At 68.2% G+C, this 114,824-nt stretch carries 95 protein-coding genes, 3 tRNA genes, 3 pseudogenes and 1 CRISPR repeat array (1 of these 102 running past the window's edge); of the genes and pseudogenes, 34 read left to right on the forward strand and 67 right to left on the reverse strand.

Annotated features, from left to right (window positions below):
* Nucleotides 1-190 precede the first annotated feature (190 nt).
* Both QM619_RS00880 and QM619_RS00885 read left to right on the forward strand, forming a co-directional pair.
* Nucleotides 191-436 carry a type II toxin-antitoxin system Phd/YefM family antitoxin gene (locus tag QM619_RS00880; protein WP_415103343.1) on the forward strand — a complete coding sequence of 82 codons (246 nt, stop codon included), beginning with the start codon at nt 191-193 and terminating at the stop codon, nt 434-436.
* Nucleotides 437-440: 4 nt separating this feature from the next.
* The gene (locus QM619_RS00885) at nt 441-704 is read left to right on the forward strand and encodes a type II toxin-antitoxin system RelE family toxin (protein WP_415103345.1); all 264 of its coding nucleotides are present in this window, start codon (nt 441-443) and stop codon (nt 702-704) included.
* Nucleotides 705-824: 120 nt separating this feature from the next.
* On the opposite strand, the gene QM619_RS00890 is transcribed toward QM619_RS00885, so the two are convergent.
* From QM619_RS00890 to QM619_RS00900, 3 genes are all read right to left on the reverse strand, one after another.
* Nucleotides 825-3,017, reverse strand: coding sequence for a heavy metal translocating P-type ATPase (locus QM619_RS00890; protein WP_415103347.1), 2,193 nt, complete (start codon nt 3,015-3,017; stop codon nt 825-827).
* Between the two features lie 87 nt (nt 3,018-3,104).
* Nucleotides 3,105-3,308 (reverse strand): heavy-metal-associated domain-containing protein, encoded by a 204-nt coding sequence (locus tag QM619_RS00895; protein WP_415103349.1) that lies wholly within the window; start codon nt 3,306-3,308, stop codon nt 3,105-3,107.
* Between the two features lie 25 nt (nt 3,309-3,333).
* Nucleotides 3,334-3,678, reverse strand: a complete 345-nt coding sequence (locus QM619_RS00900; RefSeq protein ID WP_415103351.1) for a metal-sensitive transcriptional regulator — start codon at nt 3,676-3,678, stop codon at nt 3,334-3,336.
* A gap of 503 nt (nt 3,679-4,181) precedes the next feature.
* Between QM619_RS00900 and dnaB the strand changes: the two genes are divergently transcribed.
* From dnaB to QM619_RS00915, 3 genes are all read left to right on the forward strand, one after another.
* On the forward strand, nt 4,182-5,546 hold the full coding sequence (gene dnaB / locus QM619_RS00905) for a replicative DNA helicase (protein WP_415103353.1): 1,365 nt from the start codon (nt 4,182-4,184) through the stop codon (nt 5,544-5,546).
* A 404-nt stretch (nt 5,547-5,950) separates the two neighbouring features.
* Nucleotides 5,951-6,298, forward strand: a complete 348-nt coding sequence (locus tag QM619_RS00910) for a PadR family transcriptional regulator (RefSeq protein WP_415103355.1) — start codon at nt 5,951-5,953, stop codon at nt 6,296-6,298.
* Nucleotides 6,271-6,771 (forward strand): hypothetical protein, encoded by a 501-nt coding sequence (locus QM619_RS00915; RefSeq protein ID WP_415103357.1) that lies wholly within the window; start codon nt 6,271-6,273, stop codon nt 6,769-6,771. The genes QM619_RS00910 and QM619_RS00915 overlap by 28 nt, the downstream gene beginning before the upstream one ends.
* Nucleotides 6,772-6,830: 59 nt before the next feature.
* Here QM619_RS00915 and QM619_RS00920 read toward each other — a convergent pair whose 3' ends face one another.
* Nucleotides 6,831-7,118: a S16 family serine protease gene (locus QM619_RS00920; RefSeq protein ID WP_415103359.1), complete on the reverse strand. Its 288-nt coding sequence runs from the start codon at nt 7,116-7,118 to the stop codon at nt 6,831-6,833.
* A 228-nt stretch (nt 7,119-7,346) separates the two neighbouring features.
* Between QM619_RS00920 and QM619_RS00925 the strand changes: the two genes are divergently transcribed.
* Entirely contained in the window at nt 7,347-8,501 is a 1,155-nt protein-coding gene (locus QM619_RS00925) for a glutamate--cysteine ligase (RefSeq protein ID WP_415103361.1), read from the forward strand.
* Nucleotides 8,498-9,823 (forward strand): GH25 family lysozyme, encoded by a 1,326-nt coding sequence (locus QM619_RS00930; RefSeq protein ID WP_415103363.1) that lies wholly within the window; start codon nt 8,498-8,500, stop codon nt 9,821-9,823. Before QM619_RS00925 ends, QM619_RS00930 begins: the two co-directional genes overlap by 4 nt.
* A 138-nt stretch (nt 9,824-9,961) precedes the next feature.
* On the opposite strand, the gene nhaA is transcribed toward QM619_RS00930, so the two are convergent.
* Nucleotides 9,962-11,185 carry a Na+/H+ antiporter NhaA gene (gene nhaA / locus QM619_RS00935; RefSeq protein WP_415103365.1) on the reverse strand — a complete coding sequence of 408 codons (1,224 nt, stop codon included), beginning with the start codon at nt 11,183-11,185 and terminating at the stop codon, nt 9,962-9,964.
* 408 nt (nt 11,186-11,593) lie between these two features.
* Here nhaA and QM619_RS00940 point away from each other — a divergent pair, with 408 nt between their 5' ends.
* Nucleotides 11,594-11,875: a DUF1540 domain-containing protein gene (locus QM619_RS00940; RefSeq protein WP_415103367.1), complete on the forward strand. Its 282-nt coding sequence runs from the start codon at nt 11,594-11,596 to the stop codon at nt 11,873-11,875.
* 84 nt (nt 11,876-11,959) lie between these two features.
* Here QM619_RS00940 and QM619_RS00945 read toward each other — a convergent pair whose 3' ends face one another.
* From QM619_RS00945 to QM619_RS00965, 5 genes and pseudogenes are all read right to left on the reverse strand, one after another.
* Nucleotides 11,960-12,805, reverse strand: coding sequence for a hypothetical protein (locus tag QM619_RS00945; protein WP_415103369.1), 846 nt, complete (start codon nt 12,803-12,805; stop codon nt 11,960-11,962).
* 286 nt (nt 12,806-13,091) lie between these two features.
* The gene (locus QM619_RS00950; protein ID WP_415103371.1) at nt 13,092-13,769 is read right to left on the reverse strand and encodes a TenA family protein; all 678 of its coding nucleotides are present in this window, start codon (nt 13,767-13,769) and stop codon (nt 13,092-13,094) included.
* 6 nt (nt 13,770-13,775) lie between these two features.
* Nucleotides 13,776-14,141, reverse strand: a pseudogene (locus QM619_RS00955) (bifunctional hydroxymethylpyrimidine kinase/phosphomethylpyrimidine kinase); the annotation flags it as partial.
* Nucleotides 14,142-14,230: 89 nt separating this feature from the next.
* On the reverse strand, nt 14,231-15,187 hold the full coding sequence (locus QM619_RS00960; RefSeq protein WP_415103373.1) for an aldo/keto reductase: 957 nt from the start codon (nt 15,185-15,187) through the stop codon (nt 14,231-14,233).
* Between the two features lie 110 nt (nt 15,188-15,297).
* Entirely contained in the window at nt 15,298-15,720 is a 423-nt protein-coding gene (locus tag QM619_RS00965; protein ID WP_415103375.1) for a M23 family metallopeptidase, read from the reverse strand.
* Nucleotides 15,721-16,041: 321 nt separating this feature from the next.
* Between QM619_RS00965 and QM619_RS00970 the strand changes: the two genes are divergently transcribed.
* Nucleotides 16,042-16,656, forward strand: a complete 615-nt coding sequence (locus QM619_RS00970) for a TetR/AcrR family transcriptional regulator (RefSeq protein WP_415103377.1) — start codon at nt 16,042-16,044, stop codon at nt 16,654-16,656.
* Between the two features lie 18 nt (nt 16,657-16,674).
* Here the strand turns inward: QM619_RS00970 and QM619_RS00975 are convergent, their stop codons facing one another.
* The 4 genes and pseudogenes from QM619_RS00975 to QM619_RS00990 form a co-directional block, all read right to left on the reverse strand.
* Nucleotides 16,675-17,139 (reverse strand): methylated-DNA--[protein]-cysteine S-methyltransferase, encoded by a 465-nt coding sequence (locus tag QM619_RS00975; RefSeq protein WP_415103379.1) that lies wholly within the window; start codon nt 17,137-17,139, stop codon nt 16,675-16,677.
* The gene (locus tag QM619_RS00980) at nt 17,136-18,626 is read right to left on the reverse strand and encodes an AlkA N-terminal domain-containing protein (protein WP_415103381.1); all 1,491 of its coding nucleotides are present in this window, start codon (nt 18,624-18,626) and stop codon (nt 17,136-17,138) included. The genes QM619_RS00975 and QM619_RS00980 overlap by 4 nt, the downstream gene beginning before the upstream one ends.
* Nucleotides 18,627-18,660: 34 nt before the next feature.
* Nucleotides 18,661-18,960 (reverse strand): annotated as a pseudogene (locus tag QM619_RS00985) (DUF1905 domain-containing protein); the annotation flags it as partial.
* Nucleotides 18,929-19,600, reverse strand: a complete 672-nt coding sequence (locus tag QM619_RS00990) for a TetR/AcrR family transcriptional regulator (RefSeq protein WP_415103383.1) — start codon at nt 19,598-19,600, stop codon at nt 18,929-18,931. The gene QM619_RS00990 and the pseudogene QM619_RS00985, both read right to left, overlap by 32 nt.
* A gap of 118 nt (nt 19,601-19,718) precedes the next feature.
* Between QM619_RS00990 and QM619_RS00995 the strand changes: the two genes are divergently transcribed.
* Entirely contained in the window at nt 19,719-20,147 is a 429-nt protein-coding gene (locus tag QM619_RS00995; protein ID WP_415103385.1) for a VOC family protein, read from the forward strand.
* A 120-nt stretch (nt 20,148-20,267) separates the two neighbouring features.
* Here QM619_RS00995 and QM619_RS01000 read toward each other — a convergent pair whose 3' ends face one another.
* Together QM619_RS01000 and QM619_RS01005 are read right to left on the reverse strand one after the other, a co-directional pair.
* Nucleotides 20,268-20,738 carry an AAA family ATPase gene (locus QM619_RS01000; protein ID WP_415103387.1) on the reverse strand — a complete coding sequence of 157 codons (471 nt, stop codon included), beginning with the start codon at nt 20,736-20,738 and terminating at the stop codon, nt 20,268-20,270.
* Between the two features lie 26 nt (nt 20,739-20,764).
* The gene (locus QM619_RS01005) at nt 20,765-21,718 is read right to left on the reverse strand and encodes a helix-turn-helix transcriptional regulator (RefSeq protein WP_415103389.1); all 954 of its coding nucleotides are present in this window, start codon (nt 21,716-21,718) and stop codon (nt 20,765-20,767) included.
* A 96-nt stretch (nt 21,719-21,814) separates the two neighbouring features.
* Here QM619_RS01005 and QM619_RS01010 point away from each other — a divergent pair, with 96 nt between their 5' ends.
* Nucleotides 21,815-22,423, forward strand: coding sequence for a DUF664 domain-containing protein (locus QM619_RS01010; protein WP_415103391.1), 609 nt, complete (start codon nt 21,815-21,817; stop codon nt 22,421-22,423).
* A gap of 9 nt (nt 22,424-22,432) precedes the next feature.
* Here the strand turns inward: QM619_RS01010 and QM619_RS01015 are convergent, their stop codons facing one another.
* A complete protein-coding gene (locus tag QM619_RS01015; protein WP_415103393.1) occupies nt 22,433-24,976 on the reverse strand; it encodes an ATP-dependent DNA ligase in 2,544 nt (847 codons plus the stop codon).
* A gap of 217 nt (nt 24,977-25,193) precedes the next feature.
* Here QM619_RS01015 and QM619_RS01020 point away from each other — a divergent pair, with 217 nt between their 5' ends.
* On the forward strand, nt 25,194-26,021 hold the full coding sequence (locus QM619_RS01020; protein ID WP_415103395.1) for a type II CAAX prenyl endopeptidase Rce1 family protein: 828 nt from the start codon (nt 25,194-25,196) through the stop codon (nt 26,019-26,021).
* A 25-nt stretch (nt 26,022-26,046) separates the two neighbouring features.
* Entirely contained in the window at nt 26,047-27,012 is a 966-nt protein-coding gene (locus QM619_RS01025; protein ID WP_415103397.1) for an aldose epimerase family protein, read from the forward strand.
* A 93-nt stretch (nt 27,013-27,105) separates the two neighbouring features.
* On the opposite strand, the gene QM619_RS01030 is transcribed toward QM619_RS01025, so the two are convergent.
* Entirely contained in the window at nt 27,106-27,363 is a 258-nt protein-coding gene (locus QM619_RS01030) for a hypothetical protein (RefSeq protein ID WP_415103399.1), read from the reverse strand.
* A gap of 48 nt (nt 27,364-27,411) precedes the next feature.
* Nucleotides 27,412-27,945, reverse strand: a complete 534-nt coding sequence (locus QM619_RS01035; protein ID WP_415103401.1) for a peptidase — start codon at nt 27,943-27,945, stop codon at nt 27,412-27,414.
* A 287-nt stretch (nt 27,946-28,232) separates the two neighbouring features.
* Between QM619_RS01035 and QM619_RS01040 the strand changes: the two genes are divergently transcribed.
* Genes QM619_RS01040 through QM619_RS01050 form a run of 3 tightly spaced genes read left to right on the forward strand, consistent with a single transcriptional unit; the run spans nt 28,233 to nt 31,254 of the window.
* On the forward strand, nt 28,233-29,609 hold the full coding sequence (locus QM619_RS01040) for a DUF6421 family protein (RefSeq protein WP_415103403.1): 1,377 nt from the start codon (nt 28,233-28,235) through the stop codon (nt 29,607-29,609).
* Complete coding sequence (locus tag QM619_RS01045) at nt 29,609-30,181, forward strand: SDR family NAD(P)-dependent oxidoreductase (protein WP_415103405.1); 573 nt, start codon at nt 29,609-29,611, stop codon at nt 30,179-30,181. Before QM619_RS01040 ends, QM619_RS01045 begins: the two co-directional genes overlap by 1 nt.
* 20 nt (nt 30,182-30,201) lie before the next feature.
* Nucleotides 30,202-31,254 (forward strand): threonine aldolase family protein, encoded by a 1,053-nt coding sequence (locus QM619_RS01050; RefSeq protein WP_415103407.1) that lies wholly within the window; start codon nt 30,202-30,204, stop codon nt 31,252-31,254.
* Nucleotides 31,255-31,377: 123 nt separating this feature from the next.
* On the opposite strand, the gene QM619_RS01055 is transcribed toward QM619_RS01050, so the two are convergent.
* The 3 genes from QM619_RS01055 to QM619_RS01065 form a co-directional block, all read right to left on the reverse strand.
* Nucleotides 31,378-31,926, reverse strand: a complete 549-nt coding sequence (locus tag QM619_RS01055; RefSeq protein WP_415103409.1) for a YbaK/EbsC family protein — start codon at nt 31,924-31,926, stop codon at nt 31,378-31,380.
* A complete protein-coding gene (locus tag QM619_RS01060) occupies nt 31,910-32,341 on the reverse strand; it encodes a hypothetical protein (RefSeq protein ID WP_415103411.1) in 432 nt (143 codons plus the stop codon). Before QM619_RS01060 ends, QM619_RS01055 begins: the two co-directional genes overlap by 17 nt.
* 66 nt (nt 32,342-32,407) lie before the next feature.
* Nucleotides 32,408-32,635 carry a pyridoxamine 5'-phosphate oxidase family protein gene (locus tag QM619_RS01065; RefSeq protein ID WP_415103413.1) on the reverse strand — a complete coding sequence of 76 codons (228 nt, stop codon included), beginning with the start codon at nt 32,633-32,635 and terminating at the stop codon, nt 32,408-32,410.
* Between the two features lie 57 nt (nt 32,636-32,692).
* Between QM619_RS01065 and QM619_RS01070 the strand changes: the two genes are divergently transcribed.
* A complete protein-coding gene (locus QM619_RS01070; protein WP_415103415.1) occupies nt 32,693-33,178 on the forward strand; it encodes a YqhA family protein in 486 nt (161 codons plus the stop codon).
* Nucleotides 33,179-33,521: 343 nt separating this feature from the next.
* Here QM619_RS01070 and QM619_RS01075 read toward each other — a convergent pair whose 3' ends face one another.
* The 5 genes from QM619_RS01075 to QM619_RS01095 all read right to left on the reverse strand — a co-directional run bounded on the left by QM619_RS01075 (nt 33,522) and on the right by QM619_RS01095 (nt 38,541).
* Nucleotides 33,522-34,625 carry an adenosine deaminase family protein gene (locus QM619_RS01075; protein ID WP_415103417.1) on the reverse strand — a complete coding sequence of 368 codons (1,104 nt, stop codon included), beginning with the start codon at nt 34,623-34,625 and terminating at the stop codon, nt 33,522-33,524.
* A gap of 169 nt (nt 34,626-34,794) precedes the next feature.
* Nucleotides 34,795-35,874, reverse strand: a complete 1,080-nt coding sequence (locus tag QM619_RS01080) for an extracellular solute-binding protein (RefSeq protein ID WP_415103419.1) — start codon at nt 35,872-35,874, stop codon at nt 34,795-34,797.
* A gap of 62 nt (nt 35,875-35,936) precedes the next feature.
* Nucleotides 35,937-36,932, reverse strand: a complete 996-nt coding sequence (locus tag QM619_RS01085) for an ABC transporter ATP-binding protein (protein WP_415103421.1) — start codon at nt 36,930-36,932, stop codon at nt 35,937-35,939.
* Nucleotides 36,929-37,726 (reverse strand): ABC transporter permease, encoded by a 798-nt coding sequence (locus QM619_RS01090; protein WP_415103423.1) that lies wholly within the window; start codon nt 37,724-37,726, stop codon nt 36,929-36,931. The genes QM619_RS01085 and QM619_RS01090 overlap by 4 nt, the downstream gene beginning before the upstream one ends.
* Nucleotides 37,723-38,541, reverse strand: coding sequence for an ABC transporter permease (locus QM619_RS01095; protein ID WP_415103425.1), 819 nt, complete (start codon nt 38,539-38,541; stop codon nt 37,723-37,725). The genes QM619_RS01090 and QM619_RS01095 overlap by 4 nt, the downstream gene beginning before the upstream one ends.
* A 203-nt stretch (nt 38,542-38,744) precedes the next feature.
* Here QM619_RS01095 and QM619_RS01100 point away from each other — a divergent pair, with 203 nt between their 5' ends.
* Complete coding sequence (locus QM619_RS01100; RefSeq protein WP_415103427.1) at nt 38,745-39,710, forward strand: LacI family DNA-binding transcriptional regulator; 966 nt, start codon at nt 38,745-38,747, stop codon at nt 39,708-39,710.
* A 387-nt stretch (nt 39,711-40,097) separates the two neighbouring features.
* Here QM619_RS01100 and QM619_RS01105 read toward each other — a convergent pair whose 3' ends face one another.
* The 3 genes from QM619_RS01105 to QM619_RS01115 all read right to left on the reverse strand — a co-directional run bounded on the left by QM619_RS01105 (nt 40,098) and on the right by QM619_RS01115 (nt 43,965).
* Nucleotides 40,098-41,006, reverse strand: coding sequence for a 1,4-dihydroxy-2-naphthoyl-CoA synthase (locus QM619_RS01105; protein ID WP_415103429.1), 909 nt, complete (start codon nt 41,004-41,006; stop codon nt 40,098-40,100).
* 137 nt (nt 41,007-41,143) lie between these two features.
* Nucleotides 41,144-41,857, reverse strand: a complete 714-nt coding sequence (locus tag QM619_RS01110; protein ID WP_415103431.1) for a glycerophosphodiester phosphodiesterase — start codon at nt 41,855-41,857, stop codon at nt 41,144-41,146.
* 2 nt (nt 41,858-41,859) lie between these two features.
* Nucleotides 41,860-43,965 carry an acyltransferase family protein gene (locus tag QM619_RS01115; RefSeq protein ID WP_415103433.1) on the reverse strand — a complete coding sequence of 702 codons (2,106 nt, stop codon included), beginning with the start codon at nt 43,963-43,965 and terminating at the stop codon, nt 41,860-41,862.
* Between the two features lie 63 nt (nt 43,966-44,028).
* On the opposite strand from QM619_RS01115, the gene QM619_RS01120 reads away from it, so the two are divergent.
* Nucleotides 44,029-45,690: a DUF885 domain-containing protein gene (locus QM619_RS01120; RefSeq protein ID WP_415103435.1), complete on the forward strand. Its 1,662-nt coding sequence runs from the start codon at nt 44,029-44,031 to the stop codon at nt 45,688-45,690.
* Between the two features lie 27 nt (nt 45,691-45,717).
* Here the strand turns inward: QM619_RS01120 and QM619_RS01125 are convergent, their stop codons facing one another.
* The 4 genes from QM619_RS01125 to QM619_RS01140 form a co-directional block, all read right to left on the reverse strand.
* Nucleotides 45,718-46,053, reverse strand: a complete 336-nt coding sequence (locus QM619_RS01125) for a type II toxin-antitoxin system PemK/MazF family toxin (protein WP_415103437.1) — start codon at nt 46,051-46,053, stop codon at nt 45,718-45,720.
* Nucleotides 46,046-46,273, reverse strand: coding sequence for a hypothetical protein (locus QM619_RS01130; protein ID WP_415103439.1), 228 nt, complete (start codon nt 46,271-46,273; stop codon nt 46,046-46,048). The genes QM619_RS01125 and QM619_RS01130 overlap by 8 nt, the downstream gene beginning before the upstream one ends.
* A 108-nt stretch (nt 46,274-46,381) precedes the next feature.
* A complete protein-coding gene (locus tag QM619_RS01135; RefSeq protein WP_415103441.1) occupies nt 46,382-48,295 on the reverse strand; it encodes a M3 family metallopeptidase in 1,914 nt (637 codons plus the stop codon).
* 54 nt (nt 48,296-48,349) lie between these two features.
* Nucleotides 48,350-49,303: a DNA-3-methyladenine glycosylase family protein gene (locus tag QM619_RS01140; protein WP_415103443.1), complete on the reverse strand. Its 954-nt coding sequence runs from the start codon at nt 49,301-49,303 to the stop codon at nt 48,350-48,352.
* Nucleotides 49,304-49,429: 126 nt separating this feature from the next.
* Here QM619_RS01140 and QM619_RS01145 point away from each other — a divergent pair, with 126 nt between their 5' ends.
* A complete protein-coding gene (locus tag QM619_RS01145; RefSeq protein WP_415103445.1) occupies nt 49,430-50,953 on the forward strand; it encodes an ATP-dependent DNA ligase in 1,524 nt (507 codons plus the stop codon).
* Between the two features lie 137 nt (nt 50,954-51,090).
* On the opposite strand, the gene QM619_RS01150 is transcribed toward QM619_RS01145, so the two are convergent.
* The 8 genes from QM619_RS01150 to QM619_RS01185 all read right to left on the reverse strand — a co-directional run bounded on the left by QM619_RS01150 (nt 51,091) and on the right by QM619_RS01185 (nt 61,697).
* Entirely contained in the window at nt 51,091-52,038 is a 948-nt protein-coding gene (locus tag QM619_RS01150; RefSeq protein WP_415103447.1) for a histidine phosphatase family protein, read from the reverse strand.
* Nucleotides 52,039-52,261: 223 nt separating this feature from the next.
* Nucleotides 52,262-54,037, reverse strand: coding sequence for an ABC transporter permease subunit (locus tag QM619_RS01155; RefSeq protein ID WP_415103449.1), 1,776 nt, complete (start codon nt 54,035-54,037; stop codon nt 52,262-52,264).
* The gene (locus QM619_RS01160; RefSeq protein ID WP_415103451.1) at nt 54,034-55,593 is read right to left on the reverse strand and encodes an ABC transporter substrate-binding protein; all 1,560 of its coding nucleotides are present in this window, start codon (nt 55,591-55,593) and stop codon (nt 54,034-54,036) included. Before QM619_RS01160 ends, QM619_RS01155 begins: the two co-directional genes overlap by 4 nt.
* Entirely contained in the window at nt 55,590-56,480 is an 891-nt protein-coding gene (locus QM619_RS01165) for an ABC transporter ATP-binding protein (RefSeq protein WP_415103453.1), read from the reverse strand. Before QM619_RS01165 ends, QM619_RS01160 begins: the two co-directional genes overlap by 4 nt.
* Entirely contained in the window at nt 56,477-57,178 is a 702-nt protein-coding gene (locus tag QM619_RS01170; protein ID WP_415103456.1) for a dipeptide/oligopeptide/nickel ABC transporter ATP-binding protein, read from the reverse strand. Before QM619_RS01170 ends, QM619_RS01165 begins: the two co-directional genes overlap by 4 nt.
* 440 nt (nt 57,179-57,618) lie before the next feature.
* On the reverse strand, nt 57,619-59,100 hold the full coding sequence (locus tag QM619_RS01175; RefSeq protein ID WP_415103458.1) for a phosphatase PAP2 family protein: 1,482 nt from the start codon (nt 59,098-59,100) through the stop codon (nt 57,619-57,621).
* 396 nt (nt 59,101-59,496) lie between these two features.
* Complete coding sequence (locus QM619_RS01180; protein WP_415103460.1) at nt 59,497-60,195, reverse strand: carbonic anhydrase; 699 nt, start codon at nt 60,193-60,195, stop codon at nt 59,497-59,499.
* Between the two features lie 167 nt (nt 60,196-60,362).
* Nucleotides 60,363-61,697, reverse strand: coding sequence for a hypothetical protein (locus QM619_RS01185; RefSeq protein WP_415103462.1), 1,335 nt, complete (start codon nt 61,695-61,697; stop codon nt 60,363-60,365).
* 867 nt (nt 61,698-62,564) lie between these two features.
* On the opposite strand from QM619_RS01185, the pseudogene QM619_RS01190 reads away from it, so the two are divergent.
* A pseudogene (locus QM619_RS01190) lies at nt 62,565-63,020 on the forward strand (transposase); the annotation flags it as partial.
* A 37-nt stretch (nt 63,021-63,057) separates the two neighbouring features.
* A CRISPR array of direct repeats spans nt 63,058-69,259; the repeat unit is 36 nt; unit sequence GCTTCAATGATGCCCGTCTGTTTAGACGGGTGTGAC.
* Nucleotides 69,260-69,442: 183 nt separating this feature from the next.
* Here QM619_RS01190 and cas2 read toward each other — a convergent pair.
* From cas2 to cas7u, 6 genes are read right to left on the reverse strand one after another with little or no spacing between them, the layout of a single operon-like run.
* A complete protein-coding gene (cas2, locus tag QM619_RS01195; RefSeq protein WP_415103464.1) occupies nt 69,443-69,712 on the reverse strand; it encodes a CRISPR-associated endonuclease Cas2 in 270 nt (89 codons plus the stop codon).
* Nucleotides 69,713-69,733: 21 nt separating this feature from the next.
* Nucleotides 69,734-71,404, reverse strand: a complete 1,671-nt coding sequence (gene cas1 / locus QM619_RS01200) for a CRISPR-associated endonuclease Cas1 (protein ID WP_415103466.1) — start codon at nt 71,402-71,404, stop codon at nt 69,734-69,736.
* A 4-nt stretch (nt 71,405-71,408) separates the two neighbouring features.
* Entirely contained in the window at nt 71,409-72,383 is a 975-nt protein-coding gene (locus QM619_RS01205) for a hypothetical protein (RefSeq protein ID WP_415103468.1), read from the reverse strand.
* Nucleotides 72,380-75,451: a type I-U CRISPR-associated helicase/endonuclease Cas3 gene (cas3u, locus tag QM619_RS01210; RefSeq protein WP_415103470.1), complete on the reverse strand. Its 3,072-nt coding sequence runs from the start codon at nt 75,449-75,451 to the stop codon at nt 72,380-72,382. Before cas3u ends, QM619_RS01205 begins: the two co-directional genes overlap by 4 nt.
* Complete coding sequence (gene csb2 / locus QM619_RS01215; RefSeq protein WP_415103472.1) at nt 75,448-77,079, reverse strand: type I-U CRISPR-associated protein Csb2; 1,632 nt, start codon at nt 77,077-77,079, stop codon at nt 75,448-75,450. The genes cas3u and csb2 overlap by 4 nt, the downstream gene beginning before the upstream one ends.
* Nucleotides 77,079-78,320 carry a type I-U CRISPR-associated RAMP protein Csb1/Cas7u gene (gene cas7u, locus QM619_RS01220; RefSeq protein WP_415103474.1) on the reverse strand — a complete coding sequence of 414 codons (1,242 nt, stop codon included), beginning with the start codon at nt 78,318-78,320 and terminating at the stop codon, nt 77,079-77,081. Before cas7u ends, csb2 begins: the two co-directional genes overlap by 1 nt.
* Nucleotides 78,321-78,980: 660 nt before the next feature.
* Between cas7u and QM619_RS01225 the strand changes: the two genes are divergently transcribed.
* Together QM619_RS01225 and QM619_RS01230 are read left to right on the forward strand one after the other, a co-directional pair.
* Nucleotides 78,981-79,226, forward strand: coding sequence for an AbrB/MazE/SpoVT family DNA-binding domain-containing protein (locus QM619_RS01225; protein WP_415103476.1), 246 nt, complete (start codon nt 78,981-78,983; stop codon nt 79,224-79,226).
* On the forward strand, nt 79,223-79,612 hold the full coding sequence (locus tag QM619_RS01230; protein ID WP_415103478.1) for a PIN domain-containing protein: 390 nt from the start codon (nt 79,223-79,225) through the stop codon (nt 79,610-79,612). The genes QM619_RS01225 and QM619_RS01230 overlap by 4 nt, the downstream gene beginning before the upstream one ends.
* A 2-nt stretch (nt 79,613-79,614) precedes the next feature.
* Here QM619_RS01230 and QM619_RS01235 read toward each other — a convergent pair.
* A tRNA-Arg gene (locus QM619_RS01235) sits at nt 79,615-79,687 on the reverse strand.
* A 174-nt stretch (nt 79,688-79,861) separates the two neighbouring features.
* Here QM619_RS01235 and QM619_RS01240 point away from each other — a divergent pair.
* Nucleotides 79,862-81,700: a phosphoenolpyruvate carboxykinase (GTP) gene (locus tag QM619_RS01240; protein ID WP_415103480.1), complete on the forward strand. Its 1,839-nt coding sequence runs from the start codon at nt 79,862-79,864 to the stop codon at nt 81,698-81,700.
* A 31-nt stretch (nt 81,701-81,731) separates the two neighbouring features.
* Nucleotides 81,732-82,319 carry a hypothetical protein gene (locus tag QM619_RS01245; protein WP_415103482.1) on the forward strand — a complete coding sequence of 196 codons (588 nt, stop codon included), beginning with the start codon at nt 81,732-81,734 and terminating at the stop codon, nt 82,317-82,319.
* A gap of 7 nt (nt 82,320-82,326) precedes the next feature.
* On the opposite strand, the gene QM619_RS01250 is transcribed toward QM619_RS01245, so the two are convergent.
* From QM619_RS01250 to cysK, 4 genes are all read right to left on the reverse strand, one after another.
* Entirely contained in the window at nt 82,327-83,565 is a 1,239-nt protein-coding gene (locus tag QM619_RS01250; protein ID WP_415103484.1) for a hypothetical protein, read from the reverse strand.
* A 5-nt stretch (nt 83,566-83,570) separates the two neighbouring features.
* On the reverse strand, nt 83,571-85,988 hold the full coding sequence (locus tag QM619_RS01255) for an ATP-binding cassette domain-containing protein (RefSeq protein ID WP_415103921.1): 2,418 nt from the start codon (nt 85,986-85,988) through the stop codon (nt 83,571-83,573).
* 81 nt (nt 85,989-86,069) lie between these two features.
* Nucleotides 86,070-86,519 carry a hypothetical protein gene (locus tag QM619_RS01260; RefSeq protein ID WP_415103486.1) on the reverse strand — a complete coding sequence of 150 codons (450 nt, stop codon included), beginning with the start codon at nt 86,517-86,519 and terminating at the stop codon, nt 86,070-86,072.
* Between the two features lie 66 nt (nt 86,520-86,585).
* Entirely contained in the window at nt 86,586-87,518 is a 933-nt protein-coding gene (gene cysK, locus QM619_RS01265; RefSeq protein ID WP_415103488.1) for a cysteine synthase A, read from the reverse strand.
* An 849-nt stretch (nt 87,519-88,367) separates the two neighbouring features.
* Here cysK and QM619_RS01270 point away from each other — a divergent pair.
* Nucleotides 88,368-89,012 (forward strand): hypothetical protein, encoded by a 645-nt coding sequence (locus tag QM619_RS01270; protein WP_415103490.1) that lies wholly within the window; start codon nt 88,368-88,370, stop codon nt 89,010-89,012.
* On the opposite strand, the gene QM619_RS01275 is transcribed toward QM619_RS01270, so the two are convergent.
* Together QM619_RS01275 and QM619_RS01280 are read right to left on the reverse strand one after the other, a co-directional pair.
* Nucleotides 88,996-91,671 (reverse strand): CHAT domain-containing protein, encoded by a 2,676-nt coding sequence (locus tag QM619_RS01275; RefSeq protein ID WP_415103492.1) that lies wholly within the window; start codon nt 91,669-91,671, stop codon nt 88,996-88,998. The genes QM619_RS01270 and QM619_RS01275 overlap by 17 nt on opposite strands.
* Nucleotides 91,672-91,847: 176 nt before the next feature.
* Nucleotides 91,848-92,600, reverse strand: a complete 753-nt coding sequence (locus QM619_RS01280; protein WP_415103494.1) for an AraC family transcriptional regulator — start codon at nt 92,598-92,600, stop codon at nt 91,848-91,850.
* Nucleotides 92,601-92,654: 54 nt separating this feature from the next.
* On the opposite strand from QM619_RS01280, the gene QM619_RS01285 reads away from it, so the two are divergent.
* Entirely contained in the window at nt 92,655-93,038 is a 384-nt protein-coding gene (locus QM619_RS01285) for a VOC family protein (RefSeq protein WP_415103496.1), read from the forward strand.
* A gap of 68 nt (nt 93,039-93,106) precedes the next feature.
* Here QM619_RS01285 and QM619_RS01290 read toward each other — a convergent pair.
* Nucleotides 93,107-93,199: transfer RNA gene (locus QM619_RS01290), tRNA-Ser, on the reverse strand.
* Nucleotides 93,200-93,346: 147 nt separating this feature from the next.
* Between QM619_RS01290 and QM619_RS01295 the strand changes: the two genes are divergently transcribed.
* Entirely contained in the window at nt 93,347-94,945 is a 1,599-nt protein-coding gene (locus tag QM619_RS01295; RefSeq protein ID WP_415103498.1) for an LCP family protein, read from the forward strand.
* Nucleotides 94,946-94,964: 19 nt separating this feature from the next.
* On the opposite strand, the gene QM619_RS01300 is transcribed toward QM619_RS01295, so the two are convergent.
* Both QM619_RS01300 and QM619_RS01305 read right to left on the reverse strand, forming a co-directional pair.
* Nucleotides 94,965-95,411, reverse strand: coding sequence for a hypothetical protein (locus QM619_RS01300; RefSeq protein ID WP_415103500.1), 447 nt, complete (start codon nt 95,409-95,411; stop codon nt 94,965-94,967).
* Nucleotide 95,412: 1 nt separating this feature from the next.
* Nucleotides 95,413-95,497, reverse strand: a tRNA-Ser gene (locus tag QM619_RS01305).
* Nucleotides 95,498-95,559: 62 nt separating this feature from the next.
* Between QM619_RS01305 and QM619_RS01310 the strand changes: the two genes are divergently transcribed.
* The gene (locus QM619_RS01310; protein WP_415103502.1) at nt 95,560-96,531 is read left to right on the forward strand and encodes an NAD(P)H-quinone oxidoreductase; all 972 of its coding nucleotides are present in this window, start codon (nt 95,560-95,562) and stop codon (nt 96,529-96,531) included.
* Nucleotides 96,532-96,719: 188 nt separating this feature from the next.
* Here QM619_RS01310 and QM619_RS01315 read toward each other — a convergent pair whose 3' ends face one another.
* Both QM619_RS01315 and QM619_RS01320 read right to left on the reverse strand, forming a co-directional pair.
* Entirely contained in the window at nt 96,720-98,678 is a 1,959-nt protein-coding gene (locus QM619_RS01315) for an ABC transporter ATP-binding protein (protein WP_415103504.1), read from the reverse strand.
* Nucleotides 98,668-100,533, reverse strand: coding sequence for an ABC transporter transmembrane domain-containing protein (locus QM619_RS01320; RefSeq protein WP_415103506.1), 1,866 nt, complete (start codon nt 100,531-100,533; stop codon nt 98,668-98,670). Before QM619_RS01320 ends, QM619_RS01315 begins: the two co-directional genes overlap by 11 nt.
* Before the next feature lie 376 nt (nt 100,534-100,909).
* Between QM619_RS01320 and QM619_RS01325 the strand changes: the two genes are divergently transcribed.
* The gene (locus QM619_RS01325; protein ID WP_415103508.1) at nt 100,910-101,254 is read left to right on the forward strand and encodes a glyoxalase superfamily protein; all 345 of its coding nucleotides are present in this window, start codon (nt 100,910-100,912) and stop codon (nt 101,252-101,254) included.
* Nucleotides 101,255-101,660: 406 nt separating this feature from the next.
* Here QM619_RS01325 and QM619_RS01330 read toward each other — a convergent pair whose 3' ends face one another.
* Both QM619_RS01330 and QM619_RS01335 read right to left on the reverse strand, forming a co-directional pair.
* Entirely contained in the window at nt 101,661-102,242 is a 582-nt protein-coding gene (locus QM619_RS01330) for a DUF1707 SHOCT-like domain-containing protein (RefSeq protein WP_415103510.1), read from the reverse strand.
* A 54-nt stretch (nt 102,243-102,296) separates the two neighbouring features.
* Nucleotides 102,297-103,595, reverse strand: a complete 1,299-nt coding sequence (locus QM619_RS01335; protein WP_415103512.1) for a DUF4921 family protein — start codon at nt 103,593-103,595, stop codon at nt 102,297-102,299.
* Nucleotides 103,596-103,831: 236 nt separating this feature from the next.
* Between QM619_RS01335 and QM619_RS01340 the strand changes: the two genes are divergently transcribed.
* Complete coding sequence (locus tag QM619_RS01340; RefSeq protein WP_415103514.1) at nt 103,832-104,398, forward strand: WhiB family transcriptional regulator; 567 nt, start codon at nt 103,832-103,834, stop codon at nt 104,396-104,398.
* A 58-nt stretch (nt 104,399-104,456) separates the two neighbouring features.
* Here the strand turns inward: QM619_RS01340 and QM619_RS01345 are convergent, their stop codons facing one another.
* The 3 genes from QM619_RS01345 to serS form a co-directional block, all read right to left on the reverse strand.
* On the reverse strand, nt 104,457-105,221 hold the full coding sequence (locus QM619_RS01345; RefSeq protein ID WP_415103923.1) for an HAD family hydrolase: 765 nt from the start codon (nt 105,219-105,221) through the stop codon (nt 104,457-104,459).
* Nucleotides 105,222-105,435: 214 nt separating this feature from the next.
* Complete coding sequence (locus tag QM619_RS01350; protein WP_415103516.1) at nt 105,436-105,567, reverse strand: hypothetical protein; 132 nt, start codon at nt 105,565-105,567, stop codon at nt 105,436-105,438.
* A gap of 45 nt (nt 105,568-105,612) precedes the next feature.
* Nucleotides 105,613-106,890 (reverse strand): serine--tRNA ligase, encoded by a 1,278-nt coding sequence (gene serS / locus QM619_RS01355; RefSeq protein ID WP_415103518.1) that lies wholly within the window; start codon nt 106,888-106,890, stop codon nt 105,613-105,615.
* 60 nt (nt 106,891-106,950) lie between these two features.
* Between serS and QM619_RS01360 the strand changes: the two genes are divergently transcribed.
* The 3 genes from QM619_RS01360 (at nt 106,951) to QM619_RS01370 (ending at nt 112,210) form a co-directional block, all read left to right on the forward strand.
* Nucleotides 106,951-108,507 (forward strand): diacylglycerol kinase family protein, encoded by a 1,557-nt coding sequence (locus tag QM619_RS01360; RefSeq protein ID WP_415103520.1) that lies wholly within the window; start codon nt 106,951-106,953, stop codon nt 108,505-108,507.
* A gap of 173 nt (nt 108,508-108,680) precedes the next feature.
* Complete coding sequence (locus QM619_RS01365) at nt 108,681-110,426, forward strand: ABC transporter ATP-binding protein (RefSeq protein ID WP_415103925.1); 1,746 nt, start codon at nt 108,681-108,683, stop codon at nt 110,424-110,426.
* Nucleotides 110,423-112,210 (forward strand): ABC transporter ATP-binding protein, encoded by a 1,788-nt coding sequence (locus QM619_RS01370; protein ID WP_415103522.1) that lies wholly within the window; start codon nt 110,423-110,425, stop codon nt 112,208-112,210. The genes QM619_RS01365 and QM619_RS01370 overlap by 4 nt, the downstream gene beginning before the upstream one ends.
* A 45-nt stretch (nt 112,211-112,255) precedes the next feature.
* Here QM619_RS01370 and QM619_RS01375 read toward each other — a convergent pair whose 3' ends face one another.
* Together QM619_RS01375 and mptB are read right to left on the reverse strand one after the other, a co-directional pair.
* Complete coding sequence (locus tag QM619_RS01375) at nt 112,256-114,544, reverse strand: prephenate dehydratase domain-containing protein (protein ID WP_415103524.1); 2,289 nt, start codon at nt 114,542-114,544, stop codon at nt 112,256-112,258.
* Between the two features lie 33 nt (nt 114,545-114,577).
* A protein-coding gene (gene mptB, locus QM619_RS01380; RefSeq protein ID WP_415103526.1) for a polyprenol phosphomannose-dependent alpha 1,6 mannosyltransferase MptB crosses the window boundary here: on the reverse strand, nt 114,578-114,824 show its 3' portion. It continues 1,328 nt past the right edge of the window; the window shows 247 of its 1,575 coding nt (coding positions 1,329-1,575); its start codon lies off the right edge, out of view; the stop codon is at nt 114,578-114,580.

Consider the following 114,824-nt stretch of genomic DNA (forward strand, 5'->3'; position numbering starts at 1 on the left):
GGCGGGATGAGCTGCGGCCCCCAGATCTTGTGGGCGTACTGGACGTACGGCGCAAGATTTGGGGGCCGCAGATCGCCCGTCCGGGTGCGCCGCAGCCGGGACATGATTGATCAGCGGTTCCTTAGGCGGCGGGGTCTCCCGCGATCCCATCCTCCTGTACGCTGCGATCCCTCTTTTATACAATGAGGGCATGTTCACCATCAGCGCATCCGAGGCACGGAAGAGCTTCGCCGCGATCATCGAGACTGCGCAGCGCGAGGCGGTCGTCGTCGAGCGCCGTGGCGAGGCCCAGGCTGTCGTGCTCAGCCCCGCGGAGTACGAGCGACTCCTGGAGGTGGCTGAAGAAGCTGAAGACATCGCCGCATTCGACGCCGCGATGGCCGAGGAAGGCCCGAACATCCCGTGGGAGCAGGTCAAGGCCGACCTCGGGTGGTGACCCGATGCCATATCAGATCGAGGTCCGGCCGGCGGCACTCCGTGCCCTGAAACGCATCGACCATCAGGACCAGGCGCGCATCCGCGGTGCGATCGCCCTGCTCGCCGTCGACCCCAAACCTCCAGGCGCGAGACCACTCCGCGGCCGTGAGGGTCTGCGCATCCGGGTCGGCAGCTACCGGATCATCTACCTGGTCGAGGACGACCGGCTGCTCGTCGTGGTCGTGACGCTCCGCCACCGCCGCGACGTGTACAAACCAGGGTCGTAGCCTCGATTCGCGGCACGTCGCGACGGCGCGCGCAATCTGGCGCAAACAAGGATCAGGATCGGGCTGGAACAGACCGGCCCGTTCCAGATCGTTATGTGCAGCTACCAACCGCTGCGCGGCTCAATCCGCGCCGAAGCGGCGCAGCCGCAGGCTGTTCAGCACCACGAACACCGACGACAACGCCATCGCGGCACCGGCGATCATCGGATTCAGGAACCCCAGGGCCGCCAGCGGGATCGCGGCGACGTTGTAGGCGAAGGCCCAGAACAGGTTGCCCTTGATGGTGGCGAGGGTGGCACGGGACAGCCGGATCGCGGTGGCGGCCAGCCGCAGGTCGCCGCGCATCAGGGTCAGGTCGGACGCCGCGATCGCCGCGTCCGTGCCGGTGCCCATCGCGATGCCCAGGTCGGCCTGGGCCAGCGCGGCGGAGTCGTTGACCCCGTCGCCGACCATCGCCACCTGGCTGCCGTCGGCCTGCAGCCGCTTGATCTCGGCCAGCTTGTCCGCGGGCAGCACCTCGGCGATCACCTGCTCGATGCCGACCTCGGCGGCCACCGAGTCGGCTACCGTGCGGGCGTCCCCGGTGAGCAGCACCGGGGTGAGGCCCAGCGCTTTCAGATCGGCGATGGCGTCGGCGGAGGTGTCCTTGACCGCGTCCGCGACGGCGATCATGCCGACCAGTTCGCCGTCGACCGCGACCACGACGGCGGAGTGTCCCTTGCCCTGCGCAGCGGTGAAGGCGGTGACCACCGGTGATGCGACCGTAAGATCGGCCCCGACCAAGGCCGGGGTGCCGACCAACACCTGACGGCCGTCGACGACGGCGCTGATGCCGCGTCCGGGCAGATTCCGGAAGTCGCTCACCGTCGCGTCGGAGGCCACGTGCTCGGCGATCGCCCGTGCGATCGGGTGCTCGGAGGCCGATTCGGCCGCCCCGGCCAGCCGCAGCCAGCCGGCGTCCGGACCTTCGCCGACGGACTCGACCACGGCCATGGTGCCGGTGGTGACGGTGCCGGTCTTGTCCAGCACGATGGTGCTCACAGCCTTGGTGCGTTCCAGGATCTCCGAGCCCTTGATCACGATGCCGAGCTGGGCGCCGCGTCCGGTGCCGACCAGCAGCGCGGTCGGGGTGGCCAGGCCGAGAGCGCAGGGGCAGGCGATGATCAGCACCGCCACCGCGGCCGAGGAGGCGAACGCGAAGCCGGCACCGGCCAGCAGCCAGCCGGCCAGGGTGAGCACGGCCAGGCCGATCACCACCGGCACGAATACCGAACTGATCCGGTCGGCCAGCCGCTGCACGTTCGCCTTGCCGGTCTGGGCCTGCTCGACCAGCCGGGCGATGTGCGCCAGCTGGGTGTCGGCACCGACCCGGGTGGCTCGGACGACGAGGCGTCCGTTGGCATTCACGGTGGCTCCGATCACGGCGTCGCCGGGACCGACGTCGACCGGCACCGACTCGCCGGTGACCATCGACGCGTCCACCGCGGAACTGCCCTCGACCACCTCGCCGTCGGTGGCGATCTTCTCCCCCGGTCTCACCACGAAGGTGTCGCCGGGCTTGAGGAAGTCGACCGGGACGCGGGTCTCAACCCCGCCCCTCAGCAGGGTCGCCTCGGTGGCACCCAGCTGCAGCAGGGCCCGGACGGCTTCGCCGGCGCGCTGCTTGGAGCGGGCCTCGAACCAGCGTCCGAGCAGCAGGAAGGTGATGATGCCGACGACCGCCTCGAAGTAGACGCTGCCCTCGCCGGTGCCGCGCATCAGCATGAACTCGAAGCCGTGGGTGTAGCCGATCATGCCGGCATGGCCGAAGAACAGCGCGTACAGCGACCACCCCAGGGCGGCGGTGGTGCCCAGGCTTATCAGGGTGTCCATGGTGGTGGCCAGATGCCGGGCGTTGACCAGCGCCGAGCGGTGGAACGGGTAGCCGGCCCAGGCGTAGACCGGAATGGTCAGCACCAACGACAGCCACTGCCAGCCAGGGAATTGCCAGGCCGGAACCATCGCCAGCACGATTACCGGGACCGCCAGCACGGCGCTGACGATCACCCGGGTCTGGAGCTGTTTGGCGTGGTCGACCTCGGGTTTGGCCGGGTCGGGCAGCGCGGCGTGGTAGCCGGCCTGCTCGACGACGGCGATCAGCTCGGCCACCGGGATCGGGGCGTCGGTGAGCACCCGCGCCTTCTCGGTGGCGTAGTTGACCGAGGCGGTTACGCCGTCCACCTTGTTGAGCTTCTTCTCGATCCGGGCCGCGCACGAGGCACAGGTCATGCCATCGATGTCGAGCTCGACCGATTGATGCTGCGTGGTGGTCATGTCCTTCTTCGTTCGTGAGTTCTATCGATTGGCAACAGGGCGACCGGCTCTTCTCAGGCCCGCATGCAACCGAGCCCAGCCCCGAGGTCACACGACCGTGTAATCGCCCGCCTCCGCCACTGCTTCGACGATCCGGTCGAAGTCGACCGGGGCGTCCGAGACGACGGTCAGCTTGCCGCCCTCGAGGACGACGACGGCGTCGGTGACACCGGGGATCTGCTTGACCTCTTCAGTGACGGCGGCGACGCAATGACCACATGTCATGCCTTCGACGGTGTAGGTGCTTTCCATGACGATTCTCCTTCGTTCGGTGGGATCAGGATCGGACGAGCCGCGCGATCGCGTCACGTGCCTCGGCCAGTTTGGTTTCGGCCTCCTCGCCACCCTCGCGGGCGGCGCGGACCACGCAGTGCCGCAGGTGGTCGTCCAGCAGTTCCAGAGCCAGCGACTCCAGCGCCCTGGTGGTGGCCGAGATCTGGGTCAGGATGTCGATGCAGTAGCGCTCGTCGACCACCATGCGGGACAGCCCGCCGACCTGACCTTCGATCCGGCGCAACCGCTTGAGGTAGGCGTCCTTGCTGGTCAGGTAGCCGTGCCCGGCATGCGCGGTTTCGTCCGGATTCTCGGCAAAACCCGGTTCTTCGTGGGACGAGTGGGACATATGTGGCTCCTGCTTCTACGACACTGGGACTCAACCACTTGCAGTATACCCCCCATGGGTATACAAGCAACTGGTCCAGCTGTGGACAACCATGACACCGTGAGCCGTCAAACAGACTCCAGCCCTTCTGTCAAGCCGGAATCAACCTGGGGTGACTGATGAGACACCTACCTGAAGTAGTCCAGCAGCGATACCAAAGCGCCTTGTCAGAGCGACAATAACGGGAGGATAAATTTCTCATCCACCACCCTGACGGCGCGTCGTACACAGGCCACACGCCGTGGCTCCACAGAATCCACAGACCCTGGAAGAAGTTGTGGATAACTTCCGTTGGACGACACTCCGACAGCCGGTCTATCGTCGGGCGATACGTCGCACAGATTGCCCTGTGCGACCAGCGCGAGGGATCGCATTCGAACTGGCGAACGACAGCCAAATGAAAGTGTCAGAGCGCCTGGCTAGCCTGCCAGGCGTAGGGATGGTTGCGCATACGAGGAGGGGTCATGTCCGTCGCATCGCTCCCTCCGTACGAGGAGGATCCGCGCGACTACGGCGGTCCCGACCGGACGCCGCCGCAGGACGTCCAGGCCGAGCAGTCGGCGTTGGGCGCGATGCTGTTGAGCAAGGACGCCATCGGCGACGTCGCCGAGATCGTCCGGGGCCGCGACTTCTACCTGCCCAAGCACGAGCAGATCTTCGACGCGATCATCGACCTTTTCGGACGCGGTGAGCCGGCCGACGCGATCACCGTCGCCGACGAGCTGGCGAAGCGGGGCGAGCTCGGCAAGATCGGCGGTCACATCTATCTGCACGACCTGCTGTCGATGGTGTCGATCGCGTCGAACGCCAGCTTCTACGCCGAGATCGTCAAAGAGAAGGCGGTGCTGCGGCGGCTGGTCGAGGCGTCCATCAAGATCAGCCAGATGGGCTACGCCGGCGGCGGCGAGGTGTCCGACATCGTCGACCGGGCCCAGCAGGCGATCTACGAGGTGGCCGAGGGCAAGACCTCCGACGACTACGAGCCGCTGAGCGTGCTGATGGAACGCACCCTCGACGAGATCGAGTCGCTCAGCCAGCACGGCGTGCTGGCCGGGGTGCCGACCGGCTTCATCGAACTGGACGAGCTGACCAACGGTCTGCACGCCGGCCAGATGATCATCGTCGCCGCCCGTCCCGGCATGGGCAAGTCGACGCTGGGGCTGGATTTCGCGCGTGCGGCGTCCATCAAGAACAAGCTGACCAGCTGCTTCTTCTCGCTGGAGATGGGCAAGAGCGAGATCGTCCAGCGGCTGATCTCGGCCGAGGCCGGGGTGCCGCTGAACCACATCCGGAAGGGTCAGATGTCCGACGACGACTGGCAGCGGATCGCCCGCAAGACCGGCGAGGTGTCCAGCGCCCCGCTGTTCATCGACGACTCGCCGAACCTGACCATGATGGAGATCCGGGCCAAGGCGCGCCGGCTCAAGCAGCGGCACGACCTGAAGCTGGTGATCGTCGACTACATGCAGCTGATGACCTCGGGCAAGAAGGTCGAATCGCGCCAGCTGGAGGTGTCCGAGTTCAGCCGCCAGATGAAGCTGCTGGCCAAGGAGCTGAACGTGCCGGTGGTGGCGCTCTCCCAGCTCAACCGTGGCCCCGAACAGCGCACCGACAAGAAGCCGATGCTCTCCGACCTGCGCGAATCGGGTTCGCTGGAGCAGGACGCCGACATGGTCATCCTGCTGCACCGCGCGGACGCCTACGACAAGGACTCCGAGCGGGTCGGCGAGGCCGACTTCATCGTCGCCAAGCACCGCAACGGCCCGACCGCGACGATCCAGACCGTCTTCCAAGGCCACTACAGCCGCTTCGTCGACATGCAGCACTGAGAGGTTCGCGGGGACGAGTTCAGGAACAGCTTCGTGACTCGGACGGCAGCCACCAGCACCCAATCGGATCAATTCTGTTCCATATGGACCGATTGTGTTCCATACCGGCGACATGGACCTGTCCCGGCCGTAGGAGGGTCGGGCGTTCGCCGATGGATCTGGCACTCCTGCACGGCCGCAGTTGGCAAGCCCACCGTCGAAGACCAGCATCCGTGCTCGTTCGCCCATCCCCCGGCCCAGCTGGGTGGTCCCGCAGGTACTCACGAAGGAACGGGATCGCGAAGTCGACTTTCCCACGTCCGGCACTGCCGATCATTCCGGCCTCAATGAGCCGGGCTCGGTAGACGCCGACGTAGCCGGAGCTCTTTCCCAGCCGGTAGTTGGAGGACACGGTGGGCAGGCCGATGACGGAGATGCTCAAGGGCACTTTCCAGGGCATCGCGCTGGCGCTGCTAGCCGACCGTTCCGCCTACGGCTACGAGATCACCGCTTGGCTGCGTGAGCAGGGCTTCACCGACATCGCCGAGGGCACGGTCTACGCCGTACTGGTCCGGATCGGGCAGCAGGGCCTGGTCGACGTGGCGCGGGTGCCGTCCGAGAAGGGGCCGCCCCGGCGCGTGTATTCGCTCAACGCCAAGGGGCGCGACGACCTCGAAGAGTTCTGGAGGACCTGGAGCTTCCTCACCGAACGGATCGACCAGCTCCATGAAGGAGGCCGGTGGCCATGGCAGCCGGATGGATCGAAGCACTGACCGGGCCGCTGGACGAGAAGCGGCGGTACCGCCAGGGCAAAGCCCGGATCAAGCAGCTGCCGGCGAACTACCGCACGGCGGTCGAGGCACTGGAGCGCTATCTGATGCACGCCGGAGGCATCGTCAAGGGCGACGTGGTGGTGACCATAGGCCTCCATCGCGCGGAGCGCGGCGTCCACATGGATCCTGGCGACGATCGTCTTGACCCCCGAATGGAACGGTGGCGGGTCGGCACGGACGACCCACAGCCGTCCGTCGGACCAGGTGGGCAGGCCGTGCAGAGCAAAGATGCCGTCGTACCATCGTCGACTCGTCTCCACCGCCGCGGCGAGCATGTCCATCCGCTCATTCTCGGTCCGCTGGGGCGGGGTGTCACCGCTCGCGGCGCCGGGCGAAAGCGGCGGTCTATCCGCGGTCAGTCTGAAATCGACCCCAGAGTGCACCGCGGTGGGTGCGGGTTCGTGCCTTGCTGAGGCGTGACTCGTACCGGAGCCCGCACACTCTGGGGTCGATTTCAGACTGATCCGGAGTATCAGCCGACCGGGACGTGGGCCGGGTCCAGCGCGGCGGACAGGATTTCCCGGACGTCCGAGACGATGTGCACGGTCACATCGGCCAGGATCTCGGCCGGAACGTCGTCCAGGTCCGGCTCGTTGCGTTGCGGCAGGTACACCTCGGTGAGCCCGGCCCGCTGGGCGGCGAACAGCTCTTGCTTGACCCCGCCGATCGGCAGCACCTGGCCGGTCAGTGGCTGCGGGTCGGCCGGAACCGGTTGCGCGACGTCTTTCTCGACCCCGAAGAGCAGGCGTTGTTCGTCCACGGCGCGAAGGCCGCCGGAGCGCTCATCGCGGGCTTCCGGCAGTCGGTCGGCACCGACAGCGCCGAGAAGCTCAACTTGCTCGGATCGCTCGCGCTCACAATCCCGGACGGGCGACGGCCGTCCGAGCCGACGCCGTCCAGATAGGGCCGCACACGCGAGAAGCCGGCGTCCGCAAAGTCACCCCGGCAGACGTTGTCCGGTCGCGGGGCGCGGCGGGACACTGACCGCATGCCTGTCACCTTCGGGGTCGAAGAGGAACTGCTGGTCGTCGAACGGCGCAGCGGACGGCCGGTCCCGGTCGGCGACACCGTGGTCCGGCGGGCCCGGAGGCTGCTGGACGGGTGCGCCGACGACCTGCCCGGAACGGCGATCGAGCACGAGTTCAAGCGCGAGCAGGTCGAGATCGGCTCGCTGCCATGCCACACCACCGCCGAGTTGACCCGGCAGTTGCGCGACCTGCGACGGGCGCTGGCGACCGCCGCAGCCGAATCGGACGCCGGGGTCGCGGCGATCGCCACCTGCCCGTTCAAGGTGCGGCCGACCCCGACCGACGACGCACGCTACCGGCGGATGGCGTCCGAGTTCGGGCAGCTGTCCCGGCAGCAACTGACCTGCGGCCAGCATGTGCACGTCCAGGTAGGCTCCCGCGACGAGGGGGTCGGAGTGATCGATCGGCTGCCGCGCTGGCTGCCGACGCTGCTCGCGCTGTCGGCCAATTCGCCGTTCTGGCAGGGCCAGGACACCGACTACGCCAGCTTCCGGACGATCATGTGGGGGCTGTGGCCGACCGCCGGCCCGGCCGGACCGTTCGGCGACGCGGCCGGTTACGACGCCGCCGTCGCCGACATGATCCGCTCCGGCGCGGCACTCGACGACGGAATGATCTACTTCGAGGCCCGGCTGTCCGCCCGCTACCCGACGGTCGAGATCCGCACCGCCGACGTCTGCACCCGACTCGACGACGCCGTGCTGATCGCCGCCCTGTGCCGCGCGATGGTCAGCACGGCGGCACGCGCATGGACACAAGGCGAGCGGCCGGACGCGCTCCCGCCGCAGTGGCGGCGGGCCGCGAGCTGGCGGGCCGCCAGGTCGGGCCTGACCGGCGGCCTGCTCGATCCGTCCAGCCGGACCGTGGTCGCCGCGCGAGACGCCGTGAACGCGCTGGTCGCCGACGTCCGCGACGCCCTGGAGGACACCGGCGACCTGGAGTTGGTCACCGACGGCGTCGACCGGCTGTTCCGGTCCGGGACCGGAGCCGAGCGCCAGCGGGCGGCGCTGCGGGGGTCCGGGTCGCTCGGTGCCGTCGTGACGGACGCCGTCCGCCGGACGGACGGGTTACGATGCAAGCTCGTCGCCGGACCGACCCGAAAGCCTCCGACATGACTGCTGCCGCCCGCTTCGTCCGAGCCCTCGCCACCGCCACCGCCGCCGCCACCGTGGCGATGGCCGGCACCCTGCTGGCCGGCGCCACCGCGGCATCGGCGTCCGCCGCACCGTTGCGCCCGGCGTCCGCCGCGAGCGCCACGAAGACGACCGCCACGAAGAAGGCGAAGAAGACCCGGATCACCTCCCACCCGAAGAGCGCCACCATCAGCCGCTACGGCGGAACCCCCCGTGCCACGCTCAAGGTGAAGGCGTCCGGCACCAAGCTGCGCTACAGCTGGCAGGCCCGGAGGCCGTCCGGCTCGTGGCAGACGATCGCGGGCGCCACCAAATCCTCGTACCAGGCGAGCGCGGCCAGCTGGGCGAACGGGACCGGGTTCCGGGTGAAGGTCAAAGGCTCCAAGGGCACGGTCACCTCGACGACGGCCACGCTGACGGTGCTGATGCCCAGCAACACCCCGGCCAAGGACGCGGCGAAGGCGTTCGGCCTCGCCGGGCTCAGCCAGGGCGTCGACCTGTCGTCGTACCAGTACACGCCGTCGGCGAAGGTGCGCGCCGGCGTGCTCGCCGACTGGGCCGGAACCAACGGATTCGCGATCCTGCGGCTCGGCAGCGGCGCCCGTCCGATCAACCACAGCTACGCCGATGCGTGCACCAACGAGTCGCGCAACACCGGCAACACCCCGGTGGTGCAGGACTGCGCATTCGCCACGCTGTCCGACCAGGTGCGGGCGGCCGGCATGCGGCAGGGCGCGTACTGGTTCAACGGCTGGACGACCGGCGTCGACACCAGCCCCGGCAACCTGTTCGCCGGCGACTTCACCCCGGCCAAGTCGGCGGCCCGATTCGTCGCGATATTGAAAGCCGACGGCAATTACACCAAGACCAGCACCAATCCGCTGGTGATCGACGTCGAGGCCGGCGGCAGCTTCTCGAAGTCGTCCGGCGGCAAGAAGTACACCCATGCGCTGCGCGCCTGGACGCCGGCCGAGGCCGCCGAGTTCCTGACCACGGCCAAGGCCCTGCTCACCGCCGACGGCTACCGCGCCAACCTCTACGTGTACCTGAGCGCCAGCGTGGCCGAGCAGAAGACCAAGGGACGTTACGCGTGGTCGGACGTCGCCGGCATCGCCCGGCTCTGGGTGGCGTCCTGGGGCGCCAACAACGCCCGGGTCCCCGCTAGCCAGCCCAAGGTCGGACCATGGTCGACGCGCGGCGGCTGGTCGATATGGCAGTACACCAGCAACCTCCGGATCTCAGGCAGCGGCGTCGACGCCCTGGACGGCGACCTGGCCAAGCCGGACGCCTGGACGCCCCGCTGACCTGAACGCCAGCATCCGCCGGACCTCACAACCAGCCCCGCCGGATCGGCGTAGCCTCCCCCACCGTCCCCTCACGACCGGCCAATAGGGCCCTGCCTAACTACTTCCGCCCTGCCACATGTGGGAGGGCGGAAGTAGTTAGGCAGGGGTTTGTGCGGGCGGGTGAGATGCGCGGGGACGCCGGGCGTCCCACCGCAGAAAGAACGCGCCCAGCGCGCCGGCCAGCAGGGACGCGCCGAGCACACCTGCCTTGGCCGCGCTGCGGTGCGGCTCGTCGTCGAAGGAGAGTTCGGCGATCAGCAGCGCGACAGTGAAGCCGATCCCGGTGAGCAGGCCGATCGGCAGCAGGTCGCGCAGCCCGATGGAAGCCGGCAGTCGCAGCGGGGTGAACCGGGTGACCAGCGCGGTCGTCCCGATCACGCCGATCAGCTTGCCGGCCAGCAGCCCGACCAGCACCGCGTAGAACACCGGCTCCCGGCCGACCGCCGAGGCCGTGCCGCCGACCAGGGTCACCCCTGCGGCGAAGAAGGCGAAGACCGGCAGCGCCACCCCGGCCGACCACGGCCGGACCAGCTCGTCATAGCGGTGCGTCCGCGGTTCCGGCTCACCGTGAATGGCCACCGCCGGGACGCAAAACCCGAGCAGCACCCCGGCGATCGTGGGGTGCACGCCGGAGGCATGCATGAATCCCCAGGCGAGCACCGCCACCGGCAGCAGCAACCACCACGGCGCCCGACGCAGCCGCACCACCAGGCCGAACACCCCGACCGCGGCCAACGCCCCGGCCAGCATCGGCCCCGAGATGTGCTCGGTGTAGGCGACCGCGATCACCACGATGGCCAGCAGGTCGTCGACCACGGCCAGGGTCAGCAGGAACAGCCGCAGCGCGCGCGGCAGCCCGCGTCCGAACACCGCCAGCACCGCCAGCGCGAAGGCGATGTCGGTGGCCATCGGGATCGCCGCGCCGTGCAGCGCCGCCGGCTCGCCGGCGCCGAGCGCCACGGCCGCGAAGATCGCCGCCGGCACCACCATGCCGCCGACCGCCGCCAGCACCGGGACCGCCGCCTCGCGCGGATGCCGCAGGCTGCCGGCCGCCAGTTCGTGTTTGAGATCGACGCCGACCACGAAGAAGAAGACGGCCAGCAGGCCGTCGGAGGCCCACGCGGCCGTGCTCAACTCCAGATGCAGTGCCGCGGGCCCGAACGCGGCTCCGGCGAGCGCGCGATAGGCGTCCGACCAGGGCGAGTTCGCCCAGGCCAGTGCCAGCACGGCAGCGATCAACAGGACGACTCCACCGGTCACCCCATCGGTGAGCCGGCGCAGCAGCCGGTTCAGCGGACGTGGCGGCACGGACGTGGTCAATGCGGTCTCCTCGCTCTCGGACGTCCCCGCCGAAGAGACGCCGCCGACCAGACTTCCCGGCGCACCGCCGTCAGAATATCGGCCCCGTCCGACAGGTTCGCGAACGGCCCGGCGGACGCCCAGACCCTCGTCCGGACGAGTTCCAATCAATCTGCGAGACTCTATTTACGAAAAACGATCGTAGCTTTTATCCATCAGCCTTACGCGCCGACAGCAGACTGCCTTCTTTGCATCCATAATGCCTAGTCAATAGCCGATCACCGAGCGCATCGAAGGTATTTTGAAAACATTTCATAACGAAAATAGCGAGGCAGTTAGGTAAGGCTAAGAATGCTTGTTGACAACAGTTCTCGTGACTATGGTGGAACCAATAAGAGTCCACGCCACACACCCAAGGAGCCTCCGATCATGAGCACCATCTCACTCACGCTCGTCACGTCCTGCGCCACGAGCGCCTGCGCATTCAACAACAACGGCTGCACGGCCGGCGCGATCACCGTCGGTGGTTCCAGCGCCGCCACCTGCACCACCTTCACCGAGCTGGACGCCCGCGCCGGCCTCGCCTCGGCCAACGGCCAGGTGGGCGCCTGCAAGCGCCTCGAGTGCGTGCACAACGCCGACCTGCTGTGCACCGCGGGCAAGATCGCCGTCGGCGACACCGCGAACTGCCTCAGCTACTCCGCCCGCTGACGCTTACACCACCGGTCGGGTTTGGCGAAATCCCTTGTCGGACGACACCTGCTTCAGGCATCGACAAGCTCGACCAGCGGAAAGTCAGCGGCTTCCGCACCCTGACACGACGAGTTGGCCGAGCCGATCGGCCAGCTCGTCGATCGCGTCTGCGGGCTCCTCGAAGGCGAGGAAGTGCACGCTGGCACGTCCCAGCACGACCGACATCAGGGTCAGCCCGGTCCGGTCGATGTCGACGCAGAACACCTGGCCCTCGGTGTGCGAACAGGTGACCTCGGCCCGGCTGGACAGGGTCACCCCCGCGTCCCAGCCGGTGGCGGCGGCGTGCACCAGTCCATGCAATTGCGCCGCCGACAAGGAACCCACCAGGTCGCGCGCCGCCCACTCGTGCCCGGCGTCCGGGAAGCTGCGGCACACCCAGCCCTGCAATCCGGTGGCCACCTCGTCGAACGACAGCGGAAGGACTCCGGCGCTGTCGTGCACCAGCACCCGGACGGTGCGAATCACGCCCAGCCGTCCGCCCGCGGCAGTGGCCAGTTCGACCAGTTGCGGGTCGAGCCCGGCCTCGGCGACGAAATCGCCGACCCGTTCAGCCGGGAGCCATTCCAGCGTCCCGAGCAGGTGCGCCGCGCAGGCGGTGATCCGGACGGCCCACTCGGGGGCCTCCTTGACGATGTCGAGCCGGACCCGCAGCGGACCCTCGTCCCAGGTGGTGGCCGGCACCGCGTCGTCGGCAAGTCCGGCGACCACCAGGTCACCAGACGCGGTCATGCCGTGGCGCAACGCACCGGCCTCGACCAGCGGCGCCAGGTCGTAGGCCACCAACGATGCCCGTCCGCTGCCGGTCAGCAGCCGGCGCGCCAGCGACAGCGAACGGGCGCGCATCGTGTCGGCGCGCCCCTCTTGGACTGTCGTGTGCACTGGTTCCACGGGACCCCCTGGTGTCGCTGGGTGACGGCCTGCCAGAAATTGGTAAGGGGAGCCTAACCTTATCTGCCGCGACGCGGGCGGGATTGTCGAGTTCTGGGACGGGGCGCGAGCCCGCTCCCACGTCCGAGGTCTCGACAAGCTCGACCAACGGTGGTCGAGCAGCCTCGCAAGTTCCCCCGACGATGGCCGGCAGCGACGTAACTGGGAAGCGACCACCAGAACCAACCACAAACGGGTCTCGACAGGCTCGACCAACGACAGTTCGACCGTCGAGGGTCGGCGGTCCCTATCGGAGCGGGGCGGCGAAGAACTCCCGCTCGTGCACGCAGGACGCCCGGAACGCGCGCGCCGCGGCCTGCCGGCTGCCCGATCCGGCTCGTTGCGCGGCGGCCTCGGCGATCGCGATCGCTCGCCTGGTCGCCTCCGCGAAGGCCTCGTCGGCGTAGGTCGACAGCCAGTCCGCGAACGGGTGGCCCGGACGATTGCGGGCCGCGAGGGTGTCGCCGACGTCGGCGTAGATCCAGAAGCAGGGCAGCAGCGCGGCGACGAGAACGGCGTAGTCACCGGTCGATTCGACGGCTGCGAAATGGTCCAGGTATGCCGTGGTGACCGGCGAGGGCGGCGTCCGTTCTACCACCTCGGGCGCCACCCACGACTCGTGCAGTTGCAGCTCGGTGGCGATCGCCGAGGTGGAGCACTCCTGCCAGAACGCCCGCTCGGCCTCGTCGGTGGCCAGTCGGGCGGCGGCCGCCAGCGACTGGGCGTAGCGGCCGAGGTAGAGCGCATCCTCGGCCAGGTACCAGGTGAACGCGTCGACCGGCAGGGTGCCGTCGCCGAGGGCGCGGACGAAGGGCAGTTCGTCGATCTCGGCGCGAATGCCGGACGCCTGCTGCCACCACCACTGGGTGACCGGTCCCGGCCGGGGTCCGCCGGCAGCGTCCCACAGCTCGCCGAGGTGGTGCACCGGTCCGTTGCCGCGCCCGACGTCCAGTTCATCGGCGCGGGCAATCGCCCCGGCAAGCCAGTCGGTGCTCTCGGCTAGGGCCTGCGGCCAGTCGCCGGTGACCGCGAACCGGGTGGCCAGGGCCGACGACAGCGAGCATCCGGTGCCGTGGGTGTTGCGGGTCGCGATCCGCGGGTGATCGGTCTGGGCGAGGACGCCGTCGGGCCCGACCAGCGCGTCGCTGAAGCGAACTGCCGCCGCCGATGCTCGGGCGGTCGTCCGCTCGCCACCCCTCGGGTGACATCGCCCTGCTTCGGCGTCCTTTCCAGGGTTTAAACCAGGTGAACGACGCCAAACCAGGGCGATGTGGAGGCGGGGTTCGATCGACTCGATCCGACAATCCGCGGGGCGTCAGGTGTCGCTGCCCCGCGGAATCTGCAGGGTGGCCAGCAGGGCCGGAGCGGAACGCTCCCCCCTGACGGTCACGCGAAAGTGGCGTACGAGAACGCCGAGCCGTGCCGCAACTCGGCCAGTTCCGCCAGGTCGGCCGGGGACGGCTCCCAGGCACCCGCTGCCACATTGGCGGCGATCTGCTCGGGTCGGGTGGCCCCGCTGATCACGCTGGCGACCGCCGGCTGAGCGGCCAGGCCGCCGATGGCCAGGGTCAGCAGCGGCAGGTCGCGGGCGTCCGCGAACGCCTGCAACGCCTCGATCCGGTCCCAGTCGGCGCCCGCCAGCCGACCTGCCTGGGCGGCCAGCCGCGAGCCTTCGGGTGCCGCCTCGCCCCGGCGGTACTTGCCGGTGAGCAGGCCGTAGGCGAGCGGGAAGTAGGGGAACAGCCCGATCCCGAATCGTTCGCAGGCCGGGATCAGCTCGTCCTCGGCGAGCCGGTTGTACAGCGAGTACTCGTTCTGCGCCGAGATGAACCGCTGGGTGCCGCCGGCACGGGCCGTCCAGTCGGCGTCGGCGACCTGCCAAGCGGTCAGGTTCGACGAGCCGATGTAGCGGACCTTGCCCTCGGCGACCAGTTCGCTCATCGCCTGCAGGGTCTCCTCGATCGGAGTGATCCCGTCCGGACGGTGCAACTGGTACAGGTCGATGTAATCGGTGCCGATCCTGCGCAAGCTGGCCTCCACGGCCTTCCTGACGTAGCGGCGTCCGCCATGGGCCCCGAAGTGTTCGGCGTGGTGGTCGCCCATGCCGAATTTGGTGGCCACGATCACGTCCTCGCGACGGGCACCGAGCGCCCGGCCGAGGAACTCTTCACTGACCCCGTCGGCGTAGGAGTCGGCCGTGTCGAACAGCGTGATGCCGGCGTCCAGTGCCGTGTCCACAACGGCCTTCGTCTGGTCGTAGTCGATCCGGGCGCCGAAGGCATTGCAGCCCACACCCACCACCGACACCATCAGTCCACTGTCGCCCACGGCTCGATAACGCATGACCGCAACCTACCCGCGACCGGCCCCGGCCGAAGCGCTGCCGCCATGGTGGACGCGTGGCTTCGCCCGGAGCGAAACCACACCTGGGACGACGACCCCGCCCTCGGCGATCAGGACACCCTCTCGACGATCTCGGCCTCGGCCGGGACGCCGCCACGGACGACTCCGGTCGAGGTTCGATAGGCGGCGAAGACGAACGGCAGGCCGCGCGCGTCCGCACCGCTCAACGAGTCGCTGACCTGCAGATGGACGTGCGGCTGGGTGGTGTTGCCGGAGTTGCCGCACTCCCCGATCGGCTGCCCGGCGTCCACCCGCTGGCCTTCCCGGACCGCCACCGTGCCGCGTCGCAGGTGCGCGATCGGCACGCAGGGCCCGCCGTCGGCGACGGCGATCGCCACGCAGTTGCCGGCCAGCCCGGCGAGCCCGCGTCGAACTCGTACTGGCTGGCCGCGCATGAAACCGGAGTAGGCCGGCAGCGACCGCCGCACCCGGACGTCCGGCTCGCCGTCGTGACACAGCGCTTCCCGTGACATGAGCGTCCAGACGTAAGCGAAGGGCGGACGCCCTAGCACGTCCGCCCTTCGCTCCGCAGTGGTGGTACTGCGTGCGCGGTTGATCGGGGAACCGACCAAAACCACTCGGGGCCCGAGCCTGGCGTATCGGGGGAGTACGCGGCTTTCGAGCGAGCACACTCCGTCGGATGGGGGGGCCGAGAAGCTGCTGACCACAACTTCATCAGACTTCTGGACAGTCGTCAAGAATTTTTCGGACGAATGGCCAGCTCTTTTGCGAACCCGGCCCCGACGCCGCCTCCCCGCGGATAGAATTCGACCCCTCCGGAGAGGAGTGCGCCGATGACGATGACAGCGAATCGAGCCGCCCGCGCACAGGTGGACAAATTCTCGGCACGTCGTGCAATGCTTGCCGACTCGGCCTTGGAGGCGCTCGCCGAACACGGCTTCGCCAGGACGGGCCTGCGCGAGATCGCCCAGCATTCGTCGTTGTCGCACGGGTCACTGCACTACTACTTCGACGACAAGGACGACCTGGTCGCTGAGGCGGTGTGGGCCTTCAAGTCGACCTGCGCGCGTCGTTACGACCACATCGTCGCCACCGCCACCGACGGCGCCGAGCTCATCGCCGGAGTCGCCGACACGATGGTGGCCACCTTGCGCGAGGACGCCACCCCGCATCGGCTCTGGTACGACCTTCGTACCCAGGCACTGTTCGGACGCGGTTTCGGCGACACCATCGTCCGGATCGACGATTTGCTGCAGCAGATGGTCTGGTCGATCGTGCAGCGGTACGCCGAACTCGTCGGCAAGCCTCCGCTGGTCACCCCCGAGTTCGCGTACGCGGTGACCGACGGCCTCTTCCAAAACGAACTGATCCGCTTCCTCCGGGGTGACGAAGCCGCCGCAGACCGGCTGCGCCAGGGTATCGCGGCCCTCTTCTCTGCGCTGGTCTAAGAACTTCTCGGCGCTGGTCTAGAAAGCTGACTGGACGCCCGACTCGTGGTCGAGCAGCCAGCGTTTGCGTTCGATTCCGCCGGCGTAGCCGGTCAACTTTCCCGATCCGCCGATCACCCGGTGGCAAGGCACGACGATCGCTATCGGGTTGCGGCTGTTGGCCAACCCGACCGCCCGCGATGCCGTTGGCTGCCCGATCCGGGCGGCCAGTTGGCCGTAGCTCCAGGTCACGCCGTAGGGGATCTCGCACAGCGTCGTCCACACGGTCCGTTGGAAGGGCGTGCCGGTGGGCGCCAGCCTCAGATCGAAGTCGGTGCGTTCGCCGGCGAAGTACTCGCGCAGCTGCCCGGCGGCCGCTTCGGACGCCTCGGACGAGCCGGCCACGACGTCCGGTTCGCCGAAATTGATCACGGTGACCGCACCCGCGTCGTCCGTGGCGACCCAGACCGGGCCGACGGGGCTGTCGAGGGTGGAGATGTTCATGATGCCTCCGGAATCCGGTTGACCGGGTGGTCGAGGACCGACCACAGGTATTGGGTGGCGTAGCTGCGCCAGGGACGCCATCGCTCGGCAGCGGTACGGAGATCGGCGATGCCGAGGTGCTGGGCGGCCCGGACGATGCCGAGGTCGCCGGACGGGAAGGCGTCCGGGTCGCCGAGGGCTCGCATCGCGACCAGTTCCAGCGTCCAGGGCCCGATGCCGCGCAGGGCGGCCAGGGCCCGCCGGGACTCGCCACGGTCGGCGCCCTCGCTGAGGTCGAGCCGGCCCTCGGCAAGCTCGCGGGCCAGCCCGACCAGGGTCTCCGCGCGAGTGCGCGGGCCGGGAATCTGGTCGGCACCGAGTTCGACGACGGCTTCCGCGGTCGGGAACAGATGGGTCAGCCCGCCGGCCGGGTCGCTGATCGGCTCGCCGAGTCGTTCGACCAGGCGTCCGGTCTGGGTGCGGGCCGCGGCGGTCGACACCTGCTGACCGAGGACCACGCGCAACGCCAACTCGGCGCCGTCGGCGCTGCGCGGCACCCGACGTCCCGGATGGGCGGCGACCAGGGACGCCAGGGCCGGGTCGGCGGCCAGTGCGTCCGCCACCGCGATCGGGTCGGCGTCCAGGTCGAGCAGCCGGCGGCAGCGTCCGATCGCCGGGGTCAGGTCACGCGGATCGGTCAGCCACAGGGTGGTCGCGATGTGGTCGGGACGGGGCGCGAGGGCCACGATTCCAGGGCCGTGCGGCAGCGCCAGCGTGCGCCGGTAGGCGCCGTCGCGCCACTCCTCCACGCCCGGCACGGCGGTGGCGATCAGGTGGCCGAACAGTCCGGCCGGCTCGAACGGACGCCGGAACGGCAGCCGCAGCTCGATGGCGCCCAGCTGACCGTTCGACTGCGGGTCACGGGCCAGCCGAGCTCGCAGTTCGCCGGGGGTCAGGTCGAAGGCGGACCGGACGGCGTCGTTGAACGAACGCACCGAACCGAAGCCGGCGGCGAACGCGACGTCGCCGAGCCGCATGGTGGTGGTCTCCAGCAGCACCCGTGCGGTGTGGGCGCGTTGCGCACGGGCCAGGGCCAGCGGGGACGCCCCGAGTTCGCCGGCCAGCGCCCGTTGCAGTTGCCGCACCGAGTAACCCAGCCGGTCGGCGACCCCGGCGACCCCCTCGCGATCGACCAGCCCGTCGCCGATCAGCCGCATCGCCCGCGCGACCGTGTCGGCCCGGACGTCCCAGGCGGCCGAGCCGGGCACGGTGTCCGGACGGCAGCGCCGGCAGGCCCGGAAGCCGGCGTCCTGCGCGGCCGCCGCGGTCGGATAGAAGGTGGTGTTCTGCGGGCGCGGGGTGATCGCCGGACAACTCGGCCGGCAGTAGATGCCGGTGGTGCGGACGGCGGTGAAGAACTCGCCGTCGAAGCGAGCGTCGCGGCTGGCGATAGCCCGCAGGCACACCTCGCGGTCGGGGATCATGGCCTCCAGCATGGTCACCCCCACCGACAGAACCTAGCGAGAATGCGACATCGACCGCAGCATCCATCGTGATGGCCTCAGCGGCGCGGACGGCGTCCTTGACCGGCAGCAGATAGCCACCATCGCGCGGGAACAGCGAGGTGGTCCAGGTGGTGCGTCCGATGGACGCCTCGACCGGGATCATCCCCCGGCCGTGGCCGACCGCCTTGGCGATCGGAACGATCTGCTCGACCACCGGCCGGTGAGCTCGACGAAGTGGTATGGCGCCGGTCCGCTCCAGTGGATCACCGTTGCGGTGAAATCGAACTCGACCACCGGGCAGTCTGTCACCGCGGACGGGCGCTCGGCCCGCCCACACCCAGAACGCCGTCGACGATGTCGCGGACCAGCCTGGTCGCCATCGCGTCCCGGACGGCGCGCGGCACCTCTCGCAGCGGCCCCTGGGTCGCCAGCGAGGCGAAGCCGTGCACGCCCGACCAGCACCGGATGGCGGCCGGCTGGAGATCGTCGGCCAGCAGCGCCCCGACCGCGGCGAGGCCTCCGAGCGCGTCGGTGAGCAGCTGGAACGGGGTCCGGCCGGTGGCGCCCGCCCCCTCGGGCAGTTCGGCGTGCTCCATGCTGAGCAGGCCGTGCAGCCCGATCCGGAAGGCCCGTGGCTGGTCGAGGGCGAAGGCGATGTAGCCGTCGCCGACCGCCTCGAGCAGAGCGCGCGCCCGTACCGTCGGGTCGGTGACGGCGACCCGTGCCTGATGCTCCTCGATGCTGCGAGCCAGGCCGCGCATCGACCGCAGCCCGATGGCGACTCGGAGCTCGTCCAGGCCGGTGAAGTGCCGGTAGGCGGCGGCCGGGGTGACGCCGGCCCGCCGGGTCACCGCCCGGAGCGTGACCGCGTCCGGCCCCTTCTCGACGGCCAGGTCGTAGCCGGCCTGCACCAGAGCGGCGCGCAGGTTGCCGTGGTGATAGCCGGCCTTCGCCTCGGCAGGGGTTGCCTCAGTCATGCCAACCCCCTACCGTTTCAACCATCGATGTTTACATCGTTCACTTGATCGGCGAGGACACGCTGATCGACGGCCGACATTACATCGTCGCGTCGAACCCGACCGATAGGAGCAGACCATGGCCATCTCACTGAGCCCTTACCTGAACTTCGCCGGCAACGGCCGCGAGGCGATGACCTACTACCAGGGCGTCTTCGGCGGCGAGTTGCAGCTGTTCGGCTATGCCGCGTTCGGCATGAAGGACATGCCCGAAGACGGCCTGATGCACGGCCAACTCGAGGTCGGCGCCGGCCTGACCATCATGGCTTCCGATGCCATGCCTGGCGCCGAGCAGACCTGGGGCGGCACCCGCGTCTACTGTTCGTTCTTCGGCGACGATCTCGAGACGCAGCAGCGCTGGTTCGACGCCCTGGCCGCAGACGGCAGCGTAGGCATGCCGCTGGAGAAGCAGGTCTGGGGCGACATCTACGGCCTGGTCATGGACAAGTACGGCATCGAGTGGATGTTCAACGTGTCCGTCCCCGAGGGCTGGTCGCAGCAGGGCTGAGCCCAGCCCGCTGTTCGAGCCTGTCGAGACCTCAGCACCCTGAGGCGCGCTCAATCAGCGTTGGTCGAGCTTGTCGAGACCTCAGCACCCTGATTTCGACAAGCTCAATCAACGACAAGCTCAATCAGCGGTGTCGATCACCCGCGCGTCCTCGTCCGGCCCCGGCCAGTCGAAGCCGCCCAGGTAGCGGCGCAACTCCGCCTCGGTGAGCCGGACGGCGTTGGCATGCCCCTCGTCGTTGCGCTGCTGCACGCGTCGCCAGAGCACGTCGAACGGCGCGGTGACGACCAGCAACTCACAATCGGCGCCGGCGTCCGCGCTCAGTCGGCGCCACTCGTCGCGGACGGCCCGGCTGGCCAGCGACAGGTCGACCACGACATCGGCGCCGTCGGCGAGGGCGCGGGCGAGTTCGCTCTGGAGCGCGGCATACAACTCGTCGAGACGCTGCTGGGGCGGTTGCCGGTGCCGCCATCCGTCCGCCCAGACCGCCTCGTCCATCGACAACCGGACGGCGCCGCGGCGCTCCAGCTCTCGGGCGTATGTGGTCTTGCCGGCCCCGGCAGGCCCGCACAGCAAGGTGACCATCGGCATGCCGACACTGTAGAAGGACGCGACCCTCAGAGCGCGGCCCGCATCCGTTCCGCGGCGGCGGCACACGCCGCCCGGACGGCCTCGTCCCCGATCACCCGGTACGGCGCCGGCAGGCCGGAGAGCCAGCCCGGCACGTACTCGGCCCGCTCCGCGCCGGTGCGCAGCTCGGTGGTGTGATCGTCGATCGCGGTCAGCCGGGTCCGGTACGGCCCGAACCACTGGAGCAGGTCGTCCAGAGGGGCTTCGATGCGGACGACGACCGCGTGCGGGTAGCCACCGACCGGCGGATTGCCCAGCCGCTCGACCGGGTCGGGCTGGTCCGGACGCGGCCGGTAGCCCAGCGTGGACGCCGTCACCTCGCTCATCCGGTCAAGCCGGAACAGCCGCCAGTCGTCACGGTCGAGGTCGAAGGCCGACAGGTACCAGCCTCGGTCGGCGGCCACCAGCCGATAGGGCTCGACCCGGCGCTGCCCCAGCAGCTCGGCCGACCGGGTCGGCGGATAGCCGAACCGCAGCCGGACCTGGGCACGGATCGCGGCGGCGATCCGGGTCAGCACCTCGGGCGGCACGGTGGCCGCCAGCCCGCCGGTGTGGCTGACCACGCTGCGCAGGTCGCGCAGCCGTTCCCGCAACGGTCCCGGCAGCGCGGCGTCCAGCTTGACCAGGGCCCGGACGGCGGATTCGGCGTCCGCGCCGGCGCCGAGGGTGGCGGTGCGCTGCAAGCCGACGCCGACCGCGACCGCCTCGTCCTCGGTGAACAGCAGCGGCGGCACCGCGCGGCCACGGGACAGCCAGTACCCCCCGGCCGCACCGCGGTCGGCCTCGATCGCATAGCCGAGCTGGCGCAGCCGGTCGACGTCGCGGCGCACTGTCCGAGTGGTCACACCGAGGTCGGCGGCGAGTTCAGACGCCGTCCAGCCCGGACGCGCCTGCAGCAGACCGAGCACCCGCAGTGCCCGTTCGGTGGTGTCGGTGGACATGCCTTCAGGATTCCATGAACTAGCGGACAGAACCTGTCCTATTAGGTCGAAATACTTGGGATGTCAGCGAAGGAACCCACAGCAAGGAGCACTCAGATGGCCTTCCTCACTCAGAACGCCAGCGGCGAGGCCGCCGTGATCGGCAGCTTCGTCCGCAACCAGTTGGCCCAGGTGCGGAGCACCGTGCACGGGCTGACCGACGAGCAGTGGCACCAGCGCTCCACGGTCAGCGAGTTCACCCTGGCCGCCCTCGTCGCCCACGTCGGCGAGGTGGCCGAGCAGTACGGCGTCGGCATCGAAGCGGCGGTCGGTGGGCCGGCCGACTACAGCGAGGGCATCACCGAGGGCGAAGGCGGGCCGGTCACCGGCCGTTCCGGTGAGGACCTGCTGGCCGAGTTCGACCGCCGGGTGGCCGGCTTCTCCACCCTGCTGGAGCGGGTGGAATCCGGCGTGATCCCGCTCGACGGCCTGGTGCCAGTGCCGGCCGCAGCATGGTTCCCGAAGGACCTCACCCACTGGGAGGTGCGCTGGGTGCTGCTCCACGTGGCGACCGAGGTGGCCCGGCACGCCGGCCACGCCGACATCATCCGGGAGAGCATCGACGGCAAGGGCGCCTACGAGCTGAACGCGCTCGCCGACGGCGAGCAGTGGCCGCCGTGGGGCAACGGCCACTGGACCGACAGCGAATGGACCGGCGGCGAGTGAGGATCGCGATCACCGGTCGTCGGGCAGGGTGATGTCCTCGGGGGTCTTGTCCGGACGCCAGCCGCGCCACACCGGCATCCGGAGGCGTCCGGCCTGTGTCCAGACGCCGTAGCTGACCTCGCCGACGAGAAGCGGCTCGACCCAATGGGCGCTGCGGCGCTCGACGGCGGGGACGTCGTCCACCGGCGTCTCGGGAATCTCGATCTCGGAGAGCACCAGCCGGGTGTCGGCCAGGTCCTGGTCGGTGAATCCGGAGCCGACCCGGCCGACATAGGTCAGTCGGTCGCCGTCCGGCACCGCCATCAGCAGGGCGCCGAGGGTCCGTGCGCGGGCGTTCTCGCCGGGCAGCCAGCCGATGATCACCACCTGTTGGGTGAGGATGTGCTTGAGCTTCACCCAGGTGTGCGCCCGGCGTCCGGGCTGGTAGATGCTGTCGGCACGCTTGGCGATGACGCCTTCGAGGCCGAGTTCGGCGCTGATCGCGAGGGCCTCGTCGGCGTCCGTACCGAGCTGGGTGCTGAGTTGCACCCGCGGCGTGCCGTCGCCGATCAGCTCGCTCAACTGCCCGCGGCGTTCGGAATACGGCTGGCGCAGCAGGGAGCGCCCGTCGAGGTGCAGCAGGTCGAAGACCAGGTAACGCGCCTCGCCGCGGTGCTGGGAACGGTGCTGCAGCCGCTCGAAACTCGACCTCCCGGCCTCGTCGAGCAGCACGATCTCGCCGTCGATGACCGCCTCGCGACCGTCAATCAGGCGTCCGAGTTCGGCAAGCTCCGGAAACTCGGCGGTGAGGTCGAGGCCGCGCCGGCTGGTGAAGGTGGCCGCTCCCCCGGTCACGGACGCCACGGCGCGATAGCCGTCCCACTTCACCTCGAACACCCAGCCGTCGCCGCGGACATCGGCAACGGTTCCTGGTCTGGGCATCATCGGTGCGATCGCCGGCAACTCCTCGGCCTCGCCGGTCGTCTTCCCTTTCCTACCGCTGGTCGAGCTTGTCGAGACCCCTCCCGATCCGCTTTCCACGGGCTCGGCCGACGGCGCGCTCTTCTCCGCGGGCGCCATCAGGTGGATCAGCCAGTTCTTCTCGTCGCCGCCCATTCGGGTGTGCAGCAGGGCGAACCGGCGCGGCACCCCGCCCAGGCCGCCGTCCGGACGTCCGGTCAGAGTGGCGATGACCTCTTTGCCGTCGCGCCATTTCTCCCGTTCGAAGCTGCCGGCGTCCCAGATCGTGACGTGGCCGCCGCCGTACTCGCCGCGCGGAATGTCGCCCTCGAAGCTGCCGTACTCCAGCGGATGGTCCTCGGTCTGCACCGCCAGATGATTGACGGCGGGGTCGGTCGGCGGACCCTTCGGGATCGCCCACGACACCAGGACGCCGTCGTGCTCCAGCCGGAAGTCATAGTGCAGCCGGCGGGCGTGATGCTCCTGGATCACGAACGAGTTCCCGTCCGGACGGGGGTTCGGGGACGCCTGCGGCACCGGTTCCGGCGTCCGGTTCGGGTCGCGCATCGAACGATAGGTGGTGAGCCGATCATCGGACGAGGTACCGGCGGTTGAGCGGGTCGATCTCTCGCTGGTCGAGCGTGTCGAAACCGCGGCGGACGAGGTCTCCACGAGCGCGACCGACGAGTGGTTCGAGGTCCCCGCAGGATCGGCCGACGAGTCGGGAGGGGTCTCGTCCAGCGCCGCCATCGGGTCGCCGATGCTCGCGATCCGCTCCAGCACCTCGTGAAAGTCCAGCTGGCGCAGCCCGGCGTCCAGTTCGTCCCAGGTGCGCGGAGTGGCGACCGTCGGATGCGCCCGGCCGCGCAGCGAATAGGGGGCGATGGTGGTCTTGGCGGCGTTGTTCTGGCTCCAGTCCAGCAGCACCTTGCCGGTGCGGAGCGTCTTCTTCATGTCGCTGACTACGAGATTCGGGTGCATCGCCTCCAGCGACCGAGCCAGTTCGCGGGCCCATTCGGACGCCTCCCGCGACGACATCGAGCCGTCCAGCGCGGCATACAGGTGGATGCCCTTGCTGCCGCTGGTCACCGGCACCGAGGCCAGCCCGACACCGTCGAGGACCTCGCGCAGCAGCTGGGCGACCTCGACGCATTGCTCGATGCCGGCCTCCTCACCGGGGTCGAGGTCGAGCACCAACCGGTTCGGCGGTTGCGCTCGATCGTCGCGCACCGTCCATTGCGGCACGTGCAGCTCGAGCGCGGCCAGCTGCGCCAGCCAGACCAGGGTCGCCGCGTCGTCGATCAGCGGGTAGGTGTTGTCGCCCTCGTGGTGCGCGATCGTGAAGGTGCGCACCCATTCGGGCGTGGATTTCGGCTCCAGGTTCTTGTGGAAGAACGGCTTCGGCGGGTGCTGCGACGTCCCGACGCCATTGGGCCAGCGCTTGCGGGTCGCCGGACGCCGCCGCGCATGCGGCAGGAATACCGGTGCGACCGCCTGGTAGTAGCCGATCACCTCGCCCTTGGTGGTGCCGGTCTCCGGGTACAACACCTTGTCGAGGTTGGTCACCTTGATCGGACGACCGTCGACCTCCAGGTAGTGCGCCGGCTGAGCCATGCCGCCCAGTCTCCCAGCACCCGCCGTCGTCCCTGCTACCCCTGCCGATCCCCCGCTCCCGGATCCCCCGCGCTCCCCGAACTGTTGAGGGAAGCGCTGATCATTCACGTCGTCCCGTGCCCCGATCCGGGATGACGATTCGGGACGACGATTCGGGACGACGACGGAGAGACTTCGATCAGCGCATCTTTGGGGAGCCGCATGGAAGACTCACCGCATGCCGCGCGCCCAGGGTTCCGTCGCCACGGCGTCCGCCTGGGCGGTATTACCGGCGGGATTGCTCGGCATCGCGGCCATCGTGCTGCTGGTGGCCCGCGATCCTCTGCTCGGCACCCTTGCCCTTGCTCTCGGACTGCTGACCGCCTGGCGTTGCGACACGACCGGCCGATCGTCCGGGTTGCTGCCCGATCTGACCGCGGTGGCGTCCGGCATCGCGATCCTCAGCCTGTCCGATCTGGCCGCCGACCTCTCCGACGCCGGCATGATGCGGTTCACCGTGGTGCTGAGCGTTGCGCTGCTGGTGCCGTACGCGCTGATCCGTTGGGTGTTCCGCCGCGAGCCGATCGCCATTCCGTGGGGTGGCTGGCGCTGGAACCCCAGCCAGTGGGGCTATCTGGTCGTCGTGCTGGCCGCCGGTTATCTGATTCTGCCGTGGTATTTCCTGAGCACCGGCGTGTACCGCAACTGGCCGGCGGTGCACTCCCCGGCCGAGATCGCCCGGCTGTTCGTCGGGGTGAACGCGGTCGGCATCTGGGACGAGCTCTTCTTCGTGTGCACCGTCTTCGCCCTGTATCGGCGGCATTTCCCGTTGTGGCAGGCGAATCTGCTGCAAGCGATGGTCTTCGGGTCGTTCCTGTGGGAGCTCGGCTACCAGGCCTGGGGACCGCTTCTGACCATTCCCTTCACCCTGGTCCAGGGCGCGATCTTCCAGCTGACCAAGAACCTGGCCTATGTGATCACCGTCCATCTGCTGTTCGATCTGGTGGTGTTCCTGGTGCTGATTCACGGGCACAATCCGATCTGGCCGACCATTTTCCTGATCTGAAGGGCACCTCGTGAACCTCCCAGCCATGCCCACCCGCCACGACTTCGGCAGCATCGACGGCGCCCCGGTGGAACGCGTCCGGCTCACCGGGGGAGACCTGGTCGTCGACCTGGTCACCATCGGCGCCGCAGTCCATCGCGTCATCGTCGCCGGACGGGACGTCGTCCTCGCCCATCCGGACGCCGCCGGCTACGCCGACTCGATGTTCGGTCTCGGCCTGACCATCGGCCGTTTCGCCAACCGGATCGGCGGCGGCCGGTTCACGCTGGACGGCATCGAGCACCGGCTCGTCGTCAACGAGAACGGCAACACCCTGCACGGCGGCCCGGACGGCTTCGCCCGCCGGCTGTGGGGCATCAACGACGTGACCCCCGGCACCGTCGAGTTCGCCCTGACCAGTCCGGACGGCGACCAGGGCTTCCCCGGCGAGGTGTCGGTCCAGGTCCGCTACACCCTGACCGCCGACGAACTGCGGATGGACTACACCGCCACATCCACCGCGCCGACCCCGATCAATCTGACCAACCACGCCTATCTGAATCCGGCCGGCGAGGCGTCCGGCACCGCCGACGGACTGCTGCTCACCGTGCATGCCGGCACGCTCCTGGAGGTGGACGAGCGGCTGATTCCGACCGGACGCCTGCTGGACGCCGACCTCCGCGAGCCGCGCCGGATCGCCGACGTCGCACCCCTGGACACCTGCTTCGTGGTGGACGGCGAACCGGGTGCGCTGCGGCCGCATGCGACGCTGGCGGCGTCCGATCTGGCCATCGACGTGCTCAGCGATCAGCCCGGCGTCCAGGTCTTCACCGCTGACGGTCTAGCCGGCGTTCCCGGTCTGACCAGGGAATACGGGTCGCGGGCCGGGGTCGCGCTGGAGACCCAGAATTTCCCGGACGCCCCCAACCGGCCGGAGTTCCCCGACTCGATCCTGCGGCCGGGCGAGCTGCACCGCACCAGCACGGTGTGGCGCTTCCGCACGATCGACTGAGGTCCCAAGGACCCCGAAGTGCTCGGGCGTCCGCGTCCGACTACGAGGCGCGGACATTCTCGGCCCGGACACTGTTCTCGACCAGCGCGACCATCACCGCACCTCGTCGAAATCGGAGACCGGCCCCAGCCGAGCCTCCAGCAGCCGAAGCAACGCCGGCGTCGACACCACGGTCTCCAGGCCTTCGGAGATCCAGATGTAGGCGAAGTGGTTCGCACCGCGACCGGCACCCTGGCGCTCCTTGCCGGCCCGCACCAGCGCCCGACCAAGCAGGGCGTCCAGCACCCGGCGCCGGTTGGCCTGCCACAGCGAGCGTGGCGAACCAGGTCCGGACCGTAACAGGTCCTGCATTCGCCGGATGTTACGCCACCGGGACCGCGGAACGAATCAGCGGTTCCTTCAGGCGGCCAGGAATAGCGCCAGCACGGCGGTATCGGCGTCCTCATTCGGGTCGAATCCGGCGCGACTCACCATTCGGGTGATATTGCCGCGACGGTCGGCCTCAACCCAGGCGGCGCGATGCTCCAGACCGAGGTGTGGAATGCCGGGCAGCAGCACACAGCCGGCCGCGACCTCGTCCTGTTCGGGCAGCGACGGACGGATCTCGTGCGGCGGGTGCAGCACGATCAGTCCCGGCGGCTGATGGTCGGCGAATTGGCCGGGCAGCACGGCGTGTTCGCCGAGCACCGGGCCTTCGGCCAGCACCACGCCGACTGCGCCGAGCGGTGGCGCATCGGGCAGATCCTCCCGCACCCGGAAGACGGTGCTGGTGGGGAGCATGCCGGGCACCCCGGCCATCCGGACGGCCAGCAGCAGGAAGCGCGCCCATTCCACGGTGCTGGCCGGCCAGCGTCCGGACACCAGGAAGCCGCTGAGCAGACCCTGGGCCTGCATGGGTGCCACCTCGACCGAGACGTTGTCGTGTTCCAGCATGTCAACCTCCTGTTCCGCGCGGTTCCGCCGGTTGCGACATGGTGAATCACATCTGTGTTGGCAGACAAGACCCCCCGAGTGCCAACTCCGCCGGTGCCGCCGGCGAACGCGCTATGGCTGAAGGAGGACGCCGAGGCGCTCCTGATACCCGGACGCGCTGCCACACCCACCGGCCGCAGGCAGGATATTTTCCCGTCGGATGAGGCTCGTACCACGATCTAGCCGGCAAATCTGTTCCATTTGAGACGATACTGGCGTGGAGCGTGTCCATGATGTGAGAATCTCTTATGACCACAGTCGCCGAAATCGAAGTGTCGGAGCTCACCCGTCACCCCTCATGGCTCCGGATCAAGACCGCAGCCACCGCCTTGCAGCCGTTACAAACGGTTAACGGCGCCATCGAGGACGAGGCCAACCACGACCGCGCCCGAAGCCTGGTCGAGGAACTGGTGTCCGGAATCGCCGACCTGGCGCCGCAGTTCCCGCACGACGCGTCCTATCTGGACGCCGTCCAGGTCGACTTCCGGCGTTGGGCCGACGGCGGTTTCGCGGTGCCCGACTTCTACGATTCGCTGATCCAGTTCCAGCCGCAGCAGCATCGCGTCGACGGACTCGCACACCTGGTGGTGTTCCCGATGTACACCCAGAACGGCTCCCGGAGCCGGCTGGTGGAGGCCGTCCTGGTCCAGGTGATCTGGCCGGATTTCGTCGCCGAACTCGAGGCCGGCGACCACAGCAACAAGCTGTTCGTGCCGATCCGTTTCCTGGACTTCACCGCCGGCTACGACACCAACTCGGCGGTGCTCTTCCCCGAGACCGTGGCGATGCGGCAGATCCCGACCTTCACCTGGGGGGCGATCTTCGCCGACCGAGAGTCCGCGCGGTTCCGCCGGGTGGTGCGCGCCGCGGTCGAGGTGACCAAGCTCGATCTGCCCGCCGAGGCCGCCGAACTGCTCGACGACCAGCAGTTGGCGGAGGAGACCTTCGTGATGTGGGACCTGATCCACGACCGCACCCACATGCGCGGCGATCTGCCGTTCGACCCGTTCATGATCAAGCAGCGGATGCCCTTCTTCCTGTATTCGCTGGAGGAACTGCGCTGCGACCTGACCGCCTTCCGCGAGTCGGTCGCCATCGACCGCCGGATCGCCGCCCTCGCCGAACCCAGCGCGGACGACCTCGAGCTCGCCCATCACGCCCGGCTGGTGCAGTACTGCGTGCTGTTCGACCGCATCTTCCGGTTCGCCATCACCGGCAACCGCGTCCGGAACTACGACGGACTGGGCGGTCAGCTGCTGTTCGCCTGGCTGCATCAGCACCACGTGCTGCACTGGACCGACACCCAGCTCGCCTTCGAGTGGGACCGGGTGCCCGACTGCGTCAACGAGCTCGGTGCCGCCATTGAGCACCTCTATTGGCGCTCCATCGACCGGCCCAAGATCTCCCACTGGCTGGCTGCCTACGAACTGGTGTCGGGCACCGTCGAGCCCCACCCGGCATCCGCCTGGAAGGCCGGCGACCTGCCGCTGACCGGGCTGCCGCGCGAGCTGACCGACAAGGTGATGGACGACGAGTTCCCGCTGAGCATGTTCTACGAGGCGTTCGAGAAGAAGATGCGCGACGTCATCGCCTCCACTTCGGGCATCACCGGGACGGCGGACTGATGCGGGTGGTGATCGCCGGCGCGGGCAGCCCCGCCGGCGACGCCACGGCGTCCGCACTGCGCGAGCGCGGTCACGAGGTGATCGAGATCGGGCCGAACGAATGCGACCTGCGTGACTTCGCCGCCGTGCGGTCACTAGCCGAACGGCTAGGCCCGGTCGACGGGGTGATCCACCTGGTCGGCGGCTGGCGCGGAGGCGGTGGCCTGGCCGGACAGTCCGACGAGGACTGGGACTGGCTGCAGACCATGATCGTCGGCACCCTGCGCAACACCACCCGCGCCTTCGTCGACATCATCGCCGCCTCGCCAGCAGGCCGGTTCGCGATCGTCTCGCAGACCGGGGTGACCAAGCCGACCGCCGGCAACGCCAACTACCTGGCCGCCAAGGCGGCCGCGGAGACCTGGCTGCTGGCCGTCGGTCATGCGCTGAAGGACAGCCCCGGCCGGGTGCACATCGAGCGGGTGCTGGCGTTGTACTCGGATCGTGACGTGGAAAAGTCGCCTGACAAGGACTTCAGCCGACAGACCCACGTGAGCGAACTCGGTCAACGGCTGGCGAGTCTGTTCGACTAGCGACATGGAAGGATGACCCGGTGCAACTCCACGATCCCGCCCGCCGCGGCTTCGCCAGCGACAACTACTCCGGCGTCCACCCCGAGATTCTGGACGCGATCGCCGAGGCCAACGGCGGCCACCAGACCGCCTACGGCGGCGACGCCTACACCCGTCGGCTGAACGAGGTGATCCGCGGGCACTTCGGCCCGGAGGCCGAGGCGTTCCCCGTGTTCAACGGCACCGGCGCCAATGTCACCGCGCTGCTGGCGATGCTGCCCCGCTGGGGCGCTGTGGTCTGTGCCCAGACCGCACACATCAACGTCGATGAGGGCGGCGCCCCCGAGAAGGTGGCCGGACTGAAGCTGTACCCCGTTCCCACTCCCGACGGGAAGCTCACCCCGGAGTTGCTCGATGTCGAGGCCCGCGGTTTCGGCGACGAGCATCGCGCCCAGCCGCTGGCCGTGTCGATCACCCAGTCCACCGAGCTGGGCACCCTCTACACACCGGACGAGATCCGGGCCATCACCGAGCACGCGCACAGTCTCGGCATGACCGTGCACGTGGACGGCTCCCGGCTGGGCAACGCGGCCGCCGCACTCGGTGTTGATTTCGCTGCGTTCACCACCGACGCCGGCGTCGACGTGCTCAGCCTGGGCGGCACCAAGAACGGCGCGCTCGGCGCCGAGGCAATCGTCGTGCTCAACCCGGACGTCTGCACCGGCCTCACCTTCCTGCGCAAGACGAATATGCAGTTGGCCAGCAAGATGCGGTTCGTGTCGGCTCAGCTGATCGCCCTGTACGAAGGCGACCTGTGGCTGCGCAGCGCGAGTCACGCCAACGCCATGGCCACCCGGCTGCGGGCTGCCGTGGCGGACATTCCGGGCGTCGAGTTCGCCCAGCCCACCCAGGCCAACGGCGTCTTCGTCCGGCTGCCCGAAGGGGTCGCGGACGCCGTCCGCTCGGAGTTCTTCTTCTACGACTGGGACGAGGCCGTCCGCGAGGTGCGCTGGATGTGCTCCTTCGACACCGCCGGGGCCGACGTGGATGCCTTCGCCGCCCTGATCCGGGACGCCTGCAGCCCTTCCGCCTGACCCGTGGGCACTAATGACGAAAAGGCCGACCCGCGGTCATCCCTGACTCGATCCGGGATCTCCCGACCGCCGGGATGACGAAAAGACCGACCGCAGGAGTGGCGCAAACTCGGTCGGACACCCTCAGCCGACGTCGCGGGCCAGGTCGTCGACGCGTTCGACGCCGGGCAGGGCGAGCAGTCCGGCCACCGGGATGAACAGCTTGGAATGCCGGACGCCGGAACCGATGCACACCCAGTCCCGGTCGGCGACAGCGCCGTCCACCCAGATCGGCCAGCCGGCGGGCAACCCGACCGGGTTGATGCCGCCGTACTCCATGCCGGTCGCCTCCACCGCGAAATCCATCGGCGCGAAGGACGCCTTGCGGGCGTTCAGCCGGCGCCGGACGACGTTGTTCACATCGACCCGGCGGTGCGCCAGGGTCATGCAGCAGGCGTGCGAGTCGACGCCGGCCCGGGTGCCGCGGACGATCACCGCATTGGCCGAGGCGTCCATCGGAACCCCGTAGTGGGCACACAGATTCTCGGTGTCGGCATAGGCCGGATCGATCGCGGCGACCAGCGCCTCGGGAATCAGGTGAATCGCCGCCCGGACCGGCGCGGCCAGCAGATCCGGACGGTCGGCGGCGGGCACCGCGTCGAGGGTACCGAAGACGTCAGACATGGCGTCCATCCTGCACCAGACCGGTGGGCAGGCCGTCCAGCGATTCGGCGTTGAACTGCCGCTGGTAGGCGAGCAAGCCGTCGTCGCCCTTCTTGGCCGCCCAGGAGTCCAGCACGTCGCGCTGACCTTCGTAGCTGTACAGCGGGACGCCGAACCCGCACGAGGTCACCGCCAGGTCGATGTCGAGCAGGTGCACCTGTCGCAATCCGCGTTGCGGCGGGAACAGGCCGGCCAGCTCCTCCCAGCCATCTTCGCCGGGCTGCGCCATGGTCGGTGTCCCGAACAGCCGGACGATCCACGGGTTTCCCTCGAACGCACAGAACATTAAGGAAGCGCTGATCAATGCTGTTCCGAGCGAGGACGTGCCCGGCGGGATGAGCTGCGGCCCCCAGATCTTGTGGGCGTACTTGGACGTACGGCGCAAGATTTGGGGGCCGCAGATCGCCCGTCCGGGTGCGCCGCAGCCGGGACATGATTGATCAGCGGTTCCTTAAAACGTCATCCGAGGCGTGTCGAGGACGTGTGCGGCGGTCTCGTTGCCCGAGCCGGTCAGATTGAGCCACGCCACCCGGTTGGGGTCCAGGATCCGCAGCGTGTCGAGGCCCTTCGGCGACACGTTCACCCGCCCGGAGCGGGCGGCGGTCGCCACGAAGAACATGTGCTGCGCCTCGATGAACCGTCGGATGCGTCCGGTGATCTGCGGGTAGCACTGAGCCATGGTTCATTCTGCACTCGCCAGCCGATAGCGTCGGATCATCCAAGACCCGGAGGAGCCATGACCGACAGCAGACCGTCCAGCAGGCTGGGCCGTGGCCGGCACCGCGTCTCGCTCACCCGCTTCATCGTGTTGGTGCCGGCGCTGGGCATGCTGCTGGGTTCGATCACGCTGACGACCGTCGGCGCGATCGAGGTCGGCCAGACCATCCTGGGAGCTTTCACGGGCCACGTGGACGCCAAGGAGTACGTGATCTCCTTCGTCGAGATCGCCGACGTGTTCCTGCTTGCCGTGGTGCTGTTCATCATCGCGATCGGGCTCTACGAGTTGTTCATCGACGAGATTCCCGGGCTGCCCGAATGGCTGGTGTTCGGCTCCCTGGACGACCTGAAGAGCCAGCTGATCGGCGTGGTCGTGGTGGTGCTGGGTGTCTTCTTCCTGGGCCGCGCCCTGCACGGCGATGACGCCCTCAACCTGCTCTACCTCGGTGGCGGCATCGCCGCGGTGACGGGGTCACTCTCGCTGTTCCTGCGGGCCAAGCACTGACGCGGGCCGGACGCCGTCCGGTGACGACATCAGCTCGTCGGCGTTCTCCGACAACCCGGCGTCCAACCAGGTCAGCTAGCGCCGAACGGTGTGGTGCGCAAGCCACGCGTCAGCACCTGGGTAGCCGCCGCCCAATGTCTGCTCACGCCGGGCGACCTGCTCCGCGGACCCGCACTGACCGTGACCGAGATGGAACCGCTACATCGACTGTCCAGACTGGGGTAGACCCAGCAGGTGCTACGGATGTCGCTGGTTGAGTCTGTCGGGCCACTCGATGATGCCGCCTTGGAGAGATCCCGGCGTCCGCCGGGATGACGAGAGCAGGTGACCAGAAAGAACCGAGTCAGATGGGGGCCTCGGCGTCCAGCACTGCCAGTTCGCGCTCGAAGCGGGCGCGCAACGCCTTCTTCTCCGACGGCGGCAGCCAGCTGGCGTCCACCCCGGCGAGCGCCATCTGCCGCAGCCGGGGGTACGGCACGCACAGTTCGTCGGCAAGGATGCCGTACTCGGCGGCCAGCGTGGTCGGGAACATGCCGGGGTCGTCGGACGCCGCGATCACGTTCAGTCCGGCGTCCAGCATCGCGGCGATGGACGCCCGACGCCACGGTCGCCAGGAGCGCCGGGATGTGGTCGAGACCACCGTGATCGGGGTCTGCTCGGCCCGTAGCCGGGCCACCACCGCGTCGTCCTCCAGCACGAAGTAGCCGTGGTCGATCCGGTCGCAGCCGAGCAGATCGAGGCAGGTGATGGTGTTCGCCGCACCCGGCACATGCTCCGAGGAGTGCGCCGTCCGCTTCAGTCCGGCCTCGCCGGCGAGCCGGTAGGCGTCCGCGAACCGTTCCGGCGGACCGACGGTCTCCAGGTTGTCCAGGCCGATCCCGGCGACGTACTCATGCGGATGGGAGACCACGGTGCGCACCCAGGCCAGCGCCTCGTCCCCGCTGCGGCTGCGGTCGATCGCGGCGATCAGGCGTCCGGACATGCCGAAGTCGCGCTCGGCGAGCCGGATGCCCTCGGCGTAGGCGTCGATCAGTGTCGGGTAGCCGAGCCGGGCCAGCCGTCCGCGTGGCTCGTCGACGGACAGCTCCAGGTGCCGTGTCGCGCTGTTGTGGTGGGCGTCGGAGCACGCCTCGTAAACGATCCGGGTCAGGTCCTCGGCGTCGCGCAACGCCTCGGTCACCCAGCCGGCTAGCTGGAACAGCGAATAGGACACCGCCGGTTCGTCGGCGGAGGGTCCCTGCGGCACCGGAATTCGGGTGTTGCGGTACAGGTCGGGGTCGGGCGGCAGCGAGTTGCAGCCGGCGTAGACCCGCTCCGGCGTGTCCGGCAGCGCCAAGTCTTCGCGGCGAGCCAGCTCGGCGAAGGTGGACGCCCGCACAGTGCCGATCAGATGGCAGTGCAGGTCGACCTTGGGCAGCCGGGCGATGAGGCCGGCGTCGATCGGCATCGCGGTTCCTTCCGAGTGGGGACGACAGGCTCGGCCATCGGCAGGCGGCGGGCGAACGGCATCCGACGCTCCGGATCGATCCAGATTGGGCACCGAGTATGGTGCCCGATCCGGATCGATCCCGAGGGCCGATGCCAGACCCTGAGCGGGAACGCCGGAATCGACACTCTCAGCTGCCGGTCACCTCGCGGGCGAAACGGTCGGCCAACGTCGTGAACTCGGCTGCCGCCTTGACCGCGTCGATGGTCGAGTAACCGGCCTTGGTCGGATCCGGCACCGCGCCGCCGAGCATCTTCGCGAACGCGTCGGGCACGGCCACCTTGGTGTTGACCGGCAGATCGTTGTAGCCCTTGAGCGCCTCGGTCTGGGCGTCCGCACCCAGCAGGTAGTCGATGAACGCGTAGGCGTTGTCGGTGTTCTTGGCGCCGACCGGGATCATCGCCCGGTTGGTGGCGAGGTAGGCGCCCTTCTCGGGCACCGCGAAGGCGAAATTGGAGTCCTTGCCGATCAGGTCGGCGGCGAAACCGCTGATCGACGCGGCGGCGACGATCTCGCCCTGCGTCATCAGGTTCGACACCTCGGTGGTCGAGGCGTAGAACTTCAGCACCCCCGGCTTCCAGGCGGCCAGCTTGTTGATCGCGGTGTCGTAGTCGAACGGCCCGCTGCCGTAGGTGGTGCCCAGTCCGGAGACGGTGAGCTGTCCGGAGGTGGCGCTGATGTCGGGCAGGGCGAGCTTGCCGGCGACTGAGGACTCACCGAACAGATCCCACGACTTGGCCTGCTTGGCGGTCACTTTCCGGGTGTCGTAGACGATGCCGTTGAGCTGGTAGGTGGTGGCCGGGCCGTAGAGATCGGAGCCCTTGGCGAAGTCGGCGACGTCGGCCAGCGCCGGCAGCTTGGCGGAATCGATCTGCTCGAACAGCTTGTCGGTCTGGCCCTGAGCGGCGAAGTTGTCGGTGATCAGCATCACGTCGATGCCGGCGCTGTTCTCGGTGGCCTTCAACTCGTTCAGCCGCTCGGCGTTCTTGCCAGTGACCACCTCGACCTTGATGCCGGTCTTGGCTTCGAACGGCTTCACGACAGCCTCGGTGAAGCCCTCGACCCCGAAGCTGAAGGTGCTCACCTTGAGGGTCTTGGCGGCGCCGGAGGTCTCCCCGGCGGGTGCGGCGTTGCCGCCGCACCCGGTCAGTGCCAGCGAGGTGGCGACGACCGTCGCCGCGATCATCGCCAGAGTTGTCGTGCGGGCCATGTCTGTCCTTTCGGAAGGTACGAGTTCGGAGGGTACGAGAGTGTGTGGAGCTCGGGCCCGGGTCAGGCGGCGAGCACGATCAGGTGTTCTTGTGCGATGCCGAGACGGACGTCCTGGCCGGGGGCGAAGGCGTCCGCGCCGACGCCGCGAATGTCGGAGATCAGCCGGACGCGGGCGCCGGAGGGATCGGTGACCTCGCTGGTGACCAGCAGGTCGACGCCGCGGTAGGCGACATCGGCGATGGTGCCCTGCAGCCGGAGTCCGCCGACGACGTCCTCGCCCAACCGGAGACGTTCCGGACGGATCGCGGCGGCCCTGCCGTCGGCCAGGGTGAGGAAGTTCTCGTAGCCGAGGAACTCGGCGACGAACCGGCTGGCGGGCGCGGTGAAGACCTGTTGCGGCGTCCCGGCCTGCTCGATGGTGCCGGCCCGCATCACCACCATCTGGTCAGAAAGCTCCAGCGCCTCGTCCTGATCGTGGGTGACCAGGACGACGCACAGTCCGGTCTCGGCCTGGATGCGGCGCAGCTCGGCCCGCATCTCGACCCGCAGCCGGGCGTCCAGCGCGGACAGCGGCTCGTCGAGCAGCAGCAGCCGGGGCCGGATCGCGATCGCCCGGGCCAGCGCCACCCGCTGCTGCTGTCCACCGGACATCTGCCGGGGCCGCTTGTCGGCGTGGGCGGTCAACCCGACCAACTCCAGGGCGTCGTCCACCCGCTGCCTTAGTTCGGCGGTCGGCACCTTGCGCAGTTTCAGGCCGTAGCCGACGTTGTCGCGGACGGTCATGTGCGGGAACAGCGCGTACTGCTGGAACACCATGCCGAGCCCGCGCTTCTCGGGCGGGACGCGGGTGCAGTCCTCGCCGTCGATCAGGATCTGCCCCGAGCTGGGCTTGCCGAACCCGGCCAACATGCGCAGCGAGGTGGTCTTGCCGCAGCCGCTGGGCCCGAGCAGGGTGGTCAGCTTGCCGTGTTCGATGTCGAGCGAGATGTTGTCGACGGCGACCACGTCGCCGAAGGTCTGGGTGACGTTGATGAATTGCGCGGCGGGGACGGTCATTTGTTGATCCCTCCGAAGATCTGGGCGAAGCCGACGGTCCGCTCGGCGATGAACGCGATCACGACGGTGGCGGCGAGGACGAGGGTGGACATGGCGGCGATCATCGGGTCGATGCCCTGCGAGACGTAGTCGAGCATTTCGATCGGCAGTGTGGTGCTGCCCTTGGTCAGCAGCAGCGACAGCGGCACGTTGTTGAACGAGGTGATGAACGACAGCAGCGCCGCCGAGAAGATGCCCGGTCGCAGCATCGGCAACGTGACGTCGAAGAAGGCCCGCACGGGTGAGGCGCCGAGCATGCGGGCGGCCTCCTCGGCCTGGCCGTCCATATTGGCCAGCGACGCGCCGGTCACCCGGACGGCGTAGGGCAGCATCAAGATGGTGTGGCCCAGGATCAGCACCGGCAGGTAGTTCTGCAGCCGCAGCGGGATCGCCAGCTGCTGATAGAGCGCGGCGCCCAGCACCAGCTCGGGAATGATCAGCGGCGAGAAGAAGATGTTCTGAATCACACCTCTGCCCCGGAAGTTGTTTCTGGCCAGGGCCAATGCCGCCGGGACGCCGAGCGCCAAGCCGAGGAAGGTGGCCACCACGGCCACGATCAGGCTGGTCACCAGTGCGGTCATGAACCGTTCGTGGGCCAGTGCCGCGCCGAACCAGCGCAGCGAGACGGCGTCCGGCGGGAAGGTGAGCGTGTCACCGGCGTTGAACGAGATGGCGACCACGAAGAAGATCGGGACGATCATGATCGTGTACCCGATGACCGCCAGGACGAGCGCGATCGGATGCCGGTTCTTCACTGTGTCCTCCCCAGCCGGCCGGCCGCACTGGACAGCGAGGCGACGCCGAACACCAGGATCGTCATGACCAGCGCTACGGCGCCCGCCATCGTCCAGTCGACGTTGGTGTCGGTGTAGTAGAAGAGCTGCGTGGAGAGCATCTTGTCGCTCGAACCGCCCAGCAGGAACGGCGTGGTGTAGGCGGTCACCGAGCCGGCGAAGACCAGCGTCGCCGCCACGATCACGCCCGGCATCGAGAGCGGGACGACGACGCTCCAGAAGGTGCGGATCGGTCCGGCGCCCAGGCTGCGGGCCGCCTCATCGAGGGTGGCGTCCACCTGTGCGATCGCCGAATAGCTGGAGATGATCGCCAACGGCAGGAAGAGCTGAATCAGGCCGAGCACGATGGCGAACTCGCTGGCCAGCAGCTGCGGAGGCTTGTCGACCAGGTGCAATGCCATCAGCACCCGGCCGAGCACGCCCTGGGAGCCGAGCACCACCAGCCAGCCGAAGGTGCGCACCACGTTGCTGAGCAGCAGCGGGAAGATCGCCAGCGCCAGCCACATGCCCACCCAGCGGGAACCGCTGCGAGCCAGCATGTAGGCGATCGGGAAGCCGATAGCGACGCACAGGCCGGTGACCACCAGGCCGATCCACACCGTCCGCCACAGAATGCCGAGCATGAACGGATCGGTGAAGAAACTGCCGAACGCGGCCAGCACTTCCGCCGGTCCGGAACGGCGCGGGAAGAACAGCATAGTGATCGCCGGAACGATCAATCCGACGACGAGCACGATGAGCCCCGGCACGAGGAGAAGGCCGGCACGGGTCCTCATTCACGCTCCCTCCTGCACGATCCGCGAAACGGCTCGGCCTGCAATCGTTTGCACTGGTCGCAGGAAAGCTATCCCATCCCCGCGCATACCGGTACCGTCTCGTGTAACGATCGAGAAAATGGTTCCCCACGCCGTGGGGGGACCATTTTTCAGCAACCAGCTCGGATCGTGGTGGCCAGTGGGCACCGCAGGAAGGGAGGGCCGTGGCCACCCTGTCGGACGTCGCCGCGCGAGTCGGTGTCTCCAAGTCGACCGTTTCTCGCGCCCTCAGCCGGCCCGATCTGGTGGCGCCGGGGACGGTGGAGCTGGTCCGGCGCGCCGCCGACGAGTTGAATTTCGTGGTCAACCGGGCCGCCAGCGGTCTGGTCACCGGACGCACCGGAGTGATCGCGATCGTGGTGCCCACCCTTGACAACCTCTTCTTCACCCCGATCATCGTCGGGGCACAGCGCCGGGCGGCGGCGCAGCAGCGGCAGCTCACCATCGCCGCCAATCCACTGGAGACCGGCAGCCAGGTCCGCGACCTGGAACGGTTGGCCCGGCAGGTGGACGGGCTGATCCTGGCCGCGCCGCTGGGGCCGGACGACCACGTCCGCGAGGTCTGCCGGATCAGGCCATCGGTCCTTGTCGACCGCGAGATTTCCGGCATCCGGTCGGTGATCGCGGACGCCGCCACCGCCTTCGGCACGCTGGCTGGGCACCTGGTCGACGACGGCCACCGGTCCCTTGCCTACCTGAGCGGGCCGCACGGCTCGTGGCAGGACGTCCAGCGCGCCCGCGCGATCGCCGAACGGACGGCGGGACGCGCCGAGCTGACCGTCTTCGGCCCGATGCCGCCCACCTTCGCCGCCGGCGCGCAGATCGCCGACGACGTGGTGGCCTGCGGGGCGAGTGCCGTGATCCCCTACGCCACTCAGCTCGGCCTGGGTCTGGTGTTCTCGCTGCGGGCGCACGATCTGGCCGCCGCACGCGGCCTGGTGGTGACCTCGGAGAGCGCGATCACCGCGGCGATCGGCGACGAACGGACGCCGGCGATCGACGTGGACGGCAGCGAACTGGGCGCCGCCGCGATGGAGCTGCTGGCCGACGCGCTGGACGCTCCGGACGCCGCACCCTCCCGCTCGCTGCGGCTCCCGGTCCGGGTCACCCTGCCCGGCGTCCGCCCATAGAGGGCGCCGACGTACGGAACCGTCCGGACGCCCCGGACGGAGTCCTTCGGCCTGGCCGTGCGACGAATCGATTCGCCGGACCAGGTCGTTGACCCACACGACCGCCTCGATGACGCTGAGCATCTCGTCGAGCCCTTAGGGAACCGCTGATCAATCATGTCCCGGCTGCGGCGCACCCGGACGGGCGATCTGCGGCCCCCAAATCTTGCGCCGTACCTCCAGTACGCCCACAAGATCTGGGGGCCGCAGCTCATCCCGCCGGGCACGTCCTCGCTCGGAACAGCATTGATCAGCGTTTCCTTAGCGACCTGCGCTCAGCCTATGTGGGACTTCCGACAGCCACCAGGCGCGCCCCGAACGACATTGCGGCGGGTCAGACATGATCCGTCAGTAGTAGTACGGGAACCTCGACCAGTCCGGACGCCGCTTCTCCAGGAAGGAGTCCCGGCCTTCGACCGCCTCGTCGGTCATGTAGGCGAGCCGAGTGCTCTCGCCTGCGAACACCTGCTGGCCGATCAGACCGTCGTCGATCGCGTTGAAGGCGAATTTCAGCATCCGCTGCGCGGTCGGCGATTTGCCGCAGACCAGCTCCGCCCAGGCCAGGCCTTCGTCCTCGAGGTCGGCGTGCGGCACGACCTTGTTGACGGTGCCCATCTCGTAGCCGCGCTGGGCGTCGTAGGTCTGGCCCAGAAAGAAGATCTCACGGGCGATCTTCTGACCGACCTGGCGGGCCAGGTAGGCCGAACCGAAGCCGGCGTCGAACGAGCCGACGTCGGCGTCGGTCTGCTTGAACCGGGCATGTTCGGCGGACGCCAGGGTCAGGTCGCAGACCACATGCAGCGAGTGGCCGCCGCCCGCCGCCCAGCCGTTGACCAGGGCGATCACCACCTTCGGCATGAACCGGATCAATCGCTGCACCTCGAGAATGTGCAGCCGGCCGCCCTCCGCCTGGGTGCGGCGGGCGTCCACGGTGTCGGCGGTCTCCCCTGCCGCGTACTGGTAGCCGGAACGGCCCCGGATGCGTTGATCGCCACCCGAGCAGAAGGCCCAGCCGCCGTCCTTCGGCGACGGCCCGTTGCCGGTCAGCAGAACACAGCCGACGTGGGCCGATTGCCGGGCGTGATCGAGCGCGGCGTACAGCTCGTCGACGGTGTGCGGCCGGAAGGCGTTGCGCACCTCGGGCCGGTCGAACGCGATCCGCACCGCCGGCACGTCCTTGGCCCGGTGGTAGGTGATGTCGGTGAAGTCGAAGCCGGGAACCTCGTCCCACAGCTCCGGACGCCAGGGGCTGGTCATGCCGACCAACCTATCGTCGGACGCCTTGCCGATTGAGTTCGGCGGATGAGATCCCGGCGTTCGCCGGGACGACCAGCCTATGGGGTTGTTGTCAACGGGTCTTCCCGTGCTCGACACGGGATCTCCGCGCCGGGCGATCACCAGTTGGGCCGCGCCTTGATCAGGTCGGTGAAGATGCCGTCGACGCCGAGCCTCATGCAGCGCTGCCGTTGCGCCGCCTTGTTCACCGTCCACACCCGCACCTTGAAGCCGGCCCGGTGCGCGCGGGTGACGAAGCCCGGCACCATCAGCACGTGCCGCGGCGGGTGTACCGCCTGGACGTCCAGTTCGCGGAAGTACCGCCAGGGTTCGCGCAGCATGCCGTCGTGGACGGCGGCCAGCTCGCCTGTCCAGCCGCGTTCCCGCAGGCGCTGCAGCGAATAGTGGTTGAACGACGACAGCACCACCCGGTCGGCCAGGCTGCGCTCGTCGACCAGCGCCAGCACCTTGTTCTCAAGGCCCTTGTACGGCTTGACGCTGTTCTTCAGTTCGATGTTGATCTGCGGGCCGCCGGCGGCGAGCAGGTCGAGAACCTCGGCGAGGGTCGGAATGCGGGTCGTCATCGGGTCGGCCTTGGGCTTGACCCGCGACCGCAGCTTCTGCAGCCGGGGCAGGGTGAAGCTCGACACACCGCCGGTGCCGTCGTGGGTGCGGTCCACCGTCTCGTCGTGAATCACCACCGGCACGCCGTCCGAGGTCAGCTGCACGTCGAGTTCGACACCGTCGACGCCGGCATCGATCGCCGCCGTGAAGGCGGCGATCGTGTTCTCCGGCTGCCGCGCACTGGCGCCGCGGTGTGCCCAGATCTCCATCGTCACGCCCTTTCGATCGCCCGCATCAGCCTCGCCCGGACGAGATCCGTTGTGGTCTCGACATAATCCCTCGTGAGGTGATGCTGGTCCATCCACACTCTCACATTCCCGATCGTCGGCACACAGAGCCGCTCGGGACAGGCCAGATCGGCCAGATCGAGGGTGTTCAGCCCCTTCACCCCCTCGACCAGCGGAGTCAGCGGATTGGGCGTCTCCAGAATCGGGTGATCCGACTGGCAGGGCGGGTCGTCGGGCTGCCGGGCCGCGTCGCATTGGGTGAGGCCGACCTCGAACCGCGGCGTGTCGCGCATCGCGATCACCACCCGTCCCGGCGTGACGTGTTGTTCGAGGAGTTCCAGTCCGGCCTGCAGCACCGTTTCGCCGTCGTCCTCCGATTTGGTGCCGATGGTGATCACCAGGTCGGGGTCGAGCGGCTCGATCGCGTCGAGCACGTCCGGCCAGAAGTCCGCGCATTTCTCGACTTCGTTGATCGGATCGCCGGCCGGCGCCAGATAGCAGTTCTGCTCGTAGATCAGCAGCACCTGCCAGCCGCGTTCGCGTCCGATCTCGCGAATCGCGGTCGACCAGTGCTGCATATGCGAATTGCCCACCAGCAGCACCCGCTCGGTACCCGTTGGCTCCTGCAAGGGCAGTTCGGACGGCGACATGGCGCCGCCCGCGCCGGCGTCGTCCAGGCTCGGATCGGTCAGCACCTGGCACTGCTGTTGCGCCTTGGTGGGCAGTTTCCAGGACGCCGGGCAGGCCGGCCCGGCCAGCCCCCACTGGTAGGGGATGTCGGCGATGGTCGGGATCGGCGGCCCGTCCGGTTGCGCCACCGGATGGAAGTCCGGGTCGAGGACGCGGGCGCCCGGATGAGCGGCGATCGCCAGCAGCCGCTGCTGCTCGGCCTCGGCCTGCTGCTGGATCCGGGCCTGCTCCGCCTGCCAGCTCAGCAGCTGCCGCCAGCCGGTCACCGCGCCCAGCACCAGTGCGACCGCCACCACGACCAGCAGGGCGTCCCGCCACGGCCCCCAGTGCGACGTCCGGTTGCGCAGCGGCAGCTCCACGAAGCGGTGCAGGACGATCGCCAGCCCGAGCGAGGCCGCGATGATCACACCGCCGGCGAGCAGGCTGGGCCGATCGGAGTCCACCGTGACCACGTAGCCGATCAGGATCGGCCAATGCACCAGGTACAGGGCGTAGGACGCGTTGCCGAGGCCGGCGATCCAGCGATGCCCGAGCAGCCGGCCTACGCTCCACCGGCCGGGATCGTCCCCGACCAGCACGATGGTGGCGGCCGCCGTGAGCGGAAACAGCGCGATCCAGCCCGGAAAGGCGTCCCGCACGTTGACGGTGACGCCGACCAGCAGAATGGTGGCCAGGCTGACCCAGCCGGCCGCGATGCGCCACGGCGAGCCGGGCACGCCGACCGGCCGGCCGCGGGTGGCCAGCAGGGCGAGCAGCGACCCGAAGGCGAACTCCCACAGCCGGGCGCGGGTGTCGAAGTAGGCGAAGGCCTGATCGCGCGCGGTGATCCACACCGACCAGCCCAGCGAGGCGGCGAAGACGGCGCCGAACGCGACCGCCAGCAGCCGACGGGCCGGGAGCCGCGGCCAGCGCCGGACGATCAACGCAACGACCCCGATCACCAGGGGCCAGCCCAGGAAGACGGTGGCCTGGATCGACAGCGACCAGAAATGTTGCAGCGGAATCGGCGCCCCGCCGTAATAGCTCACGTCATTGACGGCGAGCCACCAGTTTTGCACGTAGAGTGCGCTGGCGATCGCCTGCTGCTGGATGTCGGGCCAGATCGCGATCGGCATCAGCCGCTGCGCGGTCACCACGACCACCAGGATGGTCACCGTGGCCAGCGGCACGATCCGGGCGAAGGTGCGCGTCCAGTACCCGACCAGGCCGAGCGGATGCCCGTCGTCCAGTTTGCGGGCGAACGACGAGGTCAGGAAGTAGGCCGACAGCACCAAGAAGATGTCGACGCCGCCCGAGACCCGGTCGAGCCACACGTGATAGACGACGACCAGCAGCACGGCGACGAATCGCAACCCTTGGATGTCCTGCCGCAACGGTGCCCGCGAGGCGAGTTTCGTCATCAAGCGGAGGAGTGTAGACGTGGCGGCTGTGGACGTCCGATCCACCGGAGATAGGGTCGAGCGGTGAGCACCCGTGAACCGACCGAGGTGGACGCCCTCGCCGACACCTACACGCTGGCCGCCGCCGATCTCGATCCGGTGTTCGCCACCGAGATCGGGCTCGGCGGCTACGACCACCGGATGCCCGAGGCCGGCCCGGATTTCCACGACGCCCGCGACGCGCTGATTCGCGACACCCTGGCCAAGCTGGACGCGGCCACCCCGCGGGACGGGATCGATCGGGTGACCATCGCCGCGATGAAGGAACGGCTCGGTATCAGCCACGAGCTGTACGAGGCCGGCGAGCAATTCCGCGACCTGAACAACATCGCCTCCCCGCTACAGGGCTTCCGCGACGTGTTCGACTTGATGCCGACCGACACCGAGGAGCACTGGTCGGCCGTCGCCACCCGGCTGGCCGGCGTCCCCCGCGCCGTCGACGGCTACCTGGCCTGCCTGCGCGAGGGCGTCCGGCGGGGCACGGTGCCGTCCGTGCTGCAGGTGCGGGAGGGCATCAAGCAGGCCGCCGAACTGGCCGACCCCGCGTCCTCGTTCTTCGTCGAGTTTCCGCGCGGCTCGGGCCAGTCGGCCACGCTGAGCGCCGAGCTGGAGCGGGCCGGCCTGGCCGCCGCCGAGGCCTACGGGACGCTGGAGCAGTTCTTGCGCGAACTGGAGCCGGAGGCGCCCGCGGCCGATGCCGCCGGACGCGAGCGCTACCAGCTGTGGTCGCGGGTGTTCCTGGGTGCCGCCGTCGACCTGGACGAGACCTACGAATGGGGTCTGGACGAGCTGGCCGCGATCTCTGCCGAACAGGACGCCGTGGCCGCTGAGATCGCCGGGCCGGGCGCCTCGGTCGAGGACGCGATGTCCGAATTGGACGCCGCCCCGGCCCGCAAGCTGGCCGGCACCGGCGCGCTGCGGGAATGGATGCAGGTCACCGCAGACCAGGCAATCGAGCAGCTCAACGGCGTCCATTTCGACATTCCGCGCGAGGTGCGGCGGCTGGAATGCATGATCGCGCCCACCCATACCGGCGTCATCTACTACACCGGGCCGTCGGACGACTTCTCGCGTCCGGGCCGGATGTGGTGGTCGGTGCCGTCGGGCGTGCAGGAATTCAACACCTGGCGGGAGAAGACCACCGTCTACCACGAGGGCGTCCCCGGCCATCACCTGCAGGTCGGCCAGGCCGTCCACAACCGCGAGCAGCTCAATCTGTGGCGACGGCTGGCCTGCTGGGTCTCCGGCCACGGCGAGGGCTGGGCGCTGTACGCCGAGCGGCTGATGGAGGAATTCGGCTACATGGACGATCCCGGCGACAAGCTCGGCCTGCTCGACGGCCAACGGATGCGCGCCACCCGCGTCGTGCTCGACATCGGCGTCCATCTCGGCAAGCCGGCGCCACAGCGCTGGGGCGGCGGTACCTGGGACGCCGAGAAGGCGTGGGAGTTGCTGCGGGCCAACGTGAACATGGACGCCAAATTCCTCCGGTTCGAACTGAACCGGTACCTGGGCTGGCCGGGTCAGGCGCCGTCCTACAAGATCGGCCAGCGGCTGTGGGAGCAGCTGCGCGCCGAGGTCGAGCAGCGCGCCGGCGAGACGTTCTCGCTCAAGGATTTCCACACCCAGGCGCTGAACCTCGGCTCGCTGCCGCTGAGCGTGCTGCGGGAGGCCGTGCTGGATTGATCAGCGTGGCGCCGGTTGTTGACTCGCCTATTCGTCGATGAAGTCGCGGATCCACTCCCGGATTTCCGCCAGCGTCGCCGAATCGACCCGGCCCGCGCGACCGGCCACCCGTTGGCGCGAAATGGTCCGCACCTGCTCGGTCATGGCCCACGACTCGCGAGCGGGCACATCACCCTGCAACAGGATGTGATTCGACCATCCGCGATCCACCGATGTCACCGGCACCACGATCACGAGCGTGTCGGCAATGGCTAGATGCCCTCGCGACGAGACGACTACGGCCGGACGACGACCGCTCTGTTCGCGTCCGACGACCGGGTCGAGGAAAACCCAGACGATGTCGCCGGGGGCGAGGTCAGGCATCCTGCGCCGACTCCCACCACTGGGTCTCTTCGCGATAGGAAGCGAGGTCGCTAGCCGGTGTCGCGTCGATCTCGGCCCTCAGCCGCTCAATCCGCTGCTGTTTGTCGGCGAGCGCGGCGAGGTGCGCCAAATGGTCGCCCAGCGTGCGATGCGCCGCAGCCGCCTGGCGCTTGAGTAGGTCCCTGACCTCGCGGTTCACCTTGATCGTGGTGAGCGTCATACCAAGAGGATACCTTTGGTCACACCGACAGCGGCTCAGCGGGTCAGGGGAACCCCGGCCTGGCCGTTGTCGGTGCCGGGCCGCGGGGTGCCGTCGGTCCCCCGTCGCTCAGCGGTTCAGCCAGGCCTTGAACGCCTCGGTGTTGTAGGGACGCCCGAGGAAGTCGGCGACCAGGTCGGCGGCGTCCTTGCTGCCGCCGGGAGCGAGGACGGTGTCGCGGTACCGGATCGCCACATCGGAGGCGAGCAGGTCGTCGGGGTCGAAGACGCTGAACAGATCTTTCGCGATCACCAGGCTCCACATGTAGGTGTAGTACGCCGAGGTGTAGCCGGCGAGGTGCCCGAAACCGGCGTAGAAGTGGGTGTCGGGCAGCGGCCGGACCAGGCTGTACTCGTCGTAGAGCTGCAGCATGCGGGCCGTCGGATCGGCCGGCCGTTCCAGGTGGAAGCGGTAGGCCAGCGCCGCATAGAACATCTGGGTCCGGGCCAGGAAGCCCTTGCCGAACTCCTCCGCCGCCTTCATCCGGTCGACCAGCTCGACCGGAATCGGGACGCCGTCGGCGTCGGTGGCGAACAGCCGCAGCACGTCGGCGTCCCAGGCCCATTCCTCCAGCAGCTGGCTGGGCGCCTCGACGAAATCCCATTCGGTGGCGACGCCGGAGAACCGCACCCAGGCCTGCGCGCCGCCGAGCAGGTGGTGGATCAGGTGACCGAACTCGTGGAACAGGGTGACCACGTCATGGTGCTCCATCAGCCCGCGCGGGAAGTTGCAGACCAGCACCCCTTCGGGCAGTTGACGGTCGCGCACCCCGGAGACCAGGTCGAATTGGGCGGCGTGGTTGTATTTGCGGTCGCGCGGGTGCAGGTCGAGGTAGATGCGGCCGATCGGCTGCCCGCTGTCGGCGAAGGACACGTCGTAGCTGCTCACATCGGCGTGCCAGGGGTGGGCGCTGGCATCGGGTACCTGGACGAACCGCAGGCCGAACAACTGGCCGGTGATGCGCAACAGGCCGTCGTGCACCTTGCTGAACTCGAAATAACGCCGGACCTCGTGGGCGTCCACGCCGTATTGCTCGCGTTTGACCAGTTCGCAGAAGTGCCGCCAGTTCGACCCGTCGATGACCGGGTCGCCCTCGGCCGCGGCCCGCTCTTGCAGGATGCCGATCTCTCGATAGCCGGCGGACGCCGCGGCGGCGCTGATCGCCTCGATGAACGCGGCGATCGCGTCGCCCGAGCCGATCATCTTCACCTCGGCGTCGTAATCGGGCCAGTTCGGATAGCCCAGCAGGGTGGCCAGCTCGTGCCGGGCCTGCAGCAACTCGGCCAGCACCGCGTCGTTGTCGGGGAAGGCGATGCTGAAGAAGGTGGTCGCGACCGAGCGCCGGGCGGCCGCATCGGTGGAGAAGGTGAGGAACGGCATGACATCGGGATAGTCGGTCGAGATGACGACCTGGCCGTCGGCGTCCGGCTGATGGGTCTCCACGTAGTCGTCGGGCAAGCCGGCCAGTGCGGACGCCGGAACCCGGGTTTCGACGCGTCCGTCGCGGATGTTGCGGGAGAACGCCTGGCTGAGGTCGGTGAGCCGTGCCTCCAGCTGGCGGACCTGCTCGCGGATGTCGTCGCCGCGGTCGACACCGGATCGGCGGAAGTCGCGCAACGATCGGGCCAGCATTCTGCGGGCCGGCTCGTCGAGGCCGTCGGGCGACACCGAGTTGAGTGCCCGGAACACGTCGGTGTCGAGGTGCAGATCGGTGGAGTAGCGCCGCACCTCAACCTCGATCTCTTCGGCCCGCTCGATGACGGCGGCGTCCGGGTGCACCGACGACATCAGGCCCGCCACTCCCCCGGCGTTGCCCAGCGCGATGGCGACGTCGTTCCAGAGCCGCAGGATGCGTGGGTTGCCCGGCTCGGAGCGGATGAGTTCGGCGACGCTGTCACGCGCCGCCCGGAGTTGTCCGGTGCCCCGCTCTTCGAGCCAGGTGAGCCAATCGTCGGCTGGGAACTCAAGCGGTGTCACGGCCATGCCGGGCACATTACGGGGTCGGTCTGACACATCAAAGATCCCGTCATCGGAGAGTCATCCGCGGGTGATGGCGCTGCCCGATCGGGCAGCGGGAAGGTGGGTGCGCGGGGCCAGCCTGGGACCGCGCCGCTCCCGCCAACGGCGCATGCCGAGCAGCGCCTGGACACGGTGCCGGTGCGGCCGGTAAGGCTCCAACAGTGCCGCCAGGCCCTCATCGTCCAGGTCGTGACCCAACAGCGCATGCCCGATCTCGTTGGGAATGTGGTAGTCGCCGAAGCTGACCGCATCGGCGTCCCCATGCGCCCGGAAGCGGACCTCGGCCGACGTCCACACCCCGACGCCGGCGATCGAGCGCAGTCGCCGGTCTGCCTCACCCGAGTCGGCGTCGACGGTGCGTTCCAGGGCGTCGGCCAGCTGGGCGCAGCGCACCAGCGTGCGCGAGCGGGCCGGATCGACGTGCAGCTTCAGCCATTGCCAGGACGGGATCATCCGGACGACGTCCGGTCCGGGCGGCACCCATAGCCGCAGCGCCGGGCCGGGGCCGGGAGCCCGTTCGCCATGGAAGTGGACCAGCCGGCGGAACCCGCCGAACGCCTCCTGCCCGGTCACCTTCTGCTCGATGATCGCCGGCATCAGCGCTTGCCAGACCAGTCCTCCCCGGCCGAGCCGCCAGTGCGGATGCTCCTTCAGCAGCTGGGCGAGTTCGGGGTGCCGCGGGGTGAAGCCGGACGGGTTGTCGTCGGCGCCCAGCATGGCCGGCAGCCGGTCGAGCACCCACTCCGACCCCGGCCCCCAGGCCTCGGCATGGATCACGCCGGCGGCGTCCAGCGGCTGCACCGCGAGCGTGGCCGGACCGATCGGCGTCCGGATGCCACGCCAGTGCCGACCCTGGTCGATGCGGTAGCTGGGGTCGCCCGCGCCCCGTCGCCAGTGCGTCCAGATCTCCGCGACCGGGCACGGCCAGGACGGACGCCAGTCGCGGGTCAGCGGCAGCGCGACGATCGTCATGGTCCTCCTGTGCTCGATGGCCGAGCGTAACCGTTCGCTGATCGAGCTTGTCGAGATCCCCGGTCTCGACAAGCTCGGCCACCGGGGCCGGCGAATGTGTCAGAGGCTCGCTGCACAATGGTCGCCATGTTGTTGGCCGACCTCGTCGCCACCTCCGCGCAGGTGGCTGCCACCCGGTCGCGGCTGGTCAAGATCGCCGCTCTGGCCGAAGTGCTCCGGCGGGCGGCACCCGATGAGATCGAGATCGTCACCAGCTATCTGGCGGGTTCGCTGCGGCAGCGCCGCACCGGGGTCGGCTGGCGTTCGGCCCGCGCCACCGTCGCGCCGGCCGATGAGCCGTCGCTGACGGCGATCGAGGTGGACGCCGCCTTCGCCGAGTTGGCCGAGTTGTCCGGTCCCGGCTCGCAGCTGGCCCGGAAGGCCCGGCTGGACGCGCTGATGGCCCGTGCCACCGCCGACGAGCAACGCTGGCTGGCCGGCCTGATCACCGGCGAGACCCGGCAGGGCGCGTTGGACGGGGTCATGGTCGACGCGCTGGTCAAGGCGTCCGGACTGCCGGCGGCCGACGTCCGGCGCGCGGTGATGCTGGCCGGCGGCACCGGTCCGGTCGCGGTGGCCGCGTTGTCCGACGGCGCGGACGCGGTGGCCCGGATCGGACTGGTGGTCGGGCGTCCGGTGCGGCCGATGCTGGCCGCCAGCGCCAAGACGGTGGCCGAGGCAATGGCGTCCTTGGGCGGCGAGGTGGCGGTGGAGGCGAAGCTCGACGGCATCCGCGTCCAGGTGCATCGCGACGGCGACGATATAAGGGTCTTCACCCGCAGCCTCGACGAGGTCACCGATCGGCTTCCCGATGTGGTCGAAGCGGTGGCCGCGTTGCCGGCGCGGCGGCTGATCCTGGACGGCGAGGCGCTCGCCCTCGATGCCGCCGGGCGTCCGCGTCCGTTCCAGGAGACCGCGGCCCGTTCGATGAGCAGCGATGCGGAGACGGTTCGCGGCCGGACGCCGATGACGCCCTACTTCTTCGACCTACTGGCTCGCGACGACGCCGAGTTACTCGACCTGCCCGCGCGGGAGCGAGCGGCGCGGCTGGCGGAGTTGGTCCCGGACGCCGACCGGGTGTCCCGGATCGTCACCGACGACGTCGCGGTCGCCGAGGATTTCGCCGCGGCCGTTTTGGCGTCCGGGCACGAAGGGGTGGTGCTCAAATCGCTCGACGCGCCGTACGAGGCCGGACGCCGCGGCTCGTCCTGGGTGAAGGTGAAACCGGTGCACACCCTCGACCTGGTGGTGCTGGCCGTCGAGTGGGGGTCCGGACGCCGCCACGGCTTACTGTCGAACATTCACCTGGGTGCCCGCGACCCGGCCACCGGCGGGTTCGTGATGCTGGGAAAGACCTTCAAGGGCATGACGGACGCCATGCTGACCTGGCAGACCGAACGCTTCCTCGCCCTGGAAGACCACCGCGACGACTGGACGGTGTATCTGCGTCCGGAGCAGGTGGTCGAGATCGCCTTCGACGGCTTGCAGCGCTCCACCCGGTACCCAGGCGGGCTGGCGCTGCGATTCGCCCGGGTGCTGCGCTACCGCGACGACAAGACGGCCTCCGAAGCCGACACCATCGAGACGGTGCGACTGCTCGCCGGGATGTGAGCCGCGTCCCTGTCCGATCGCGTGATCGCATCGCCCGGCCGGACGTCCGGCACCCGAAGTCCCGCACCCGGTAAGGATGAGCCCCACAGCGCGGGCTGTGGGGCTCATCGACCGAGGCTACGAACAGGCGACCGGCGTCACTGCCGGTAGCTGGTGTCGCCGACGGAGTTCACCGTCCACACACCATTGCTGTATTGCAGTTCGCTGACCGCGACGTTGGAGATGCCGGCGTTCACCCTGGTGCCGAGCGCCTCGACGGCGCAGGTGATGGACAGACCGCTGGAGACCACCAGCACCCGCTTGTCGCGATGCTTGACCGCCGTCCTGGCGATGTTGTTCAGCGACCGGATCATCCGATCGCTGACCTCGGCGCAGTCCTCGGCCGGAAGGACGACACCGGTCTCGGTGGGCTCCTCGGCGAGCTCCTTCATGGCCTCCATCAGCGCCTTGACGCCCTTCTCGTTGACCGCCAGCAGCTGCATGGTCTGCCAGCCACCGTTCTGCCCGGTCGAATCCACCGGGGCCGTCGCGGAGGCGTCGTGATTCACTGTGTAGCCCAGGTGCTCGACGATGTCTGTCCACATCTCCTTGTTCTCGGCGCCCTCGTACTTGCCGAAGTTGACCTCGCGCAGCCGGGCGTCCTGATTGACCGTGAGGCTCTGCCGAGCGCCCTCCAGCAGCAGCTCGATGGTCTCGTTGTGCCTCTTCATGTCGGCCGAGTAGGCCGCGTCGATGCGACCCTCACGAGCCCGCAGGTTCGTGCCCACGGTCACCGGCAGCACGCGCGCGTCGAGCACCGAGCCGTCCGGGTTGGTGCCGACCACCAGCGGTGAGTCGGTCCAGCCCTGCACCCGCTCCAAGGTATTGAGCAGCGTCTGTCCGTGCCGGGTGAGGTAGATGGTGACGGTGCCGTCGCGGCCGTTACCACGGTGATGCTGCGGCACTGTCGCCGCCTCCGCGACCCGACTCACGGGGGCGGCTTCCGGCGGCGGTGCGGCGCTCGATACGGTCCCACCCGCGGTGAGAGTGCTGGCCACAAGCGCGGTCACCGCGGCGATCGTGATGCGGGAGGTGGTTCGTTTCATCCTGTCTCCTCTGACATGCCCGTGGCTTCGGTGCCCGGGAGGCACGAACCTAGGCCCTTTCAGGATTGCCTCGCAAGGGTTGCGTAGCGACACCGCGACGGAGCTGATCGATCTGGCGATCGCCGGTTGCGCGCGCCAAACCTCGTTGTCAGAGGGTTCTCGACAGGCTCTGCCGACGATTCGGCGACTCCTCCGGACGACAGCATGGTCGGGAAGAATGAGGTCAGGCCCGCTCGGCCGCCACCCCCACGGCGATCACCGCGGTCACCACCAGGGCCGCCGTGGGTGCCAGCACGGCCCAGGGCGCGCGTTCCAGGTAGCCGATGCCTTCGCTGACCACCAGACCCCATTCAGGGGTGGGCTGTCGCGGGCCCAGCCCGAGGAAGCCGAGGGAAGCCAGCGCCAGCGCGATGCCGGGCAGCCGCAGCATGGCGTGCCGGAACACCGGACCGGAGACGGCCGGCAGCAGGTACTGCCACAGCATTCGGGTGCGTCCGACACCGAGCACCGGCAGCATCGCCACGTACGGCTTGGCCCGCTCCTCCTGCAGCAGAGCGGACGTGTGCGCGGCCAGCGGCGCCCAGCTGACCGCGGCGACCGCGATCGCCGCGCCGAACACCGACGGTCCCCAGACTGCGGCCACCAGCAGGCCGGCGATCACCGGCGGCGCGGCGTTGGTCACCTCGACCGGTCCGGTGGCCAGCCGCGGCACCATGCCGATGGTCAGCCCGAGGGCGAGGCAGACCATGGTGACCGCGAGGGCCGTCCCGACCGTGGTGAGCGCGCCATGGGCCACCCGTGCCAGCAGGTCGCGGCCACTGGCGTCCGCCCCGAACGGCAGCCAGGGCGACAGCGAGGGCTGCTGCAGCCGGTGGTAGTTGGACGTGTAGGCGTCGCGCGGCAAACCCAATGCGACAACGGCGAGCACCAGCACCGCGCCGACGATCGGCACCCATCGGACGGCCCGCGAGGTCGCCGTCGGAGCCGCCGCCACACCCATCGCGCCGGCCCGCAGCGAACCTCCGAGCAGCAACCGCCGGATCAACTGGACGACGATGCCGGCCGCCACCGCGACGAGCACCAGGGCCAGTACCCCGGCCTGCAGCGCCGGCAGGTCCTGCGAGCTGGCCGCGCCGAGGGTGGCCCGGCCCAGTCCGGGGATGGCGAACACCTCCTCGACCGCGACCGCTCCCCCGGTCAGCCCGACCAGCACCAGGCCGACCTGTCCCAGCACGGACGGCAACGCGCGCCGGACGATGCCGCCGGCGACCCGCGCCCGGCTCAGCCCGGCCAGCGTCCAGGTGGTGGCCCAGCGTTCCGCGGAGGCGTCCGCGACGGCGTCCGAGATCAGGCGTCCGATCAGGCCGCCGGCCGGCATGCCCAGGGCGAGCGCCGGCAGCACCGCGTAGAGCGGACCGTTCCAGCCGTAGGGCGGGAACCAGCCCAGCCAGACCGCGCCGATCAGCAGCATCAGCGCGGCCAGCACGAACTCGGGCAGCGCGGTGAGCATGGCCGCCATCGCCCCGGCACCGCGCCGCGGCACCCCGCGGACGCCGTCCAGCAGCGCCGGCAGACTGATCAGCGAGGCGATCACGATCGCCACGGCGAGCGCGAACAGCATCAGGGTGAGCGACACTCCGAGCGCCGACAACACACCGGGCAGCACCGGCGTCCCGGTGATCCACGAGTCCCCGGCGTCGCCGCGCAGCAGGCCGCCCACCCAGTCGGCGAAGATCATCAGCGGACCGCGGTCGAGGCCGAGCTCGGTGCGCACCATGGCCAGATTCTCCGGCGTCGCCTCGAGGTCGGCGTAGCGGGCGCGCAGAATCGTGTATTCCGCACCGTTGCCCGACAGCCAGGGCAGCAGGCCGAGGAACACCACCAGCGCCACGATGGCGGCCACCCGGGAGAACCCGACCACGCCCGAACCGGCCGCCCAGGAGGTCAGTGCCCGGGCCGCCGAACCGGCGACCCGGGGACGAGTTGCGACCGTCGTCACGAGCCGACGGCGGACTTCGAGGTGATCAGCGCCCGCTCCCGCGGATCGCGCTCCACGCCCGTCACACCGGACGCCTCACCCTGGATCACCCGTTCGTGCAGCATCGGCACCGCCGCGTCGTTGCCGAGGATCAGCGCCTCCGCCTTGGCGATCGCGGCCCGGCGCTTGTCGCCGGCCGGCGCCTCGGAGGCCGCCTTCAGTGCCGCGTCCACCTCTTTGTCGCAGAACTGGGAGATGTTGAACGAGCCCTCGCAGGCGAAGTCCGAATACATGTAGGCGACCGGGTCGCCCGAGTCGAGCACGGTGGCGCGGGACAGGATGAAGGCGTCGAAGTCGCCGTCCAGCGCGTCGGCCTCGATGTACTGGTACTCGCGGACGTCCTGGGTCACCTCGAACCCGACGGCCTCCAGCTGCTGCTCCAGCAGCACCGCGACCTCGGGCAGCTCGGCCCGGTCGGTGAAGGTGCCGAGGGTGATCTTCACCTTGTCGACCTTGGCCGGCTGCTTGCGGTGCTGGTCGCGCAGCGCGGTGTAGTCGGCGTCGCGTTCGGCGGCCATCCAGGGCAGCGCCGGGCCCAACAGGCCCTCGGCGATGTCGGCGCGGCCCTCGTAGACGGTGTCGACCAGCCGGGCCCGGTCGATCGCGGCACGCGCGGCGGCCCGCACCGCCGGGTCGGCGAACGGCCCCTTCTTGGTGTTCAGGTAGAGCGTGTTGGTGCGCGGCATCGGCACTTCGTGGATCAGCGCCTGGTCGACACTGGCGGCCTGACCGACCGGGACGGCCTCGACCACCTGCGCGGCGCCGGTGCGCAACGCGGCGGCACGGGCTGCGCCGTCCGGGACGAAGCTGACGTCGATGCCGGCGGCCAGCGCCTTCTCGCCCCAGTAGCCGTCGAAGCGTTGCAGGGTGGCGCCGCTGGTTCCGTTGACCGCGGTCAGCTCGAACGGACCGGTGCCGGTGCCGACCGGGGAGACCGCCTTGCCGGTGTAGGCCTTGGCGGCCAGGATCGCCAACTGCGGGCTGGACAGCCGCTGCGGCACCAGCGGATCGGGTTCGGCGGTGCTGATCGTGACGGTGCTGACGTCGTGGCTGATCGTGAGCGTGACGCCGTCCAGGATGCGCGGCTTCGGGCTGGCCTTGGTGGCGGCGGTGAGGGACGCCTCGACCTGCTCTGGGGTCAGGTCAGTGCCGTCGTGGAATTTCACACCCTGCCGAATGGTGAACACCCAGGTGGTCGGGGACGTCTGCTTCCATTCGGTGGCCAGCGCGGGCTGGGCCTCGCCGTTGGCGTCCAGCATGACCAGGGTCTCGGCGGTGGCCCAGCGGGAGAGCTTGAAGGCGTCGTCGCTGAGCGGGGTCAGGCCAGAGCGCGGCGGCTGCAACATGGCGAGCGCGATCCGCTGCCCAGTGGCCGATCCTTGGGCCGACGGCGTGCTGGGAGCGGCGTTGAAGCAGCCGCCGAACAGGGTCAGGCAGGCCAGGCCGGCGAGCAGCCGGGGCACCGGTCCGCGAACGGATCGGGGTCGGACGGCGCGGGCGGGCGAGTGGTCGGTCATGACGTCCTTTCGATAGTGGCAAGGGGAGATGATTCGGTGAGCCGGCCGTCGGCGAGCACCAGGGTGCGGTCGCAGAGCCGGGCGACGGCCTCGGGGTCGTGCGAGACGAACAGGACGCCGAGCCGGCGTCCGGTGCCGTCGGACGCGCTTCCGCCGCCGAGCGCGTCGGCGTCCAGGCTGAGCTCGTGCAACAGGTCGAGCACCTGGTCGCGCAGGTCGTGGTCGAGTCCGCTGACCGGTTCGTCGGCGAGCACGATCGCAGGACGGAGCGCCAGTGCCCGTGCGACGGCGACCCGTTGCGCCTGTCCGCCGGAGAGTTCGTGGGGACGCCGGCGCCAGAACTGCTCGCCCAGCCCCACCCGCTGCAGCGCCCAACGGGCGATCTCCAGCCGTGGCTCGGGGGCCTGCAGCCGGACCAGCGGCACCAGCACGTTGCGTTCGGCGGTCAGCCGGGGCACCAGCGACGCCGCCGGGTCCTGCGGGATCAGCTGGACGTGCCGGCGGTAGTCACGCAGCGATCGGAGCGGTCCGGGCCGGATCGGCTCTCCGTCGAAGTGGACGGTGCCCTCGGTCGGGGCCGCCAGGCCGAGCAGGATGCGCAGCAGGGTCGATTTGCCGCAGCCGGAGCGTCCGACCAGGCCTACCCGCTCACCGCTGCGGACGCTGAGGCTGACCCCGTCCAGCACCTGGTGCCCGGACGGCGAGCCCGGCCGGGGCGGAAAGGCGAACCGCACCTGGTCGGCGACCAGGCCGGAGCTGGTCGCATCCTGCCGCCCTGCGCCGTCCCGACCGCCCATGTCATCCCGACCACCGCCCACGTCATCCCGGCGGATGCCGGGATCTCCCCACGCGCCGTCAACGACCACCGGATCTCGCTGCACACTCATCCCTCGGCGTCCGCAGCCTCGTCCACGAGCCGGCCCTGCGCCATCCGGATCGCCCGGTCGGTGCGGGTCGTGGCCACCCGGCGGTCGTGGGTGATCAGCATCAGGGCGGTGCCGTGCCGTTGCCGGACCCTCTCGATGGCGTCCAGCACCTGCTCTTGCGTGTCCAGGTCGAGCGCGGTGGTCGGCTCGTCGGCGATCAGCAGCCGGGGTCGGCAGGCCAAGGCGATGGCCAGGCAGACCCGCTGGCGCTGTCCACCGGAGAGCTCGGCCGGGTAGCGCCACAGCAGGGCGTCCGGATCGTCGAAGCCGACCTCGTCCAGCAGCGCCGCGGCCGCCGACGAGGCGACGGAGGCACGGGTGCCGTGCGCCCGCAGCACCAATCCCAACTGATCGCCGACCCGCAGCAACGGGTTGAGGGCGGTGCTCGGATCCTGATGGACGGCGGCGACGCCGGCGCGCGAGCGCGGCAGCCGTCCGGGCAGGACGTCACAGCCACAGACGCTGATCGCGCCGGACGCGTTCAGGGTGACCGGCAGCGTGCCGAGCACCGCGGCAGCGGTCAGCGACTTGCCCGACCCGGACGCCCCGACCAGCGCGACCCGCTCCGCCTCGTCCAACGTGAACGAGACGTCATCGACCAACTGGGTCCCGGACGCCGTGTGCACCCTGAGCCCGCGGACATGGACGGCATGCCTCATCAGATCCTCCTTCGACGCGAGGATCATAATGACAATCATTCTGCTTATCAAAGCGGGCTGGCCGGACGCCAGGCACTGGGCGGCAGGCACTGGGCGGCAGGCACCGGACACGGGACAGCGGGAACGAGGCACGGCACACGGCACACGGCACACGGCACACGGCACACGGCACACGGGGCATCACCGATCTCGCCATCGGTGACAGGTTTCATCTTTGGTGGCTGCTTTCATGAAATAGCCCGAAAGCAGTCACCGAACCGGTCAGTAGCTCCCGATGGCGAGATCGGTGACAGCCAGGGACGCGCCACGGGCGGGCCAGAGCCACCTGTCGAACCGGTCGGGACCCACCACGACGCAGGCCACCCATGCGGACGGGTCCCGCACAGCCCAGGCGTGCAGAAGGGCCCGGCGCCATCCTCGGCGCCGGGCCCTTCGCGGATTCACCTCGCGGGACGCCTCACCGTGGCTTTGCCGCCGACGCTGAGCACCTTCACGCTGCCGTCGGCGCGAACCTGGACGGTTGCCGACATGGCGGCGGCCAGGTTGAGCCGCTGCCACGAGCCGGGCGCGGTGCCGATTCGGCTGCTGATCGTGGTGTCCAGCGGATGTCCGGATGCGATCTCGGTCTGGGCCAGCACCTGCCGGCGCTGCCTATTGGTCAGCGTTGGGAAGGTGGTCCGGAGTAGGGCTTCGGCACCCTTGGGCACCGAGGCAGACAGCGTGGTCGCCGAGACCGGGGCGAAGCCGTAGGAGAGCCGTTCGGTGTAGACCTTCAGCGCCGACTTCCGGTCGGTGACCTGCTGGGTGGTACCGCCGGGGATCTTGGCGCCGGCGTACGGATTGTTCACATAGGAGGTGTCCTTGGCGATGCAGGCGGCCAGGCGTGCCCCACACTTCGACTCCAGGTAGCTGACCAACTCCTTGCGGGCGGGGTTCAGCACCTCCTTGCGGAACGCCGCGTCCGACCAACGCGACGCCGTCGCCACTTCTCCGGAGATCCGGCCGCCGATGATGTCGAGGGCGTAGTGGACGCCGAGCACGATCCGGTTGTTGCCGGCCTCGGACGTCCGTGCCAAGATCTGCGGCGCCAACTCAGGCAACAGAGTCGCCAGGGTGATGCCTGCCTGGTACGCGGTGGTGGTGTGTCCGCTCGGGTACGACCCACCGGTGCACAGCCCGGACTCGCCGTAGATCGGGTCGAGGGTGACGTTCGTGCTGGCGAACGAATGGGTGGTGTCGACGGTGGCAGGGACACGGGTGATCTTTAGGTTGCCCTTGGCGTCGGCCCAGCTCTTGCCCTTGCGGATCGGAGCCAGCGACGAGCTGTTCACCTTGCTGGGCGCGCAGGCGTCCGTGTCGCCCTCGACCTTCGACGCGGTCGGGTCGGCGTTCAGGAACGGGCGCGGGTAGCTGAAGGCCGCCTTGGCGTTCGAGGTACTGACGTACGCGCCGGCGGTGCCGTTCGAACTGTTGATCAGCGCGGCCACCTTGGGCAGGTCGCCATTGATCCGGCCCTGCGCGTACAGGGTGCCGAGCGTGCTCCCGAGGCCGTCGGCGATGGAGATGGACTGGTCGTAGCCGCTGCCGTCCGAGTTCAGGTAGGCGGCGTTCTGCAGCGCGCGGAACTGCTGGGACTTGGTGGCGTGCTGGTTGATCCAGCTGGTCACCCGGTCGTTCCACTGCAGTGTCGGAGCGTCCTTGACGGTGCCGTGCAGGTCGTTCAGTCCGGAGGTCTGCCACAGCGAGCTGTAGCCGCTGAGCGCCGGGACCAGGTCGGGCCGGGTGTCGCTGACGTACGGGTCGGCGGCCTGGGCGGGCGTGACGCCGATCGGAGCGAGCAGTGCCGCCGACGCGCCGACGACGGCGGTCACCACGAGGAACCGCCGCAGTCGCGGGTTCCGGCGGGAAATGTTGAGGGCCATGAGGCGCCTTCCTTATCGAAGACGGCGGGGTGTCCGCTCGCCGCTCAGAAACTAGGTGGGCGAGGTTTCCATCTGCCCTCCCTGCGCCCATCGGTTGATGAACGGGCGTCGGCGCAGCCATGAACGGATCCGCCGGTCGAGACCCGCCAGCACCCACCCGTCATCCCGGCGACCCTCCGTCCGTCATCCCGGCGAACGCCGGGATCTCCCCAGCCCAACCGCCGGTCGAGCTTGCCGACCCTCCGTCCTCCCGGCGAACGCCGGGATCTCCCCAGCCCAACCGCCGGTCAAGCTTGCCGACCCTCCGTCCTCCCGGCGAACGCCGGGATCTCCTGAGCCCAGCCGCCGGTCAAGCATGTCGAAACCAGCTCCTCCCGCCGAGTGACGGCCGACAGCTCAACTCCCGTACTGGCGCCGATCCGCACGCGGCAGCCCCACCGGCTCGACCACGTCGTCCGGCTCGTCGGGCAGAAAGTCGATCCCACCGGTGTCGTCGTCCAGGACGCCGCCGGCGATCTTCAGTTGGCCGCTGCGGGTCAGGCTCAGCAACGAGTCGGCGCGACGCAGCTCCGCGCGCAAGGCGCGGACGTGGCCGGTGATGGAGTCGCTGGCGGTGCCCCCCGTGGCCGGCAGCGCGGCGCTTCCGGCAGCAGCCATCGGCACCCACTCGCCGAGTGCTCCGGGCAACGAGGGACGCCCGGCCGCCCGCGCCTCGCGAGCGGCAATCACTGCAGCGCAGTTCCGATGGCCGAGCACCAGCACAATGCCCACGTTCTGCACCAGTGCCGCATATTCGATGGCGGCCATGGTGTCGCTGCCGAGACTGGGCCCGGCCGTCCGGACGCATTCGACGGCACCGGGACGCTCGGCGAACAGGTCCTCACTGGCCGCGCCGGGTTCGAGGCAGCCGACCACCAGCGCGAAGGGGAAGGCCGCCGACACCGCGTCGCCGGGGGCGAGGTTTTCACCGGCGCGCTCGCGCCGGCGGCGTCCGTTACCCGCGATCAGCCGTTGCAGGGCTTGGGCGGACGGCATTCGGTGGGCCGGCAGTCCCTCGGGTCGCATCCAGTCGGGAACGCTCGGAGGGAGTGGCATGGCAACGGACACTAGTGAGCGCGAAACCGCTTGTCGAGAGCGAGTTCAGGAGACCGTGCGATCGAGGGACGATCGCCCGCTCTCGGGCCCGCCCGAGCCGCGTCGGCGGCGCAAGCGGGCCCGAGCCAGCATCTTGATGGTGTGTGGCTACCCGGCGCGATGCTGCGTTACCACGGTTTCACGATGGGTGACGTGGCCAGTACCTTGCCGGAGGCGTCGATCACCGTGGCTTGCGCGTTGCGATACCCGGCCTGGTTCGTGCCCGACCACCAGTTCATGGTGTTCACGGTGGTGAACTGCCCCTGCCCCGAGCGCCACCAGGTGATCTTCATCCGCGCCCCGATAGGCGCGCCGATGGCCTTGAACCCGAAGCTGGTGGCACGCTCGTCCGTCACCTGGAAGGTGATGTCGAGAGCCGAGTTCGGGAGCGAGCTGGATCCCGGATCCAACGCCACTGCCGCCGTCGGAACATAGTCGCGTTCGAGCGCCTGCAACTCGTCGAACGGGAACGCCGCGTACTGCTTAGCGGCCCCTCCCCACATCACGTTGTACGCCTGCGCGTTACCGAACAGTTCGAGGTATGGATCGACCGCGAAGGTTGAGGAGCTCTCCAGGGAGATACTGATGCCGCCGCTGCCGTCCATGACCATGAAGCCATGTTCTTGGGCCGCTTTCGCGATTGTCTTCGCGACAGGGTGCAGGTTCAGCGCGTCGATGTCAAGGTCGGCGGGGAGACGCAGAATCTGCCCCTCGGAGATCGTGACGCTGCTCCGCACGAGAGACCCGTCGCTCCGAGTCGCCGGCTTCGAGACATAACGATCGATGACGTTCGGGGGCACAGACATGCCGATCACGTGGTCGATGTGCCCGGCCCGGAGTTCGGCGACCTTCACGGTGTACGGCTCCAGCGCGGCCCCTGAGGCTGAAACGCCGCTCGGGAAGGGGAATATTCCGTCAGACTGGTATGAGTTCGCGATCGAACCGCCCCAGCACGCATACCAATGCCCGTTCTGCTTGTAGGCCCGCCAAAGGTCCACGTAACGACCGGTGTCGGTGTTGTAGATCACCACCTGTCCATCGGTGCCCTTGGCCGGATGAGCCTGGTCCGGGATGTTGACAGCCTTGAGATTCTGAAATTCCTCAGGAAGGTAACCCTTGTTCTGGCAGTCACTGAACTCTATGTCGTATTTCGGGTCGGTACTCTTCGCAGCCCACAGCGGATTCGAGTAGTCACGAATAGCCAGGTTCATCGACGGGAGGCCTCGCTTCCGATCTCCGTACTGCTCGATCCCGAACTTCTTGAGATTCTGCACGATGGTCTCGCTATTCGCGTCGACGGGCGCACTGTCGGGGAGCCTCTGGTACGCGGGGGCGTTCGAAGCCCAGAGGTGTGGGTAACTGATCTTGGTTTCGGCGTGGGCGACGCCGTTCATGCCGAACATCGCGGCGACTAGGGCGAGTGCTGCGATCCGCAGCAGTGGCCGCACTCGGGTCTTGCGCATGGGGGTGCTCCTAAGTGTCGTCTGATTCTTGCGACACGCAATTTAGGACGCCCACTCGAGAGCCTATTTCCACTAAACGAAATATGAGAAGAATCCGCAATTTAGCGAGCCTTGATAGAAATCCGACACCAGCCCTTCGGCCCCATCCCTTAGGCGCGCTCATTTCTCCTCCGACCAATATTTAGGCGGATGGTAGCTTCACTAATGTCGCCCACAGCCGTCCCCGCAGAACCGCCGCCGCTACAAGCGGGCAGGCGGACTCCGAGGTGCTGGATCAAGCCGTACCGACGGGACGACCATCATCTTCACGCAATATCAGGATCTAATTCAACTAAGGCCGTGCGCTACTTGGACTACATAAGATTCGCCTGCTCAACGCACCCACCTTTAGTCGCCCCGTGGCCTACCCGAGGCAGTGTGGCTGAGTTCTCCCACCTCTTCCGAGAAGCGGCGGAACTCCTGGCGGGTCCGGCACCGACCAGGGCCCCAGGCGCTGCCCGATGAGCTCGCGGGCCGACCCACGTTCGCCGCGCCGCCTGCGACAGCCAGCACCGCCAAAGGTCTGTTCCGGCCGCCGCGCGCTCCATCAGCCGATCGAGAAGCGCCGCACGATCCGAACCGGTAGGACGGTCGACGAGAACCGCATTCCGTTCGCGCAGGCCGGCGGCGCACTCTCTCCCTGGATCGCGCCGGCCTCGCCCGGCAACACGATCCAGCGACTCCAGGTAGTGGAGTCCCTGCCTGATAGTGGTGTAGCGCGGTTCGTGTGATCGTGACCGGCATGCCGGCGGGGACGACGACGCGGCCACCCCGTGATCCTTCGAGTGGAACCTCTTCACAGCACACTCTGGAACGGAACCAACGACGATGGCCGCTCCAGAGATCGTCGACCCTGGCCGGCTCCTGGGCGAAGCCCTGTCCGGTGCCTCACCTGACCTGATGCGGCACCTGCTGCGCACGGTGATCAACGCGTTGCTGTCCGCGGACGCGGTGCGTGGCGCCGAGTACGGCCAGCCGTCGCCGGACCGGCTGGTGCAGCGCAACGGCTACCGGCACCGCGACTTGGACACCCGAGTGGGCACGAGAGATGTTGCGATCCCCAAGCTTCGTCAGGGCTCCCACTTCCCGGAATGGCTGATGGAGCGCCGCAAGCGGGCCGGGTCGGCGCTCATCTCGGCGGTGGCGACCTGCTACCTGCTGGGCGTGTCGACCCCTCGGATGGACAAGCTCGTCGCCACCCTCGGCATCACCTCGTTGTCGAAGTCCCAGGTGAGCCGAATGGCCGTTGATCTCGATAGCCAGGCGACCGCGTTCCGGACCCGCCTTGTCGAGCGCCGCGTTCTGCACGGCGCCATTGCATGCTTCAATGATGCCCGTCTGTTTAGACGGGTGTGACTTAGAGGCCGCAGTCAGACCGAGCGCCGGCCCGACGGCTTCAATGATGCCCGTCTGTTTAGACGGGTGTGACTCTTGGCGCTCGGGTACAACGGCGGCATCAACAGCCTGCTTCAATGATGCCCGTCTGTTTAGACGGGTGTGACGAGGTGCGTGCGGCGCTCCGCGCGGTGAAGCGCCGGCTTCAATGATGCCCGTCTGTTTAGACGGGTGTGACCCAACGGGTTGCGGACGTCGTAATCGTCGCCAGGGCGCTTCAATGATGCCCGTCTGTTTAGACGGGTGTGACGTCAACCTCCGCACCATCGCCATCACCTCTCAGTTGCGCTTCAATGATGCCCGTCTGTTTAGACGGGTGTGACGTGGATATCAAAGACGTTGGTCTTCGGCACCTGGAAGCTTCAATGATGCCCGTCTGTTTAGACGGGTGTGACTCGACCCGGTTGCGCGCGGTAATCACGCCACGCCACCGCTTCAATGATGCCCGTCTGTTTAGACGGGTGTGACGATGACAGGCTGCCGAGCCTCCGGTGGGATGAGCGAGAGCTTCAATGATGCCCGTCTGTTTAGACGGGTGTGACCGGCAGCTGGTGAAGATGCTGCCGCGTTCCACGATGCTGCAGCTTCAATGATGCCCGTCTGTTTAGACGGGTGTGACGGCTCAGCAGGAGGTGCGCGAGTATCTGGCTAGTGGCGCTTCAATGATGCCCGTCTGTTTAGACGGGTGTGACGATGCAGCAGGATCATGATTGCTACAGGCTCAGCTACCGCTTCAATGATGCCCGTCTGTTTAGACGGGTGTGACACCTGTCCAAGAGCACCGTCGAAGGCGAGCTATTCCGCTTCAATGATGCCCGTCTGTTTAGACGGGTGTGACCGCCGGGAAAGCGGTCAAGACGTTCGCCGATTTCGAGCTTCAATGATGCCCGTCTGTTTAGACGGGTGTGACACGAGGATGCACCTCGACCACCCCCGGATCAGCGAGCTTCAATGATGCCCGTCTGTTTAGACGGGTGTGACGATCGGACTCGAGGTGATCCCCACCGACCTGTGGGAGCTTCAATGATGCCCGTCTGTTTAGACGGGTGTGACGCGGCCAGCACGCATAGAGGTTTTCGACGCGTTGGCGCTTCAATGATGCCCGTCTGTTTAGACGGGTGTGACCACCGCACCAACCCATCACACCCCCGCAGTCAAGACGCTTCAATGATGCCCGTCTGTTTAGACGGGTGTGACCATGCGTCGGCGGACGATACTGGCGAGGATCCCGTCGCTTCAATGATGCCCGTCTGTTTAGACGGGTGTGACGGGGAGCCGTGGGCATCCCCTCTCGACCCAGTCCACGCTTCAATGATGCCCGTCTGTTTAGACGGGTGTGACCAGCTGCTGGTCAAAGTCGCGGCGCTGAAAGAGAAGGCTTCAATGATGCCCGTCTGTTTAGACGGGTGTGACACCGGACACGCCGAGATCGTCATCACCCTGACCGCAGAGCTTCAATGATGCCCGTCTGTTTAGACGGGTGTGACGTCGCCAAGAACCGGTCCGGGCCGCAGGGAACTGTCGGCTTCAATGATGCCCGTCTGTTTAGACGGGTGTGACCCGAAGTCCCCTCGGGAAAACCAAAAGCCCACACGGCTTCAATGATGCCCGTCTGTTTAGACGGGTGTGACCTTCCAGATCGACGACCAGGGTCAGGCGGGGTTCGCCGGCTTCAATGATGCCCGTCTGTTTAGACGGGTGTGACGCTCGGAAAGTCAGCGTGCGTGCTCACCGCCCTAGCGCTTCAATGATGCCCGTCTGTTTAGACGGGTGTGACGCCGCGGGTATCAGTTTCGCCTTGAACGCGGTAATGCTTCAATGATGCCCGTCTGTTTAGACGGGTGTGACAGCGATCTCGGCAGCGTGGGCGAGCGCATACCGGTCGCTTCAATGATGCCCGTCTGTTTAGACGGGTGTGACGTATCGATCCGTTCGCCGAAATGCTCACCCAGATGCCGCTTCAATGATGCCCGTCTGTTTAGACGGGTGTGACTCGAAGCCGGCGAGCTTGCCGCCGCCCGTGCTGTTGGGCTTCAATGATGCCCGTCTGTTTAGACGGGTGTGACATGCCTTCCGCTGCTCAGGGTCCAACAGCAGTTCCCGGCTTCAATGATGCCCGTCTGTTTAGACGGGTGTGACGGCGCGGATTCCGCGGCTGCGTCGATCCAAAAGGTCACGGCTTCAATGATGCCCGTCTGTTTAGACGGGTGTGACTCGAGCGGGGGCGGCGATGACCAGCCATGGTGATTTGCTTCAATGATGCCCGTCTGTTTAGACGGGTGTGACCCTCCGAAAGGGCAACTCTGGCATCAATGCTGAGCAGCTTCAATGATGCCCGTCTGTTTAGACGGGTGTGACTTCGCCGGAGAACCCCTGCCGCTGCTGCCTGTGGCAGCTTCAATGATGCCCGTCTGTTTAGACGGGTGTGACGCTCTTCCAAATCCCGAGCGATGTTATCCATCCGCTCGGCTTCAATGATGCCCGTCTGTTTAGACGGGTGTGACCTGACCGATGCCGGTCTCCCTGGCACAAGCCTCTCAGCTTCAATGATGCCCGTCTGTTTAGACGGGTGTGACCGTGTTCGGCATAGGTGTTGTCGCGCCCGCCGAAATTGCTTCAATGATGCCCGTCTGTTTAGACGGGTGTGACCGGTGAAGTGGGAGCCGAAGGCTGGCGCGGCGGAGGGCTTCAATGATGCCCGTCTGTTTAGACGGGTGTGACACGCATCCCACTCAGCGTGCGCGGCTAAGACCTCGGGAGGCTTCAATGATGCCCGTCTGTTTAGACGGGTGTGACCTCAACCCAAAACCCGACCCGGCACCTGTCAGCTGAGGCTTCAATGATGCCCGTCTGTTTAGACGGGTGTGACCACGGCAGTGGAGCACTGGTACCCGCCAGCACAAGGCTTCAATGATGCCCGTCTGTTTAGACGGGTGTGACCGAAGACTACGCCGACGCCCTGGCGCTGCTGGTCCGGCTTCAATGATGCCCGTCTGTTTAGACGGGTGTGACGGGTTGAGCGAGCCAAGGAATGGTTCACGCAGAGCCGCTTCAATGATGCCCGTCTGTTTAGACGGGTGTGACGACGGGCTCCCTGTTGGTGCTGAGGGGTCGGCGATGAGCTTCAATGATGCCCGTCTGTTTAGACGGGTGTGACCGAGGGTTTCCACGACTCCCGTCAAGCACGTAGTAGCTTCAATGATGCCCGTCTGTTTAGACGGGTGTGACGGTGGTCGCCGGCCCACCACCGGCTGACCGAATCAGGCTTCAATGATGCCCGTCTGTTTAGACGGGTGTGACCTGCTCCTTGCGGCCGATCATGTAAATCTGGCGGGCGCTTCAATGATGCCCGTCTGTTTAGACGGGTGTGACGACGGTCTCCGCCGTGAACGATTTCGGCGAGTTCGCTGCTTCAATGATGCCCGTCTGTTTAGACGGGTGTGACGGTCCGTCAGGACCTGATTCGCCAGCGAGATCTTGCTTCAATGATGCCCGTCTGTTTAGACGGGTGTGACATCGCGACCGCCAGGCCGCCAATGGTGGGTGCAGGGGCTTCAATGATGCCCGTCTGTTTAGACGGGTGTGACCGGCTGGTCCGGGTTGACCGGCGTAGCGGCCGGAATGCTTCAATGATGCCCGTCTGTTTAGACGGGTGTGACCCTGAGCGGCGAGCTCGGCGTACTGAGCGCGAGTGAGGCTTCAATGATGCCCGTCTGTTTAGACGGGTGTGACCATACAGCGCATTCGGGGGGCGAATCATCCTTCGGGGGCTTCAATGATGCCCGTCTGTTTAGACGGGTGTGACCGGTATCACGCTGGCTATTCCAGCCGCGGTCAAGCGGCTTCAATGATGCCCGTCTGTTTAGACGGGTGTGACGTGCGACGCATATGGAGGGCGCGGCGTGCGAGGGGCGAGCTTCAATGATGCCCGTCTGTTTAGACGGGTGTGACATGCGGAAAGTATGCGTGCAATCCGGCAAAACACCTAGTGCTTCAATGATGCCCGTCTGTTTAGACGGGTGTGACACATACTGCCCCGACTCCCTCATCCGATGGTGGGCGGCTTCAATGATGCCCGTCTGTTTAGACGGGTGTGACGCGCAGATCAGCGCCGCTACGAGTCTCCACATCCAGAAAGCTTCAATGATGCCCGTCTGTTTAGACGGGTGTGACTGCGTGGGCGCCATACCCGAAGCAAAACCATATGGAGCTTCAATGATGCCCGTCTGTTTAGACGGGTGTGACTTGACCGCCTGCACCCAGGCGTACACCTCTGGCAGTGCTTCAATGATGCCCGTCTGTTTAGACGGGTGTGACACTGATCAGTGTGGTGACCAGGCTGGAGATCATTTGGCTTCAATGATGCCCGTCTGTTTAGACGGGTGTGACGGTGCCGGCGGACTCGCCGCCATGAGCGAGTGAGGACAGCTTCAATGATGCCCGTCTGTTTAGACGGGTGTGACTCCCCTGCTCTGACCTGCTGAGCTACCGCCCCAAGGGTGCTTCAATGATGCCCGTCTGTTTAGACGGGTGTGACGTACCTCCTTCCACTCCATTCGCCTCCGGCGGAAGTGCTTCAATGATGCCCGTCTGTTTAGACGGGTGTGACCCTTGTCATGTGACAAGGCGTGTGGCATGATAGAGACATGCTTCAATGATGCCCGTCTGTTTAGACGGGTGTGACGCAGTAGATGCGACGGGGCCCCGGAGATGAATGCAGGCTTCAATGATGCCCGTCTGTTTAGACGGGTGTGACGGCCCATGGGGCCATCTCGATCCCGGAAGGGTGAGCGCTTCAATGATGCCCGTCTGTTTAGACGGGTGTGACCATATGACAAGGCATGTGCTAGTATTGATCTTGTCAAGCTTCAATGATGCCCGTCTGTTTAGACGGGTGTGACGCATCACCCCGATCCCTGACCTGTGCAGCGTCGCCGCTTCAATGATGCCCGTCTGTTTAGACGGGTGTGACCCCCCGGTTGACTGCTTGTCAAGCCTTACGCAGCAGCTTCAATGATGCCCGTCTGTTTAGACGGGTGTGACACCCGCTTCGGCGGCTGTGGGGTGACGATCCGGTGCTGCTTCAATGATGCCCGTCTGTTTAGACGGGTGTGACCATGCAGCTCGGCGGCCAGCGGTGGGCGGACATCTGCTGCTTCAATGATGCCCGTCTGTTTAGACGGGTGTGACACCAGCGCGGATGCTGTGGCAGCGCCTGGAGTGCGTCGCTTCAATGATGCCCGTCTGTTTAGACGGGTGTGACAATCCGGCATGCGGGAGGCACGGTTCCTGTTGACCGCGCTTCAATGATGCCCGTCTGTTTAGACGGGTGTGACCGACATTTGGGGTTCGGCTGGGCAGCCGGCATCCCTCGCTTCAATGATGCCCGTCTGTTTAGACGGGTGTGACTGGAACGGTCGGGCAGGGGTACCCGATCCGGTCATCGCTTCAATGATGCCCGTCTGTTTAGACGGGTGTGACGCGGCGCAGGCGGCGCTGAACCTGGTCATGTCGCTGCTTCAATGATGCCCGTCTGTTTAGACGGGTGTGACGCGAAGGCGCGCTTGATCTCGTCGAGCGACCGCATCGCTTCAATGATGCCCGTCTGTTTAGACGGGTGTGACGCGGCAGGGCTTCGAGAGCCGGGACGCCATGGCATGGCTTCAATGATGCCCGTCTGTTTAGACGGGTGTGACTGCGTGATGTGCGGGTGGGTGCCGTAGGCGTACTCGCTTCAATGATGCCCGTCTGTTTAGACGGGTGTGACCCATCGACCAGCCGCTGACCTTGGTCAGCGTGAACAGCTTCAATGATGCCCGTCTGTTTAGACGGGTGTGACCCTGCGTCTTTCGTCTACGATAGACGTATCAAGTGCTTCAATGATGCCCGTCTGTTTAGACGGGTGTGACGCCACCCAGACCACTGCGCCGAACAGGAAATCAGCAAGGCTTCAATGATGCCCGTCTGTTTAGACGGGTGTGACGCTAGTGCCGGCGGAAGAGGTAGTCAGAGCGCCGGCTGGCTTCAATGATGCCCGTCTGTTTAGACGGGTGTGACTTCGGCGGGTCGGGCGCCGGCAAGATCATCGAGGGGCTTCAATGATGCCCGTCTGTTTAGACGGGTGTGACAGCTCCCGCATCTTCTGGGCCGTGACTAGGCGCGATCCGGCTGGCTGCGAGCGCTGTCGGGAACTGCGATGCTAGCCTATCTCTCTGTTGAGCTGTCAAGTGTCGATTGGCCTTCTGACCAGGGGGCGAGCACTTCAGCGTGCGAGGGTCGTCGACCGAGCGCTCGCTGAATCCCGCTACCGCTCAAACTATGGTAGTGCCGGCTTGTGGAAATCGCCTCCGGGTGCCGATGACGTGTATGCCGGCTGCCGACCTCGTGTCCCCGAGGTCGATCCGTACCACCGAGTCGGCGGTCGGCTTCACCACGGCGCTGATGTCGGTCAGCCAGTCGACCAGTTCGGCGTCCGAGAGGTCGCAAAGAAACACGGAGTACTGAAGTCGCTCGCCGTAGGATTCCATGACCTTGATCACCCGACGCAGCCTCACTGGGTCGCTGATGTCATAGGCGATCAAGTATCTCCGTCTGGCCATGACTCACCGCGTCGTCATCGCTCGGTAGGCGGGCAGTTCACCGATCATGACGGCGGCCAGCACCCGCGCCTGTACGTCCATGACACGGCGATAGGAGATCTGGTAGCCGAACTGCGGGTGGCGCACAGTCATCTCCAAGCGTCGTTCGTACGCAGCGATCACGGTCCGTCGACCCTCCGGAGTCAGCATCACTCCCCGTGATCGGGAGAGGAAGTCGGTCCGCTTCACCTCGCCGTTGTTCAGTACCTGGAGCACGACCGAGTCGGCAATCAGCGGCCGAAATTCTTCCGCCAGGTCGAGGGCGAGCGATGGCCGTCCGAAACGCGGCGCATGCAGGATGCCGATGAACGGATCGAGTCCCACGCCAAGGCAGACCGCGACCAGATCCTTCAACAACAGTCCGTAGACGAAGCTCAACAGGCAGTTCACCGGATCTCGAGGCGGGCGACGGTTGCGTCCCCCTTCGGAGAAGCTCAGGGCGATGTCGGACTCTCGGTCGCTCAGCATCGAGGTGAACTGGCTGAAGTACGTCCGTGCGGCAGTGCCTTCGTAGCCCATCATCGAACCCACGGTGGTGGCTGTCGTCACCTGGCGCTCCATGGCCTTGAGCGTCTCCATCACCGCATGGGGAATTGGCTCACGACTGTTTCGCCGCAGCAGCGTCCGGGCATTTCGGATCTTTCCGGCCAGCATCGCGCCGGCGATACCGAGACCTCCCTGTCCGTGCACGATGATCTGGCGGCGGCGCAGTTCGACATACCGGTGCGGTTCGCCTTGCGCCCAACCGTTGAGCCACCCGCCGTAGCTGAACCAGAGGACCGGCGACCCTTGCGTCCACAACCGGGCCAGCGCCTCGGTTGAGACCTGGACATGCCCGTAGACACACAGCTGCGCAACATCGATCAGGCGGACACTGGCGATTTCGGTCTGCTTGAACCGGACCACCAGGCGTCCGCCTTTGACCCCCACGTAGGCACCCTGCTCGGTCACATACACCGGCCGATGGTCCGGGTCGCGGGGCACGATCCGTCGTGGCGGCAACTCGGTGCGCTGCAGCGAACGATTGACTTCGTCCGGAAGGCATAGGGTCACCAGCGAACAGCGTGGACACTTCGGAGAATCCACCAACGGCAAGGGTGGACGCGCCTGGGCCGCGATCTCGCGGGCCGCCAGCGCGGTGTCGAGTACCCGGTCCTCCACATCTTCGGGTACCGGAATGACGACGCGTTGGTTGGTCGCGACGTAATAGATGATCGCCTCGCGCACCAGGTAGCCGGAACCTCGCAGGACTGCGGCCTGGACGAACACCTGCATCTCATCGGCCGGCCAGGCACGTCCGTCGGGATCTGGTGAACCTTTCTTGAAGTCGACCGGCGAGACCGTGCCGTCGCTGTGATCCACCCTGTCGATCACGGCGACCACACCGAGTCGCTGATCTTCGAGTTGAACCGAACGCGCCCGTTGCATCTCTTCGACAGCCTCGGGCGGCGGCATCGGCGGGCCGTCTCTATCCACCCCGCGATGAACGAACCGACCTTGCGCAGTGTCCGCGTTGTCGGCCCACCGATGATCGACCCATTCGAGATAGAACAGCCGCGGACAGTAGACGAACTCGTTGAGCATCCTCGCCGGAAGCAGGTCCGGGAGCGGGTCGGGTTCGAGCGGCTCGTCCATCACATCACCTGGTCAGCGTCTTCCCATTCCTGGCAGGCTGGCGTCCGGCAACTCCCGCCGGGCTGGGCGGCCCGAAGCTGCCGTATCCGCCCTGATCGCTTCGCCTGATACCGGCCGTCATGACCTCCGTCACTCCGAGACGCCGGCGGCTATGCGCGGCCATCAGCAGAATCCTGGTATCCGCGAGCAGCGACGCCACTACGTCGGATGTCAGCGGGACGCCCCACAGCGGCCAACTGAAGCTGCCGCTCTTCCATCCGAGCTCGCAGCCTGTGGTCGCCAGTTGGACGACGCCGCGTCGGTCGGTGTGGAGAGCGACCGGAAAATACCGAAGGCCGAGAAAGGCCAGCCAGTCCGCACCGGGCACGCCGCGCTTCTTGTCACCGGAAGGATTGAAACCGCGCAGCGCCCAGACCCGTTCGCCACGAGCGTCCCAACCAAGGACGGGAAGCGTGGACGTATAGCTCCACGGCCCGACCAGAGCCTCCCGGAAATGCTCGGCGGTGACCTCTCGCTGTAGCAGCCGGACCATCACCAGGAATTTCTGCTGGCCCGCCGTGAAGTGGAAATGGGTCGGTTTCGCATCACCTTTGCCGGCGGCCGCACCCTCGGCAACCAGCCCGGTGAGCAGCGCGATGTCGCGATCGTCACCGGTTTTCCAATAGGTGGCGGCCGTCACCTCGATCCACTGCCGCAGGTCGGGCAGCGACGGTTTCAGGTCGTCCAAGGGGACACCGTCCGGGCCCCAGGCGAGCACCGGTGAACTTGCCCAACGTTCCCGGTCTTGATCGCACAGATCGATGATCTGCTCGAGGGAATCCGCCCCACCCAGCACCGCATGAGGTTCGAGCCCCTCCGTCCAGTGCAACGTGATGGCGCGATCGGGCAACGCGTGCGAGACGACGTCCAGAACGCCGAGGGCGGCAAACAGCCCGAGCGGATTGCGTCCGCGCAGTGCGGGAAGCGCGATCTCGGTCATGGCTGCCTCCGTGCGCGCTCTGCCGTCGCCGGCGTCCTGCTGTCCTCATGGTCGGCGAGCCGGAGCACGGCCTCCAGCCAGGCCAGACCGAACCATCCCCAGCTGCGGACCAGATTCCAGAATCGATCGGACGCGCCCGAGTCCAGCCGGTCCAACCCGTGCAGGGTGTGGCCGGCGACAGCGAGGTCCCCCACCGTGAAGGCAACAGCCACCTCGGGAAGATCGCTCTGCGGTCCGAATCGATAGCGGCCGCCACCGTGGTGGGTCGCCACCAAGTGCCGGACGAGGTCGGCGTCCACCAGCCCGTCCAGCGGAAGCAGGTGGAGACTCAACAGTTCGTGGCGCTGGCCGAGCGGATAGCCGCTGCGCTGCCGCGCTCGATCCCGTTCCCAGCGCGCATTCGTCTCCAGCGACTTGGCGAGCGGAACCTCGTCCGCCTGATAGGAGACGTCATCGCCACTGTGCATCCAAAGCTGGAATCGAGGATCGAGCTTGCCTAGGTCGTGCGCCTGTCCGGCCGCTCCGAGACTGGCGACGACCGAATCCGGCAGGCCGAGATTCCGGCCGAGACACTCGGCCCAACGCCTGACACCGTCAAGATGGTCGGTGAGCAGTACCCGACCTTCTCTGGTTTCGGGGAATGACGTGCTATCGCGTCCGTCATCGTCGGTAGAGACGCCGCCTGACACCCCGGCGTCACTCGCGACCCGTGCGGTGAGCACATACGACGATCGCACCTCGCCAGAGACCCATTGCTCGACAAAGGACTGCACGAACCACCTCGGCGCCTTCAGCAGTCTGTCCAGTACCGCCCGCGTGGGCACGTCGACGCGAGCCCTCGCATCGACCACATACGCCTCGATGACCGCGCGCTTCTCGTCGATCGCGAGTTCCTCGAGCGACCGCGGATCGGGGAATGGGAGCAACTCGCCGTCCGCGCCTTCGCCGCCGGCCGACGTCTCGTCAGACAACGGCCTTTTCTCCCCCGCCTTGGCGCGTAGCCGATGGTCGAGCGTCCGTGACAACCGGACTATCGTCCGTCTCGTTCCGGACGCCTCAACAGCGACATCGGGGACGTCGTCCGTGGCGGCCGGATTCCAGTTCTTCCCGGACAGGCCACCGAGGGTCGAGGGCACGAGAATGGTGTCACCAGGCTGGATAGCGCTGAGCCGAATCGTCTCCGCCTTTTCGTCGCGCCACCGAACGACCGCGCGATCATCGGCTTGTCGGCCATCGTCGACCTCGTGCGCAGCCCAGGCGTCCGCCAGCATCGGATCGTCGACGATGCCTCGCAGCCAGCGTCGCACACTGACCACCGGTACTTGCAGCGCTTCGGCTGCCGTCGGCGGATACGCATTCACCCGGGCCGCAACCCGGTTGGCAAGCTGGTCGTCAGGCCACAGCTCTACAACTCTGTGCAACAACGCCTCATCGAGGTCGTCGCGCCAGATCACCGAGACGTCGCTCAGGGCGTCCGAGGCCTTGATCCCATGCAGCCATTGCGCTACTTCGGGATCGGCGGCCACCCCGTAATCAGAGGTCCGGACCCACCGATCGAGGTGGCTCGGCAGCAGGTGCGGCGCGGGCTGCACCGGCGGCAGCATCAGGGCGTGCCGGGCCGGAGGGGGCAGTTCCAGGCGACGCAGTCCGAAGTCAACCTTGGGCAGGCTGGACAACCACGACCAGGTCTCCCGCAAGGCATTTCCATAGACAGGGTCCGCCTCGGTGGTCGCGATGTCCCGCTGCGACGCGAGGATCACCGACCCGTACGGCTGCCCTGTCTGCGCCAGTTGACCGTCGCGGTCGACGCGGCCGAACCGCTGGCGCAGCGCGTCGAGGCTGGCGCATTCGGTGACGATCGCGTCCAGGTCGAAATCTGCTCCGGCCTCGATGCTCTGGGTCGACACCAGGATCAGCGGACGATCAGTCGCGCGGCGTTCCCGGCCCATCTCGACCCGCGGCTGAATCTCGGCGAGCACCGCGTCGCGATCGACGGTCCGCATGCGTCCGGTGATGAGTCGCACGTCGCACTCGTCACCTCGCGCAACGCGTGACGTCAGTGCCGCATAGGCATAACCGGCCGTTGCCACCCGGTTCACGATGACGGCCACCGCACGGGCGCCCTGTTTCACCAGGGCCTCGGCCCGCGCAGCGCAGACGGCGGCCAGCTTCTGTTGCGCCTTGACCGTGTCGGTAGGTGTCGTGACCAGCTCCACGGTCGCGGGTTTGGACGCCTCCAGCCGCCGTTCCAGGACTGGGTGCCCACCGGTGTCCAACTCGGCGCCGGGGAACGCCCAGTCCACGTCTGTGTCGACCGTCGCGCTGAGCCGGACGAGCTGCCAGCGATCGGGCAGCGCACCCGCTTTCGAACCCAATCCGCGGTATCGCTGCACCACCTGCAGGGTGTCGGCGTAGGGGCGCGCCAGATGAACCTCGTCGAGGAGATAGAGGACGTCCTGGCTGAGCAGTCCCGCATGGACGGGACGCATGCCGCGCGAGACCCCGTACCCGCGGAACAGCAGCCGGGACCCGACCTGATCGACGGTGGAGGCGAGCACCGCGGGAATATCGGGACGCTGCGCCCAGCTCTCGTCGCGGACGATGCCACCCCGCAGCACGGCGTGCCGCAGCGGGACGTCCGGAACCGATCCATCAGGCTGGACGGCCAACGACCGCAACCGATCGGCGACCACCCGAAGGACGCCTTCTTGAGCCTCGGCCAGCCTCGTGGCGATGACCCGTGCCCGGTCGGCGGCCTGGTCGACGATCACCCTGCGGTCGACCACCACCGCGATCCGCCGGGGGTGCCATTGCTTGTCCGGGGGCTCTTCCGCACCGAGTGCCAGCAGGAACACCGCGATGTCGATCGCGCTGGTCTTACCGGTGCCGGTGGGCAGGTCGATCAGGTCCGGCCAGCGCCGTTCACGCTGGGCGGCTTCCACCAGAGCCGATTGCCAGGCAAACGGCTCGACCGGGGCCGCGTCCGGCTTCGACCACAGCGCGGAGAAGTAGCTCGCGAAGTCGGACGTCGAGAGCGCGGCCAGCGCCGGCGGCGGTGCCGAAGTCACGACCGTGATCCTGGGTGGGGCCAGAGCAGGCCGCAACCGAGGAACCGTCCTGCTCCCAGCAGCACGGGCCCTTGGACCGGCTCGCCGAAGGTCAGATCGATGTGGACCAGGCGTTTCCGGAGTTTTCCCGCGCCAACCAGGAACGGAGGAAAGCCGCGAAGCGGTCGGGTGCCGCGGATTGGCGGGTCGTTGCGGAAATCGATCGCGACCGGTTCGGGCAGCCGGATGTTCCGGCAGGCACGGACCACGCTTTCCCGAGCCTCGGACTCGGCCTTGTCGCGCTTGGCGCGATTCGGGCTGTCCAGGTCGCCCGGATGACGGTCGAGCGCCACCGGGGTGACCGTCGACCACCGCGTGGCAGGCCGCGTCCAGGTGGAGGGCCGAGCGGTGACGGACGCCTCCTGCGGCCGCAGCGGACGCAACTCGAACGTCCTCCCCCGCTCGAACCAGAGTCGCCCGCCGTCCTCCTGCCACCGGGCGGCAGCCAGCGCGACAGCGGCCCGATCGTCAGGCGAGACCTCCCGCGGCAAGACCACCGCCAACGCATGAATGGATCCGTCGGCGTACTCGGAACCCACGTATGGCAAGGCCAGATAGGCCGCATGGGCCTCCAGGGCAGGCTCGGTCGGCGACCCGTCCGACCCCGGCCGATGCCCGCTGATCATCGGCGACACCGGCTGGGCCGCGTGCTTCATCAGGCCCGCCCGGAGGGCCCGCGTCAGTTCCCCGGACTGGGTCAGCGCGCACCGCGGATGCAGGTCGAACAGCAGCCAGCGCTGGTCGTCGAAGATGCCGCGATGCACGACCGGCGCAGGCTCGTTCCTGCGGTACTCGGCAGCACCCGTCGGCAGGGTGCGCGGCTCCACCCCCTGGTGGTCGGCGTACGACGCGATCAGCGAGTCCAGTTGCCCGGTGGTCGGCGTCCGGACACTGAACTCACCGCTCTCCGTCGGCACCATGGACGCCTCACGCGTGGGCTCGGCGATGATCGCCACATCGACCGGGGACGAGCTGTGGCCCAGACGGCCGATTCGTCCCAGAACCCGATCCAACGCGTCCAGTTGCGCCGGCTCAGGAACGACATCCGGCCAGGTGAAGGTGACGATCTCGTCGGCCGGGGTAATACTCGGGAAGGTGCGGGCCTGCCGGACCCGGTTCTCCGGGAGAACGCCCAGCCCAGTCTCGGGTGCCCTGCCCGAACTACTGAACTGGACGCCCCTCGCCTGTGCCTTCGCGGCTGCGGTCTGTGCCCGCCGGTGCGCCCGGAGATCGGGATGATCGCCCGCCATCGACTCCTGCTCCAGCTCGAGTGCCGCGGTCAGGTCTTCGTAGACACCCGAGGCGTCCCGCGACAACACCGTGGCATCGTTCACCGGAACGAAGTGGGTGACCACCGAGCGGGCTGCGGTGTCCTCCGGCATGGAGCAGGCGATCTGCGGCGGGCCCAGCGATTCCCACCAGTGCAACGCCGCACGCTCGTCGAGATCCGGTTGATCACTGTCCGCCCAGGCCGCGACTGCGGCGGCGAACAGTCGAGCGGGATGCGGCGGCCACTCGGCCCGGTCACGGTCGTTGAAATGGGTCGCGACATACCGTCCGGCAAGCAGCCGGACCTGTACCGCGAGCATTACGCGCCGCCGTTGCCGGCCGGACGGCTGTTCCGGACCAACTGGACCAGCCGGTCGGCAGGCCGCAGCAGGACCTCGTCGGTCTGCCAGATCAGACCGTGGGACGCCGCCGCCTCGACCGCCTGCGCGGTGAGCGCCAACGCCTCGTCGCCGGTCAGGCTGAACCGGCTGGACCCGCCGCTCCCGCGTCGGACCAGGTCGAATTCCAGGTCGGCGGTGGGCACCAGGACGCATCGCGAGCGCAGATCGAAGCCCTGCTCGAACGACAGGGTCACAGCGGCCAGGGCAAGCGCGGCCAGCGCTGTCCGCGCGGCCTGTTCGGCCTCACGTCGCCGCTCGCCCAGCTGTTCGCCGTTGCTGTTCAACGGGAAGCCGAGCCGCCGCAGCTGAATGAAGGAGAGCACGGTGATCGCCTCCACCCGGTCCACGGTCACGCCGCCGGCGCGGGCGTCGAGGGACGGCGTCACATTGCCGTGGTTGACCTGCGAGGGACGCCCCGGCGCGCCCTCGCCCGACCCGGTGTAGAGGACGATCTTTCCCTTGTCCTTCTTGGCCTCGTCCTCGTTGAGAGTCCAGGAGCCGTCCTCGGTGGCATAGAGCGTGTTGCCCGCCAGCTCGATGCCGAGCGGGTCGATCCGCGAGGCCGCGCGAGTGCCGGGCATGGCCCCGATTCCGACGATCTCCGAGGTGAGCGCCCGCTCGTACTTCGCTCCCCGACCGCCCCGCGGACCCGTCGAGTCCCAGCCGCCGAAGATCAGGGTGGCCGGCGAGTATCGGTACAGCGCCTCCGCGTTGCGAGCGGATGCCTCGGTGACCGCCCGTCCGATCGGACTCATCCGGAACAGCTGGCCGTCGAGCAGACTGTCCCGCAAGATGGCGTCGAAAATCCGGTGCGGTGCCTGCAACGACGAGATCCGGTCCAGATCCGCTAGGCCCTCCGAGTCACGGAAGTCCACCGAGACTAGGGGCAATGCCAGCCGACCCGCACGGACGGCCTCCAGCAGGGTCTCCTCCATCGTGTTGGCCTGCGCCGCCACCGAATTAAGCGAGACGCAGCGGACATCGGCGCCATCGATGCGCCTCGTCTCTTCGGCATACTTCGTGGGAGCCGCGTCCCCGCTATAGGTAGGTGGGGCGATCTTGTCGCCGGGCCCACCGAGGGGCTCGAGTTCGAATCGCGCACGGACGCCGGCAGTTCCTCCCGCCACGGCATCGTGGAGGGCATCAAGGGTGAGGGCCACGGGCAACTCCTAAATCTCAGCCTTCATCAGGCAGCACCGGCGAGTTGCCGGAGTCGACACCGACTGATAATAGACACATGAAGGGATCAATGTGGAGAGCGTTGGGAAAGTTCCTGACCTTCTTCTTAGGAATCGACGTGATCACCCGAACAGCCTCAAGGGACGCAACCCATGGCCACTCTGCGAACTCAGGTTTAGAGACTCAACCACGGACGACCGCCAACGCACGCTTTTCGTGGCGAGCCCACGCCTACAGATAGCGAGGAGTATGCCGCTCGACGCCGCCAAGTCAAGTCGGCGGTCGAGACGAGGGGTTTGGTCAAGGCCCGCGCGTGCCGGCCTTGACCAACGAAGCCGGGGAGAGTCGAGGGGCTGAGATGCCCAGCTGTCCGCCCTGACCATCCTGCAATGAGGCCCGGCTCGCTCGTCAGGGTAGCGGACAGACCAAGAGAGGACGGGTCATCTTCATGGTTAGGGTAGAGAGAATGGGTATAGCGACCTACCTATTTGCATCATCCTCGGGAGTGGTCTAGCATGCCGTCATGGCTCGCAACGACAACCTCCAGGCACCCGACGTCGTCCGATCTCGTGCCGTGAGCGCCGGGGATGGGTTGAAGCCTCGACCACCCTTCCTTACCATGAGGTAAGGAGGATACGCGCATGAGCACTGGAACCGTCACCAGCAAGGGCCAGATCACCATCCCCAAGAGCATCCGGGACGAGCTTGGCCTCGAGCCCGGAGCCCGTGTGTCGTTCCTCATGAACGCCGAAGGGTTCTACGAGCTGCATCGCGAGAGGCGACCCGTGAAGGCACTGGCCGGCTCTTTGCGCTATTCCGGGCCACCCCTCTCCCTTGAAGACATGGACAATGCGATCGCCAGCGGCGCGAAGGACACCATGCGATGATCGCTCTCGACACCAACGTGATCGTTCGCTATCTCGTCCGAGACGATCCCGATCAAACCTCACGTGCAGAGGCAATCATCGACCAGCTTAGCGATGAGACACCGGGTTTCGTGGCGACCATCGTTTGGGCGGAAGTCTACTGGGTACTGACTCGCGGTTACAGCCTCGGGCGTACCGAGGTGGTGGAAAACTTAGCCGCTCTCTATATTGCTGATGAGATTCGCACAGAAAACTCAGCGGCAATGAGATCGGCGATCACACATGCGCGCCAGGGAGCCGACTTCGCCGACGCTCTCATCAACGCAACCGCCACGTCAGCGGGTTGTACGGAAGTCGTCACCTTCGACAAGCGAGCTGCCGACAAGCTGGGTTGGCGATTGATCTGAAGCGCGCTCGGAGGGACTCGAACCCCCAACCTGCTGATCCGTAGTCAGCTGCTCTATCCATTAAGCTACGAGCGCTTGGGTGGGGCCCGGACGCTGCCGAACCACCGACGGATAACTTTAGTTGATCGTCGCGGGCGCGTCCAACCGAGCCTGCGAGGTCCGGCCATCGGCCACGGAACGGCGGGCGCTACGGCAGGATGGATGTAAAGCACCAAACGCCTGCAGCGTGGCAGGCAGAAGGAGTCCGTGATGCCGGTCGATTCCCGCCAGATCGCCGAGAACGCCCCGCCGAACGCCCCTGAGGCCCTGATCACCTGGGTGGCCGGGGTGGCAGAACTCACCCAGCCCGACCAGGTCTACTGGTGTGACGGCTCGGAGGCCGAGCGCGACCGCCTCTATCGGGAGATGGTCCGGGCCGGAACGCTCATCAAGCTGAACGAGGCGAAGCGTCCGAACAGCTACCTGGCCCGCTCCACGCCGTCCGACGTGGCGCGGGTCGAGTCCCGCACCTTCATCTGCTCCGAGAATCCGGCCGACGCCGGCCCGACCAACAACTGGGCCGAGCCGAGCCAGATGAAGCAGACCCTGGCCGGACTGTTCGACGGCTGCATGCGCGGTCGCGTCATGTATGTCGTCCCGTTCTCTATGGGTCCGCTGGGCGGCACCATCTCCAAGCTCGGCATCGAGATCACCGACTCGCCCTACGTAGTGGTCAACATGCGCATCATGACCCGGATGGGCGCCGAGGCACTCGCCCACATCAACGCCGGCGAGTACTGGGTGCCCGCCGTACACTCGGTGGGGTATCCGCTGGTCGACGCCGACGGCAACCGGCGTCCCGATGTGCCGTGGCCGTGCAACGACGAGAAGTACATCACCCACTTCCCGGAGACCCGCGAGATCTGGTCGTTCGGCTCCGGCTACGGCGGCAACGCCCTGCTCGGCAAGAAGTGCTACGCGCTGCGGATCGCCTCGGTGCTGGCCCGCGACGAGGGTTGGCTGGCCGAGCACATGCTGATCCTGAAGATCACCGGTCCGAACGGGCGCACCTACCACCTGACCGCGGCCTTCCCGTCCGCCTGCGGCAAGACCAATCTGGCGATGCTGCGTCCGACCATTCCGGGCTGGAAGGTGGAGACGATCGGCGACGACATCGCCTGGATGCGCCCCGGCCCCGACGGACGCCTGTACGCGATCAACCCCGAGGCCGGCTTCTTCGGCGTCGCCCCCGGCACCTCCGAGCAGACCAACCCGACTGCCCTGGCTGCGCTCGATCACGACACGATCTTCACCAACGTGGCCCTCACCGACGACGACGACGTGTGGTGGGAGGGGATGACCGACGAGCCGCCCGCGCACCTGATCGACTGGCAGGGCAACGACTGGACACCCGACTCCTCGGCCAAGGCCGCCCATCCGAACAGCCGGTTCACGGTGCGGGCCGATCAGGCGTCCTCGATCGCCGACGAGTGGGAGGATCCGGCCGGCGTCCCGATCGACGTCATCCTGTTCGGCGGACGCCGGGCGCACAACGTCCCTCTGATCACCGAGACCTACGACTGGCGCCAGGGCGTCTTCGTTGGCGCCACCGTCAGTTCCGAGCAGACCGCCGCCGCCGAAGGCGCGGTCGGTTCGCTACGTCGTGACCCGTTCGCGATGCTGCCGTTCTGCGGCTACAACATGGCCGACTACTGGGCGCACTGGCTGCGGATCGGCGAGACCCTGGGCGAGCATGCGCCGCGGGTGTTCCAGGTCAACTGGTTCCGCAAGGACGACGAAGGCCACTTCCTGTGGCCCGGCTTCGGCGACAACGCCCGCGCCATCGAATGGGCGCTGAGAAGGGTGAACGGCGAAGTGGACGCGGTCGACTCGCTCAACGGACGGCTGCCCCGCCGCGACGACCTGAACCTCGACGGACTCGACCTGACCGATGAGCAACTCGACGAGCTGTTCGCGCTCGACCCGGCCGCTTGGGCGCAGGAGGCCGACCTGACGCAGGAGTACTTCGAACAGTTCGGCGACCGGGTGCCCGCGGCCCTCACCGAGGAATTGGAGGCATTGCGCCGGCGGATCGCCGAAGCGTCCTGACCGGACGACGACGGCGGGTATGCTGCCCGGCATGCCACGCCGCCGTCCGCTCCTCTTCCTGCTCATGATCGTCCCGGCGCTGTTGGTCGGATGCAGCGCCGGGACCACCCCCTCGTCCGCGCCGCCGCCGGCGATCACCACCAACCCGACACCGGTGTCGACCGGTCCGACGCCGGGTCCGACGATCACCGACTACGGTGCCGCCTGTCCCTCCGGGGAATACAAGGCGACCAGCTTCACCGCGACCAGTTCCGACTCCATATCGGGCAAGGGCACGGTCACCGATGTCGACGCTACATTTCGCAACGGCCGCTACGAGTTCGAATTCGACGACGACAGTCCGATCACACTGACCATCGGCACGAGCACCAGGCAGGTGCGCATCGACGGCGAGTTCCGCGGAACCTACTCCGGCGCCTCGGACGCCCTCACCTTCACCCTGGGCGACACCACCGGAACCGCGAAGGCGACACAGGGCGGCAAGACCCAGAGTCTCCCGATGCGGGACGTGGCCGCGGTCCTCGCCCCGCAAGGCACAGGGAAGGCGGTCTGCACCGCCGACAAGCTGACGATCACGACCGACACGGTCACCTGGAACTTGGTGCGCGACCTGGACTGATCATTCGTCACTCGGCCGGCGGCACCGGTTCGAGATCGGGGTCCTTGTCCCGCACCACCGTGCGGACGGCGTTGCCCGGCTGCTCCGGGAACAGCTGCAGCGCTATCAACCGCGCCGCGCAGGCCTGCCGGATGTCGTCCTCGACGTCGTCGCGCAGGCCCGCCCGCAACACCGGGTCGGTGGCCGACACGACTGCGAAATAGAAGCCGGAGAACACCGCCAGGAATCCGCACACCCGCAGGTGCTGCACGGTAAGCGCATAGCTGTGCCACTCGCTGCTCCAGCCCAGCAGCACCTGCGGCGGCGCCTGCGTCCAGGACTCGACCACCTCGGCGTCCACGGTGATCAGGCCGAGCACCACGAAGAACAGGAACACCGCCAGCCCCACCACGGTGGCGATGGTCAGCTTCGAGATCACCATCACCAGCCGCAGGTTCTTCTCCTGCTCCAGGGTCAACGGACAGGTCACCGGGGTGTCGATCCGGCCATGCGTCAGCGGCGTCCCTTCGACCAATGCCTCCACCTCACCGGGCTGCTCGAAGCGGGCCAACTCGACCAGATCGAGCGCGCGAGTGTGCAGAAACAGCCAGCTCAGCCCGACGAACAGCAGCAGCGCCAGCAGGTAGGCCAGCGAAGACAGGCGCGCGAACGCCTGCCACAGCTCGCCGGTGAAGAACAGGAAACCGACCACGCCGAGCAGCATCGGCAGAGTGCGGCCGATCGCCGTCCCGCCGGCCAGGAAGGACGACACCACCCGCCGCCACAGCCACGGCCCCAGCGCGATCAGCCCACTGTAGGCGAGCAGGTTGACGAAGCCGAACAGCACCAGCTGCACCACGAACAGCATCGCTGCGCTGATCACCGCCAGCACTCCGCCAGGCAGCTCCAGGTCGTCGACCACGATCGTCTCGTGCGGCATGACCAGCACGACCAGGCTCGGCATCAGCAGAAATACGGTCCGCTCCAACCAGGTGACCCGGTCGGGAAGGGCGAATACCGGACGCCGCCGCAGCAGGTTGCCGAGCACCCAGCTGGCCAGCACGACGACCACCGAGATCCCGACCGACAACCACGGATTGCTGGCATACGTCGGCACGTCGAACAGCATCACCAGGACGAACACCGTGGCCATCGCCCGCGCCAGCCGGGCCGCCCGACGGCGCCGCACCGACGTCCCATCGAGCAGCGCGGAGAAGCCGCGGCGCAGAAACCAGCGCTCCACCTCGCGGATCTCGACGCCAGACATGCGGGTCAGCCTAGAGCCGCCGGGCCTCGGCTGTTCAGATACGTGGCCAGATGCTGCCCGGTGAGCGTGGACGCCGTCGCCAGATCGGCCGGCGTCCCCTCGAAGACGATCCGGCCGCCGTCGTGCCCGGCGCCCGGACCGAGATCGATGATCCAGTCGGCGTGCGCCATCACGGCCTGGTTGTGTTCGACCACGATCACCGATTTGCCCGAGTCTACGAGGCGGTCGAGCAGGCCGAGCAGGTTCTCCACATCGGCCAGGTGCAGGCCAGTGGTGGGCTCGTCCAGCACGTAGGTGCCGCCCTTGGTGGACATGTGGGTGGCCAGCTTGAGCCGCTGCCGTTCGCCACCCGACAGGGTCGTCAGCGGCTGGCCGAGGTTCAGGTAGCCGAGCCCGACGTCCGCCAGCCGTCCGAGAATGGCGTGCGCAGCCGGCACACGGGAGTCGCCGGCGCCGAAGAACTCGGCCGCCTCTGCCACCGGCATGGCCAGCACCTCGGCGATGTTGCGTCCGCCGAACAGGTACTCGAGCACGGCCGGCTGGAACCGCTTGCCCTCGCAGGCCTCGCAGGTGGTGGACACCGTCGCCATCACCGACAGATCGGTGAAGATCACGCCGGCACCGTTGCAGGCCGGGCAGGCGCCCTCGGAATTGGCGCTGAACAGGGCCGGTTTGACCTTGTTCGCCGCCGCGAACGCCTTGCGGATCGGTTCCAGCAGGCCGGTGTAGGTGGCCGGATTGCTGCGCCGCGAGCCACGGATCGGGCTCTGATCGACCGACACCACCCCTGCGGCGAGCGGGATCGACGAGTGCACCAGCGAACTCTTGCCCGAACCGGCCACCCCGGTGACCACCACCAGCACGCCGAGCGGAATGTCGACGTCCACGCTCTGCAGGTTGTGGGCGGTGGCGCCGCGAATGCGCAACGCGCCGGACGGCGTCCGCACCGATTCCTTGACGCCCACCTTGTCGCCGAGGTGGCGTCCGGTGACGGTGTCGCTGGACCACAGCCCCGCCACCGTGCCCTCGTAGCAGATCCGCCCGCCCTTCGAACCGGCGCCCGGTCCGAGATCGACGATGTGGTCGGCGATCGCGATCGTCTCCGGCTCGTGCTCGACCACCAGCACGGTGTTGCCCTTGTCGCGCAGCTGCAGCAGCAGGTCGTTCATCCGCTGCACGTCATGCGGGTGCAGCCCGGCGGTCGGCTCGTCGAAGACATAGGTGACGTCGGTCAACGACGACCCCAGGTGCCGGATCATCTTGGTGCGCTGCGCCTCGCCACCGGACAGCGTCCCGGACGGCCGGCTCAACGACAGATAGCCCAACCCGATCTCGACGAACGAGTCCAAGGTGTCCCGCAGGCCTTCCAGCAGCGGGGCCACGGACGGCTCGTCGAGCCCGCGGATCCACTCGGCCAGGTCGGTGATCTGCATCGCGCAGGCGTCGGCAATGTTGACGCCGGCGACCGTGGACGAGCGCGCCTCCGGCGCCAGCCGGGTGCCCTCGCAGTCGGGGCAGTCGGTGAAGGTCACCGCCCGCTCGACGAAGGCCCGGATGTGCGGCTGCATGGCGTCCACGTCCTTGGCCAGCATCGACTTCTGGATCTTCGGGATCAGCCCCTCGTAGGTGACGTTGATGCCGTCGACCTTGATCCGAGTGGCCTCCTTGTAGAGCAGGTCGTGCAGCTGGCGCTTGGTGTAGCTGCGAATCGGCTTGTCCGGGTCGAAGAAGCCGCAGCCGCGGTAGATCCGTCCGTACCAGCCCTCCATCGAATAGCCGGGCACCAGCAGCGCGCCCTCGTTGAGCGACTTGTTCTCGTCGTACAGCGCGGTGCGGTCGAAGTCGGTGACGTTGCCGCGTCCCTCGCAGCGCGGACACATGCCGCCCAAGATGCTGAAGGACGCCTTCTCGGCGATGGTCTTCTCGCCCCGCTTCACGGTGATTGCGCCGCTGCCGGACGCCGACGGCACGTTGAACGAGAACGCGTTGGGCGGCCCGATGTGCGGCTGGCCGACGCGGCTGAACAGAATGCGCAGCAGCGCGTTGGCATCGGTCACGGTGCCCACCGTGGAGCGCGGATTCGCACCGATCCGCTCCTGGTCGACGATGATCGCCGTAGTCAGACCGTCGAGCAGGTCGACCTCCGGACGGGCCAGGGTCGGCATGAAACCCTGCACGAAAGCACTGTAGGTCTCATTGATCAGCCGCTGGCTCTCGGCGGCGATGGTGCCGAAGACCAGCGAACTCTTGCCCGAGCCGGAGACTCCGGTGAACACGGTCAGCCGGCGCTTCGGAATCTCGACCGTGACGTCGCGCAGGTTGTTCTCGCGGGCGCCTCGCACTCTGATCAGATCGTGGCTGTCGGCGAGGTGCCGATCGCCCTTGCTGGTTGAGCTTGTCGAAACCGAACTCGTCGAAACCATCGTCGCTCCCGCGGTCAGGGCCTGATTGACCGGCACCACCCTACTGGCGCGGCTCACCGGGAGTCGTCCGGATACCCGTGGTCAGGAGGCCGACCGAACCGGCTCCACCTCCAGCGGGAGGCCGACAGCGTCCCGGTTCATCGGCCAGACCGACAGCTGGAGTCGTGCAATGCCGGATGCGATGGCCCGCACCCGATCGAGCCAGGCACGTCCGGACCGATTCGAGGTCAGGTCGTCCGGTATGACCAGGCCGATCACCTCGCTACCCGCGGCGCACTCAGCGGCGATCTGTTCGAACAGCGACTCCAACTCGTCCAGCTCGGCGAGCCGCTCCGCCACCTGGGGCGGAGCGGGGCGTCCGGACGCCGGCGTCCGCCGCATCATGAACGCGGGAACAGGGAGCGGACGCAGGGCGACCCGCTCGCGCGCCGCCCATTCGGTCAGGGCGTCGGCGGTCTCCGACGCGTCCGGCTCAGCCAGCAGGCCGTGCGCCACCAACAGGATTCGTGAGCCGACGGCGTTCTCAGCCATCTCGTCCCTCCCTTCCAGGATGTTCCGGACGCCGGCGCCTCCGGGACGCGGCGGCGCCGGCCTTGCTCAATCGAGCAGATCCGCATAGAGCGGAGTGCTCAGGTAGCGCTCGCCCCAGTCCGGGGTGACCACCACGATGGTCTTGCCGGCGTTGGCCGGGTCGGCGGCCAACTCGGCGGAGGCCCGCAAGGCCGCGCCGGACGAGATGCCGAGCAACAGGCCCTCCTCCTTGGCCACCCGCTTGGCCCACTCGATCGCGTCGTCCGAGGTCACCTTGATGATCCCGTCGATGACGCTGCGGTCCAGGATGTTCGGCACGAAGCCGGCGCTGATCCCCTGGATCTTGTGCGGGCCCTTCGGTTCACCGGAGAGCACAGCCGACTCGGCCGATTCGACCGCGTAGATCTGCACGCTCGGCTTGCGCTCTTTGAGAACCTGGCCCACACCAGTGATGGTGCCGCCGGTGCCCACGCCTGATACCACGATGTCGACGGCGCCTTCGGTGTCAGCCCAGATCTCTTCGGCCGTGGTGCGCCGATGGATGTCAACATTGGCCGCGTTGTCGAACTGGTGGGCGACGATCGCGCCCGGAATGCTGGCGGCGATCTCTTCGGCGCGCGCATTGGCGCCGGGGACTCCATCTGCGGCGGGGGTGAGCACCAGTTCAGCGCCGAGCGCGCGGAGCACGGCCCGGCGTTCCTTGGAGAAGGTCTCCGGAAGCGTGATGATCACCCGGTAGCCGCGGCTCGCCCCGACCCAGGCCAGCGCGATCCCGGTGTTGCCCGAGGTGCCCTCGACGATGGTGCCGCCGGGCTGCAGCGAGCCGTCCGCCTCGGCGGCGTCGATGATCGAGACACCGATCCGGTCCTTCACCGAGTTCGCCGGGTTGTAGTACTCCAGCTTGGCCAGGACGATCGCCTGGCTGTCGCCGTAGAGCCGGTTGATCTGGACCAGTGGCGTGCGACCGATCAGCTCGGTCGCGTTCTTGAAGTAGGCCATCGGATGGTTCCTCTCGTGTGTTGTGGTTGATCGATCGTGCAGAGATCTTGACGCTGCTCCGGTGTCCGGTGGCTCGGGGTAAACCGAAGGAACCGTCCCCTCTGGTTCGGACGCCGGTCTCGCCGATGGGGTGCGGGTGCTCGAATCCCCAGCTCATAGCGGGAATGGATGCGCCGGACGGTGGTCAGGTCGCAATCGGTGAGCGTGCGGTCGGGTCGGTCAGTGACGGCGACAACACATTCGGCCGTCGACAAGGACCGCAGCGGGTACGACTCGTCCGGCGAACATGGACGGAATGGTAGCACCTTTCTGGAAAGCACCCCTGCGTCCCGTCTGGCGGCGACCGGCGCCCGACGAGTTCGGGGAGTCCGGCGGCCAGCGCCACCCCCACGGGGCAGACAGTCGTCAACTGGCGACCGATGTCAGGGCCGTCCCGCCTCGCTCGCCTCAAAGACGTCCGGAATCGGTCGCCATTCGACGCATGAGCGAACACACGTGGGACGACGCGCCGCAATCGCGCGACAAGTAGGCTCCGGCCATGGCGACTGCGACCGGAGATTCCGGAAGTCCGTGGGCCGAGCGCTCCTCCGACGAGTACGGGGAAAGGGCACGCGAGACCACGGAGTATGAGTTCCTGCCCGTCGACGAGCCGACATTCGTGCGCTTCACGGGCACATGCCCTGCGTGCGATCACGAGTTCCTTTTCGACTGGCCGCTCGAGAGTTTGCGCGTCGCACGCCGCGTCGAGCCGGTGGTGCTGTGCCGGTGCGAGTCGGGGAGCCACACGGGACGCCCCAACGGCGTCACTACGGGCTGCGGCGCCTACTGGGTGTCGGGGGTCGTCTCTCCATGACCGGCAACGCCGCCACCCCGGACGCGGGCGGAAAGCGCCGGCCGGACTCCGGGCGTGCTGGCACACAGGGCGAACTGAACTCCACCAAGGCCGCTGTCATGGCACGGGGCGGTGAGTTGGCCGCGGTGCGTGCCAGCGCAGCAAAGTGGCAAGCGGGGCTCTCAGCGCTGGTCGGCGTCATCACCGGAACGGTGGGGATCGGGATACGGGACGTGCTGCGAGCGATCGACCCATGGTGGGCGACCGCGTTGGCGGTGCTATTGACGGCGGCGTTCCTCGCAGCATTCGTTGCGACGCTTCTGGCGTTGTGGGCCGGCGGAGGCATGCCGCGTCTGGTCAGGACGGTGACCGCGCGGGAGGACGACGACCACGTCACCGCCAAGTCTGCCGCCAGATCGCTGAAGACAGCGATCTGGGTGACCTCAGGTGCGGTGCTCACGCTTGTCGGGGCCCTGTGGGTGTGCTGGTTCGCTCCCCCGAGCGCGGATCCAGTCGCGATTGTCGAGACCCAACGCGAGAAGGTGTGCGGCACGACGGAGACCGTGGACGGGCGACTCCTCGTCACCGTAGGCCGCGCCTCAGTTCACGTGATCGACGTGGCCGACATCACCCGTTGGGAGAAGGTCAGCCGTTGTCCGTGACGGTCACGACGAGGCTGTGGCCGGCCCATCGGTGAGGTGAGACCGACCGGTCGCGGGTTTCCCTCCATCGACGGGCGCAGTCGCGCTGCCACGCGTAAAGACCCTCACGAATGCCGTGCTGCTCGATGGACGCGGCCAGCGCCAGATCGAGAGTCTCCTGCTCGGGAGAGTCGACGATAGGCCAGCCGGTGACCACAACCCGCTCCGCACCGGCCGCACCCAACCCGATCGGCAGACCCGCCCACTCGTCGCCGACGCCAGCACCGGCCGCGTCGCAGCCGAGGATGACCCATTCTGGGGGGACACGGCCGAGGGCCTCTCGCAGATCGTCGGCGGTCAACGGACCATCGGCAAGCAGCAGCGCCGCCTCGCGGGGGCGGGCGGGTGAGCCTGACCGCACATGGGTCCGAACAACCGCCCGTGCCGTGCCTCGCAACGCCTCGATGACAGCGGCGGCCGTGGCGTCGCTCCCACAGAGGTGCGGGAACTCACGGAGCACCCTCCGGCAATAGCGCAGATCGCCGCTCGCGTCGGCCACCCACGCTCGCCCCGTCCCTCCCTCGGTGGTGGGGTCGGTGCGAATGGTGGATACGGGAGGTGCGAGCACGAGCCGACTGTGCTCAATCCAATGCGTGCCGTCTCGCTCGAGCGCTGCCCACGGGATCTCCCCGAGAAACGTCGGGGGCGCGATCACAGCGTCCGGCGCGCTCCAGGCCAGATCCGAGATAAGGAGATCCCCCAACTCCCGCAGGAGGTTCGCCCCCTCACCATTGGGGCCGGACGCCCACGGCACGATCGTGCTGGGCCGCATCGACCTGCGCAGCCGATCGGCAAGGTCCGCGTCGGCCAGCAACGGTCCGGTCGCCATCCGGTACAGCGCGCTGCGCAGGCCCGTCCCGTCCCCGCCCGGCGAGCCGTCCCCAGATGCGTCGGTGAGGCCGACCGCCGCGTTCAGCGCAGTGAGCAGCTCTTCTGGGTACGGCAGCGTAGTCACGTCCGTGTCATCGTCGCGGACCACGACACTCAGCAGCTGCCCGCGGTGACGCACCCAGGTCAGCCACACCGCCCGCGACCCGGCCAGCCCCCGAGCCAGCGCCGACAGGGTGCGGATCGGCCCGTTCCCGCCGATCACCGGTGCTTCCGGCCGGGCACGCACCGGGGATGGCACGGAGAGCTGATCGGATCCGGGTACGCCGTGCTCGGCGGCACTGGTCTGGGTGCGAGCGCGTTCCGCAAGTGCGGCCACTGTGTCCGGATCGGCAATCGCGGTGTCCAAGGTGAGGTCCAGTAGGTGCCGGTAGGTGACCCGAGTCAGCCCGGAGCGGTCGGATGCAGTTCCGAGCTGATGTCGATGCCGGTCGAGCACCTCGAACGCGCTCAGCGCGTGGACGGCGGCCTCGGGGTCACCGAGGTCTCGGAGGGCGATCGCGAGGTTGAACTCAGCTTCGGCCGCCTTCACCGACAAATCCCATCGCAGATAGGTGGCGTGAACAGCACGCAAGACGGGGACGGCGCCCGCCGCGTCCCCGGACCGGCGGCGGATGACGGCGCGAGAATGGCGAGCACGTTCCACATCAAGCAGCCGTCCTTGCGCCCGAAACACCTCCTCCGCGTCGGCGAAGTACCCGGCAGCGCGATCGAGGTTCTGCTCAGCAGCGATATTGCCCAGGTTCACGAGCAGTTCCGGCACCCGGTCCGGACGGGAACGCCGCAGTGCAGCGAGCACGTCCTCGAGTTGTCCAGCGGTCGGAGCGTCGCCTGACAACTGCATGGCCATCACCAGCCCCACCGCACTGGTCGCCGACTCGTCCAGCCTGCCCGCGTCCGCGAACAGGTCACGGGCGCGGGCGTAGTCGGCGATCGCCTCGTCCAGGCGACCGTTGCGGCCGGCATCCGCTGCCCGTGCTCGGTGGACGTAGGCCAAGTCCACCGGGTCGCCGCCAGCACGGACGAAATGCTGCTCGGCCATTCGATAGGCGTGCGCCGCAGGAGCACTTGCACCAGCCACCGCGAGGATATGACCGCGGTTGAACCAGACGTTCCCCAACAACCGTGTCTCACCCGACTCGGTGGCCACCTGCTCAGCCTGATCCAGCACCTCCAGCGCGGCCGCACTCCCCTCTCTGGCGTCCGCACCGCTCGACCACGCGCGATCGCTGAGCACCGTCGCGAGATTCACCAAGACAGTGCCCCGCGTCGCCGCACTGGGCGCCGTCTCGGCGAGGGCTTCCCGGAGAACCGCTTCGGCGCGGTCGAAGAGCCGGCCTTCCTTCAGGAACGTGCCCACGTTGTTCAGTACCGCGATCCGGTCGTCTGGTGCCGCGTCCTTCAACGCCAGTCGCAGACGCTCGACCCGCGCGTCCATCCCCTCCCGGAGCCCAGCGCGCGAAGCCGCATCGATGGAGACCTCCATCAGGTGGATATCTGTGCCGCCGTCCGTCAGGAGCCGGTCTGCGAGCCGTAGCGACAGGCCGGGATCGATCGGAAGAAACACCTCGGCAAGAACCAACGCCTTCTCTCGAGCAGACGCACCCCACGTGCGAGCTGCAGGGACCTCCAGCAGCCAGGCCGCAACAGCGTCGAAGTCCTGCTCGTCCCAGGCCGCCGTCACCTCTGGCGGCAGCCCTTCGCGCCCCGCTGGGAGCAACGAATCATTCACGGGAGAAGGATAAGGATGTGGACCTCAAGTCCAGGTGCGTGGTGCCGGCTGAAACAGCGATCCCGTTCTCAGCAGCAGCGAACCATGCGGACGCTCTGTTTGCTCGATTTGTGGTGGGCTCAGACCGATAGCGGCAAGGGGCGTCCAGTGCCGCGGCAAAGATCCGGTGAGCCCGCTCAGGGACGCAGGTAGGTGCTTGGCGGCGAACCGAGTTGGTTCTTGAAGGCGGCCACGAAGGCTGAGGGCGTGCTGTAGCCGATGGCGCTCGCCGTCTCTGTGACGGAGGTGCCGGCGGCGAGGCAGTGCAGCGAGGCCAGGATGCGGGCGTGTCGTCGCCAGACGCCGAGCGTCACTCCGGTGGCGGCGAGGAACGCGCGCTCCAGCGTGCGCTGACTCACACCGACGGTCCGAGCGAGACTGTCGACGGACCGTGCGGGATCGTCTCGAATCAGCTCGGCAGCGGCAATCGCGATGGGTGGTGAGGCGGCCGGAGACGGGAGCCAGAGCGGCTCGTCGGGAAGCTGGTGGAGTTGGTCGACCAGGAGCGTCAACAGTGCATTGTCGACGGGAGCATCGATGTCGAGAGGGCTGCGCGCCACCGCGTGAAGAAGCAGTTCACGGACCAGGCCGGTCACGGTGACGATGCGAGTCATCGGCGGCAGCGCGTTCAGCCGAGTCGCGAAGTAGAGGGTCCGCACCGCGACGCGGAACCGGTTGACGATCCGCACCTGCTCCCCGGCCGGTATCCACAGCGCTCGCGCGGGCGGTACCGTCCACGACCCAGCGGCGGTGGAGACCATCATCGTGCCGGACGCAGCGTAGACGAGTTGGTCCCAGCCGGCCGCGACAGGCAGCCTCGCGGCGCCGGGCGGATGAGTGACGGCATAGCCACGAACCAGAGGTTCTCCGTCGTGTCGTGTTTTCGACATATATCGTCATACATTAGATGGTCCGACAAGTCCTCGCCTTGCGACCATGGGCTCATGGCAGCACCTCTCACGCACTTCGCGCTCAACGCCGACGACGTCCCGGCAGCACGGACGTTCTACGAGCGAGTCTTCGGATGGACGTTCACAGCCTGGGGACCGCCCGGTTTCTACCACATCCACACCGGCACCGAGGAGGGGCCCCAGGTTCAGGGGGCCATGCAACAGCGGCGCGAGCTGATCGACGGCAAACCGACCGTCACCCCCGAGTGCACATTCGCCGTCGACGACGTCGATGCGACCGCGCACGCAGTCATCGCGGCAGGCGGCAGAATCCTCTTGGAGCGGTTCACGATCATCGGCGTCGGGCATCTCATCTTCTTCGAAGACCCTGCTGGCAACGCGATCGGAGCTATTCACTACGACCCCGCCGGGGAGTAGCAGCCCCCGGGCCGGGCGCGAAGAACGCTCCCCCTGAGACACTCAGATGGGAGCGTTTCCCCTTGTCATGGCGGAGGTGGTGGGATTTGAACCCACGATGGGGTTGACCCCCAAACCCGCTTAGCAGGCGGGCGCCATAGACCTGACTAGGCGACACCTCCTCAGCCGAGGCACGAGCCTACTCCAGCCCGGTGGGCAGCGCCAAAGCGGCGTCCGGTTCGCGTCGACTCCGAAGCCTCAAGGCCGAGTCGTCGGCCGGAATGTCAACTACTACAATCGGCGTGTTCTAGATCGGAGCAGGGGATCCCATGACTGAACCGCAGCGTGCGCTGCCTGAATCCACGGACGCGGCGTCGGCGTCGGGGGCCGACCAACCACCACGTCGCGCCGCTGCTGGTGTTGGTGGTGCCGGACGGTTTCGCTGGGCGGTGGTGTGGACTGCTCTGGGCACGGTGATTCCTGGCCTGGGTTTGTGGCATGCCGGACGCCGGGCGCTGGGCTCCATGGTGATGGGCGTGTTCGTGGCGCTGCTGCTGACGGCCGGCTACCTGGCCACCGCCGGACGCGACCGCATCCTCGCGCTGGCGACGAATGTCGACGTCCTCCAGGGCGTGGCGATCGGGCTGCTGGCGCTCGCCCTGGTCTGGGTGATCGTGATCGCCGGAAGCCACCTCGCGTTGCGGCCGGCCGATCCGACGGCGTCCCAGCGGGTGGCCGGCGGCATCCTGGTCAGCTTCCTGTCGCTGGCTGTCGCCGCTCCGCTGGCGGTGGGCGCCCAGTACACCTATTCGACGGCGCAGTTCGTCGGCACCGTGTTCGACGACCCGACCGAGAATCCGAGCGCACCGGGCACGCCTGGTACTCCGGCACCGACCAATCCGTTCGGCGACAAGGACCGGATCAACGTCCTGGTGATCGGCGCCGACTCCGGCACCGGCCGCGACATCCGACTCGGCCTGCGCGCCGACACCGTGATGGTGGCCTCGATCGACGTCCGCACCGGCGCGAGCACACTGTTCTCCTTGCCACGGCAGACCGCGCGGATCCCGTTCCCAGTCGATTCGCCGCTGCACAAGTATTACCCGAACGGCTTCTACGACGGGGTCGACGGAGGGAACGAGAACTACTTCATGAACGCGATGTACAACAACATCCCGGCGCGCATTCCGCACGATCTGCTCGGCAAGGTCAAGAACCTGGGCGCCGAGGTGATGAAGGTCGGCGTTGGCGAGGCACTCGGTCTCGGGAAGCTCGACTACTACGTGATCGTCAACATGGACGGCTTCAAATCGTTCATCAACGCCCTCGGCGGCGTCACCCTGAACGTCAACTACCGCATTCCGATCGGCGGCAAGACCACCGAGGGCGTGCCGCCTAGCGGCTACATCGAGCCGGGACCCAATCAGCACCTGAACGGACGCCTGGCGCTCTGGTATGCCCGCGGCCGCTACGGCCTCACCACCGGCGACTACAGCCGGATGGAGCGGCAGCGCTGCGTCATCAACGCGGTGGTGCAGCAAGCTCAGCCACAGGTGGTGCTCACCAACTTCGAGAAAATCGCCTCGGCCGGGGCCACCACGATCGAGACCGACATCCCTCGACGCGTCCTGCCGGACCTGATCGAGTTGGCGTTGAAGGTGAAGAACACCAACCTGCACAGTGTGGTGTTCCAGCCGGGAGTGGCCGGCTGGGTCAGCGCCAACCCGCCGTGGCCGGCCGTCCAGCGCCGGGTGCAGCAGGCCCTGAAGGAGACCGCCGAGGCCGAGAGCGGGAAGTCGTCGCCGTCCAGTTCGCCGTCGACCCCGTCCAGCTCGCCGGACGGGTCCTCGAGCCCGCAGCCGACCAAGAAGTCGTCCGGCAAATCGGACGACCTGAGCGACTCCTGCGCCTACCACCCGGCCAAATAGGGGACGTCGCGGCGTCCGCTCACAGCTGGCCGGTGTAACCGCGGCTGGCGTCCAATCGCTTGGCCAGGTCGGCGGTGAGATGCACCATCTCAGCGGTGACGCCGCGCGGGCTGACCAGCCGGACGCGCCGGTCGGGACCGTGGTGAATGGTCAGCGATGTGGGCGCCTGGGTGACCTTGGTCACGTCGGCCCACGAGCCCTCTTCGTGCGATTCGGGGCCGTTGATCCGGTAGCCGCCGTCGGTGAACTCGACCACGACCCGCATCCGCCGCCAACTCATCGCCGCCACCACCAGCAGCGCGACCGCTCCGGCCAAGAGCAGCCAGCCCACCACTGCCAGCGCCGCCAAAAGATCGAGCGCCGACGTCAGCACGATCAGGACGGCACCGACGATCGCCAGGACGGCCGCCAATGCGACGGCGCGCAACGGCAACGGCGGGGTGAGCACATGGAGACGGGACGACACGCGGCGAGGGTGGGATTCGAACCCACGGAGCGTTTCCGCTCGGCCGCTTTCAAGGCGGCTGCACTAGTCCACTATGCGACCTCGCCCGGGGCCACACATCCTAGTGCCACGACCACCACGCCGGGCGACCCGGTGAGAGGCTGGAGTCATGCAAGCTGTGGTGATCGAGTCGTTCGGCGGTCCTGAGGTACTACGCCTGGCGGACGTTCCCCCGCCCAGCTGCGGTGCGGACGAGGTGGTGATCCGGGTGGTCGGTTCGGGGGTGAACCGGGCCGATCTGTTGCAGCGGCAGGGTCATTACCCGCCGCCCCGCGATGCCAGCGAGATCCTCGGTCTGGAGGTCTCCGGGGTGATCAGTGCGGCCGGCCCCGGCGTCCTGGATTGGCGGGTGGGAGAAGAGTGCGTCGCCTTGCTCTCCGGAGGCGGCTACGCGGAGTATGTGGCGGTGCCGGCCGGCCAGGTGGTGCGGCCGCCGCGCGGCGTCGATCTGGTCACCGCCGCCGGGTTGATCGAGGTGGCCGCCACCGTCGCCTCGAACTTCGCCCGGGTCGGGCTGGCCGCCGGTGAGACTCTGCTGGTGCACGGCGGCGCCGGCGGCATCGGGACGTTCGCGATCCAGTTCGCGGACGCGCTGGGCGTCCGGGTGTTCGCGACCGCCGGCAGTCCGCGCAAGCTCACCGTGTGCCGCGAGCTGGGTGCCGCGGACGCCTTCGACTACCACGGCGACTGGCTGGCCGCGCTGCGCCGGGCGACGGACGGGCACGGGGCCGACGTGATCCTGGACGTGATGGGCGCCAAGTACCTGCCGCCCAACGTGGACGCGCTGGCCACCGACGGACGCCTAGTGGTGATCGGGCTGCAGGGCGGCCGCAGCGGCACCCTCGACCTGGGAAAACTCCTTGCCAAACGGGGATCGGTGACGGCAACCGGGCTGCGCGGACGTCCGGTCGAACAGAAGGCGGCGATCTGCGCCGAGGTCGCGGCAACGGTGTGGCCGCTGATCGAATCCGGCCGGATCAGGCCCGCCGTCGAAACCCGTTACCCGGTGGAGGACGTCGCCGGGGCCCACCGGCACCTGGCGTCCGGCGAGGCGATCGGCAAGCTCATCCTGACCTGGTGACCGCAGGGACGGTTCCTCCGCGTTCGAAGACCGCACATTGGGGGACGGTTCTCTTCCATTCGAAAGTCACACGTCGGGGACGGTTCTTCGGCATGCGAATTTCGCACCTCGAAGAACCGTCCCCGGACATGCGAAATTCGAACGGAGAAGAACCGTCCCCGGACATGCGGGAAGAACCGTCCCCGACGCTACGAGCGCCAGGTGTGCCACAACCGGGCGTACTCGCCACCGAGTTCCAGCAGTTCGGCATGCGAACCGAGCTCGGCGATCCGGCCGTCGATCACCACCGCGATCCGGTCGGCATCGTGGGCGGTGTGCAGCCGGTGCGCGATCGCGACCACCGTCCGCCCCTCCAACAATGCGGCCATCGAGCCTTCCAGATGACGGGCGGTGCGCGGATCGATCAGGGACGTCGCCTCGTCCAGCACCAGGGTGTGCGGATCGGCGACCACCAGCCGGGCCAGCGCCACCTGCTGCGCCTGAGCCGGGGTGAGCTCGGTGCGACCGTGACCGAGCATGGTGTCCAGCCCGTTCGGCAGCTTCTCCACCCAGGACAGGGCGTCCACCGCCTGCAGAGCCGAGACCACGGCGGCGTCCCCCTCGTCGGGGGTCAGCTGCTGGTCGCGGGCCAGCACGATGTTGTCCCGCACGGTGCCGACGAAGACGTGATGCTCCTGCGTGACCAGGGCGACCTCGGTGCGCAGCACGTCCAGCGGCAGGGTCATCAGCTCGACGCCGCCGACCGTCACCGATCCCGTCCGAGGCCCGTTGATCCCGGCCATCAACCGGCCCAAAGTCGACTTGCCCGAACCGGACGGCCCGACGATCGCCAGCCGCTCCCCCTCGCGCAGATCGAGATCGATGCCGTGCAGCACGTCCCGACCCTCCCGGTAGGCGAACCGCAGATCGTGGCCTTCCAGATGCTTGTCGGCCGGACGCCGCTCGCCCGGCGTCCGGTCGCGCGGCACCTCGGCGATGCCGAGCAGACGGGTGGTCGCGGCCAGCCCGATCTGCAGCCGGTCGGCCACCTGGATCAGCCGATCCAGCGGTTCCACCATCTGCTGCACGTAGATCGCCGCAGCAGTGATCTGCCCGATCGTCACCCAGTGGTTGGCATACCCCCAGGTGCCCAGCACGACGACCCCCACCAGCGGCAGCTGGTACGAGACGTCCAGGAAGATGAACAGCAGGTTCCGCAGCGTCATGGTGTACCGCTCGGCGTTGTTCGACACCTCGATGTCTTCGTCGCCGATCTCGATCCGCCGGTCCCCGAGCCGCAGCGCCTCCACCGTCCGGGCGCCCTCGACGGTCTCGGTCATCGTCGAGTTGATCTGCGAATAGCTGCCCGACTCGGTGATGTAGCCGGGCATCGCCAGCCGTAGGTAGCGACGGGTCACCACGACCAGCACGGTGATCGACACCACCAGCGGCAGCGCCAGGAACCACGAGTTCAGCACCATCGCCACGATGCTCAGTCCGGTGATCACCACCGACATGACCAGCTGCGGGAACGCCCAGCGCACCGACTCGCTCATCTTCGACACGTCTGAGGTGATCCGGGTGAGCAGATCGCCGGAACTGGCCGACTCGATCCGGCCCAGCGGCAGCCGCAGCACCGTCCGGACTATGGCCTCGCGCGCGGCGGCCAGCAGATCGTAGCCGAACACCGCCGACACCCGCCGGGCGGCGAAGGTGAGCACGGCCTGCACCACGACCACCGCCGCGACACCGAGAATCATCGCGTCCACCGTAGCCAGCGGTGTGTTGCCGGCCGCGACCTGGTCGACCAGATCGCCCAGCAGGCGGGGCACGATCAGGCCCGCGGTGGCGGCCAGCACGTTGAACACGACGACCGCGGTGAGCAGCCACCGGCGGGTCGCCAGCAACTCGCCCATGAAGCCGAACGCCTTGTCGTTGCGGGCCACGGGAAGTCCCCGCTCGGGGTTGCGGGACGCCGCGAAGAACGCCTCGGCGCGCTGCCGCCGAATCCGGAACCGGGTCGCCAGTCCGCCGAACTGCCGCACCGGATCGGTGAGCAGCGCGAGCGGGCCACGCCGTTCGGGCGCGGCCAACTCGGGCGGAAGCTCGAATTCGTTGGGCTCGTCCGACCAGGTGTCGGCGGACGCCGACAGCACATCAGTGCTCATCGTCCTCCTCCATTCCTCGATTGACGACAGCCCGGTAGCCGGGGTGATTGGCCAGCAGATATTCGTGGGTGCCGGTGGCGACCTGGCGTCCGTCGGCCAGGAAGGCCACCCGGTCTGCGTCGTGCAACAACAGCGGGGACGCCGTCATCACCACGGTGGTGCGCCCGGCACGGTGCCCTGCCAGCCGTTCGGCGATGGCCTCTTCGGTGTGGGCGTCCACCGCGGACGTCGGCTCGACCAGCACCAGCACCTCCGGGTCGGCGAGCAGGGCACGGGCCAGCACGACCCGCTGCCGTTGACCGCCGGACAACCCGCGTCCCTTCTCGTCGATCCGGCTGGCCCAGCCGTCCGGCAAGCCCTCGAAGACGTCTTCGGCGGCCGCCGTCCGCAAGGCACGTTCGGCCTGCTCACGGCTGTGCGTGCCCAGCGGATCGACCGCCTGCTGAAAGGTGCCGGCGAACAGCTGGCTGCCGGCGTCCGACACCAGGATGCGTTCCCGCAGCGACGCCATGGTGAAGTTCTGGTAGTCGAGGCCGTCCGCGGTGACCCCCCAGGGCCGCTCGGCGACCTCGGCGTCCGACCGGGCCGCCTCGGCACGGCGCCGTTCCTTCTCGGCGCGCGCCCGGCGGGCCGCCCGTCCCTTCAACTCTTCGTCGTCCTTGCCGCCCTGGTCCGACCCGGCGACGGTCGGCAGGTAGCGGCCGAGCCGGTCGGCAAGCGCCGCCGAGGCGTCCGGATCGGCGCTCACCACGACCAGGAACTCGCCCGGCTCGACCCGTACCCCGGAGACCAGATCGTGCAGGGCAGGACGCCCCGGCAGTTCCAGGGTGCCGTCGCGCCAGGGCAGTTCGGCACCCAGCAGGGCGATCGTCTTGCGCGCCGACACCAGGCCCTGCACCCACTTCTGGGCGACCTCGAACAGAGTTTGCAGCGGCCAGACCATGAAGATCGCGTAGCCGACGAAGCTGATCAGCTGACCCAGGGTGAGGCGTCCGGCCACCATCTCGTGCGATCCGAGCCAGACCAGGATGACCAGCAGCAGACCGGAGAGCAGCACCGACATGGTCTCCACCACGGCCTGCCAGGTTCCGGTGGTGACACCGAGCCGGCGCACCCGCTGCGACTGCGTGGCGTAGTTGTCGCCGAACGTCTTCTCGCCGCCGATTCCACGCAGAATCCGCAGTCCGGCGACGATATCGGCCGCCATCGAGGTCAGTTCGCTGGTCTGATTGCGCTCGGCGGTCTGGGCGGCGTTCAGCGGACGCAGCACCGGCGTCGCCGCGACCACCAGCAGCGGCGCAATGGCCAGCACGACCAGGCCGAGCAGGCTTGAGGTGTTCATCATCATCGCGGCGACCACGATGAAGGCGCCCAGAGCACCCAGCGCGCGAGCGACCACCTCGAAGGTCTGCCCGAAGGTGTTCGAATCGGACGACGAGATGCTCAGCACCTCGCCGGTCGGCAACCGGCGATTCAGCACATGACCCAAATGGACCGATTTGCGAGTCACCAGCTTCTGCGTGCCGTACAGCGAAATCAGCCAACCCCGGACGGCGAAGGTATGCATGGCGATGCCGCTGGCCGCGCCCACCAGAATCACCAGCGCCAACAGCGCCGACCAGCCCGCGGTGGCCGCCCAATCGCCGACCAGAATGCCGGCGTCGATGGTCCTGCCCAGCAAGTACGGGCTGAGTGCACTGGGCATGAACCAGGTCAAACCGACGATCGCCAAGCCCGCGAGCACGTCGGCCTGCACCCGCAGCATCCAGAGCAGAAAGCGTGCTGGGCTGCGGGTGTCCGGCCGAGCGGTTTCGGCGCGCGTATAGGCGTCGATCCGCGGTGGGAAATCATGCATAGCCGGGCAACGTTACTCAGCGACCCCTCCGGTGTCGACTCGTCCGACGTCCCCGATCGCCCTCTCCCGCCGCGTCCCGCCCCCGCGCTTGCCTATGGATGCGCTGATAAGGCCCCTCGATCGTCATCCCGGATTTGATCCGATTTGATCCGGGATCTCTCCCGCCTGAGATCCCGTGTCGGAGCACGGGACAGCACGGGATGGCGTGAATGATCAGCGCTTCCCTACCTGATTAGGGCTCGTTGAATTCAGCGAGCCCTCAGGGAGCGCGGGAAGTGCGGCGGTGTGTATCACGTCCCTCATTCAGGTCTCGCCCACGCCACCGTGCGACGGCATCATGGAGCCCACGGACGTTGCGGCAAGGGAGGCGCTGACGATGACGCAGGTGGTTCCGATCCTTCGGGTCGCCGATGTTGAGAAGTCCCTGGCCTGGTGGCAGCAGGTCGGCTTCGCCCACGACTTCACCCACCGCTACGGTGGCGGCACCACGCACCGGTTCATGGGCATTCGGCGGGACGGCGCGGACATCTTCCTCAGCGAGAATGTGGCGGACGCCGACGGTCCAGGTCTGGTCTTCATCTGGGTGCCGAACGTGGACGAGGTCGCCCAGCGGTTCGGCGTCCAGGTGGAACAGCACCCCTGGGCCCGCGACTTCGAGGTGGTCGATCCGGACGGCAACCGCGTCCGGATCGGCACCAAAGAACTCGGCCAGTCGGCCTGACAGGTCCGCCAATCATGACTCGGTTGTCGGTCGCGATACACCTCTCCCTGGCGCTCATCGTCGGAGTGTCACGACCGGCCTCGGCCGTCCAGTCGAGATTTCCGCAAGGCCGGTGCTGGTGGGCGGAGCGGTGGAATTGCCCGGCCCACAGAATGGCACCCTGACCTGGACCCAGAAGTCTCCGTTGGGGATCGCGAAGCTTCAGCGCGCGGACCTCGGCGCCGGAAACTGCTGGACGATCAAACAACCGTCGGCGAACAGCCTGCTCGTCGTGCACGTGACGTCCGGAATCCCGGACGCGACGCAACTCGACGGCCAACTGCGATCGGTTCGCGTTCGAGGTTCCCGTGCGTGGTCCGGAAGGTCATGGGCACACTCGCTATCAACTGCGCCCTGGCCTCCGGATTCAGCGCAGGTCGTTGTCGGGCGGCTGGTAGCCCCGGTCGATCGCCCGCTGATCGCGCCGGTGGGCCCGGTCCTGCCGGCTGCCGCCGCGGTCACCGTTGATCAGGCCCATGATCATCGGGATCGCGGTGCCCAGCATCGGCCACATCGGCCAGTAGTAGATCAGGTGCCCGGTGCCCACCACGGTCATCAACCAGATCAGGTTGAGCATCACCGCCAGCCCGAGCCACCAGCGCGGGAATCGTCCGATCATGCCTTGCAACCCACCACGTTGCGGCGCTTGCAGGGTCGGGCCGCCCGAGGCCGACGCCGGCCTGGCCGGTGTCAGGTCGCTCAGCACCGGCACCAACTCGCCGAGGCTCTTCGAACTCATCGCCTGGTCGAGTCGCTGGTTGTATTCGTCGTTGTCCAGCCGTCCCTCGGCGTAGGCGTCGGCCAGCATGGACGCCGCGTTGGTGCGGTCGGCGTCCGAGGCGCGCAGCTGTTGGTACTGAGGGTCGCGCGGGTCGGCGGAGAACCCCGACCACCCCTGCCCACCGCCCGACTCGGGCACCGGGAGGTTCTGCCACTGCGGAGTTGACATCGGTCGTCCTACTTTCCTCGACTGACCCCATTCTGCACCCGTGGCACCCGACCCTCAGCGGCGGTCGGAGTGGTAGCGCAGCGAGTTCGGACGGCACTCGGCCTCGCTGCCGATCCGCAGATCGGCCGCGATCCGGCCGTCGTCGCGCAACGCCGCGAGCTTGGTCACCGTCCGGTCGCGGATCGCCCACGGGTCGAGCGTGTTGAGGTAGATCTTGGTGGCGCCCTCGAATCCGGCCAGGGTCGAGATGCGCCATTTGAGGACGATCCGCCAGGGCATCGCGACGTCCACGTCGATCGGACGGTAGTGCCATTCCTCATTGCTCGGAATGTCGACGCCGGTGGCGGCATGCATCGCGTGCAGCATGTCGGACATGCCGCGGAGTTCCTCGGACGGCATCTCCCACGGGTCGCATTCGGCGCTCTTGGAGTAGATCTCCAGCGACGGAAAGCGGTGCCCGAAGCCGACGAATGCGATCGCGTGGTCGCTCTCGGCCAGCACCAGGTTCTTGTAGCCGGCGTAGTTGACGGCGTCCTCGTTGAACACATTCGGGTTGGCCCGCAACTGGGCAACCGCCCGTTCGGCCTGGACGCCGCGCTCGTCGACAGCCACCAGCTGCTTGTGCAGATGATCGAAGGACGCCCCGGCGGGTCGCAGCCAGTTCTGGAAGACCACCACGTAGCGGGCATACCGGTTCAGGTCGTAGAGCGCCGCCATCGATTCCACGGTGAACGCGAGCAGTTGATGGTGTTCCTCCGGGTTCAGCGTCCCCGACCCGGCCAACTGGGTGTTGTCGAACGCACCGTCCACGAAATGGCGGCGGCTGATGATCACGTCATGGCCGCTGCCGAAGAATCCGGACGCGAACTCGACCTGCTCGTCGCCGCTCATCGCCGCGACCTGACCGGGCGTCCGGCCGCTGGCAAGCAGTTTCGTGCGAGCCACCGCCAGCACATGGGCGCGCCCGGCGGCCGATTCCAGATAGGCGGTACGGCGGGACGCCACCCGCGCCGGCAATTCGTAGCCGTAATTGGCGTGCCAGTACTGAAAGCTGAGAATCTCGAACAGATTCGGCACCCGACGGAATTCGGCGGTGGTGGCGAACAACTCTTCGGCGGTGATTCGATACAGCGTCTGCCAGCTGCCGTCGTCGCCGCGCACCACGCGGGATTTCTCCGGCGGCGTCTCCAGATAGCGCCTTTCGCAGAACGGGCAATACCGGCCGTGCTGATCGGGGTCGAGAGGCGCCGGCGGCGGCAGCGACACCTCGAGCGGTCGGTTGCCTCGTCCGGCGACCGTCCATACCTCGGTGCCGGAGAACGGATTGAGCTGCTTGACGGTTCCGTCAGCCATGACGGTCAGCCAGTCAGGCTCCTTGTGGAACCCCTGCATGGGTCATACTCCCCTGGATCGGCATTCCGGCCAGGGTAGCGTCCCGCCTTGTGTCGCGGCACTGCCGGGCTCAGAACCGCCGCATTGTGATCGCTCGAGGATTCACCGGACGGCATCGGCGAAGAGAGAGTGCAACCGAATTGTGACTGGTCGCGTCCAAACCCCCAAGAACGACCAGCCATGGAAGTGAGTCCGACATGCTGCACCGCACCAGCGCCGACCGCGCCGCCTGCATCGACAACCCCGCTCTGTTTCAGCACGAACTGCTGGAGGATCCCTCGCTGGCTCGAGGCGACAGCGAACGGCAGCGTCAGCTCACCCTGTTGACCGGACGCGCCCGCGCCACCTGCGCCGACTGCCCGCTGTTCGAGTCCTGCCTGTACGACGCGGTGGTCAGCCACGACATCGCGGGGTTCGTCGCCGGCACCACCCAGCGGCAGCGCTCGCAGATCCGGGCCAACCTGGGCGTCACGGTCGAGCCCGACGATTTCGACACCTTCGCCGGGGTCACCCGAAGCGGCCAGCTGCTCAACCACGACGAACTGCTGCGGATGCGCCGCGCCAACCCCGACGAAAGCCTGGTGGTGCTCGCGATGCGGCTCGGCTGCTCGGTCTCGACGGTGAAACGGCACATGCGCCGGGCCCGTGAGGCCACGACCACCGAGACGAAGCTGGCGGTGGCGAAGCCGACCATCGAGCGGGTTCTGGCGGCGTTCGAGGTCATCGTGCGTCCGTTCCGCTCCCGCGAAGGCCGGGTCGCCTGAGACCTTCTTTCCACGCCCCGGACGCCGCCCGCGTCCGGGGCGTGGCGCGTTCGGAGACTCAGAACCAGCGGAATAGTTCGTTGGCGGTGCCGTCGTCGGGGAACCGGTCGGTGACATGGTCGGCGACCGCGCGCACCTCGTCCGGCGCGTCGCCCAGGGCGACCCCGCGTCCGGCCCAGGTCAGCATCTCGATGTCGTTGCGGCCGTCGCCGATCGCCAGGACGTCACCGGCGTCGATGCCCAGGTCGGCGCAGACTCCGGCCAGCCCGTAGGACTTGTCGATGCCGTCCGGGGCGATGTCGAGCCAGGCCGTGTACCCGATGAAGTAGCTGACGCCCTGCAAGCCGAGGCGATGCGCGAGGCGCAGGAAGTCGTCTTCGGAGGCGTTCGGGTCGCGAACGACGACGCGGGTGACCCGTTCGGCGACCAGTTCGTCCAGCCCGACCTGGATCAGTTCGCCGGTGAGTTCGCCCGCCGGGAAGGGACGGTTGACCTTGAAGCCCCGCCCGATCACCTCGATGGCGAGCATCGCCTCAGGGTGGTCGGTGAGGACGCGGTGCACGACGTCCGTCGGATCGAAGGTGACCCGTTCGAGCAGTTCCAGTGGCGGAAAGCTGACCCGGACCGCCCCGTTGGACGACACATGCTGGCCCGGCGGCAACCGCAGCACATCGGCCACCGGCTTGGTGCCGGCCCAGCCGCGTCCGGTGCTCAGAACGACCGGGACGCCGGCAGCGACCACCGCGTCCACGGCCGCCGAGACCGACCGCGGCACCCGTCCGTCGAAACCCAGCAGCGTCCCATCGATGTCCAACGCCACCAGGCGAGGCCGCCATGCCATGCGCATACCCCCTTCTGGTTCAGGCTTTCAGGGCAGCGGTCCGAGAGCAAACCGGAAGCCCAGCCGACTCTGGCTTCATCAGGGACCACCCCGCTCGTCAAATAGCGACCGATTCCTGCCCTTCCCCAGGCCGATGAGGCGGGACGCCTCTGGAATCGGTCGCTATTTGACGGTGCCGTTGGTGTGTCGGCGATGATCATGAGAACTCGACCGGACGGGGTGGCTCGGTGCGCTCCGGAAGCTCGAGTTCGACACCGCCGACCTCGGAAATCGACGCGTGGAGGGCCAGCAGGAAGTTCTGTTCCGGCCGGTTGACTGCGGCATTCACCTGTCGAGTCGTCAACGCAGACCTGCCGACCACCTGATGGCAATGCTAGCGATTGGTCGGGGTGAGGAACTCTCGTCCGCCGAGATAGGGACGCAGGGCGTCCGGGATGCGCACCGAGCCGTCCGGCTGCTGGTGGTTCTCCAGCAGGCAGATGATCATCCGGGTCATCGCGCACAGGGTGCCGTTCAGGGTGGCGACCGGTTCAGTGCCGGCGTCCGTGCGCATCCGGATGTTCAGCCGGCGGGCCTGGAAGGTGGTGCAGTTCGAGGTCGAGGTGATCTCGCGGTATTTGCCCTGGCTCGGAATCCAGCCGTAGCAGTCGAATTTCCGGGCGGCGCTCAGGCCGAGATCGCCGGACGCCACTTCGAGCACCTGGAAGGGCAGTTCGAGCGTGGCGATGAATTCCTTCTCGAACTCCAGCAGCGTGCGGTGCAGGGCGTCCGCCTCGTCCGGCCGGCAGTGGACGAACATCTCCACCTTGTCGAACCAGTGCACCCGGAAGATGCCCCTGGTGTCCTTGCCGTAGCTGCCTGCCTCACGGCGATAACACGGCGAATAGCCGGCGTAGAGCCGCGGCAGCGTTGCGGCGTCCAGGATCTCGTCGCTGTGGTAGGCAGCCAGCGCCACCTCGGAGGTGCCGACCAGGTACAGGTCGTCGGCCGGCAGATGATAGACGTCTTGGGCGGCCTGGCCGAGGTATCCGGTGCCCTCCATCGAGGACGGCTTGACCAGCGCCGGCGGCAGGATCGGCGTGAATCCCCATTCCATCGCCTTCGCCATGGCCAGGTTGATCAGCGCCAGCTCAAGCATCGCGCCTTGTCCGGTCAGGAAATAGAAGCGCGCACCAGAGACCTTAGCGCCGCGCGGGATGTCGATCGCGCCGAGCAGCTCCCCCAATTCCAGGTGATCGCGCGGGGTGAAGCCCTCGGCTTCGAAGTCGCGCGGGGTGCCGTGCTCGGAGACCACCACGAAGTCGTCCTCGCCGCCGCGCGGGACGTCGTCGAAGACCGGGTTGGGCAGCGCCAGCATCAGCTCGTCGAACCGCTTGCCCGCCTCGGTCGCGGTCGTGTCCGCCGCCTTCACCTGCGCCGCGAGCTCCCGCGTGCGCGCGATCAGGGCGGCCTTCTCCTCGCCCTTGGCGCGCGCGACGTCCTTGCCCAGCGACTTCTGCTCGGCCCGCAACGACTCGAAGGACGCGATCGCGGAACGGCGTGCCGAATCGGCCTCGATCAGCCGATCGATCAACGCGGAGGACTCGCCGCGCGCCTCTTGGGCGGCTCGCAGACGGTCGGGTTCGGTACGCAAGAGTTTCGGGTCGATCACCCGCTCAGCCTATCGGCCGCGATGACCCACCCTGACGCGGGCGCAATGCCACAATGACGCATGCGCAGCCGCCGTCCGGGCATCGGCCCCCTCGCGACGATCGCCTTCGGGCTGGGTTTTGCGATCTGGACGGCTCTGGTGCTGTCCGGCAGCCTGGCCGGCCTGGACGTCGTCCAGGCCCCCGCGCCGCACTGGCAGCAGCCGATCATCCAGATCGCCGTGGCGGTGGCCATCGTCTTTCATCCGGTGGTGATCAACTGCACCCTGGCCGGCATCGCGATCTGGGCGTTCCGGCGCCGGCTGCGCAATCTGACCGTCGGCATCGTGCTGGCCATCGCGCTCGGCTGGGGCGGCCACGAACTGGCCAAGACGCTGATCGGCCGCTCTCGCCCGCCCGGCGTCCTGACCGAGGTGATCGGCAACAACGGCTACGCCTACCCGTCCGGGCACATGGTGGGCATCGTGACCGCCGCGCTGGTGGTGATCGCGACCACGACGACCACGAAGCAGCCCCGTCCGGTGATCGAATTCTGGCGTTGGCTAGGGCTGGCGCTGATCCTGCTGATGGCCTTCGACCGATGGATCCTGCAGGCGCACTGGGTCACCGACCTGGTCGGCGGCCTGCTGTTCGGCGGTTTCACCGCGAGCCTGGCGCTGACCGTGGCGAAGGTGCACATGCAGCCCGAGCGGCCGACCCGGGCCGCGGCGCTGGCCGCCAAGACCCCGAAGCGGTGCGCCATCGTGGTCAACCCGACCAAGGTCCCCGACTGGGCCGCGTTCCGCCGCCACATCGAGACCGAATGCCGCGAGAACGGCTGGACGCCGCTGTTCCTGGAGACCACTCCCGACGACCCCGGACGCGGCATGACACGGGCGGCGCTGGAGGCCAAGGTCGACCTGGTGATGGCCGCCGGCGGCGACGGCACCGTCCGCGTCGTGTGCTCGGCGTTGGCCGGGACGAACGTCCCGCTCGGTCTGCTGCCCTCGGGCACCGGCAACCTGCTGGCCCGCAACCTCGGCATTCCGCTCGATGAGGCCGAGGCGATCGAAGTGATCCTGCAGGGCCGCCGCGACCGGATCGACCTGATCGAGGTGACGATCGACGACGACGAGCCCGAGCACATCGCTGTGATGGCGGGCATCGGCCTGGACGCGCGGATCATGAGCGGCACCGATGAGGGGCTGAAGAAGGTGCTCGGGCCGGCCGCCTACGTGATGGCCGCCGGGGACGCCGCCAGCCTGCCGTCCTTCGACGTCACGATCGCCCTGGACGACGACGAGCCGATCCAGCGGCATGCCGGCCTGGTGATGGTCGGCAATGTCGGCCAGCTGCAGGGCAACGTCCAGCTGCTCCCGGACGCCCAGTTCGACGACGGCCTGCTCGACCTGTTCGTGGCGTCCCCGACCAGCCTGGCCGACTGGCTGCGGATCACCACCAGCGTGCTGCTGCCGGTGCCGGAGGCGTCCGAGATCGACCGGGGACAGGGCCGCAGTGTGGTGATCGAGACGTCCGAACCGGTCGAGTACCAGCTGGACGGCGATGCGGCCGGCGAATGCCGCCGGATCGTGGCCCGCGTCGAGCCCCAGACGCTGACCGTGATGGTGCCGCAGCGCTGACCGAATTGCGCCGGCGTCACGGTCTTGGTCGTGAACGTCGGCACTCCGGCGGGGTCGGTACTGTGATCAGTCGCCGATACCGAAACCCCGTGCTTCGCACCGGATCGAGCTGGGTCGGATAACCGCCTCCGAGGAGAAGAACCATCCATCAACGCAGAAGCGTCGTGTCCGGCATGGGTTTCGGCCTGCGCATCCTCGGGGTCGCGATCCGGCAGCAGCCGTGGGTGTTCGCCCTCGCCGTCCTGAGCAGTGTCGTCTTCGGCGCGCTGACCTCACTGGATGCGATGGCGCTGGGGTGGGCCACCGACGAAGTGCTGCTGCCTGCGATCGCTCGGCGCGAGGTGAGCAGCACCGGGTGGCTGTGGGCGGTACTGGCGGTCTTCCTCGGCATCGCCATCGTCCGCGCGCTCGGCGTCTTCGGACGCTGGCTGGGCGCCAAGGTGATGCAGTTCCGGTTGCAGTCCGAATACCGCCGGCGGGTCGCCACCCAATATCTGCGGCTGCCGCTGCGCTGGCATCAGACCCAGCCGACCGGACGCCTGCTGTCGAACGTCAGCACCGACGTCGAGGCGGCCTGGGCACCGTTGTCGGAGCTTCCACTGGCGGTCGGCGTCCTGACCATGCTGATCGTCGCGGTGGTGCAGATGGTCCTCACCGATCCGCTGATGGCCCTGGTCGGGCTGCTGGTGTTCCCGCTCAGCGCGCTGGCGACCGTGGTGCACCATGCCCGCTCGACGCCACTGTTGGCCAGGTTGCAAGAGGTGCGGGCCGAGCTCAGCGAGATCGCCCACGAGTCCTTCGACGGGGCGCTGGTGATCAAAGCCCTGGGCCGCGGCGAGCAGGAGACCGAACGGTTCGCCGACAAGGCCAAAGAGCTGAGCGAGATCGGCATCCGGATCGGCCGGCTCCGGGCACTGTTCGACCCGGTGCTGGAGGGAATCTCCCGGGCCGGCATCCTGGCCGTGGCCATCGTCGGTGCCGTGCGGGCCTCGTCCGGCGACGTCGATGCCGGCGATGTGGTCGCCGTCGCCTATCTGCTGACCGTGCTGGCGGCGCCGATCCGGGCGCTGGGCTGGCTGTTCGGCGGCCTGCCGACCTCGGTCGCCGGTTTCGAACGGGTGCAGCGGGTGCTGCGAGAGACCGCCGCGATGGGCTACGGCGACCGGCAGCTGAGCGGACGCGGCGCGGAGGGGGCGGCGCTCGCCCTGGCCGGGGTGTCCTTCGACTACGGACGGACGCCGGTGCTGCGCGGGCTGGACGTCGCGATCCCCGCGGGCCGCAGCGTCGCCGTGGTGGGCGAGACGGCGTCCGGCAAGAGCACCCTGACCTTGTTGCTGGCCCGGCTGATGGATCCGGACGACGGAACGATCGCGATCGACGGCATCGATCTGCGCGATCTGCGCCGGGGTGCCCTCGCCGAGCAGGTGGCGCTGGTGCCGCAGACGGCGTTCCTCTTCGACGACACCGTCCGCGGGAACGTGGCACTGGACGCCGACGTCTCCGACTCCCAGATCTGGGCGGCGCTCCGCATCGCACAGGCCGCGGACTTCGTCGCCGCCCTCCCGGACGGTCTGGACACCGAGCTCGGCGAACGCGGCGGCCGGCTCTCCGGAGGCCAGCGGCAGCGGATCGCGCTCGCCCGCGCACTGGTCCGCAAGCCCCGGCTGCTGATCCTCGACGATGCCACCAGCGCACTCGACCCCGAGGTCGAAGCCCGTGTGCTCGACGCCGTCCGGCAGGCCACCGGCGGCGCGACCGTGGTGCTGGTCGCGCACCGGAAGGCGACCGTCGCGATGGTCGACGAAGTGCTCTTCCTGGTCGACGGACGGATCGCCGACCGGGGCAGCCACCGCGACCTGCTGGCCAGGAACGACGCCTACGCCGACCTGGTCGACGCCTACGACAGGAGAGAGCGATGAGCCCCGCGGCACCCACCGGCCGGATCCGGGCCGGGGAAGGGCTTTCCGCACGCGAGTTATGGGACGGCCTGCGGGTCACCCCGCAACTCACCAAAGGCCTGTGGCTGACGGTGCTGCTGGCACTGATCGGCACCGTGGGCCGGATCGTCGTCCCGATCGTCCTGCAACAGACCCTGGACGCCGGCTTCGGCGCCCCGGACGGCGTGGACGTCGACAGCGTCGTCCAGATGACTCTGCTGGCGGCGGTGGCTGTCGCGGTGACCGGGCTGTCGTCGTATCTGATGATCGCCCGGCTGTTCCGCAGTTCGGAACGCGGCCTCGCCTCGCTGCGGATCGCGGCATTCCGGCGCGTCCACCGGTTGCCGGTGCCCACCCAGGCCACCGAGCCGCGGGGCGCACTGGTCTCGCGCGTCACCGGCGACGTCGATCAGATCAGCGGGTTCCTGGTCCAGGACGCCGTGCCGGGCGTGGTCAGCGTCGTCCAGTTGGTGCTGGCGACGGCGGTGATGCTGACCTACAGCCTCGAACTCACCCTGGTGGTGCTGGCCTGTTTCGTGCCGCTGGCGATTCTGCTGCACGTCGTCCGGGGTCAGCTGGCTTCGGCCTATGCGCGGGCCCGTGTCATGGTCGCGAAGATGATGTCGACCCTCGCCGAGGCGGTGGTGGGCGCAGCCGTGGTGCGCAGCTACGCCGTCGAGGCACGGGTCGAGAAGCGGATCGCGGAGGCGATCCCCGGATTCCAGGCGGCGAGCACCCGGTCGCAGGCGGTGGCGGTCGCCTCGGTCTCGATCGGCGGCATCGCGGCCGGGCTGACCATGGCGTTGATCCTGGTCGTCGGCAGCCTGCTCGGGGCCGAAGGACGGGTCACCGCCGGCCAGGTGCTGGCCTTCGTCTTCCTGCTGCCGCTGTTCGTCGAGCCGGCCCAGTCGGCCAGCAGAATCCTCACCGAACTGCACAGCGCGTTGGCCGGCTGGCGGCGGACGGTCGGCATTCTGGCCACCGAGGTGGATCTGCCCGATCCGGGAGCGGACGGCGTACGGCTGCCGGCGGGCGCGCTGGCGGTCCGGTGCCACGGCGTCCGCTTCGGCTACGTCGAGGGCGTCGACGTGTTGCGGGAGATCGACGTCGAGCTGCCACCGGGCGCGAGGGTGGCGGTGGTCGGCGAGACCGGTTCGGGAAAGTCAACCCTTGCCAAGCTGCTGACCAGGATCGTCGACCCCAGCGAGGGCGTGGTCGAGCTCGGCGGGGTCGATCTGCGTTCGGTGCGCGACGCGGAGTTGCGGCGCCGGGTGGTGCTGGTTCCCCAGGAGGGGTTCCTCTTCGACGGCACCGTACTGGAGAACCTGCGCTACGGCGACGTCGAGGCGTCCCGCGAGCGCGTCGAGACGGCGTTCGCGGAACTCGGCCTGGGCGACTGGCTGGCCTCGCTCCCGCACGGGATCGACACCGCGGTCGGGCAGCGCGGCGAGGCGCTGAGTGCCGGCGAACGTCAGCTGGTGGCACTGCTCCGCGCCCACCTTGCGAGTCCCGATCTGCTGGTGATGGACGAGGCGACGTCCGCGATGGATGCGGTGCTCAACGTCCGGATCGCCCGCGCCCTGGAGCACCTGCTGGCGGGCCGGACCTGCGTCACGATCGCGCATCGGCTGTCCACCGCAGAGGACGCCGACGAGGTGCTGGTGGTCGACGCGGGCCGGATCGTGCAGCGCGGATCTCACCATCGGTTGCTGGCCGAGGGCGGGGTGTACGGACGGCTGCATGCGTCCTGGACGGCGCAGCGCTGAGCCCCGACGAACCGGGGTTGTGACGCCGGGTTGGGCGGTCAGCCGTCAGCCGGGCGTGGGCCGGACCACCGGCGTCCGTGGCGACCAGGGCACCACGCCCAGGTCGCGGACGCCGTCCGGCAGGTCGGTGACCGGATGGCTGGTCACCCACAGGCAGTTGCCGTCGGGGTCGGTGAGCAGTTCGTCGAAGCCGGGCCCGCGTCCGACCAGCGGCGCGATGGCGGCCACCGACGGCGCCAGCACGATGCCACGCAGGGTCGGGTCGGAGCCGTCCCGATGGTCGTCGAAGGCGCCGGGCTGTCCGACCACCACGAACCGGGTGATCGAGCCGGACAGGTCGTCGATCTCGCGCTCGACCACGTGCACGAACGGGTGGTCGGCCTCCGCGCCCGAGGACGCCAGCGCGATCGCCGGACCGCCCGCGGCCAGCAGTTGCCCGAGGGCGTCCGCGGTCGACGCGCAGGGCCGCGGCTCCAGGCCCCAGCGCCGGACGAAGTTGGTGCATTGGGCGAGGGCCTGCGGATGGCTGAACACGGGCGCGCCGCGCAGCTCGGCCAGCACCACCGGTGCCGCCGCGTAGGCGTCGAACCGGACGGCGACGTCCACCATGCCGCCGGCGACGACCGGCACGTCGGAGGCGAGCAGCGCCTTGGTCGACCGGGTGACCAGGCCGGACGCCGAACTGGTGATCGGCAGCACGCCGAGGCCGCCGTCGCGGGTCGCCTCCAGCACCTCGTCGAAGGAGTCGGCCGGTTCGATCCGGACGTCGTGCTCGCCGGCGCCGGCCAGGCCGACGGCGAATTGCCGGGCCGCGTTCTCGGAGAAGGTGCCGGGCGGACCCAGGTAGCGCAGCGCCAGTCCGCCGGCCCGCACCGGACGTGCCACGCCGTGCGGCCAGGCGTAGGCCACCTCGACCGCCCGGCGGAGTCGTTCGATGGTCTCGTCCAGATCGAGGTCGGCCCGGATCTCGGTGCGGATCACCACCGCCCGCTGACCGGTGCGCACCGCCTCGGAGACCAGGTAGGCGGCACCCACGCCGCGCTGCTCGCGGACCACCGAGGCGACCCCGTCGCCGGCCACCGACTCGGGCACCAGGAAGCGGATGTCGCGGCGCAGGTGGGCCAGCCAGGCGTCCAGTGCCACCTCGAGTTCGGCGTCCGACAGCACCTCGACGTGCCCGATGCCGAATCGGGTCCGGACGGCCTTGTTGCGGCGTCCGAGCCGTTTGGCGTTGCGGACGCCGGGTCCGTCGAGCAGCGCCGCCTGGCCGCGCGGGCCGATCAACAGCTCTTCGAGCACCAGATGCACCGGGGTGAGGTCGACCAGCCGGCCGACCCGCAGCTTGTCGGGGCGTCCGGTCGGGTACAGACCGACCAGGCCGCCCAGTCGGCGCACCCGTGCCAGCGTGGCCCGTTTCGACTGGCCGGCGCCCAGCGTCGCCGCCGCGGTGTTGCGGACGGTGTCGAACAGGGCGCCGCTGAACCGGTCGCGGGTGGCCGCGATCCGGGCGACCAGGCCGTCCTTGTCGGTGGCCGCGGCACTCACCGAGGCAGCGGCGGCGGCCAGCTGCTGGGCCGCGGCGGCCCCGTCCACACTGGCCTGGATGTGCGCCAGGGTGAGTTCCTGGTTCTCTTCCAGCAGGCTGACCGCCAGCCCGAGCAGCGCCTCGAACAGCGGCGTCCGGGCCGCCCAGAGCTCGTCGGTGAGGTCGAGTCCGCTGTCGGCGACCGCGGTCACGAAGCCGAGCAGCGCCTGGTGGGTGAGCGCCAGCACGTAGGTCATGATCGTGTCGTGCCGCTCGGGTGAGAGCACCGTGTAGATGCCGCCGCGGCTGACGATCGCCTCTTCCAGCCAGCCGGTGGCACCGCCGCGCACCTCGCTGGCGCACACCGTCTGGCCGTCCAGCGAGCGGGCGCCGGTGTCCATCAGCGGATGCAGCACCACCCGCGTCCGGTCGGGCACCGCGTCGAGGACGCCGAGCGCCCAGCTGAAGCTGGAGCCCACCATGATCACCGGGGCGTCGCCGGGCAGCAGGGCGTCCAGTTCGGCGAGGACGTCGCGCGCGGCACCGTCCGGCACCGCCAGACAAACGATGAATCCCGGCACGGCAAGCTCGGACGCCACCTCGTCCAGAGTGCCGGTGACCACCGGGATGTCGCCGAACGCCCCCGCCGCGGTGGCCAGCAGCTCGGTCGACGCGGCCGTGTCGACCAGCACGACCCGCTGCCAGGGCAGGTCGGCGAAGAGGTGTTCGGAGAGCCAGCGGCCCATCCCGGCGGCGGCTCCGACGACCAGCAGCCGGAGCTGTCCGGCGGGCTCGGTGGTCTGGTTCACCGGCTCAGTCTAGGGAACCTGAGACGGGGCGGTTCAGGGCTGCGCGGGACGTCCGCGGAAGCGCCGCCAGCCGGCCCGCAGCAGGCGCAGCGACGGCATCTCGCCGCCCTCGGAACGCCACCACCAGATCACCCAGACGATCGCCGCCATCTGCGCCGCGGTGCACAGCACGTCGCGCATCAGGAAGCCGGCGATCACCACGCCCGGACCGAACTCGATGACCCGGCCGGCGACATAGGCCAACGACAGCCAGGTGCCGCGCCACATGGTGATCACATCC

Origin of the sequence: Micropruina sp. (genome assembly GCF_047606665.1) — a bacterium.
GTDB lineage: Bacteria > Actinomycetota > Actinomycetes > Propionibacteriales > Propionibacteriaceae > Micropruina.

What these genes read in the sequence shown, in the direction of transcription:
- QM619_RS01250 (WP_415103484.1), bottom strand. Translation starts at nt 83,565, where the DNA reads ATGTCTGGCGTCGAGATCCGCGAGGTGGAGCGCTGGTTTCTGCGCCGC.
- QM619_RS01360 (WP_415103520.1), top strand. Translation starts at nt 106,951, where the DNA reads ATGCGCAGCCGCCGTCCGGGCATCGGCCCCCTCGCGACGATCGCCTTC.
- QM619_RS01115 (WP_415103433.1), bottom strand. Translation starts at nt 43,965, where the DNA reads ATGACGAAACTCGCCTCGCGGGCACCGTTGCGGCAGGACATCCAAGGG.
- QM619_RS01270 (WP_415103490.1), top strand. Translation starts at nt 88,368, where the DNA reads ATGACCGGCAACGCCGCCACCCCGGACGCGGGCGGAAAGCGCCGGCCG.
- csb2 (WP_415103472.1), bottom strand. Translation starts at nt 77,079, where the DNA reads ATGCTCGCGGTACAGGTCCGGCTGCTTGCCGGACGGTATGTCGCGACC.
- QM619_RS01125 (WP_415103437.1), bottom strand. Translation starts at nt 46,053, where the DNA reads ATGCCTGACCTCGCCCCCGGCGACATCGTCTGGGTTTTCCTCGACCCG.
- QM619_RS01055 (WP_415103409.1), bottom strand. Translation starts at nt 31,926, where the DNA reads ATGGACGCCATGTCTGACGTCTTCGGTACCCTCGACGCGGTGCCCGCC.
- QM619_RS01035 (WP_415103401.1), bottom strand. Translation starts at nt 27,945, where the DNA reads ATGCTGGAACACGACAACGTCTCGGTCGAGGTGGCACCCATGCAGGCC.
- QM619_RS01325 (WP_415103508.1), top strand. Translation starts at nt 100,910, where the DNA reads ATGACGCAGGTGGTTCCGATCCTTCGGGTCGCCGATGTTGAGAAGTCC.
- QM619_RS01230 (WP_415103478.1), top strand. Translation starts at nt 79,223, where the DNA reads ATGATCGCTCTCGACACCAACGTGATCGTTCGCTATCTCGTCCGAGAC.
- QM619_RS00915 (WP_415103357.1), top strand. Translation starts at nt 6,271, where the DNA reads ATGGCAGCCGGATGGATCGAAGCACTGACCGGGCCGCTGGACGAGAAG.
- QM619_RS01065 (WP_415103413.1), bottom strand. Translation starts at nt 32,635, where the DNA reads ATGGCTCAGTGCTACCCGCAGATCACCGGACGCATCCGACGGTTCATC.
- QM619_RS00995 (WP_415103385.1), top strand. Translation starts at nt 19,719, where the DNA reads ATGGCCATCTCACTGAGCCCTTACCTGAACTTCGCCGGCAACGGCCGC.
- QM619_RS00970 (WP_415103377.1), top strand. Translation starts at nt 16,042, where the DNA reads ATGACGATGACAGCGAATCGAGCCGCCCGCGCACAGGTGGACAAATTC.
- QM619_RS01285 (WP_415103496.1), top strand. Translation starts at nt 92,655, where the DNA reads ATGGCAGCACCTCTCACGCACTTCGCGCTCAACGCCGACGACGTCCCG.
- QM619_RS01335 (WP_415103512.1), bottom strand. Translation starts at nt 103,595, where the DNA reads ATGGCTGACGGAACCGTCAAGCAGCTCAATCCGTTCTCCGGCACCGAG.
- QM619_RS00990 (WP_415103383.1), bottom strand. Translation starts at nt 19,600, where the DNA reads ATGACTGAGGCAACCCCTGCCGAGGCGAAGGCCGGCTATCACCACGGC.
- QM619_RS00900 (WP_415103351.1), bottom strand. Translation starts at nt 3,678, where the DNA reads ATGTCCCACTCGTCCCACGAAGAACCGGGTTTTGCCGAGAATCCGGAC.
- QM619_RS01015 (WP_415103393.1), bottom strand. Translation starts at nt 24,976, where the DNA reads ATGGCTCAGCCGGCGCACTACCTGGAGGTCGACGGTCGTCCGATCAAG.
- QM619_RS01085 (WP_415103421.1), bottom strand. Translation starts at nt 36,932, where the DNA reads ATGACCGTCCCCGCCGCGCAATTCATCAACGTCACCCAGACCTTCGGC.
- QM619_RS01175 (WP_415103458.1), bottom strand. Translation starts at nt 59,100, where the DNA reads ATGGCCCTCAACATTTCCCGCCGGAACCCGCGACTGCGGCGGTTCCTC.
- QM619_RS00960 (WP_415103373.1), bottom strand. Translation starts at nt 15,187, where the DNA reads ATGCGTTATCGAGCCGTGGGCGACAGTGGACTGATGGTGTCGGTGGTG.
- QM619_RS00880 (WP_415103343.1), top strand. Translation starts at nt 191, where the DNA reads ATGTTCACCATCAGCGCATCCGAGGCACGGAAGAGCTTCGCCGCGATC.
- QM619_RS01145 (WP_415103445.1), top strand. Translation starts at nt 49,430, where the DNA reads ATGTTGTTGGCCGACCTCGTCGCCACCTCCGCGCAGGTGGCTGCCACC.
- QM619_RS01025 (WP_415103397.1), top strand. Translation starts at nt 26,047, where the DNA reads ATGCCCACCCGCCACGACTTCGGCAGCATCGACGGCGCCCCGGTGGAA.
- QM619_RS01245 (WP_415103482.1), top strand. Translation starts at nt 81,732, where the DNA reads ATGCCACGCCGCCGTCCGCTCCTCTTCCTGCTCATGATCGTCCCGGCG.
- QM619_RS01365 (WP_415103925.1), top strand. Translation starts at nt 108,681, where the DNA reads ATGGGTTTCGGCCTGCGCATCCTCGGGGTCGCGATCCGGCAGCAGCCG.
- dnaB (WP_415103353.1), top strand. Translation starts at nt 4,182, where the DNA reads ATGTCCGTCGCATCGCTCCCTCCGTACGAGGAGGATCCGCGCGACTAC.
- QM619_RS01020 (WP_415103395.1), top strand. Translation starts at nt 25,194, where the DNA reads ATGCCGCGCGCCCAGGGTTCCGTCGCCACGGCGTCCGCCTGGGCGGTA.
- QM619_RS01255 (WP_415103921.1), bottom strand. Translation starts at nt 85,988, where the DNA reads ATGGTTTCGACGAGTTCGGTTTCGACAAGCTCAACCAGCAAGGGCGAT.
- QM619_RS01280 (WP_415103494.1), bottom strand. Translation starts at nt 92,600, where the DNA reads ATGTCGAAAACACGACACGACGGAGAACCTCTGGTTCGTGGCTATGCC.
- QM619_RS01010 (WP_415103391.1), top strand. Translation starts at nt 21,815, where the DNA reads ATGGCCTTCCTCACTCAGAACGCCAGCGGCGAGGCCGCCGTGATCGGC.
- QM619_RS01040 (WP_415103403.1), top strand. Translation starts at nt 28,233, where the DNA reads ATGACCACAGTCGCCGAAATCGAAGTGTCGGAGCTCACCCGTCACCCC.
- QM619_RS01295 (WP_415103498.1), top strand. Translation starts at nt 93,347, where the DNA reads ATGACTGAACCGCAGCGTGCGCTGCCTGAATCCACGGACGCGGCGTCG.
- QM619_RS00975 (WP_415103379.1), bottom strand. Translation starts at nt 17,139, where the DNA reads ATGAACATCTCCACCCTCGACAGCCCCGTCGGCCCGGTCTGGGTCGCC.
- QM619_RS01240 (WP_415103480.1), top strand. Translation starts at nt 79,862, where the DNA reads ATGCCGGTCGATTCCCGCCAGATCGCCGAGAACGCCCCGCCGAACGCC.
- QM619_RS01170 (WP_415103456.1), bottom strand. Translation starts at nt 57,178, where the DNA reads ATGAGGCATGCCGTCCATGTCCGCGGGCTCAGGGTGCACACGGCGTCC.
- QM619_RS01110 (WP_415103431.1), bottom strand. Translation starts at nt 41,857, where the DNA reads ATGGAGATCTGGGCACACCGCGGCGCCAGTGCGCGGCAGCCGGAGAAC.
- QM619_RS01080 (WP_415103419.1), bottom strand. Translation starts at nt 35,874, where the DNA reads ATGGCCCGCACGACAACTCTGGCGATGATCGCGGCGACGGTCGTCGCC.
- cysK (WP_415103488.1), bottom strand. Translation starts at nt 87,518, where the DNA reads ATGGCCTACTTCAAGAACGCGACCGAGCTGATCGGTCGCACGCCACTG.
- QM619_RS01135 (WP_415103441.1), bottom strand. Translation starts at nt 48,295, where the DNA reads ATGGCCGTGACACCGCTTGAGTTCCCAGCCGACGATTGGCTCACCTGG.
- QM619_RS01315 (WP_415103504.1), bottom strand. Translation starts at nt 98,678, where the DNA reads ATGAGCACTGATGTGCTGTCGGCGTCCGCCGACACCTGGTCGGACGAG.
- QM619_RS01070 (WP_415103415.1), top strand. Translation starts at nt 32,693, where the DNA reads ATGACCGACAGCAGACCGTCCAGCAGGCTGGGCCGTGGCCGGCACCGC.
- QM619_RS01225 (WP_415103476.1), top strand. Translation starts at nt 78,981, where the DNA reads ATGAGCACTGGAACCGTCACCAGCAAGGGCCAGATCACCATCCCCAAG.
- QM619_RS01310 (WP_415103502.1), top strand. Translation starts at nt 95,560, where the DNA reads ATGCAAGCTGTGGTGATCGAGTCGTTCGGCGGTCCTGAGGTACTACGC.
- QM619_RS01165 (WP_415103453.1), bottom strand. Translation starts at nt 56,480, where the DNA reads ATGAGTGTGCAGCGAGATCCGGTGGTCGTTGACGGCGCGTGGGGAGAT.
- QM619_RS01045 (WP_415103405.1), top strand. Translation starts at nt 29,609, where the DNA reads ATGCGGGTGGTGATCGCCGGCGCGGGCAGCCCCGCCGGCGACGCCACG.
- QM619_RS01095 (WP_415103425.1), bottom strand. Translation starts at nt 38,541, where the DNA reads ATGAGGACCCGTGCCGGCCTTCTCCTCGTGCCGGGGCTCATCGTGCTC.
- QM619_RS01130 (WP_415103439.1), bottom strand. Translation starts at nt 46,273, where the DNA reads ATGACGCTCACCACGATCAAGGTGAACCGCGAGGTCAGGGACCTACTC.
- QM619_RS01000 (WP_415103387.1), bottom strand. Translation starts at nt 20,738, where the DNA reads ATGCCGATGGTCACCTTGCTGTGCGGGCCTGCCGGGGCCGGCAAGACC.
- QM619_RS01330 (WP_415103510.1), bottom strand. Translation starts at nt 102,242, where the DNA reads ATGTCAACTCCGCAGTGGCAGAACCTCCCGGTGCCCGAGTCGGGCGGT.
- QM619_RS00885 (WP_415103345.1), top strand. Translation starts at nt 441, where the DNA reads ATGCCATATCAGATCGAGGTCCGGCCGGCGGCACTCCGTGCCCTGAAA.
- QM619_RS01340 (WP_415103514.1), top strand. Translation starts at nt 103,832, where the DNA reads ATGCTGCACCGCACCAGCGCCGACCGCGCCGCCTGCATCGACAACCCC.
- QM619_RS01205 (WP_415103468.1), bottom strand. Translation starts at nt 72,383, where the DNA reads ATGACCGAGATCGCGCTTCCCGCACTGCGCGGACGCAATCCGCTCGGG.
- QM619_RS01140 (WP_415103443.1), bottom strand. Translation starts at nt 49,303, where the DNA reads ATGACGATCGTCGCGCTGCCGCTGACCCGCGACTGGCGTCCGTCCTGG.
- QM619_RS01105 (WP_415103429.1), bottom strand. Translation starts at nt 41,006, where the DNA reads ATGACCAGCCCCTGGCGTCCGGAGCTGTGGGACGAGGTTCCCGGCTTC.
- QM619_RS01075 (WP_415103417.1), bottom strand. Translation starts at nt 34,625, where the DNA reads ATGCCGATCGACGCCGGCCTCATCGCCCGGCTGCCCAAGGTCGACCTG.
- QM619_RS01005 (WP_415103389.1), bottom strand. Translation starts at nt 21,718, where the DNA reads ATGTCCACCGACACCACCGAACGGGCACTGCGGGTGCTCGGTCTGCTG.
- QM619_RS01370 (WP_415103522.1), top strand. Translation starts at nt 110,423, where the DNA reads ATGAGCCCCGCGGCACCCACCGGCCGGATCCGGGCCGGGGAAGGGCTT.
- QM619_RS01160 (WP_415103451.1), bottom strand. Translation starts at nt 55,593, where the DNA reads ATGACCGACCACTCGCCCGCCCGCGCCGTCCGACCCCGATCCGTTCGC.
- QM619_RS00895 (WP_415103349.1), bottom strand. Translation starts at nt 3,308, where the DNA reads ATGGAAAGCACCTACACCGTCGAAGGCATGACATGTGGTCATTGCGTC.
- QM619_RS01320 (WP_415103506.1), bottom strand. Translation starts at nt 100,533, where the DNA reads ATGCATGATTTCCCACCGCGGATCGACGCCTATACGCGCGCCGAAACC.
- cas1 (WP_415103466.1), bottom strand. Translation starts at nt 71,404, where the DNA reads ATGGACGAGCCGCTCGAACCCGACCCGCTCCCGGACCTGCTTCCGGCG.
- QM619_RS00940 (WP_415103367.1), top strand. Translation starts at nt 11,594, where the DNA reads ATGAGCACCATCTCACTCACGCTCGTCACGTCCTGCGCCACGAGCGCC.
- QM619_RS01180 (WP_415103460.1), bottom strand. Translation starts at nt 60,195, where the DNA reads ATGCCACTCCCTCCGAGCGTTCCCGACTGGATGCGACCCGAGGGACTG.
- QM619_RS00965 (WP_415103375.1), bottom strand. Translation starts at nt 15,720, where the DNA reads ATGTCACGGGAAGCGCTGTGTCACGACGGCGAGCCGGACGTCCGGGTG.
- QM619_RS00910 (WP_415103355.1), top strand. Translation starts at nt 5,951, where the DNA reads ATGACGGAGATGCTCAAGGGCACTTTCCAGGGCATCGCGCTGGCGCTG.
- QM619_RS01030 (WP_415103399.1), bottom strand. Translation starts at nt 27,363, where the DNA reads ATGCAGGACCTGTTACGGTCCGGACCTGGTTCGCCACGCTCGCTGTGG.
- QM619_RS00930 (WP_415103363.1), top strand. Translation starts at nt 8,498, where the DNA reads ATGACTGCTGCCGCCCGCTTCGTCCGAGCCCTCGCCACCGCCACCGCC.
- QM619_RS01185 (WP_415103462.1), bottom strand. Translation starts at nt 61,697, where the DNA reads ATGCGCAAGACCCGAGTGCGGCCACTGCTGCGGATCGCAGCACTCGCC.
- QM619_RS01260 (WP_415103486.1), bottom strand. Translation starts at nt 86,519, where the DNA reads ATGGCTGAGAACGCCGTCGGCTCACGAATCCTGTTGGTGGCGCACGGC.
- QM619_RS01150 (WP_415103447.1), bottom strand. Translation starts at nt 52,038, where the DNA reads ATGAAACGAACCACCTCCCGCATCACGATCGCCGCGGTGACCGCGCTT.
- QM619_RS00890 (WP_415103347.1), bottom strand. Translation starts at nt 3,017, where the DNA reads ATGACCACCACGCAGCATCAATCGGTCGAGCTCGACATCGATGGCATG.
- QM619_RS00925 (WP_415103361.1), top strand. Translation starts at nt 7,347, where the DNA reads ATGCCTGTCACCTTCGGGGTCGAAGAGGAACTGCTGGTCGTCGAACGG.